Below are 112,155 nucleotides of genomic sequence, written 5' to 3'. Positions count from 1 at the left end.
AGGCCTACTTCGCGCACACGCCCGGCCTGCGGGTCGTGTCGCCCTCCACCGCGAACGACGCGTACTGGATGATCCAGGATGCCATCGCCTCGCCGGACCCGGTGATCTTCCTGGAGCCGAAGGCCAAGTACTGGGCCAAGGGCGAGGTCGACACGTCGGCCCGCGCCGTGCCGCTGCACGCCTCACGGGTCGTCCGCCGTGGCACCGACGTCACCCTGGTCGGCCACGGCGCCATGGTCACGACACTGCTGCAGGCCGCCGCGCTCGCCGAAGGTGAGGGGACGTCCTGCGAAGTGATCGACCTTCGCTCGCTGTCACCCATCGACTACGGACCCATCCTCGACTCGGTGCGCCGTACCGGCCGCATGGTCTACGCGCAGGAAGCCCCCGGCTTCACCTCGGTGGGGTCGGAAGTGGCCGCGACCGTCATGGAGCGGGCGTTCTACGCCCTGGAGGCACCGGTGCTGCGGGTATCGGGGTTCGATGTGCCGTTCCCGCCCGCCAAGCTCGAGGGCGTCTATCTTCCCGATGCCGACCGCATCCTCGAGGCCGTCGATCGCGTGCTCTCTCATTGAGACCGATCGGGCCGCTGCGAAAGGAAACGCATGAGCACGCAGACCTTCGTCCTCCCCGACGTCGGTGAAGGACTCACCGAGGCCGAGATCGTGCAGTGGCGCGTCGCGGCGGGGGAGACCGTCGCCGTCAACGACGTGATCGTCGAGATCGAGACCGCCAAGTCGCTGGTCGAGCTGCCGTCCCCGTTCGCGGGCACCGTGGGCGAGTTGCTGGTGCCCGAGGGCACCACCGTCGCCGTCGGTGCGCCCATCATCACGATCGACCCGGTCGGTGCGGCCGACGCGTCCCCCGCCGTCGTCGGACACTCCGAGCACGGCGAGCCGGCGGCATCCGATGAAGGCGGCGGCGCGGTGCTGGTCGGCTACGGCACGGGCGGCGCGGTCGCGTCGCGCCGGCGTCCGCGGACGCCGGAGGCCTCGCAGCAGCAGGTGCGCGCCTCGGTCGGCGTCGTCGCCAAGCCCCCGATCCGCAAGCTCGCCCGGGACCTCGGCGTGGATCTGTCCGCCGTCACCCCCACCGGTCCCTCAGGCGAGGTCACCCGTGACGACGTGCTCGCCCAGGCGTCGCAGGCGAGCGTGTTCCGCAACCTGCAGACGCCGGAGCTGCCCGAGGTGCGCGAGCAGACCATCCCGGTGGCGGTGCCTCCTGCCGGTGACCGCGAGGAGACCATCCCGGTCAAGGGCGTGCGCAAGGCCACCGCGAGCGGCATGGTGCGCTCGGCGTACACCGCGCCGCACGTGTCGGTGTGGACCGACGTAGACGCGACCCGCACGATGGAGCTGGTCAAGCGCCTGAAGGCCTCGCCGGACTTCGCCGACATCAAGGTGTCCCCGCTGCTGATCGTCGCCCGCGCCGTCATCTGGGCGGTGCGGCGCACGCCCATGGTCAATGCCGCGTGGGTCGACACCGACAACGGCGCCGAGATCCGGGTGCGCAACTACGTGAACCTCGGCATCGCCGCGGCCACGCCTCGCGGCCTGCTGGTGCCGAACATCAAGGACGCGCAGGACCTCAGCATGCGCGACCTCGCCCGCGCGCTGGAGCGGCTGACCGTCACCGCCCGCGAGGGCAAGACGTCGCCGGCCGACCAGCAGGGCGGCACGATCACGATCACCAACATCGGCGTGTTCGGGATGGATGCCGGCACCCCCATCATCAACCCGGGCGAATCCGGGATCATCGCGATGGGCACGATCCGCCAGAAGCCGTGGGTCGTCGACGGCGAGGTGCGGCCCCGCTTCGTCACGACGGTGTCGGGTTCGTTCGATCACCGCGTGATCGACGGCGACGGCATGAGCCGGTTCGTCGCCGATGTGGCATCCGTCCTCGAAGAGCCCGCGCTGCTGCTGGACTGACCGCCGCCGCGGCACTGACCGCCGCCGCGGCATCCGTCGCTCGTCGCCCCCGCCCTGTCGCGAGGGTAGGAGATGTGGCCGGGGTAGGAGATTTCCCACGGGGTCGGTCCTACGCTCGGCCCATCTCCTACGCTCGTGACCGACCCGGCGTGAGAACGATTATCAATAGCGGGTACACTGGATGCATGGCCCGCAAGACCCTCACCGCCGTCGCGCTCGGCGCGGCATCCGTCCTCGCGCTCTCGGGATGTGCCGGCGACGCCACCGCGACCGACGACGGCACGCTGCAGGTCGTCGCCTCGACGAGCGTGTACGGGCAGATCGCGGAGGAGATCGGCGGGGATGCCGTGGAAGTCACCTCCATCGTCTCGTCGCTGTCGCAGGACCCGCACTCCTATGAGGCCAGCGCCCGCGATCAGCTGACGATCCAGCGTGCGGACCTCATCCTCGAGAACGGCGGCGGGTACGACGCGTTCATCGACGGGCTCATCGAGGCGACCGGCTCCGAGGCGCCGGTGCTCACCGCCGTCGAGTTCTCGCAGGAGTGGAGCGGCGACGCCGCCCACGATGACAGCGGTGAGCACGACGACCACGACCACGAGCATGTCGAGGGCTTCAACGAGCACGTCTGGTACGACCCGCGCACGGTCGTCCATGTCGCCGAGGCGATCGCGGCCGAGCTGACCGAACTCAGCCCCGATGACGGCGCCGTGTTCGAGGCGAACCTGGCGGACTTCACCGCGCAGATCGAGCAGCTCGAAGCAGAACTCGCCGAGGTCGCCACGGCCCACGGCGGGGACGGCGTCTTCGTGACCGAGCCCGCCCCGGTCTCCCTCATCACTGCCGCGGGACTGACCGACCTGACCCCCGCCGCGTTCAGTCAGGCCGTCGAAGAGGGCCAGGACGTGCCTCCCGCCACCCTGCTGCAGGCGCTGGATGTCATCGCATCCGGCGACGCGCGCGTGGTCATCGCCAACGCGCAGACCGGCGGCGCAGAGACGACCCAGACGATCGATGCGGCCGAGACCGCCGGCATCGAGGTGGTGGAGTTCACCGAGACGCTCCCCGACGGCACGACGTACATTGAGTGGATGCAGGACAACATCCGAGCCCTCGCCACGGCGCTGGACTCGTGAGCACCCCGCCCGCCGGCACCGCGCCGCTGCGCATCACCGGGGCAGCCCTGCGCCGCGACGACCGGGAGCTGTGGGCGGGCCTTGACCTCGAGGTGCAGCCGGGCGAACTGCTGGCCGTCCTCGGCCCGTCCGGATCCGGCAAGACCACGCTCCTGCGGGCGATCCTCGGGCTCGAGTCGCTCAGCGCGGGCAGCATCGAAGCGCTCGGGCGTCCGGTGCGCGGCCGCGGCAACCGCGCCATCGGCTACATCCCGCAGCAGCGGCCGCTTCCACCGGAGACCGCGCTGCGCGGTCGGGACCTGGTCGCTCTCGGCATCGACGGCCACCGCTTCGGGTTCCCCTTTCCGCGCCGCGGCGACCGGGCGCGCGTCGAGGCGCTCGTCGACGCGGTCGACGCACGCGACTTCGCTGACCGCCCGGTGGGGCTGCTCTCCGGCGGCGAGCAGCAGCGCCTGCGCATCGGGCAGGCCCTCGCCGACGAACCGCTCCTGCTGCTGTGCGACGAACCGCTGACGAGCCTGGACCTTGCCAACCAGCAGGGCGTGGTCGGCCTCATCGACGGGTACCGGCGACGGACGGATGCCGCGGTGCTGCTGGTGACCCACGACATCAACCCGGTGCTGGGCTCGGTCGACCGCATCCTCTACATCGCCGGCGGCCGCTTCACCCTCGGCACCCCTGACGAGGTGCTCACCTCGGAGGTGCTCAGCAACCTGTACGGCGCACCCATCTCGGTGCTGCGGGCAGGTGGCCGGCTGGTCGTCGTCGGCGCCCCCGACGCCGACGTCTCCCACCATCACCACCACGACGAGGCATCCGCATGAACTGGTCCGACATCGGGGATGCCCTCTTCGGCGGCGTCGCCGACTATGCGGCGATCCTCGCCCTCGTGCAGAACTCGGTGTGGGCCGGTGCCGTGCTCGGCCTCGTCGGCGGGCTCATCGGCGTTTTCGTGATGCAGCGCGACATGGCCTTCGCCGTGCACGGCATCAGCGAGCTGTCTTTCGCCGGCGCCGCGGCGGCCCTGCTCATCGGCGTCGACGTCGTCACCGGGTCGATCGTCGGGTCGCTCGCGGCCGCCGCGATCATCGGCGGGCTCGGCGCCCGGGCACGGGACCGCAACTCGATCATCGGCGTGCTCATGCCGTTCGGGCTCGGGCTCGGCATCCTGTTCCTGTCGCTGTACGACGGCCGCAGCGCCAACCGGTTCAGCCTGCTCACCGGGCAGATCGTCTCGGTGCAATCGGCGCAGCTGGGCTGGCTGATCGGCATCGGCGCGCTCGTGCTGATCGGCCTGCTGGTGATCTGGCGGCCGCTGCGCTTCGACTCGCTCGACCCGCAGTCAGCCGCGGCGCGCGGGGTGCCGACCACGGCCGTCTCCCTCGTCTTCATGCTGCTGCTGGGCTTGGTCGTCGCCGTCGCCGTGCACATCATCGGCGCCCTGCTGGTGATGGCACTGCTGGTAACTCCCGCTGCCGCCGCGATGCGGGTGGCCACCGGACCGGTGTCGGTGCCGCTGCTGGCGGCGGTGTTCGGGGTGGTCTCCGCCGTCGGCGGCATCCTGCTCGCCGTCATGGGGACCCTCCCGGTGAGCCCCTACATCACCACGATCTCGTTCCTCATCTATATCGGATGCCGCATCGTCGGCAGCCGCCGCGGCCGCGTCGTGCGCGCGGCGACGGCCCGGTGAGAGGCGCAATCCGCACTCTCAGGCGCCTCTGCGCACAGCCCACCTAGAATCGGACGCATGGCTCAGCGCAATACGTGGCAACGGGAGCGGGTGCGCGAAGCTCTCACCGACGCTCTCGGCTTCGTGAGCGCGCAGACCCTGCATGCGACGCTGCGGGACGAGAACACCGGCATCGGGCTGGCGACGGTCTACCGGGCCCTGGCCGGGCTCGCCGCCACCGGCGACGCCGACCAGCTGCAGAGCCCCGAGGGGGAGGCGCTGTACCGCGCCTGCACCTCCAGCGGGCACCACCATCACCTCATCTGCCGCCGCTGCGGCCGCACGGTGGAGATCGCCGCGACCGACGTCGAGCAGTGGGCGCGCCGCACGGCGGCGCAGCACGGCTTCACGCAGGCCGAGCACATCGTTGACATCTTCGGTGTGTGCGCGCAGTGCACCGCCGCGCAGGCCGAGACGACGGATGCCGTCGCGAAGGAACCGCTCGCGTGACGAGCCCCCGCCTGCGCCAGCCGCGCACCGCCCGCACGCGCCAGCCGCGCACCGCCCGCACCGCCCGCCCGGAGCCGGCCCGCAGCACACGATTGCTCGTGTCGCTGGGGCTGGGCACCGCCGCCATCGCCGTGCTGCTCGCGATCGCCGCGCTCGCCCCGGCCGCCACCCCGCTTCCCACCCGCGCGCAGGACGGCCTGACGCTCGCGATCAGCGTGCTGATCGAGTCGCTGCCGTTCGTCGTGCTGGGTGTGGTGCTGTCCATCGTGATCCAGGTGTGGCTGCCGCCCGGTCTGATCGAGAGATGGATGCCGCGACGCGCGTGGGCGCGACGGGCCGTACTGTCCCTGCTCGGCATGCTCGTCCCCGTATGCGAATGCGGGAATGTGCCCTTCGCGCGCGGGTTGATGATGCGCGGGTTCAGCGTGCCGGAGACCCTGACGTTCCTGATCGCGGCTCCCATCGTGAACCCGATCGTGATCATCACGACCCACCAGGCGTTCGGTTTCGACGACGGCATCCTGATCGCCCGCCTCGTCGGCGGGTACCTCGTGGCCAACCTGATCGGCTGGCTGTACAGCCTGCACCCCGACCCGGACGGCCTGGTCACCGCGCGCTTCCGCGACACCTGCGAACTCGTCACGCTCGACCACAGCGGCCGCGGCCGGCGGAGCCTCGCGCAGTTCGTCGTCGAGCTGCGCGCGGTCATGCCTGCTCTCGTGCTCGGGTCGGCGCTGGCCGGCGCGGTGCACGTGCTCGTCCCGCGCGAGGCACTGGTGGCGATCGGCTCGAACCCGGCGCTGTCGATCGCCGCGATGATCGCGCTGGCGATGATCGTGTCGATCTGCTCCAACGTCGACGCGTTCTTCGCGTTGTCGTTCGCGTCGACGTTCACCCCCGGCGCGATCGTGGCATTCCTCATCGTCGGCCCCATCGTCGACGTGAAGATGCTCGCGCTGCTGCGCACTACCTTCCGCACCCCGGTGCTCGTGGGGATGACGGTCGTGGTGGTGCTGTTCGCCTTCGCCCTCGGAACGGCGGTGAACCTCTTTGTCTAGCTCCACGCTCACCCGCGACCGCTCTTTGCGGCGCGACCTGCACCCCGACCACCTGACCCGCGGACAGGCCCTCGCCACGCGTTGGCTCGGCGTGGGGCTGGCCGCCGGGGTGGCGGCGGTGACCGTGGTGCTGGCGGTCACCGGACGCATCGGGCTGTACATCAACCCCGACACCGCCTGGTTCGCCGTCTCCTTCGCCGTGCTCGCGCTCGTCGGCGCGATCGCGAGCTGCGCGCTGCCGCTCGGCGCCGAAGCCGATCACGGGCACGATCACGGGCACGATCACGCAGTGCGGCGTCCTGACGCAGTGGATGCCGATGATCACGGCCGCGCAGACCCCGACCACGACGCCACCGTCGATCACGACGCGGTCGTGGCGGCCGGGTTCGGCCGGTCGGCGGCGACGGCCGCGACGATCGTGGGCGGCGTGCTGGCCACCGGCGTCGTCGGCGCGATGCTGGTGCTGCCCCCCGCGTCGCTGTCGGCGGAACTGGCCATGTCGCGGGACAGTGGCACGGCTCCGTTGTTCCAGGGCGCCGACGCCCTCGCCCTTGCCACCACCGGGGACACCGGCACGTTCGGGGTGGGGGAGTGGGCGGCGGTGTTCGCCTCGGCCACCAACCCCGACGCGTTCGAGGGTGACGCGGTCACCCTCACCGGCTTCGTCACCCCCGGCGGCGACGGCGGATTCAGCCTCACCCGGCTCGTCATCACGCACTGCGTCATCGACGCGCAATCGGCGAGCGTGCCGGTGCGCGTGGGCGATGCTCCGCAGACCGGCCAGTGGGTCACCGTCAGCGGCACGGTCAGCGCCGCCGACGACGGCACACTGGCGATCGCGGCATCCGAGGTGACCCCCATCGACGAGCCGGCGGACCCCTATGAGTACTGACGCCGCGAGGCGCAGGGGCGGCCGCGACGCGCGCAGCAGCGCCCGGCGCCGGCGTGCCTTCACAACGGCGTTCGCGATCGTCGCCGGCATCCTGCTGGTCGCCGGACTCGGCGGCGCCGCGATCGCGGGTCTGCAGGGGCCGCGGGTCACCGACGTGCAGTCCGACCCCGAAGCTGCGGTCGCGGCATCCGGATCGCGGGTGATCATCACCACGACCCGGTCCCTGGAGGAGGTCGACCCCGACCAGGTCACCGTCACTCCTGCCACGCCCTTCACCGTCGACACCTCGGGACGCAGCGTCGGGGTGCGGTTCAGTCTGCCGCTGCACGACGACACCGAGTACACCGTGCGCATCGACGGGTTGCAGTCGGTCGGCGGGGGACCCAGCTCCGACGTCGTCGAGACGATCCGCACCCCGCCGCTGGAGCTGTTCCTGCTGCGCCGCTCCGGCGACAGCGACACCGTCTTTCGCACCGACCTCACCGGCGAGCAGGCGGTGCCGGTGTTCGAGCACCCGCACATCGAGGATTTCCGCGCCACCGCGAGCCACCTCGTCGTGTCGGTGCTCGAGGACGACGAGACCGCCCTCATCGTGACCGACCTCGACGGCGGCAACGCCGCCGAGCTCACGCTGCCCGGCGACGGCCGGGTGACGAACCTGCAGAGCGCCGATCGGGGCGAGCTCGTCGGCTACCTCTACACCGCCGCCGATGTCGGCGCCGGCGGGGGTGCCGAAAGCGTGCTGTACACCGCGTCGCTGCAGGATCCGGATGCCGATCCGGTCGCGGTCACGGTCGCCGGCGACGAGCAGCGGGTCGCCGACTGGCGTTTCGTGCCCGACACCGACGCGCTGCTCGTGCTGACCTTCGACAGCCGGCTGCTGCTGTCGGCCTCCTCCGGCGCCGACGCGGTCGAACTGGGTTCCGCGCTGGCGATCGACGGCATCGCGCGGGGGACGCCGCTGGCGGCGATCGAGCGCCCCGACGGCATGGTGCTGCTCAATCTCGCCGACGGTGTCGAGGCGCCGCTGCCGCTGGCGGTATCCGACACCCGTCCTAGCCTGGTGCTGCCGCTTCCCGGCGGTGTCGGCACGCTGCAGACGGTCACCCATTTCGACGGGCTCACCCCCGTCGCCAGCAGCGTCGAGGTCGTCGACACCGTCGGCGCGGCGCGGCCGGTGTTCGACGTCGATGGGGACGATGCGGTGCTGCAGACCTGTGTGTCGCCCAGCGGCCGCTACACGGCCGTGCTCGTGGCGCCTGATGTCGTGTCCAATCCGTACGACATGTACGACGTGCCGCTGCCGGAGGCCCTCGAGACCCACATCGTCAGCCTCGACGACGGCGAGCCGGTGGTCGCCCTCACCGGCTTCGACGTGTCGTGGTGCCAGGTGCCGCCGCAATGACGCGCCTGCGCCCCGCCACCCGCGAGGACTTCGCCGGCCTGCCGCTCGAGGTGGCGCCGCGGCTGCTGGGCGGGGTGCTGCAGGTGACGGCGGCGGGCGAGACGGTCGCGGTGCGGCTGACCGAGGTCGAGGCGTACCACGGCCGCGGCACCGGTGAGGTGCCCGACCCCGGATCACACGCGCGCATGGGGCCGACGCCCCGCAACGCGACGATGTGGGGGGCGCCTGGGCACCTGTACGTGTACTTGAGTCACGGCATCCACTCGTGTGTCAACGTCGTCTGCGCTCCCGAGGGGGTGGCCGGCGGTGTGCTGCTGCGCGGCGGCGAAGTGGTGGAGGGGGTGGATGCCGCGAGGCGCCGCCGTCCCGCCGCACGCGTGGACCGCGACCTCGCACGAGGGCCCGGGCGCCTCGGCGACGCCGTGGGGCTGCGCCACCCGCTGCACGACGGGATCGACGCGGTCACCGGTGCCCCGCATCACGGCGCGGTCGCGCGGCTGCTGCTTCCCGTCGAGCCGCTGGCAGATGCGGCGACCGGGCCCCGCGTGGGGGTGGCCGGGGATGCGGGGACCGCGGCGTACCCGTGGCGGTTCTGGATCGCCGGCGACCCGACGGTGTCGGCGTTCCGGTGGGGCCGGGGCGCGGGACCCGCGCGCTGAGCGTAGGAGATGTGGCGGAGGGAGGAGATCTGCCGCGGCATCCGTCCTACGCTCGGCCCATCTCCTACGCTCGCGACCGCGACTGCCCGTGGACGCCGCAAGTCAAGGCGACACGCCCGCCCGTGCTAGACTGACTCTTCGTCTGCGCGCACTCCAGCACGCAGTTCGCGCCCCACTTTCGATCGCCGGCCTTCATCGGCCGGGTCGAGCGCGGGGTGCAGACAAGGGATCTTGGGTGGCACCGTCCGGTGCCACGGTATAAGGAGAAATCACATGGCAGCAGTGTGCCAGGTGACTGGAGCTGTTCCCGGCTTCGGTCACAACATCTCGCACTCGCACCGCCGGACGAAGCGCCGCTTCGACCCGAACGTGCAGAAGAAGACCTACTTCGTGCCCTCGCTCGGCCGCAAGATCACCATCAACGTGTCCGCCAAGGGCATGAAGGTGATTGATGTCCGGGGTATCGAGTCGGTAGTGAAAGACATGATCGCGAAGGGTGTGAAGCTCTGATGGCCAAGAAGGCTCAGGACGTCCGTCCGATCATCAAGCTGCGTTCGACTGCTGGCACGGGTTACACCTACGTCACGCGCAAGAACCGCCGCAACAACCCCGACCGCATCGTGCTGAAGAAGTACGACCCGGTGATCCGCAAGCACGTCGAATTCCGAGAGGAGCGTTGATCCATGGCTAAGAAGAGCAAGATCGCGCGCAACGAGCAGCGCAAGGTGGTCGTGAACCGCTACGCCGCCAAGCGCGCCGAGCTGAAGAAGGCGCTCGTGTCGCCGGAGTCCACCGACGAGCAGCGCGAAGCCGCTCGCGTCGGCCTGCAGAAGCTGCCGCGCAACGCGTCGCCGGTGCGCGTGCGCAGCCGCGACGTCATCGACGGTCGCCCCCGCGGAAACCTCACAAAGTTCGGCATCTCCCGTGTGCGCTTCCGCGACATGGCTCACCGTGGCGAGCTGCCCGGTGTGACCAAGTCGTCCTGGTGACACTCGGTCGCTGACTGCATCGAAGGCCCGGAGCTCCTCGGAGTTCCGGGCCTTTCGCATGCCCGATGGGCACCGGAATGCGCCCGTTTTCGGTGTCGGCAGGGGCCACAACAGCCACATCCGTCACCATTCCCCTGCGACACGCCGGTGAATGTGACCGCGGATGGCCGTAAATCCGCGTAATTCCGCGGATCGTGGGTATATTCGGGCTCGGTCGAACTGACCAGCCCGGGGGCAGATGCCTCCGGTCCGAAGGACAAGAAGGCGGCTGTCGCCGCCTTGGAGGACACCCCAATGGCTGACAAGTCCATCACCAAGACCGAGCTCGTCGCGAGCATCGCCAGCGCCACCGGTCAGAGCCAGGCCGCCGTCTCCGGCGTGCTCGACGCGCTCTTCTCGACCGTCGCCGAGGCCGTGGCCAAGGGCAGCAAGGTCTCGATCCCCGGCTGGATCGCTTTCGAGCAGGTCGCCACGTCGGCTCGCACGGGCCGCAACCCCCAGACCGGTGAAGAGATCAAGATCGCCGCCGGCAAGCGCGTCAAGGTGACCGCTGGTTCCAAGCTGAAGGCAGCCGTCAAGTAACGACAGCGCTACGAAGGGGGATGCCGCTGTTGGCATCCCCCTTCTGCATGCCTGGCGCGCGGCATCCCCCTTCGGTATGCCGCCGTAGGCTTGGATGGTGAACTCCCGAGCCCTGCGTTTCGCCGGTCCGGCGATCCTCGTGGTCGCGGCCGTCGCGGTGCTGTTGTGGGGCCTGGCGTTCGCGGGCGGCGCGGAGCCGCTGCGACTGGGGGATCCCGGCCCGGTGGTGCGGTGGGGGCTCCCGGTGGCCAAGCTCACCGTGAACCTGTCCGCCGCGATCATGGTCGGCTCGCTCGTCGTGGCCCTCTACGCCCTGCGGGCGGGCACCCGCGCGTTCGACGCCGCGCTGGATGCGGCATCCATCGGCGCAGCCGTCTTCACCGTCTCCGCGGGCGTCACGGGCTTCTTCACCGTGCTCAACGCCCTCGGATCCACCCCCAGCGCCGATGCGCAGTTCGGTCAGCAACTGGGCCGCTTCCTGATCGAGCAGGACCTCGGCCGCGCCTGGCTGCTGACCACCGTCGCCGGCGCCGTGCTGACCGTGCTGACCTTCGCGGTGCGCACCTGGACGCCGACGCTGCTGGTGGCGATCCTCGCGATCGCGTCGCTCGTTCCGATGGCCACGCAGGGCCACTCCGGCGACGACGCCAACCACAGCGCCGCCGTCATGGCCCTGGCGTTGCACATCATCGCTGCCGCGGTGTGGCTGGGCGGGCTCGTGCTGATGGTGATCGTGCGGCCCGTGCTCACCCGCGGCGAGATGACCGACGTGCTGCGTCGGTACTCATCGCTCGCGCTCGTGGCGTTCGTGGTGGTGGCCGTCTCCGGCACGGCGCGGGCGGTGGCCGGCGGCATCACGCTCGAGCTGCTCACCTCGCCGTACGGCATCGTGCTGGTGGTGAAGATCGTGGCACTCGTGGCACTCGGCGTGCTCGGCGCCTGGTACCGCACCCGGCTCATCGGCCGTATGGGCGGCAGCGGCGAGGATGCCGCGTCGCGCCGCTTCTGGAGCCTCATCGGTCTGGAACTCGCCTTCATGGGGATCGCCAGCGGCGCAGCCGCGGCGCTCGCGCGCACGCCCCCGCCGGTGGACACGTCGCTGCCGTCGGCGTTGACCCCCGCGCAGATCCTCACCGGGGCGCCGCTGCCGCCGGAGTTCACCATCGAGCGGTGGTTCACCGCGTGGGACATCGACCTGCTGTGGGCGTTCGCCGTGGCGTTCGGGGCGTTCTTCTACGTCGCCGGCGTCATCCGCCTGCACCGTCGCGGCGACACGTGGCCCATCTACCGCACCGTGCTGTGGCTGACCGGGCTCGCGCTGCTGCTGTGGGTCACCGGCGGGCCGATCAACGTTTACCAGGACTACCTGTTCAGCGTGCACATGGTCGGGCACATGCTGCTGTCGATGGCCATCCCGTTGTGTCTGGTGTCGGGGGCTCCCGTGACACTCGCCGCGCGGGCGATCCGCAAGCGCGACGACGGCACGAGAGGCGGACGGGAGTGGATCCTGTGGGCCGTGCACAGCCCGTTCTCGCGCGTGGTGACCCATCCGCTGTTCGCCGCGGCCATGTTCATCGGGTCGCTGTGGGTGTTCTATTACACCGACCTGTTCCGGTGGTCGCTGTACGACCACATCGGCCACGAGTGGATGGTGGCGCACTTCCTCATCGCCGGGTACCTGTTCACGCTGTCGCTCGTCGGCGCCGACCCGGTGCCCTACCGCTACCCGTATCCGTTCCGCCTGGTCACCCTGATCGCGGTCATGGCGATGCACGCGTTCTTCGGCATCGCGATCATGATGCAATCCGGGCTCATGGTGGCCGAGTGGTTCGGAGCGATGGGTCGCACCTGGGGTCAGACGCCGCTGGAGGATCAGTATGCCGGCGGCGGCGTCGCGTGGTCGGTGGGGGAGATCCCAACCCTCATCCTCGCGCTGGTCGTCGCGATCCAGTGGAGCCGCAGCGACGAGCGGATGCAGAAGCGGCGCGACCGCCAGGCCGACCGCACCGGCGAGGCCGAGCTGAACGAGTACAACGAGCGGCTCGCGCAGTTGGCCGAGCGCGACGCGCGCCGCGAGCGGGCAGGGCGCTGACACGGCGGCATCCGCTGGCGGTGCCGGCGCGACGAATACTCACTCGGGAGCGTGAATACTCACTCGGGAGCGTGAATACTCACTCGGGAGCGTGAATACTCACTCGACGGCGGAGACGGCGATCGATGCGGTGCCGTCGGGCAGCACCGTGATCGTGCCGGTCAGCTGGAACGGCACGTCCTCGCTGACGGTGCGCACGCTGCCGTCGAACAGCGACCGGATGTCGACCTCGATGTGGGCGACGGCATCGGTCACCGGGATCTTCCACCCGGCGCCGTCGGGCTCGATCGCGACGACGGGGGTATGCGGGATCGACCACTGCGGCAGTTCGTCGATGCGGTTGCGCACCGTGAACCCGAACGGGCAGCCGGCGGGCTGCAGCACCTGCTGCGTCGCGCAGTCAGCGAGGAACTCGTCGACGCTCTCCTGCACGACCCGGATGAACTCCTCGGTGGGCTGCGCCTGCAGCTGGATCGGGATGCCGGCTTCTGGCGTGTCCGACAGCACCGCGACACCCGGGGTGGTCGCCATGGCGGTGTCGACGGACACCGAGTAGACGCCGGGCGAGAACACCAGCAGCGGCACCGCAGCGGCCGGGTCGGCCTCCGCGCCGTCGGGGGAGACCTGCCGCTTGTCCAGCTCGAACCCGTTGACGGTGAACTGCATGGCCCCGTGGACGGTGACGTCGATCACTGCGAGCGGGGACTGCGCGAACCGCCAGGCCGGCGCGACGCCGATCCAGCCGTCGCGTTCCACCCGGAAGGTCGTCGTGCCGGGATAGGGGCCGGCGTCGAACGCGACGGTGACCTTGGCCACGCCATCGTCGGTCTCCTCGGAGACGACGCGGATGTCGCTCAGTTCGGCCAGGGCCGACTGGCGCAGCAGCGCATCGGATGCCGTCGGCGGCAGGCCCGCCGCTTCGAGCTCGGCGGCATCCACCCCCACACCCGGCACCTCGAGCGCGTCGGCGGCACGACCCTCGCTGAGCATCGAGAGGTAACGGCTGACGAACGCCGTCGGACTGTAGAACTGCGTGTACAGGGCGCCTGCGGTCGCGCCGATCGCGCCCAGCAGCAGCAGGCCGACGACGGCGAGGAGCGCGAGGTCCAGCGCCAAGCGGGAGCGACTGCGGCGCGAGCGGGCCGACCCGGTCGCGGCATCCGTGTCGGAGGAAGGGAGCGCGGTGTCGCGCGCGCGTGCGCGGGCCGGTACGGCCACCCCCTGATCCATGCCTTCAGTCTAGGAACTCCCCCACGATTCGGTGTGGGCATCTTCCCAGGTGACGCGGCACATCGCTGACAGCGGATCTGAAGGCCCCGGGGGTGTGCGAGCATGAATCGGTGAGTACGCCGCCCCTTTCCGACGAACAGGAAGCGGTGTTCCGGCTGATCGAGGACACGAGCGAGCACGTGTTCGTCACCGGGCGGGCCGGAACCGGCAAGTCCACCCTGCTGCGTCACCTGGCCTGGCACACCGACAAGCAGATCGCCGTGTGCGCCCCCACCGGCGTCGCCGCGCTCAACGTCGAGGGTCAGACGATCCACTCGCTGTTCCGCCTCCCCATCGGCCTGATCGCCGGCGGCGACCTCGACCAGCCCGACCAGACGCGGCGCATCCTCAACGCCCTCGACACGCTCGTCATCGACGAGGTGTCGATGGTCAACGCCGACCTGATGGATGCCATCGACCGGTCGCTGCGTCAGGCGCGCGGCCGGCGCAGCGAACCCTTCGGCGGCGCGCAGGTGGTCATGTTCGGCGACCCGTACCAGCTGGCGCCGGTGCCGCCCCGCGGCGACGAGATGCGCTACGTCCGCGACCATTACCGGTCGTTCTGGTTCTTCGACGCACACGTGTGGGCAGGGGAATCGGATGCCGACAGCGGTCTGATCGACCTGGGGCGCCACGGCGCGAAGCTCAACATCCGCGAGCTGCGCGACATCCACCGGCAGTCCGACCCGACGTTCAAGATCCTGCTCAACGCGGTGCGCCACGGCGTGGTCACCGCCGACATGGCAGAGGTCCTCAACACCGCGGGAGCGCGGCGGCCGCCGCAGCCGGGACCGGATGAGCCGCCGATCATCACGCTGGCGACCCGCAACGACATCGTCAACCGCATCAACCAGCGCCACCTCGATGCGCTCCCCGGCACTGTGCAGACCGCCCGCGCCGACGTGAGCGGCGACTTCGGCCGCGGCGACGCGGCGTACCCGGCCGAGATGGAGCTGCAGCTCAAGGTCGGCGCGCAGGTGATGTTCCTGCGCAACGACGTCGGCGGGTTCGGCGAGCCGCCCCGCTGGGTCAACGGCACGATCGGCACCGTCACGCGCATCGCCGGGGCGACCGTGCGCGTCGAGGTCGACGGTGAGGAGCACGACGTCGAACCCACCGTGTGGGAGAGGTTCCGGTATGCCTACGACTCGGCATCCAAATCCCTCTCCCGCGACATCGTCGCGGAGTTCACGCAGTTCCCGCTGCGGCTGGCGTGGGCCGTGACGATCCACAAGTCGCAGGGCAAGACCTACGAGCGGGCGATCGTCGACCTCGGGTCGGGCGCGTTCGCGCCGGGGCAGACCTACGTCGCGCTCTCACGGCTGACGAGCCTGGAGGGGCTGTACCTGACGCGGCCGCTGCGTCCCAGCGACATCCGGGTCGACCCCGACGTGCGCCGGTTCATGCGCCCCGGGGCCTGAGCCCACCCCAGACCGTGAAACCACTACTGGTGGACGAGACGGTGGTCGTTTCCCACTGTCTCGGCGACCAGCTGTCGTTTCAGCGAGGGGGCGGGCGGATCAGGCGACGAGGATGCCGGACTTGGCGCGGCCCAGGTCCTCGAACAGCTCGGTGTTGAACCGGTACGCCAGCAGCACCTCGTCGATGACCCGTTCCTTCTCGGCGTCATCCCACGGCGCGTCGTCCAGCTGCGCGCGGTAGACGTCTTTGAACCCCTTCGGGTCGGCGATGTCGCCGAACAGGTAGAACCCGATGCCGTTCGTGTCGAACCCGAAGCGGCGGGCCATCAGCCTGCCGATGAACAGCCCGCCCGACAGATCGCCGAGGTACCGCGTGTAGTGGTGGGCGACGAACCCGCCGGCCCACGTCGCACCGACGGCGTTGATGCGGTCGACGTAGCGCCGCGTCGTGGGAAGCGGCGTGACCGTCTCGCGCCAGTGGGGGCCGATGAGGAACTCCAGGTCGGCCTCGAGCGCGGGCAGGCGGGTGAGTCGGTCGGTGATGAACACCGATGCCACCGGGTCGGCCTTCATGCGGTCGGCGGCCCGCTCCAGCGCCTCGTAGATGAACCAGTGCTGCACCACGAGGGCGATGTAGTCATCGCGGGTGCCGTCGCCTTTGATGAGGTCGGCCATGAAGCCGGCGCTCTCGCTGCCGGAGTGGGCGCCCGTGGAACGCTCGCGCAGCGCGGTGGAGAACTGGATCGGCTCGGCCATGGCGTCATGCTAGCGCAATGAGGCTCAGCTTACCTGAAGCTTTTTGGATGGCCGGAGGCCGGCGGCCGCACCTCAGTCGTGAGGGCGCGGCTCGATCCCCAGCACCGCGCACGCAGCGTCGTACAGGGCCACGATCTCCCGGCGCACGTCGCGTCGTTCGGTGATCGGGCCACCGGGCCAGCCGACCCGCACCGGCGCGCTCGATCCGTCTGCGCGCACCGCGATCCAGTCACCGCCGTCGCCGTCGAACCCGGTCATCGTGGCATCCGTCGTGTCGGCCGGGCCGAAAGCGCGCGCGATCAGCACGTTGTCGGCGGCGTGGTCGTCGTTCATGTGACCCAGCACGCCGGCGAGAGCGGCGTCGTCGAAGGTGTGCGGCATCCACCCAGGTTAGGTGAGGCGTGCGGGAGGGCCGCTCGCCGTGTGTTTGAATTCAAAGAGGATGTTTTCGGGGGTGGAGATGCCGCACAACAGCCGCGCACGACGCGCTGCGACCGCGATCGCCGGTGCGGTCGCGGTCGCGCTCGTGCTCGTCGCCTGTTCCGGCGACGGCGCCTCAGTCGTGCCCGAGGTTCCCGAGCAGGTGGATGCGGTGCTGCCCGCCGAGACCCAGCAGCAGTTGCAGGGTGCCGTCGAGCAGGCCATGGTCGCGACAGGGTCGACCGGTGCCATCGTCGGTGTCTGGGCGCCGTGGAGCGGCAGCTGGGTGGCGGGGCTGGGTTCCAGTACTCCCGGCGGCGAGGAAGTCACCACCGACATGCGCTTCCGGGTGGGCAATGTGACGCGTGCGATGACGTGCGATGTGCTCGATGCCGTCGCGGCGGCCGGCACCGTCTCGCGCGATGACTCGGTGACCGAGTGGATCACCGGCATGACCGGCTACGAGGACGTCACCCTCGAGCAGCTGTGCGACTCCACGAGCGGGGTGGCGCCGTTCACCGGCACCATCACTCCGCGGCTGATGGCCACGCCGGAACGCACGTGGAGCCCGAAGGAACTCGCCTCGTACGGCATGGGTGCCGCCCGCACCGGAGCGCCGGGGGCGGCCTTCGCCGACTCCGACACCGGCTACGTGCTGCTGGGTCTCGCTCTGGAGCGGGCGACGAGCATGAGTGCGGCGGAGATGTACGAGAAGTACGTCACCGACCCGCTCGGACTGGAAGACACCGTGCTTCCCGCCGGGACGTCCGACCTCGCCGAGGCGAAGACGCCGATGCTGCACGGCCTGTTCTCGCACAACACCCCGGAAGGCGCTGTCAACTGCGCCGAACCTGCGGATTACACCTCACTGTCCTCGAGCGCCGGGTACACGGCATCCGGTGTCATCTCCGACATCGACGACCTGGGTGTGTACCTGCAGGCCCTCGCGACCGGCGCGCTGCCGGGCGCTGAGGATCGCTTCGCGGCGCCGTTGCCCGCCGCCGCGGATGCCCCCGCCTGGTTCACCGCCGACGGCGGCGCCTACCAGGCAGGGTCGCTCGTCGGCCAGTTCGGAGCAGTGCCCGGTTACATCACCGGCGGATTCGCCGATGCGGACACCGGGATGACGGTTGCCGTGGTGCTCAACAACTCCACCGCGAACGCGAACATCGGCGCCTACCTGGCGTGGGAGCTCGCCGCGATCGCCTCGAAGGCGCCCGCCGCGTCGGGACAGACCGCGCCGCCCGCGGGCCTGCCGTGGACGGCCGAGCAGTACGCGGAGACCATCGCCGCCGCCGCCGTCTGCGCGCCTGCCGAGTGAGTATTCGCGCTGCCGAGTGAGTATTCGTCGCGGTGAGTGAGTATTCGTCGCGCCGGCCAACGTACCGCGCGACGCTCGGTCGTCGCAGACGGCCCCGGGATCGTCCGAATGCAGTCGATCGCGACGACTGAATCGACGGATGCCACGGCGCGGTACGCAACGAGTACTCACTCGCCAGCACGAATACTCACTCGACGCCACCAATACTCACTCGCCAGCACGAATACTCACTCGGCGGCGCTGTCGGGCGTAGGGGCGGGATGTCAAGACCCTTTTTGGTATCCGTGTCCTGTCGCAGGCTCGAAAGACGCCACGAAAGGAGACCCATGACCATGCAGGATCCCCGCGACAAGCACCGGGACGAGAAGCTCCCGGAGCAGGTGCAGGAGACGCAGCCCGGTCTGACCAGCGAGACGCTCTCTCAGCCCGATCACGGCGAGAAGACCTACCGCGGCAGCGGTCGGCTCGAAGGCCGTCGTGCGCTCATCACCGGCGGCGACTCCGGCATCGGCCGCGCCGTCGCGATCGCCTATGCGCGTGAAGGCGCCGACGTTGCCATCGTGTACCTGCCCGAAGAGCAGGAAGACGCCGATGCCACCGTCGCACTCATTGAAGAAGCCGGACGCCGCGCCGTCGCTCTTCCCGGAGACCTCCGCGACGAGGCCTTTGCGACGAGCATCGTCGACGACACCATCTCGCAGCTGGGCGGCCTCGACATCCTCGTGCTCAACGCGGCTTACCAAAAGGATCGCAGCGGCGTCGACAACCTGGCCACCGAAGAGTTCGACCGCGTCTTCCGCACGAACCTGTATTCGATGATCTGGACCGCTCGCACCGCCGTGCCGCACCTGGAGCCCGGCGCGTCGATCATCGTCACGGCTTCGGTGCAGGCGTTCAACCCGTCGCCCGGACTCATCGACTACGCGATGACCAAGGCCGCTCAGGTGGCGTTCGTGGAGGCGCTCGCCGAGGACCTCGGCCCCCGCGGCATCCGCGTCAACGCCGTCGCCCCCGGCCCGATCTGGACGCCCCTCATCCCGGCGACCGGCTGGGACCCGGAGAAGACCGCGGAGTTCGGTCAGGATGTCCCGCTCGGACGTCCCGGCCAGCCGGCCGAGCTCGCCGGTGCGTACGTGTACCTCGCCTCCGAGGCCGGGTCGTACACGTCGGGCGCTGTGCTGCCGGTCACCGGCGGCAAGCACCTGTAACAGTCAGGCGGTACCGGCGGCCCATCGGGCAAGCATCCCGATGAGCCGCCGGTGGCCCGCCGAGTCGTAGGACCGCTCGTCGTGCCCGAGCGTGTCCACGGCCACGCGGGCAGGGCCGTAGGTCCGCACCCACGCTGCCGGCATCCGCTCACCGTCCGTCTCGTGCGTCGCCACGACCGTGCGGTCGCCGAACTGCTGCAGCCGGCAGTACCGCTCGTCGAACACGGTGAAGTCGGTGAGAGTCGTGCCGTCGGGCAGCTCGCCGGCCGCGATGTCGATGTCGCCGATCTCCGGATGCCACGATGCGTTCGGCACCCACATCCCGCCGATTGCGGGCGCCCACGCCGGGTAATCCCGTAGCGATGCCACGGCGCAGTGCATCGCGAGTACACCCATGCCCCGGTCGAGGGCGGGGCTGAGCCCCAGGACGGATGCCTCCGGTGCCGTCGTGGTGCGCTCGTCGTCGCTCCAGGGGTCGCCGGCGTTGACGACGAGCAGATCGACGCCATCGAGTCGCGCCATCCCGCCGTCGACATCGTCGCTGATAACAGTGTCGAACCCGGCATCCGCCAGCGCCGCCGCCAGCAGCGGGGTCGTGCGGGGGAACGGATGCCATGGGTCGGCGTAGCGGCCGGAGCCGCTGAGGACGAGGGCAGTGGGGGAGCTCGGCATGATGCTCCCCACGGTAGCGGTGCCGCAGAGCGTGCCGCCCGGCGCGCCACGGTCGTAGGGTGTCGTCGTGACCACCACGACGCCCTCGCGGTTCTCCTCCGACGTCTACGCCGACCGCCTCGGGCGCGCCGCCCGCGCCGCCCGGGCCGCCGGACTGGGCGCCCTCGTGATCACTCCGGGCGCCGATCTGCAGTACCTCGTGGGGGCGACGGCCTCGTCGCACGAGCGGCTGACCGCGCTCGTGGTGCCCGCCGACGGCACCGGCCCGGTCGTCGTGGTGCCACGGCTCGAGCTCGCCTCCCTCGGCCCGTCCGCGGTCGCCGAGCTGGGGCTGCCCGTGCGCGACTGGACCGATGGCGACGACCCGTATCGCCTCGTCGCGGCGGTCGGGGGCGGCTCCGGCAGCATCGCCGTGGCCGACGCCATGCCCGCGCTGCACGTGCTCCCGCTCGCCGACACCCTCGGGCGGATGCCGATCCTCGCCACCGCCGTGCTGCGGGAGCTCCGCATGCTCAAGGACCCCGCCGAGATCGAGGCACTGCGCCGGGCGGGGGACGCCATCGACCGGGTGCATGGACGCATGGCGGAGTTCCTGCAGATCGGCCGCACGGAGCGGGAGATCGCCGACCTCATTGCTGCGGCCATCGTCGCGGAGGGTCACGAGGCGGCCGACTTCGTCATCGTCGGCTCCGGGCCGAACGGCGCCGACCCCCACCATGAGGTGTCCGACAGGGGCGTCGTTGCGGGAGACATCGTGGTGATCGACATCGGCGGCGCGGTGACTCCCGGCTACTACTCCGACTCCACGCGGACCTACGCGATGGGCCAGCCCGCCCCCGACATCGCCGACACGATTGCTGTGCTCGAGCGCGCCCAGCGGGCCGCGCGCGACGCGGTGCGCCCCGGTGTCACCGCCGCCGCCGTCGACGCCGCCGCGCGCGAGGTGCTCGTCGCCGCGGGACTCGGCGAGGCGTTCGTGCACCGCACCGGCCACGGCATCGGGCTGTCGGTGCACGAGGAGCCGTACATCGTCGCCGGGAACGACACCCCGCTCGCCCCCGGCATGGCGTTCAGCATCGAACCGGGGGTGTACTTCCCCGGCCGGTGGGGTGCGCGCATCGAGGACATCGTCGTGGTGACCGGCGACGGGGCCGACGCGCTCAACCGCCGTCCGCGCGGTCTCACCGTGCTTGCCTGATGGCCCGCGACGGCGCGGCATCTGCCTCGCGGGGTTGACAGCGCCCGCCCGGCCTGTCGCGATCCCGAACCCCGACGGCGCCGGGCTGCCTCCGGCGCCGGTTCTTCGGAGATCTACGCAACTTCGGATGCCACGGGCGGTTTCGCTCCGAAGAACTGCAGTACTCCGAGATGGTGGTGCGGCGCTTCCGGCGCAGCGCGACCTCCGGGGGCGTCGCTTCCTACGGCACCCGCACGAAAGCCCTCCCGCACGACCTTTGGTCGCACGTGCGGGCTGTGGAGGGGCTGACGGGAATCGAACCCGCGCTATCTGCTTGGGAAGCAGAAGTTCTGCCATTGAACTACAGCCCCATGCGTCACCGAGGCGACGCGGGCCCCAGCTTAGCAAAGCGATCCGGGTGGCCGCGCCGCTAGGCTGGACGCGTGCTGCTCAGCGACCGCGACATCCGACTCGAGATCGACGGAGGCCGCATCGGCCTCGACCCGTGGCAGCCCGAGATGGTGCAACCATCGAGCGTCGACGTGCGGCTGGATCGCTACTTCCGGCTGTTCGACAACCACAAGTATCCGTTCATCGACCCGGCCGAGGATCAGCCCGACCTCACGCGCCTGATCGAGGTCGATGCCGCCGAGCCGTTCATCCTGCACCCCGGCGAGTTCGCGCTCGGTGCGACCTTCGAGCAGGTGAGCCTGCCCGACGACGTCGCCGCTCGCCTGGAGGGCAAGTCGTCGCTCGGACGCCTGGGCCTGCTCACGCACTCGACGGCCGGGTTCATCGACCCCGGCTTCACCGGGCACGTCACCCTGGAGCTGTCCAACGTCGCGACGCTGCCGATCAAGCTGTGGCCGGGCATGAAGATCGGACAGCTCTGCTTCTTCCGACTGTCGTCGCCGGCGGAGAGTCCCTATGGCTCCGGCCCGTACGGCAACCGGTACCAGGGTCAGCGCGGACCGACGGCATCACGCTCGGCCCAGAACTTCCACCGCACCGACGTCGGCACGACCGACCTGGGCTCCCGCGGCGCCTGACTCAGGCTGGCGCCCGCGGTCGCGCCCAAACCACGCGAGCGAGTGGGTGGTCGGTTCAGGCGGCGTCGGATGCCTCGGGCGCGCTGCCGCGCTGGGCGGCGGCGAACCCGGCCTCGAAGCCCCGCTCGTAGCCGCGCTCCGCTGGGGAGAGGTCGCCGTGGCCGCAAGGCCCGTGGCCGTGGCCGTGGGGGCCGTCGTGACCGTATTCGTGCCGGTGCGTGTGCTCGCCGGCATGCTGCCCGTGCCCGTGCCCGTGCCCGTGCCCGTGCCCGTGTCCGTGACCATGGGCGCTGCCGAAGCCGTGGTGGTGGTCGCCGTGCTCGTCCTCGCCGCCGAAACGGGGGCCGAATCCGGGGCCGAATCCGAAGCCGCGACCGAATCCGGGACCGAATCCGAACCCGCGGCCGCGCCGTCCCCGGCCGAAGCGGCCGGGCGCTGGAAGGCTCTCGATGCCGCCGAACTCGCGGGCGATCGCCTCGAGCGCGTCCATCGTGACGGCGTACTGCTCTGGGGTGACGGCGCCGGCCACGCGGGCGCGCACGGCTTGGACTTTCTGCTCGATCCGCGCGGCCGCCTCGCGGCCCTCATCGGTGAGCGACCATTCGCCCTCGGCTTCGGCGACCCAGCCGAGGTCGGCCAGCACGCGTACGCGTTTGCCGCCCCGGGCGATCCGCTCACGCACCTGCGGCGGAAGGTCGACGGTGCCCGCGAGCGCGCCCAGCACCATCCATTCCCGGCGGGTGATTCCGTCCGACTCCAGGGCGGTGTTGATCTCGCGGGTGATCAGGCGGTCGACGCCCCGCAGCCAGTAGCCCAGCGGGCGGTCTGCAGGGGACGTGTTCTCTGTGTGCTCTGTGTTCTCTGTGGTCTCCATGGGGAGGTCCTCTCTTCACGCGGCATCCAAACGGCCGCGATGTATGTTTAATGACATGTATATGCAGTGTGACATGCAAATGGGAAGTATGTCAAGAAGCATGTAAATTCGAGGCATGTCCACATCGGATGCCACCACTCCCGCCGAAGCCATCGCCACGGCCCTCACCCGACTTCGAGGGCGCCGCGGTCCGCGCGGTCCGTGGGGCGACCCGAGCGAACGCGGCGGGCCTCATGGCGAACACGGTGGGATGCACGGAGGGCACGGCGGCCTGCACGGACCGCATGGTCCGTGGGCGCACGGGGGTGGACCGCGCTTCGGCGGCCCTGCACGCCTGCGGCTGATCGAAGCGCTCGCACAGGCATCCGAACCACTCAGCGTCAGTGAACTGGCCGAGCGGATCGGGGTGGATCAGCCTCGGGCATCCCGGCTGGTCCAGCAGGGCGTCGAGCTCGGGCTGGTGCGCCGGGAGGCCGACCCCGCCGATGCCCGACGCACGCGCATCGTGCTGACCGACGAGGGTCGCACGGCTGCGCGCGGGTTCCGCGGCGAGCGGATCGAGGCGGTGCGTACCGCGCTCGCCGACTTCTCGGATGCCGATGCGGCGGAGCTTGCCCGCCTTTTGACCCGGTTCGCGCAGGCCTGGCCGCAGCGCTGATCCCGGACCGACCCGGCGGTCAGGCGGCCCGGGGCGGAGCCTTCACCGGCAGCAGCAGCAGGAACCCGAGCGCCAGCACCACGACGATGCCCAGGATGCCAAACGACGTCGCCCCGCCGAGGCTGATGAGCACCGCCCACAGCAGCGACGTCATCCAACTCGCGGCGCGGCCGGTCGTGGCGTAGAGCCCGAAGATCTCGCCCTCGCGGCCGGCAGGGGTCAGTCGCGCCAGGAACGACCGCGACGCCGACTGCGCCGGCCCCACGAACGCGCACAGGATCAGCCCGCCGATCCAGAACACCACCGTGCCGGCATCCACCAGGAGGAAGACGGCGGATGCTGCGACCACCATGGCCGCCAGCGAGAACAGGATGATCACCTTCGGGCCGAGCCGGTCGTCCCACCGCCCGACGATCAGGGTGGACAACCCGGCGATGAGGTTTGCCGCGATGCCGAAGATCACCAGCTCGATGAACTCGAACCCGTACACCTGGCCGGCGATGATGGCGCCGAAGGTGAACACGCCGCCGAGGCCGTCGCGGAAGACCGCGCTGGACAGCAGGAACCAGAAGGTCGGCCGCGAAACGGGTGAGCGGTACAGCGCCACCACGTCGCGCACGAGCAGCTTGTATCCGCGCAGCAGTCCGACGCGACGCTCCGGGCGGCCGGCCGAGGGCTCTGGGACCCACAGGAAGATCGGGATGGCGAACGCCACCGTCCACAGCGCGCACCCGATGGCGATGATGCGGAACGGCAGTCCGCCGTCAGCGCTCAGGCCGAACCAGTCCGACATGTAGAAGACGACCACGAGGATCAGCGCGACGATGCCGCCGAGGTAGCCGAAGCCCCACCCGAGGGCCGAGACGCGTCCGATCGTCCGGGGAGTGGCGATGCCGATGAGCATCGCGTTGTAGTTCACTCCGGCGATCTCGCTGAAGACCGTTCCCGCCGAGATGAGGGCCACGCCCAGCCAGAACAGTGCGGGCGCAGGCTCCACGAACCACAGCAGCGCCATGCTGACGACCAGCCCGCCGGTGCCGATGCCCAGCCACAGCTTCTGGCGCCCGGCCGCGTCGGCCTGCTGGCCCAGCACCGGCGCGATCGCCAGGATGAGCAGTCCCGCGATGGTCGTCCCCCAGCCGAGACCGGCCGCCAGCCCCGCCTCCGCGGTCTGCTTCACCGAGTCGCCGTCCGGAAGGGCGGCGATGTCAGCGGGGAGGAACGAATCCGTCGTGAGGTACAGCGCCGTGAAGATGAAGGTGAGGATCACGGTGTTGAACGGCTGCGCCGCCCAGTCCCACAGCGCCCACGACAGCACGGTGCGCGGCGGTGCGGGGCGCCCGGCACGCAATTGCAAGCCCATGACCTGCGGCAAGGCGTCGGTGTCGGCGGTGACGGGCACGTGTGGAGTCGCGCCGGGCGTGGTGCTCATGCGCGCACATTATCGTGATTGCGCGCGCACGGCGCCACGCCGCTCGGCGTGGGGAGGCGATGTGAGCGGATGCCGCATGCTGCGGCATCCACGTCACGCATGCGGTGGCTGTGCGTCGGCACGAGGGGTGCGTTCTTCCCTGATGCCGCCGACGAACCGCCAGGCGGCGTACGCGAAAAGCGAGCCCGCCACGACGGCCAGCACGATCGCGCGGTTGTCGCCGTTGAGCGCGGTGTTGATCCAGCCCAACAACGGCAGGCTGTACCAGAGCGAGCCGCGGATCTGCACGGGTTTGACGGGATTCGGATCGACGACGTCGTTATTGTCGCCCTTCGTGATGAAGGTGACTTCGCCCTCAGTGAAGGTCTTCGACGTCACCCGGTGGGTGACCACGGCGGTGTCGCCCGAGCGGATCTGGTAGGTGATCACATCGCCCACGGCGATCTCATCGACCGGTGTGGGGCGGATGACCACGAGGGAACCCGGCGGTAGACCCGGCTCCATCGACTGGGTGAGGACGGTCAGCGCGGTTCCGCCGACCACAGCGGGCAGGGCCACGATGGCCACGGCGACCGCAGCGGTCAGGATGAGCAGGGATGTGCCGAGGGAGACCTTGAGGTAGTACCACAGGCTGCGTTCCTGCGAGGCGCGGAACGCGCGGCGCGAGCTGAGCGCGGCACCGGCGGTGGTCTGTTTGTTGGGCGCGGCCATGGTGGTCATCAGGCGCAGCTGAGCGCGGGGACGAAGAAGGCCCACCAGACCAGCTCGCGGGTGATGGAGGTCTCCACAACCTTCGAGGTCGTGCCATGGAGCGATTCTGTCGCCTCGACGGCGATCCGGTAGGTGCCGTTGCGACTCCACGTGTCGGGGCTGAGCTGCAGCGACGTCGCGGTGGTCGGCTGCGGCCCAAGTGCCACGCCCGGGTTTGCGACATCGTAGACACGGTACGACACCTGTGCCCCTGTGGGCTTGCTGGCTGGAGCTGTCCAGGAAACGGTGAGGTTCAAGGCGGTGTTGTCATTGCAGGCGATCGCCCGGACCGGCCCGAGCCGGTAGACGGTCTGGGTCACGGAGGTGGCGGTCGCAGAGGCTGTCCAGCTGCTGCCCGCCACTGCGCCGGTCACCGCGAAGGTCGCGGTGACCTTCTGGCCAGGCAGGTCCTCGTTGGCGCTCGAGGGGAGGCTCTTGGGGAGGCTCGTGGCGACGCAGACGGTGACCTTCGCGCCGGCGGCAAGCGTCTGGGCGCCGGCGGGGAGTGCCGGGGCAACCTCGGCGAGGGTCGTCTTGACCGTGCCGGTGGTCGGGATCGGCTGATTGCACGGGTCGGCAACGCCGGCTTTCGCGACCCACAGCGTCAGGTCCGTCGCCTTCGCGAGGGCGGCCGAGCTCTCGGCGGCGAGGGTGTTCGTGAGGGCGTACGTCAGGGGCGCCCCACCGGTGTTGGTGATCTCCAGCGCGCCACGCACGGCAACGCCGGACTTCGGCCCGTTGAAGCTGTAGGTGGTGTTGAGGCCTCCGCTGAGGCCCACGGTCGTGGCGGGCGACGTCGAGGAGGCCGTAGCCGAGACCGAGGCGGATGCGGTCCACACCGCTACGGCGACACCGGAGCCGCCGAGTACCGCGAGAGTGACCAGAGCGGCGATGGGGCCGAGACGGCGGCGGTTCATCGCAGCACCTGCGTCCCGGAGATCGTGAGTGTGAAGCCGGATGCCGCGGCGCCGGCGGCGGTGGTCGGCGCGTCGAGCGGCAGCCTGAGGCCCACGCAGAGATGGATCGTGGCGCCGGGTTCGACGGTGACGAGGTTGACAGCGGCCCCGCCGACGCTGGTCGTTGCGGGCGCGGTCAGGGTGCCGCCGCATTCGCCCGGTGCGGTGGGTGTGCCGGCGGTCAGCTGCAGGGCGGTGGTGAATGCGGTGGGCGCGGCGCTGGAGGTGGCGTGCAGAGTGAGGGAAAGCGGCACAGAGCCAGTGTTGCGCACTTCGGTGCCGCTGAAGACGGTGCGTCCCGGGTAGAGGCCGGATGCGGCGAGCATCGGGTCGGTCACCGTCAGGCCGGCCGACCCTGCCTTCAAAGTGGTGGCGGCCGCGGCCGGGGCGGATACGGACCACAGCGCGTATGTCCCGCCCCCGGCGAGGACGCCGAGCACGATAACGGCCACGGTGCTCAATGTCGCCAGCAGCAAGCGGGTCGGAGTCGACGCCAGACGCTTGGCCCGCCGGGCGGCGTGGCGCGTGCTGCGACGGGACATTCGGGTTCCTCGGTGCGGTGGTGGGTGGAAAAAAGGGCTCGCCTCCGGTGGAGGCGAGCCCTCGGATCGCTAGGCGGCCGGGGCCGGGGCCGGGGCCGGGGTCGCACCGTCCTGCGTCAGGGTGACCTTGAGGTCACTGAGGCTCACCATGCCGGTCTTGGCGGCGTTGTTCTCGCCGTCCGTGCCGGCGGGGAAGGTGATCGTGACCGTGACCGTCACGTTGCGGCTCATGCCGGTGCTGCCGGGGGTGACGATGAAGTCGTTGACGTTATCGACGGTATCGAGCTTCGCCGTGATCGTGGGGACCACGGGCTCGGCGGGGTCCTCGGTCTCGGCGGGGTCCGCGGGCTCGGCGGGGTCCGCGGTCTCAGCCGGGTCAGGGGTGAGGGTGAGGGTGGCGCTCGAGGTCAGGAAGCCGGCCAGCGCCAGGTTGGCGGCTGCCTGCTCCGGGGAGAGTGTCGCGGGGAGGACAGCCGTGACCGGGGCGATCGAACCGGGCGTGAGGCCGAGAACAGCGGTCAGGCTGTCGCCGTAGGCGCTGACCTGCATCGTCTTGGTGTACGTGAGGACGTCACCGGGGGCGATCAGGTACTCGCCGATGTCGATCGCGGTCGTGGACCCGTTGGCGGTCCAGACGCCTTTCTCCTCGTCGTTCTCGACGATGAGGTTGCCTGCCGTGATGGTGGCGCCGGCGCCGGCGTCCGCCGACGAGTTCCAGGTGGCGAACGTGCCGCCGCCGCCGAGCAGCAGGAGGACGCCGGCCGCGGTGGCGATGGAGGCCTTGGTGGTCTTGTTCATGATGTCTTCCTTCGTAGCGGCTCGGTGCCGCAGTTTTCGGGATGAGGGGTTTGTGGGCCCGGCACGCCGACGTGAACCTGTCGGCTTGGGCATTGCCTAGTTTTCGCCGCTGACCGCAAGACCCGTGCCGCTTCTGTGCGAGCAACCCGCAAGATCGGGGCAATGTCGGCTGAGCTGAGAAGCCACGATGCGCGAACCTCAAGAAATCCCCAAGAAAAGGTCGACTCTGGGCCAACCGGGCCGCCGTGACCCCTCTCTACGGCTGCCATCATCGGCATCCGCCCCGCCAAACTTGACACCTCACGACTCAAGTTCGATTGACATCGGAAACCCTGTCGCGTATCCTTGAGTCATCGCGACTCAGGTTGACGTCGCCCCGAGATTTTTCAGATCCACACGAAGGAGAAACACACATGGCACGTGCAGTGGGAATCGACCTCGGAACGACCAACTCGGTCGTCAGCGTCCTTGAGGGCGGCGAACCGAAGGTCATCGCAAACGCCGAGGGCTTCCGCACGACCCCGTCGGTCGTCGCATTCACCAAGGACGGTGAGGTGCTCGTCGGTGAAACGGCCAAGCGTCAGGCCGTCACGAACGTGGACCGCACCATCACCTCCGTCAAGCGCCACATGGGCACCGACTGGAAGACGCAGTCGATCGACGGCAAGGCGTACACGCCGCAGGAGATCTCGGCCCGCATCCTGCAGAAGCTCAAGCGGGACGCCGAGCAGTACCTGGGTGACACCGTCACGGATGCCGTGGTCACCGTTCCCGCGTACTTCAACGACGCCGAGCGTCAGGCCACGAAGGAGGCCGGCGAGATCGCGGGCCTGAACGTGCTGCGCATCATCAACGAGCCCACCGCTGCCGCCCTGGCCTATGGCCTGGACCGCGGCAAGGAAGACGAACTCATCCTCGTGTTCGACCTCGGTGGCGGCACGTTCGACGTGTCCCTGCTCGAGGTGGGCAAGGACGACGACTTCTCCACCATCCAGGTGCGCTCCACCGCCGGTGACAACCGCCTCGGTGGCGACGACTGGGACCAGCGTCTGGTCGACTTCCTCATCAAGCAGTTCAAGGACACCACCGGTGTCGACGTCTCGGGCGACAAGATCGCGCTGCAGCGTCTGAAGGAAGCCGCAGAGCAGGCCAAGAAGGAGCTCTCCAGCTCCACCTCGACCAGCATCAACCTGCCTTACCTGTCGCTGACCGACTCGGGCCCCGTCTCGCTGTCGGAGACGATCACGCGCGCCAAGTTCGAGGACCTCACCAAGGACCTGCTCGACCGCACCAAGAAGCCCTTCGAGGACGTCATCCGCGAAGCCGGCATCAAGGTGGGCGACATCGACCACGTCGTGCTCGTGGGTGGCTCCACCCGCATGCCCGCCGTTTCGGAGCTGGTGAAGCAGGAGACCGGCAAGGAGCCCAACAAGGGCGTCAACCCTGACGAGGTCGTCGCCGTGGGCGCCGCCCTGCAGGCCGGCGTCCTCAAGGGCGAGCGCAAGGATGTGCTGCTGATCGATGTCACCCCCCTGAGCCTCGGCATCGAGACCAAGGGCGGCATCATGACCAAGCTCATCGAGCGCAACACCGCGATCCCGACCAAGCGCAGCGAGACCTTCACCACGGCAGACGACAACCAGCCGTCCGTGGCGATCCAGGTCTTCCAGGGCGAGCGAGAGTTCACCCGCGACAACAAGCCGCTGGGCACCTTCGAGCTCACCGGCATCGCGCCGGCTCCCCGTGGCATCCCGCAGGTCGAGGTCACCTTCGACATCGACGCGAACGGCATCGTGCACGTGTCCGCCAAGGACAAGGGCACTGGCAAGGAGCAGTCGATGACGATCACCGGCGGCTCGTCGCTGCCGAAGGAAGACATCGACCGCATGGTGCGCGAGGCCGAGGAGCACGCGGCCGAGGACAAGAAGCGCCGCGAGTCCGCCGAGACCCGCAACCAGGCCGAGACGCTGGCCTACTCGATCGAGAAGCTCATCAAGGACAACGACGACAAGCTGCCCGCCGACGTCAAGTCGGATGTGCAGGGTGACGTCGACGCTCTGAAGACGGCTCTGGCCGGCGATGACGACGACGCCGTGAAGACCGCGTTCGACAAGCTCAGCCAGTCGCAGGGCAAGCTGGGCGAGGCGATCTACGCCTCGGGCCAGGCTCAGGGCCAGAACCCTGACCCGGCGGCGACCGACCCGGGCAACGGCGAAGTGCCGAACCCCGAGGAGGACGTCATCGACGCCGAGGTTGTCGACGACGAGGACGAGAAGAAGTAGAGATCTCAGACATGACCGACAAGGACTTCGAAGAACCGATCGACGAGGTCCCCGGTGACAAGGGGTCGGAGGCTCAGGCCTCCGACCCCGAGTCGCAGGGGGCTGAGCCCGCGGCATCCGCTGCGGACGGCGACGGCGAACCCGAACTGACCATCGAAGACATCCTGGCCGCGGCGCAGTCCGCGGATGCCGCCGCTGCCGATGCACCGGCGCAGTCGGGTGCCGAGCCCGACCTGCTGGTGGATCTCAAGCGGGTGCAGGCCGAGTACGCCAACTACCGGCGTCGTACCGAGGAGCAGCGCGAGGTCGAATTGGAGCGGGCACGCGGTTCCGTGGCCCGGAGCCTGCTGCCGGTGCTCGACGATCTCGACCGCGCCGAGAAGCACGGCGACCTCACGGAGGGCAGTGTGCTGTCGGCGGTCGCCGACAAGCTGCGCGGGATCGTGAGCAAGCTGGGCGTGGAACGCTACGGCGAGGCGGGCGACGTGTTCGACCCGCAGCAGCACGAGGCGATCTTCCAGGCGCCGACCCCCGGCACGACCGATCCGACGATCCTCGAGGTCGTCGAGATCGGCTACCGGCTGGGCACGACCGAGCTGCGTCCGGCGAAGGTCGTCGTCGCGGTTCCGGCCGAGTAGGACGGGGGCATCGATGGCGAGTCAAGACTGGTTCGATAAGGACTTCTACTCCGTCCTCGGCGTGAGCAAGGACGTCAGCGATGCCGATCTGAAGAAGACGTACCGCAAGCTGGCACGCAAGTATCACCCTGATTCCAATCAGGGTGATGCTGCGGCGGAGGCGAAGTTCAAAGAGGTCAGCGAGGCGTATGCCGTGCTGAGCGACGCCGAGCAGCGTGCCGAGTACGACCAGATCCGCGCGATGGGGTCTGGTGCTCGCTTCACGGCGAGCGGGCAGGGCGCCGGCGGCTTCGAAGACGTCTTCAGCATGTTCGGTCATGGCCGGGGCGGTCCGCGCACCCAGTCCACCGAGGACTTCGACGACATCTTCTCGATGTTCAACCAGCAGCAGGGCGGCAGGTTCGGCTCCGGCCGGTTCGGCCAGACCTCCGGCGGGTTCCGTGGATTCGGTGGTCCCACCAAGGGCAGCGACGTCACGGCACGCACGACGATCGACTTCGTCACCGCAACCAAGGGCGAGACGATCACCCTGGCAGGTGAGGACGGCAAGCCGTTCAAGGTCAAGATCCCCGCGGGCGTGAAGGACGGGCAGAAGATCCGGCTGCGCGGTCGGGGGCGCCCGTCGCTCGACGGCGGTGAGAACGGCGACATCGTGGTGACCGTTGCGGTGCGTCCGCACCCGGTGTTCACCCGGGAGGGTCTGAACCTGCGCGTCACCGTGCCGGTGACCTTCACCGAAGCCGTGCTCGGGGCGACCATCGAGGTGCCGACGCTCGGGGGCGACCCCGTGAAGTTGCGCGTCGCACCCGGCACGCCCTCCGGGCGCGTGCTGCGCGTCAAGGGGCGGGGCGTTGCCACCGCGAAAGGCACCGGTGACCTGCTCGCCGAGGTGCAGATCGCAGTGCCGGCGCACCTGGAGGGCGAGGCGAGGGAAGCCCTCGAACGCTTCCACGAACTCGAGCCCAAGGAGAACCCGCGCGCGGATCTCATGCAGAAGGCGCGCGGATAGGTGCTCGGCGGGGGAGGTGAGCGCGTGAACGACCAGGTCGACGAGGACAGCCCGATCTTCGCGATCGCGGTCGCCGCGGAACTGGCGGGCATGCATCCGCAGACCCTCCGCCAGTACGACCGCATCGGCCTCGTGGTGCCCGATCGCACGCGGGGCGGGTCACGCCGGTATTCCACGCGCCACGTGGCACAGTTGCGCGAAGTGGCACGCCTGTCTGCGGAGGGCATGAGCCTGCCGGCCATCTCGCGCATCATCGAGCTGGAGAACCAGGTGCGGGATCTGCGCCGACAGGTGCGCGACCTCGAGCACCGCGTGCGCGCGGAGATCGAGAACCGCCCCGGCGCCCGCGTGTTCGCCGCCGGCCCCAGCGGCGGGGTGGTCACGCTGCGCCACGGCAAGCGGGTGCGCCGCGCCACCGACATCGTGCTGTGGCGCCCGCGGCATCCGGACGACGACCAGCACGACTGAGCCGACTCACCCGGTACGACGGCCCCTCGCGTAGCGGGGGGCCTTCTGCGTGCGTAGCTGCCGAGTGAGTATTCGTGCTGCCGAGTGAGTATTCGTGCTGGCGAGTGAGTTTTCGTGCTGGCGACATACCGCGCAGTCGGTATGCTGGCATCGCCCGATGGAACCGCCGCAGGCGAACGAGGAGGTTCGGATGCAGATCACGGGAGCCGTGCTGGAGGTGTCTGGTGCCGCAGCGCCATTCGCGGCATCCCGGCCGTTCACCGTCGGGACACTCACGCTCGACGAGCCCGGCCCGGGCGAACTGCTCGTGCGCATCGAGGCCGCGGGTGTCTGTCACTCCGACCTGAGCGTCGTCGACGGCAATCGGCAACGTCCGACGCCGATGCTGCTCGGCCACGAGGCTGCCGGCATCGTCGAGGCGGTCGGCGCGGGCGTGGGAGACCTGCGACCGGGCGTGCGCGTCGTCATGACCTTCCTGCCGCGCTGCGGAGCGTGCGCCGGCTGCGCGACCGACGGCCGCCTGCCGTGCGAGGTGGGTTCGGCGGCCAACACTGCGGGCACCCTGGTCGGCGGCGGCATCCGGTTGCGGCGGGGGACGGATGCCACGGAGCCGGTGTTCCACCACCTGGGCGTGAGCGGTTTCGCCACGCATGCCGTGGTCAGCCGCACCTCGGTGGTGCCGGTGCCGCCGGACGTGCCGGGGGAGATCGCGGCGCTGCTGGGCTGCGCCGTGCTCACCGGCGGTGGCGCGGTGATCAACGCCGCACGCCCCGCATCCGGATCCTCGATCGCGATCGTCGGACTCGGCGGGGTCGGGATGGCGGCGCTGCTGGTCGCGGTCGCGCTGGGGCTCGACGTCACCGGGGTCGACGCGGTGCCGGGCAAACTCGACCTCGCGCGGGAACTGGGTGCCGTCGCTGCGCTTTCGCCGGCGGATGCCGTGGCGCGAGGCATCCGCATGCCGGCCGTCATCGAGGCTGCCGGATCCGCGCGCGCGTTCGAGACCGCGGTGGCGCTGACCGCACCCGGCGGGACGACGGTGACCGTGGGGCTCCCGGCGCCCGACGCGCGGGCCACGGTGTCGCCGCTGCAGGTGACCGCCGAGGCGCGCACGATCATCGGCAGCTACCTGGGATCGGCGGTCCCCGCCCGCGACATCCCGCGGTACATCGAGCTGTGGCGCGCGGGCCGGCTACCGCTGGAGCGGCTGGTGACCTCCCGCATCCGGCTGGACGACATCGACGCCGCGATGGACCGCCTCGCCGCCGGCGGGGAACTGCGGCAACTCATCGTCTTCTGACTCTGCCATGCCCGACGAAAGGACCCCCCGCATGACTCGTATCGCCCGTACCGCGATCGTCACCGGAGCCGCGCGCGGCATCGGAGCCGCGACCGCCCGACGTCTCGCCGCGGCCGGTCACGCCGTCGCGGTGCTCGACCTCGACGCCGCAGCGTGCGCCGACACCGTCGCCGCGATCGAAGCCGAGGGCGGCCGTGCGCTCGCCGTCGGTGCGAACGTCGCGGATGCGAGCGCCGTGGCATCCGCCGTCGATCGCATTGCGGCGCAGCTCGGTGCACCGACGATCCTCGTGAACAACGCGGGGATCATCCGCGACAATCTGCTGTTCAAGATGAGTGAGGATGACTGGGATGCCGTGCTGACGGTGCACCTGCGCGGGGCGTTCCTCATGACCAAGGCCGTGCAGGCGCACATGGTCGAGGCCGGGTGGGGGCGCATCGTCAACCTGTCGTCGACCTCGGCGCTGGGCAACCGCGGGCAGGCGAATTACGCGGCGGCGAAGGCGGGGATGCAGGGGTTCACCAAGACCCTCGCGATCGAGCTGGGGCGGTACGGCGTGACCGCGAATGCCGTGGCGCCTGGGTTCATCCAGACCGACATGACCCGGGCGACCGCTGAGCGGATGGGGGTGCCGTTCGAGGATTTCGTGACCGCGATGGCGGCGGAGATCCCGGTCGGGCGCGGCGGCACGCCCGACGACGTGGCCGCGGCCGTGGCGTTCTTCACGGCCGAGGATGCCGGGTTCATCTCGGGTCAGGTGCTGTACGTCGCGGGCGGGCCGCGGGCATGAGCGTTCAGGTGTCGTCGCCCGGGTCGATTGCCGCGGTCGTGGGGGCCGTGGCGACGGGGGAGTGGTTCGAGATCACGCAGGAGCGGATCGCGGCGTTCGCCGACGCGACCGAGGATCGGCAGTGGATTCACCTGGATGCCGAGCGGGCGGCATCCGGTCCCTTCGGGGGGACGATCGCGCACGGATACCTGACGCTGTCGCTGCTGCCGCGGCTGACCGACGGATTGCTGCAGGTGGGCGGGGTCGCGATGGCGGTGAATTACGGCCTCGACAGGGTGCGGTTCCTGCAGCCGGTGCGCGCGGGGGCGCGGGTGCGGGCGGTGACGGAGCTCACCTCTGCGGACGAGACTGCCCAGGGGGTGCGGGTGGGGATGCGCACGACCGTCGAAATCGAGGGGGCTCGCAAGCCCGCGCTGATCGCCGAGACGCTGGCGCTCCTCGTCGCTGCCGAGTGAGTATTCGCGCCCTCGAGTGAGTATTCGTACTGCCGAGTGAGTATTCGTACTGCCGAGTGAGTATTCGTGCGCCCTCAGAGCGGGTGCCGACGAGTACTCAATCGGCAGCAGCAATACTCACTCGACGCGACGAGTACTCACTCGGCAGCAGCAATACTCACTCGGCAGCTCACTCGCGGGCGAGGATCAGCGACATGCCCTGGCCCCCGCCGACGCACATCGTCTCGAGGCCGTAGCGACCCCCCGTCGCGGCGAGCCCGTTGATCAGCGTCGACGTGATCCGTGCCCCGGTCATCCCGAACGGATGCCCCACCGCGATCGCGCCGCCGTGCACGTTCATCCGCGAATCGTCGACGCCGAGCTCCCGCGCCGACGGGATCACCTGCGCCGCGAACGCCTCGTTGATCTCGACCAGATCCATGTCGTCGATTCCGAGTCCAGCCCGCGCCAGCGCCTGCCGCGACGCCTCCACCGGCCCGAGCCCCATGATCTCCGGCGACAGTCCGCTCACTCCCGTCGACACGATCCGCGCCAGCGTCTGCAGCCCGAGCTCGTTCACCACCCGCTCCGAGACGATCACCACCGCCGCGGCCCCGTCGTTGAGCGGACAGCAGTTGCCCGCCGTCACCGTGCCGTCGGGGCGGAACACCGGGTCGAGCCCCGCAAGCGCCTCGACCGTCACGCCCGCCCGCGGGCCGTCATCCGCGGCGACGACCCGCCCGTCGGCGAGCGTCACGGGCGTGATGTCGCGCGCCCAGAACCCGGACGCGATCCCCGCCTCGGCCCGCTGCTGCGACCGCGCCGCGAAGGCATCCTGCTCCTCGCGCGTCACCCCGTGCACCTGGGCCACGTTCTCGGCGGTCTGCCCCATCGCGATGTACGGGTCCGGCGACGCCCCCAACACGCGCGGGTCGACCCACACCGGCGCCCCCGCCCCACTACGCGCGGCCGTCCGCGCCGCGGCATCCGCGAACACCGGATTCACCGCATCCGGCAGGTCGGCGAACCCGTACGCGTACTGCGACACCGACTCCACCCCGGCCGATACGAACACGTCACCCTCGCCCGCCTTGATCGCATGGAACGCCATCCGTGTCGTTTGCAGCGACGACGAGCAGTACCGGTTCACGGTCGTGCCCGGCACGGCATCCCACCCCAGCAGCACGGCGACGATTCGCGCCAGGTTCATGCCCTGCCGCCCGGCGGGCTGCCCGGTCCCCAGCATCAGGTCGTCGATGCGTGCGGGATCCAGCGAAGGCACCTGCGCGAGCGCGGCCTGCACCATCTGCGCCGCGAGATCGTCGGGGCGCACGTCCGCGAGCGACCCCTTGCGCGCGCGACCGATGGGCGAGCGGGCCGTGGCGACGATGTATGCCTCGCTCATGAGGTGAACGCCTGGATGCCGGTGATCTCGCGCCCCACGATCAGGGTGTTCATGTCGTGGGTCCCCTCGAACGTGTAGATCGCCTCTGCATCGCAGAACGCCCGCGCCGCGCCGTAGTCCAGCGTGATGCCGTTGCCGCCCATCACCTCGCGGCACAGCGCGACGCTCTCCCGCATCCGCGCCGAGACGAACGCCTTCGCCATCGCCGACTGTGCGTCGGTCTGTGCGCCCTCGTCCTGCAGCTGCGACACCCGCGTGCACAGCGCCAGACACGCGGTGATATTCGACAGCGCGGTGGCGAGCTTGTGCTGCACGAGCTGGAACGACGCGATCGGCTTGCCGAACTGCTCCCGGGAGCCGGCGTACCGCACCGCCGCCTCATACGCGCCGATGCCGTTACCCAGCGCCTGCCAGGCCACCTCGGCGCGGGTGAGTCGCAGCACGATGGCAACTTCGGTGAACGATGCGATCCGCTGCAGCCGCAGCGATTCCGGCACCACCACCCCCGACAGCGTGATGTCGGCGTTCTCGACCGCCCGCAGCGACTGCTTGCGCTCGATCTTGATCGCCGAGTAGCCCGGCGTGGAGGTCGGGACGATGAATCCCTTCATCTCATCGTCGGCGGTGTCGCGCGCCCACACCACGGTGATGTCGGAGAACCCAGCGCTGCCGATCCAGCGCTTCGCGCCGTCGATCACCCACTCGTCGGTGCCGTCCGTGCCGACCCGGCGGGTCGCAGTGGTCTGCAGTCCCCGCGCGGTGTCCGACCCGGACAGCGGCTCGGTCAGCGCGAACGCGCCGACCAGCTCGCCGCGCGCCATCGGCGGCAGCCACTGTGCCCGCTGTTCGTCGGAGCCGCCGACCCAGATCGCGTTCATCGCCAGGCCGCTGTGCACTCCCATGAACGTCGCCGTCGAGGCATCCACGCGCGAGATCTCCAGCGCGACCCAGCCGCGATACAGCGCACTGTTGTCGTACTGCGCGACCTCGGGGATGCCGGCACCGAGCATGCCCAGCTCGGCGAACCGCGGGAACAGATGCCGCGGGCTCTCCGCGCGTTCCCAGAACTCATCGGCGCGTGGGGCCACCTCGTTCTCGAGAAAGGCACGGATGCGGCCCAGCTGCGCCCGCTCGGCATCCGTCAGCGCGGACTGCAGGTCGTAGAAGTCGGCGTCGAGGCGCGTCGCGGGCGGCGCATCGGCGCGCTCGGTGGGGCCTGACAGGGTGAGCGCCATCGCGTCTCCGATCGTCGGTGATCCGGTGTGCCGCCCATCATGCAACATTTCTGTGAATGTTGCATCCATCGCCGCCGACGATAGAGTTCCGGCATGTCCCTGCCCGCGCCCGAGGCCGTCGTCACCATCGCGACGGTGGGGGTGGATGCCGCCCCCTCCTGGCTCTCGGAGCGGATGGCATCCCACGCCGACTCTCGCCGCGCGTTCTACCTCGCGCGGCAGCAGTTCATCGCCGGGAACCGCATCGACATGGGTGGTCTGGCCGCCGCGCTCGGCGTGGACCGCACGTCGCTGTTCCGCTGGGTCGGCAACCGCGACGCGCTGCTGAGCGAGGTGCTGTGGTCCCTCGCGATGCCGACGCTCGTGCAGGCCGACCGGGCCACACTCGGGCGCACCGGTGCTGACCGGCTGGCGGAACTGCTCACCCACTTCGTCGCCGATCTGAACCAGGCGCCGTACTTCCGGGAGTTCCTGCGCCGCGAGCCCGCTCGTGCGCTGCGGCTGCTCACCACCACGGAGAGCGAGATCCAGCGGCGCTACGTCGCGACGGCGGAGTGGCTCGTGCGTGCCGAGCTCGGCGACCAGCCGCTGGGCGGCGCGATCGACGTGCACAGCCTTGCCTATCTGCTCGTGCGAGTGTCGGAGTCGTTCACGTACGCCGACCTCATCGCCGGCGACCGGCCCAGCGCCGACCGCGCGCGTGCGGCGTTCCGCTTGTTGCTGCGCGCGGACTGACACCCAGGAGGACCCATGACGCACTACGGCGTGCGCCGCCCGTTCGCCACCCGCTGGCGCGACAACGACCAGTACGGGCACCTCAACAACGTCGTCTACTACGAGGCGATGGACACCGCGGTCAACGCCTGGATGATCGCCGAGGGTGGCCTCGACCCGGCGTCGTCGCCCGCCATCGCGCTCGTGGTCGCCTCGTCGTGCGACTACCGCGCGCCGGCATCGTTCCCCGAGCCTCTGGAAGTCGGCATCGCGGTGGAGCGGCTCGGCACCACCAGCATCACGTGGGCGCTGGGGATCCTCCGCGCCGGCGAGGACGAGCCCATCGCGGTCGGCCGGTTTGTGCACGTGTTCGTGGATGCCGCGACTCGCCGGCCCGTACCCGTTCCGACCGACGTGCGCGACGCGGTACAGGCGCACCTGCTCGGCTGAGCCCTGCGGGGGTCGGGTCGGTTCCGTGGGGTTCGGTGCCGGATACGCGCCCCGAACCGGGGGATTCGGGGGTTCGGTGCCGGATACGCGCCCCAAACCGCCGAGGGTTGGACGCAAACCGACCAGGCGGTATGCTCGGGGGGCGTCGCGGTGCGGCGCGGGGAAGGGGTCGACGATGACCGACGTGCCGGGGCTCGACGCGCAGGCCTTGACGGCGTGGCTCGCTGCCGCGCACCCGGATCTCGCGGACCCCGACAGCGACCTCATCGCAACCGTGATCGCGGGCGGCCGCAGCAACCTCACCTACGCGATCGAGGGCGCCCGACGCCCCCTGGTGCTGCGCCGCCCGCCGCTCGGGCACGTGCTGGCCAGCGCGCACGACATGCGCCGCGAGCACCGCGTGATCTCGGCGCTCGCCGACACGCCCGTGCCCGTCCCGGTCGCCATCGACATCGTCGACGACACCGGCGGGGACATCACCGGCACCGCCTTCTTCCTGATGGAGCGCGCCCCCGGGCGGGTGCTGTCGACTCCCGCGCACAACGCGCCGTATTCGCCGGCGGGACTGCGGGAGCTGAGCGTCGACCTCGTGCGGACGCTCGCCGATCTGCACGCCGTGGATGCGGCATCCGTGGGTCTGGCCGACTTCGGCCGGGCAGACGGCTACCTGAGCCGGCAGCTGGCCACGTGGCGACGGCAGCTGGACGCGTCCCGGTCGCGCCCGACGCCCGCGCTCGACGAATTGCAGGAACGACTGGGGGAGGGGATGCCGCAGACTCGCCGCTCCGGGATCGTGCACGGCGATTACCGACTCGACAACGCCCTCGTCGACGGGCCAGCACCGCGGCTGTCAGCGATCCTGGACTGGGAGATGGCCACGCTCGGGGATCCGCTCGTGGACCTTGGGATCTTCGCGCTGTACTGGGACATCGCGACGTTCCCGGACGCGTTCGGCGGCGCGATCCCCAGCGCCGTCGACCCGGCGGCGGGCTACCCGGGATTCGACGAGCTCGCCGAGGAGTACGCCCGCCGGGCCGGCGTGGACCTGCCCGCCCTCGGCTGGTATCGCGCGTTCGCGGCGTACAAGCTCGCGGTGATCCTCGAAGGCATCCACTACCGGTTCCGCTCCGGCGACACCGTCGGTGACGGCTTCGACGCCATGGGCGCGCTGGTGGAACCACTCGCCCGGCAAGGACTGGAGGCACTCTGATGGATTTCGCGCTCGATGAGACCACTCGCGACCTCGCTGCACGGGCGCGCGCGTTCGTCGATGAACACGTGCTGCCGGCGGAGGCGGTGCTGCAGGCGCAGCTGGCTGCCACGCCCGACCAGTGGGGGTTCCGCCCGATTGTGGCGGAGCTGCAGGCGCGTGCCCGGGAGGCGGGGCTGTGGAACCTGTTCCTGCCGGGAGAGCACGGGGCGGGGCTGACGAACCTGCAGTACGCCCCGCTCGCCGAGATCACCGGGTGGAGCCCGCGGCTGGCACCGGTGGCGTTCAACTGCGCAGCTCCCGACACCGGCAACATGGAGGTGCTGCACGATTTCGGCACGCCCGCGCAGCACGAGCGGTGGCTGCAGCCGCTGCTGGACGCGCGCATTCGCTCGGCGTTCTGCATGACGGAGCCTGATGTGGCCTCCAGCGACGCCACCAACATCGAAACGCGCATCCGGCGGGACGGTGACGAGTACGTCGTGACGGGGCGCAAGTGGTGGTCGACGGGGGCGATGAATCCGGATGCGGCGATCTTCATCGTCATAGGCAAGACCGATCCGGATGCCGAGCGGCACCGGCAGCAGTCGATGATCCTGGTTCCGCGGGACGCGGTGGGCGCGCAGGTCGTGCGAGCGCTTACGGTGTTCGGCTACGAGGATCGCGACCACGGCGGGCACGCCGAGGTGGTGTTCGACGATGTGCGCGTGCCGGCGTCGAATCTGCTTGCCGGGGAAGGGGACGGTTTCGCGATCGCGCAGGCGCGGCTGGGGCCGGGGCGCATCCACCACTGCATGCGGGCACTGGGCACCGGCGAGCGGGCCCTGGCGCTGATGACCGCACGCGCGAACGAGCGGGTCGCGTTCGGGCGCACCCTGGGGGAGCAGGGGGTGATCCGCGAGTGGATCGCCGAGGCGCGCATCGAACTGGAGGCGCTGCGGCTGCTGGTGCTGAAGACCGCGTGGCTCATGGACACCGTCGGCAACCGCAACGCGATGACCGAGATCCAGGCGATCAAGATCGCGGTGCCGCGCGCGGTGCAGCGGATTCTCGACCGGGCGATCCAGGTGTTCGGCGGCGCGGGCGTGTCCCAGGACACCCCGCTGGCCGAACTGTTCGCCGGCATCCGGACCCTTCGGATCGCCGACGGCCCCGACGAAGTACACCTCAATAGCCTGGGCCGCGCCCAGCTCCGCTCCCGAGTGAGTATTCCTGCCCGCGAGTGAGTATTCGCGCTCTCGAGTGAGTATTCGCACCGCCGAGTGAGTATTCGCGGTCGCGAGTGAGTACTCGAGCCTGTTCCGTACAGCTGTTCCGTTCAACGATGAAAGGACCACCGTGACTCACCGACCCGACCCCGCGATCGACGATCCCGGCTTTGCGACCCTCTCGGTCGCCAGCATCCTCGCCGAGTCCGCTTGGCGCCACGCCGACCGCCCCGCCCTGCATTTCGCCGGGACGACCACGACGTACGCCGACCTCTGGGACCAGGCCCGTGCCTATGCCGGTGCCCTGCGCGATCGCGGCATCCGCCCCGGGAGCCGTGTCGCGATGATCGTGCCGAACGTGCCCGACTTCGCCCGCGTGTATTACGCCGCGCTCGCGCTGGGCGCGGTCGTCGTGCCGGTGCATCTGCTGTTCAAGGCGCAAGAGATCGCATACGTGCTGCGGGATGCCGAAGCCGACCTGTTCGTCGTCGCCGCACCGCTGCTCGGCGAGGCGCTCCCCGCCGCGATGGCCGCCGGCATCCCCGTCGTGACGGTACTGCTGCCGCCGGACACTCCGCCGCCGGCCGGTGATCTGCCGCGCCTGGAGGCCGAGGCGGCCGTCGCCGAGCCGATCGCCCGGCTGACCCCGACGCGTCCGACCGACCCGGCGACGATCCTGTACACCAGCGGCACCACCGGCACCCCGAAGGGGGCCGTCGGCTCGCATCTCGCCCTCGTCGAACAGGTGCACTGCACCCTCATCGACTCCTTCGATGTGCGCGCCGCGGACGTCGTGTTCGGCGGGCTACCGCTATTTCATACCTTCGGGCAGACGGCCGTGATGAACGTGGCGTTCCGCGCCGGGGCATCGATCATCCTGCTGCCGCGGTTCGACGCCGACGACGCGCTGCAGCTGATGATGGCGCACGGGGCGACGGTGTTCACCGCCGTGCCGACGATGTATGTCGGCATGCTCGAGGCGGCCAGGCGAGTGGATGCCAGACCGCCGCTGCGCTACGCCGTCTCGGGGGGTGCGGCCCTGCCGGTCGCGGTGCTGGAGGCGTTCCGCGACGCGTTCGGCGCGGATGTGCACGAGGGGTACGGGCTGACCGAGACCGCGCCGATCGTGTCGTCGAACACGCTCGCCGAGCCGATCCGTCCTGGCACTGTGGGGCGCGCACTGTGGGGGGTCGACATCGCCATCGCCGATCCGGAACACGAAGAAGCGGTGCTGCTGCTCGACGATCCCGACACGCTCGGGGAGGTCGTCGTGCGCGGGCACAACCTGTTCAAGGGGTATCTCGGTCGACCGGATGCCACGGCGGCGACCGTCGTCGACGGCTGGTTCCGCACGGGCGATCTGGGGAAGTACGCCGAGGGCGTGCTCACGATCGTGGACCGCAAGAAGGACATGATCGTGCGGAGCGGCTACAACGTGTATCCGACCGAGGTCGAGGCGGTGATCGCGCGGCATCCGGGTGTCGCCGTCGCCGCCGTGTTCGGCGTGCACGACGAGTTGCGCGGGCAGGAAGTGCACGTGGCGGTGGTGCCGCACGACGGGCAGAGCATCGATGCGGCCGAGCTGATCGCGTTCACGCGCGACCGGATCGCGGCGTACAAGTATCCGCGGGTGGTGCATGTGGTCGCCGCGCTCCCGCTCGGCGGGAGTGGCAAGGTGCTCAAGCGCGAGCTCGTCGCCCAGTTCACGCCCGCCCCCGCGGCGGCCGCCGAGTGAGTATTCGCGCCCGCGAGTGAGTATTCGCGCCCGCGAGTGAGTATTCGCCGTCGCCGAGTAAGTATTCGCGCCGCCGAGCGAGTATTCCTCCCCAGCAACCGATCCGGCGCCACCGTCCACGGAACGGGCTTGAGCGCGCCCGGTGACGACCGGCATCCCGTCATGATCGGCGCATGACACTCGACACCATCGCCACCAGCCCGATTTCGCCCGAACTTCTCCTGCGCGAGCAGACGCGGCACGAGGTGCGCCAACGCCTCGCGCGCGGGACGCTCGCCCGCCTCCACGGCGAGTGGGAACTGACCGCCGAGGAGTACGCCTCCCTCTACGCCGAGGAGCAGCACCGCATCGCCGTCGCGACCACTGCGCGTGCGATGCGCACCGACGGCGCCGTCTTCTCCCATGCCAGCGCCGTCGTGGTCCACGGCCTCCCGCTGTTCCGCACGCGGCCCCGGCGCGTGCACGTCACGATGCGCGCCGGGGCGGCGACGCGGTCGCATCCGTTGGTGTTCCGCCATCGCGACTCGCTGGCCGAGGAGGACATCGTGCTCGTGGACGGCCTGCTGGTCACCTCCCTCGAGCGCACCATCATCGACGCCATCCGCTCGCTGCGGCTGGAAGCGGCGCTCGTCGTCGCGGATGCCGGCCTGCGCCGGGTGGCCTGGAATGAGGAGACGCAGACATACGACGAGGATGCCGCGGAGCGCTTCCGCGCTCGGCTGTGGCAGCGCGTATTCCGGATGCCGGGCGCACGCGGCATCCGTCAGGCGCGATGGGTGCTCGAACTCGCCGACGGGCGCGCGGAGAGTCCCGGCGAAACGGTCGGACGGCTGTATCTGCTCATGCTGGGGTTCGCGCAACCGCGCCTGCAGGTGTCGGTGCCGGGCCCGAGCCGGGGCAGCTTTCGATTGGATGCCGGACTGGAGGACGTCGCCTACTGGTGGGAGTTCGACGGTCTGGTGAAGTACACCGACCCGGCGATGACCGGTGGGCGGACTCCGGCTGAGGTGCTCAAGCGGCAGCAGTGGCGGCAGGACTGGATCACGGCCACGACGGGCTGGCCGTTCACCCGCTGCGGGTGGGAGCACCTCGACTCGCTCACCGCGTTCGCTGCGAAGCTCAAGGCGGATGGGGTGCCGCTGCCGCGAGCGCACGTCCTGCCGCTCTGAGCCGCGAATACTCACTCGACGCGACGAATACTCACACGGCAGCGCGGATACTCACTCAGCACTGCGGGGAGGCCGCGTACGACCTCCCCGCAATACTCACTCGCGACCGCGAATACTCACTCGACCACGCGAATACTCACTCGACAGCGCGAATACTCACTCGCCGGGGACGGCGGCGTTCGACAGCGGCACGGGGGACGGCTCCACCGCAGACACGGCGCCGTCGCGCACTTCGTACGTCGCGTCGAGGTAGTCCTGCACGCCCTGGTCGACCGTGGTGATCCCGACCCCGAGGTAGGCGGCGTGGCTGTCCGGGCCGAACGCGAGCGGCAGGATGCCGTTGCCGACCAGGTCACCGGAGGAGACCGCCTCGACCAGGGCCTCGCGCGTCGGGTCCTCACCGGCGGCCGCGAGGGCCTCGGCGAACAGGTACGCCACGCTCATGCCGTAGATCGTGTTGCCGTCGAAGGGAGCGGCGTCGTTGAACTCGTCGTTGATCTCGCGGAACAGCGTGACCCACTCGTCGTCGGCCATCGGCAGGTAGTTGGTGCCGGTGAAGCCCTGCAGCACCTTCGGAGCGACGTCCTCGCCGAGGTAGCCGACCAGCGTCGGGTAGTCGGCGCCCGACGACGAGGAGAACCACTGCGGGAACCAGCCCAGCTGGGCGGCCGTCCCCACCGCGAGGGCGGTGAAGCCGTTGATCGTCGCCAGCGCGACGATCTCGCAGCCCGCGGCCTGCAACGCGCCGATCTGGGCGGTGACGTCCTGGTTCGACACCGAGTACCGCTGCGTCTCGGTGATGCCGTCCGCCCCGACGGCCAGCTCGACGCCTTCGATGAACTCGTCACCGAAATCGTCGTCCTGCCCGAGCACGCACACCGCCTTGTCGGGGAACTCGTCGGCGGCGTACTGCCCCAGCGCGGCGCCCTCCACGACGTAGTCGGCGTTGAAGCCGAATGTGTTCGGGTACGTGTCGGGCTGGTTCCACGACGTCGACCCCGACGCGACGAACAGGTCGGGCACCGAGTTCTGGTCGAGGAACTCCAGCACCGACTGGTGCGTGGCGGTTCCCAGGCCGTTGAGGATCGCGAACACCTCGTCCTGCTGCACGAGTTCGCGCACGACCGTCTGCGTGTTGGCCGGGTTGTACCCGTCGTCCTTGACGATGAACTCGATCGTGCGCCCGTTCACACCGCCCTGGTCGTTCAGGTAGTCGAAGTAGGCGCTCGCCGCCGCCGAGATCGAGGAGTAGCCCGCCGCGGCGGGTCCGGTCAGCGGTGTGTGCGTGCCGATGGTCACCGTGGTGTCGGTGACGCCGGTGCTGTTGCCTTCGGCGGCGGGGTCGTCGGACGGGGCCGTCGGCGTGCTGCACGCGGCGAGGCCGACGATGAGGGCGGATGCCGCGATCAGCCCGCCCGCTCGACGGACGGCAGAGCGCGGCGCTGGGCTCTGGTGGGACATGGGATCACCTTTCGATCGGGATGGTGCGGGAATGGCCGGAAGTGTCGGCGACGCCGGCGGGGTCGAGGGAATCAGCGGCAGCGGGCGGAGTCGTCGCCGCACGGGGAAGTGCCGAGCCGCCCCGCCGCGCTCGCCGCCGTCGCCATGCGCCGGCGAGCCCGGCCAGGCCGTCGGGGCGCAGCAGCATCACGGCGATCAGCAGTGCGCCGAACACCAGCACGGCGAGGTTGCCCGACAGCCGCTGCTCCAGCTCGGCGGGCACGTCCAGTGCCGCGGTGCCGGCACCCAGCAGCCAGGGCAGCACGACGATGACCATCGAGCCGATGACGGCCCCGCCGATGCTGCCGAGCCCGCCGACGATTGCGGCCACCACCAGCAGCAGCGAGAAGGCCAGCGTGTATCCGCCCGGGCTCACCGACTGGGTGATGAAGCACAGCACCGCGCCGCCGGCGCCGGCGGCGGCAGCGCTCACGGTGAACGCGGCCACCTTGACGCTGCGGGCGGGCACGCCGTTCAGCCGCGCCGCGGTCTCGTCGTCGCGCACCGCCCGCATCCGCAGCCCGAGCGTGCCGCGGCGCACGATCGTGAGGGCGGTGACGACGACGGATGCCACCAGGATCGCCACCCACGCCTGCCACTGCTCCACGGCGATCAGTCGCTCCAGTGCCGTCGGCACCGGGTTGAACGCCGTCTGCAGTCCCTGGTCACCGCGGAACACCGGCGACCACACGCTCGTGATCGCGGGGAGCGCGATGACCAGGGCCAGGGTCAGGCCGGCCAGATACGGGCCGCGCAGCCGGGCGGCGGCAAGTCCCAGCAGCAGCCCGAGCAGACACGCGATCACGACGGCGGCCACGAGGGACGCCAGGAACCGCGGGAGCCCGTCGAGGCCGGCATCCGTCAACGCGTTCGAGGTGAGCGCGTAGCCGTATCCGCCGGCCGCCATGAGCGCGGCGTGCCCGAGGGAGAGCTGCCCGCTCAGCCCGATCAGCAGGGTGAGCCCGGCCACGGCGCAGAGGTACGCGGCGGCCGTGGCGAGCTGGAAGTTGCGGAACGGATCAAGCAGGAAGGTGCCCCCGAGCGCGAGCACGGTGAGCACGACGGCGGTCACCAGCACGCGACGCGTGCCGGTGAGCCCGGGAAGGAGACGAGGAACCCGGCGGCCGGTCATGCGGTGCGCGCCTGTCGCATCGAGAAGATGCCGCCGGGTTTGACCAGCAGCACCGCCACCAGCAGCACCAGCACCCCGATCGGGGCGACGGTCGAACCCAGGTATCCGGTGACGAGGCTCATCACGACCCCCACCACGAGGCCCCCCAGCAGTGCGCCGACGGGCGAGTCGAGCCCGCCGACGACGGCGACGGTGAACGCGTAGACGAACAGGATGTCGGTGGAGTGGGGGTTGAGCCCCAGTTCGGTGGGGATCAGCAGCATCGCCGCGAGGGCTGCGACGGCGGCGGAGAGCATCCAGCCGATCGTCACCATGCGGTCCACCCGCACGCCCAGCAGGCGCGACACCTCGGGCGCGAACGCCGATGCCCGCAGTTGCAGCCCCAGGGACGTCCGCGTGAACAGCAGCGCCAACCCGCCCATGACGGCCAGCGCCGCGACCAGCACGAACAGGTCGTAGGGGGACAGCAGCGGCACGTCGCCGACGAAGATCGGCGTCTCGTCGAACGGCGCGGCCATCGGCCGGTATTGCGGACCGAAGAAGATGCCCAGCAGTGACTGCAACACCATCACCAGCCCGATCGCCACGATGATGCCCGACAGCGGCGAACTGTGCGGGGCGTGGCGCATGAGGCCGCGTTCGACGACGAAGCCGACCGCCGCGCCGCCGAGGATCCCGGCGGCCAGGCCCGCCGCGTACGAGCCGGTCAGCCCGGTGACCGCGAACGCGAGGTAGGTCGCCACCAGCGCCATCGCACCCTGCGCGAAGTTGATGATGCGGGCGGCGCGCCAGATCAGGACGAGCGACAGGGCGAACAGGGCGAAGATCGCGCCCCGGGCAAGTCCGGTGGCGAGGAGGAAGGCGAGTCGGTCCATCAGAATCCCAGGTAGGCGTGGCGCAGGGCGGTGTCGTCTGCGAGGGCGGATGCCGCGGCATCCGCCACGACATGTCCGAGGTCCAGCACCACACCGCGGTGTGCGATCGACAGGGCGCTGGTGATGTTCTGTTCGGCAAGCAGCACGGTCATGCCGTCGCGGGCGGCGGCGTCGCGGAGGGTCGCCATCAGCTGCGCGACCACGAGGGGCGCGAGCCCCAGCGACGGCTCGTCGAGGGTGAGTACCTGCGGGCGGGACACCAGCGCCCGCCCGAGGGCGAGCATCTGCCGCTCGCCGCCGGAGAGCTGGTGCCCGTCAGCGCCGCGGCGGCGGGCGAGCGGCTCGAACAGGTCGTACACCTCGGCGATCGCCGTCTCGCGGGCGCGGCCGCGGTGGCGCCACAGGGCGCCCAGGCGCAGGTTCTCGTCGACGGTGAGCTCGGCCACGATGCTGCGCCCTTCGGGCACCTGCGCGATGCCGCGACGGGCGCGGTCCTCGGGGCGGAGGTGGCCCAGGTCCACGCCGTCGAGCCGGATGCTGCCCCCGACCGGCCGCACGAATCCGGCGAGGGCCCGCAGAAGTGTGGTCTTGCCTGCTCCGTTGGCGCCGAGGAGCGCGACGATCTCCCCCGGCTCCAGCGCGAAGGTCACCCCGTGCAGCACGGGTTCACCGCCGTAGCCGACGGTGAGGTCGTGGAACGACAGCGCCCCGCTCATGCCGTGGCCTGCATTCCGAGGTAGGCCTCTTCGACCGCCGGGTCGGTGCGCACCTGGTCGGGGGTGCCGCGGGCGATCACGCGGCCGAAGTCCAGCACGACGATGTGGTCGGCCACCGACATGACGAAGTCAACGTGGTGCTCCACGAGCAGCACGGCGCACCCGGCGTCGGCGGTGGCGCGCACCGTGCCGGCCAGCGCGGCGATGTCGTCGTGACCGAGCCCGCCGGCCGGTTCGTCCAGCAGCAGCAGCCGCGGGTCGGTGACGAGGGCGCGGGCGAGGGCGACGCGCTTGCGCACCGGGTAGGGCAGCGCGGCGACGGGACGGTCGGCGACGGCGACCAGGTCATGGGCGGCGAGCTCGGCGGCGACGCGGGCGGCGGCATCCTTCGCCTTCACCGTGCCGGTCAGCGGCACCGTCACGTTCTCGCGCACGGTGGCGCTGTCGAACAGGCCGAGCCCCTGCAGCGTGCGGGCGACGCCGAGGCCCGTCAGCGCCGAGGTGCGGGTGGGGATCCGGTGACCGTCCAGGACGATGGTGCCGCGGCTGCGCACCAGGGCGCACACCGCGTTGAACACAGTGGTCTTACCCGCGCCGTTGGGTCCGATGAGGGCCACGACCTGCCCCGGCTGCACGTCGAACGCCACGTCCTGCAGGGCGGTGAGGCCACCGAAGGTCACGGTGAGACCGGCCACGGTGAGCCGGGCAACGGGGGCAGCAGCGGAAGACATCGGCACCTCTTCGTGTCGGGTGCCGCCACTGTACCTCATAAACCGACCAGCCGGTATGTAAAGTTCGCAGCGACGAAATCGCCGCCGAGGCCCGCCGCGTTACTTGTGCGGGATGCCGGTGATCATGCCGCCGTCGACGACGAATTCCGCCCCGCTGGTGAACCGGGACGCGTCGGAGGCGAGGAACACGATCGTCCCGGTGACGTCGTCGGGGGTGCCGGGCCGGCCCAGCGGGATGTCGATGCGCGCCGGGTCGACGCGGGTCGTCATGTCGGTCAGGATGAGGCCGGGGTGCACCGAGTTGACGCGGATGCCGCGGGGACCGAGTTCGACCGCGAGCGACTTCGTCAGGCCGCGGACCCCGAATTTCGCCGCGGTGTACCCGTGCAGGCCCGGGCTGCCGCGCAGCCCCTCGACCGACGAGATGTTGATGATGGAACCGCCCCCGCCGGCGGTCATCGCCGGCACCACGGCGCGGCAGCCGAGGAAGGTGCCGGTGAGGTTCACCGCGATCACGGCGTGCCATTTCGCGGTCGAGTAGTGCTCGATGGGGGCGGAATTGGCGATGCCGGCGTTGTTGACCAGCACGTCGAGGGCGCCGAAACGCTCGAGGGTGGCCGTGACGGCGGCATCCCACCCCTGCTCGTCGGCGACGTCCAGGTGCACGAAGTGCGCGCGGGGACCGAGCTCGTCGGCCAGGGCGCTGCCCTCCTCGTCGCGCAGATCCGCCACGACGACCGTGGCCCCGGCGGCATGCAGCGCCCGCACGTAGGCCGCCCCCAGGCCCCGGGAGCCACCGGTGACCAGCGCCGTGCGTCCGGTCAGGTCGAACGCCGAGGTCACGGAGCGACCTCGATCACGACCCGCCCGGTGGTCTGGCCGCCCGCGAGCTTCTGGATCGCCTCCGGCGCCCGCTCGAACGGGACCACCTCGTCCACGACGGGACGGATCGCGCCCTCTGCGGCCAGCCGGGTCAGCGCGGCGTGCGCCTCGGCGACGAGGTCGGGTCGGCGCTGCGAGTACAGTGCCCAGTACAGCCCCAGCACCGCGAAGTTCTTCACCAACGCCACGTTGGTGCGCAGGGTGGGGATCTCGCCGCTCGCGAAGCCGATCACGACGATGCGGCCCTCGAACGCGACGCAGCGGGTCGAGGCGTCGAACGCCGACCCGCCCACCGGGTCGAACACCACATCGGCACCGTGGCCGCCGGTGATGTCCTTCACCCGTGCCGGGATGTCGTCGACGTCGCGCACGAGCACCGCTTCGGCGCCGAGCTCACGAGCGACCGCCGCCTTGGCCTCGCTGCCGACGACCGCGATGATGCGGGCACCCGCCGCGACCCCCAGCTGCACCGTGGCAGCTCCCACGCCGCCGGCGGCGGCGTGCACGAGCAGCCATTCCCCCGTCTGCAACCCGGCCCGCCGGTGCAGCGCGAACCATGCGGTCTGGTAGGCGATCATCAGGCCCGACGCGGCGACGTCATCGAGGGCGTCGGGGGTGGGCTGCAGGTCGCGGGCGGGCACGGCGGCCAGGTCGCTGAGCACCCCGATCTTGCTGCCGACGACGCGCTGGCCCACGGTGAAGCCTTCGACGCCGGGCCCGAGCGCGGCGACCCGGCCGGCGAATTCGACTCCAGGGATGAAGGGGAGATCGGGCTTGACCTGGTACTGGCCGCGGGCGAGCAGCACGTCGGGGAAGTTGGCCGCGACCGCGGCGATGCGCACCAGCACCTCACCGGCATCCGGAATCGGATCGGCGACCTCCACCTGCTCGAGGACGTCTGCGGGTTCGCCGTGACCGGTGACGTGCCAAGCGCGCATGGGCTACTCCTTCGGGGTCCTGATGCTCGTGAGGAAGAGATCGGTCAGCTGCTCGGCGACCTGCGTGGCCGACTCCGGGCCGCCGGGGGAGTACCAGTGGGAGAGGTAGTGCACGTCGCTGAAGAAGTGCGCGATCAGCACCGGCACCGGGATGTCGGTGCGGAAAAGCCCTTCGGCGCGGCCGCGCTCGATGAGCTTCGCGACCTCGTCGTGGTACGCGCGGCGCCGACGGGTGACCTCCTGCTGGCGCGGAGCGGTGAGCATGTGCATGCTGCGGAAGAAGACGGTGCCCTCGGGGAGGAACTGGATCGATGTCTCGATCACGTCGATGCCGACGGCGCGCAGGACGTCGTCGACCGCCCCGCCGCGTGCGACGATCTCGTCGAGGTGGGCCTTCTGCAGTGTCAGCAGCCGGTCGTAGATGCCGAACAGCAAATCGTCCTTGGATTCGAAGTAGTGATACATCGCACCCTTGGTGACCCCGGCGGATTCGACGATCTGCTGCACGCTGGTGTTGGCGTAGCCCTGCTCGGCGAACAGCTCGACGGCGGCGCGGGTGACGGCGTCGGAGACGCTGGTGGTCTTCATGCGTTCATCTTCTCTCAACCGATCGGCCGCGCCGACGCGCCGCCGTCGATCAGCAGGGTCTGGCCGGTGATCCAGGCGGCGTCATGGGAGAGCAGGAACGCCACCGGCCCGGCGATGTCGTCGGGTTCTCCCAGCCGGCGAAGCGGATAGGCGGCGGATGCGGCATCCTCGCGACCCTCGTACAGCGCGCGGGCGAACCGGGTCTTCACCACGGCGGGGGCGACGGCGTTGATCCGCAGGGCGGGAGCCAGTTCGTCGGCCAGCTGCATCGTGAGGTTGATCAGCGCCGCCTTGGAGATGCCGTAGAACGCGATGCCCGGGCTGGCGGCCACTCCCGCGATGGAGGCGATGTTGACGACGGAGGTCGATAGACCGGATGCCACCGCGGCGCGGGTCCACTCCAGCGCGCCGATCACGTTGACCTCGAGGATCTTGCGCGCGGCGTCGGCGTCGATGTCGAGCACCGGCCCGTAGGCGGGGTTGATGCCGGCGTTGTTGACGAGGTGGTCGAGCCGGCCGTGTGTCGCTGCGATGTGCGCGAAGACGGCGGCGCGGTGGGGGGGATCGTCGGCGTGGCCGGCGACGGCGGTCGCGGCATCCCCGAGAGTGGCGACCGCGTCGTCGAGCGCGTCCCGGTGGCGGCCGGTGATGACGACCGAGCCGCCCTCGGCGACCAGGCGCTGGGCGATGGCGAACCCGATGCCGCGGCTTGCGCCGGTGATGAGCGTGACGGTGCCCGCGAACCTCTGCACAGCGCCTCCTCGCGCGATACCCACCGAACCCATACCGCCCGGTCGGTATGACCCTAGCACGCAGCTGCCGAGTGAGTATTCGTGCTGCCGAGTGAGTATTCGTGCTGCCGAGTGAGTATTCGTCGCGCCGAGCGGAACGTGTCGCCGGGGATGCGCACCCTGTCGGCTGTCACGGTTTGGCCCGCCGCTGCTCGGGCACGGGCGCAGACACCTCGTGCTCGTGCGCGAGACGCTCCCCGGCACGGTGGATCCGGTCTGTCAGGGCGGAGATGATCGTGCCGCTGGTCACGCCCAGCACGACCAGGCCGCCCATCATGAGGCCGACGGCGAGGACGCGGCCGAGTACGGTCACCGGCACGAAGTCGCCGTAACCGACGGTCGCGATCGTTGCGAAACCCCACCAGATGGCATCCCCGAGGTCCACGATGTTGGCGCCCGGCGCATCGCGCTCGACGAGCCAGACCAACGCGGAGGCGGTGAACACGAACAGAAAGGTGAAGATCGACACCATCACGATGTACTGGGCGCGCCGCCGCTGCGCGCTCACCCGGAACCAGGGCACCCGCCAGATGTACGCGAGGATCACGAACGGGCGCAGATACGGCACCACGAGGGATGCCACCTCGAACCAGCGCTCGCGAAGGAACTGCCGCCGATGGCCGGCGAGGGACAGGCGCACCACGAAATCGGCGATGAAAGCGCCCCAGGTCACGATGACGGTGGCCGCGAGTAGCGCAGTCCAGCCGGCCGACAGCGAGGGGTCCGCCAGAAGCCACACCCAGGAGGCGAAGAAGACGATCGACAGCAGGAACATCGGCCACGCCGTGCGGTCCTCCCACACCAGCGTGCGCCGCGAGATCGCGGATGACGACTTCGTCATGCCGCCACGATAGCGACGGCCGAGCCCCGCGTCCCCCGTCCCCACGCGCCGCCCCGCACCTGGCACCCGGGACCCCGCCAACCCGCGCGGGTAGCCTGGAACCCGTGAAAAGCCCGCCGCCGACCCTCCCGTCCGCCGCACTTCCGCCGTCATTGCGGATGCTGCTGGGGCTGGCGGCAGGGGTGGTCGTCCTCGCGGGCGCCCACGCGGCCCGGGAGATCGTCGGACCCCTCGCGCTTGCCGCCGTCATCGTCATCATCTGCCATCCCGCGCGTGGTCCCCTCGAACGCCGCGGCTGGCCGCGATGGGCGGCGACCACGGCGGTGATCTTCGTCGCGTACGCGGTGCTCTCGCTCATGGCGCTGCTGCTCTACATCGCCGGGGCGCAATTCGTCGGGCTCGTCCGCGATTCCCAAGACCAGCTGGTGAGCACCGCCGAGAGCGTCACGCAGTGGCTCGCCGGGCTCGGGGTGCAGCAGGAGGCGTCGGATGCCGCGGCGTCGGTCCTGGATCCCGCGAACCTGACCGACTGGGCGGCCTCCCTCGGGGGCACCACCCTCAGCATCCTCACCGCCTTGTTCTTCGTCTTCGCCTACGTGGTCTTCATGGCCGCCGACGCAGGGCGATACGCCCACGCGCAGCGGGAGCTCGGGGAGCGGATCGCCCCCACGGTGCGCCGGTTCCAGCAGTTCAACTCCGGGGTGCGGCGGTACTACGTCGTCAATGCCAGCTTCGGCCTGATCGTGGCGGTCATCGACGGGCTCGCCCTGTGGGCGCTGGGAGTGCCGGCACCCCTCGTCTGGGCGATTCTCGCGTTCGTGACCAACTTCATCCCCAACGTAGGGTTCATCATCGGGCTGGTGCCGCCCGCGTTGCTGGCGCTGGTGGTGGGCGGCTGGCCGCTGATGCTCGTGGTGATCGCGATCTACTGCGTCGTCAACGTCACCCTGCAGGTGATGATCCAGCCGAAGTTCGTCAGTGACGCGGTGGACCTGAGCCTGACCCTGAGCTTCTTCTCCGTCGTGTTCTGGACCTTCGTGATCGGGCCGCTGGGGGCGATCCTGTCGATCCCGCTGACGTTGATGGTGCGGGCCCTGCTGCTGGACGGCGACCCGCACACGTGGTGGGTGCGGTGGTTGTCGGGGGAGTCGGTGCGGCCGACCGCCGACTGATCACCGGTCCGCCGCGGCGTGCCCTCAGCGGGGCTCGATGCGCAGCACGTCGGGGGAGGAGCCCACCGGCAGGTCGTCGACGATGCGCAGCGTGCGGGCGACGTCGTCGATGGCGGCGACCACGGTGCCCACCCGCTCCCGATCGCTGCACACCGCGGTCAGCGTCACGAAGTGCGTGCCGGTATCCCATGTGTAGGTGACGAACGGGAGCGTCTTGGCATCGCTGGGCAGCGTCATCGCCAGCTTCTCGCCCACGCCGAGGTAGGGATTGCGGAACGACTCGGTGTCGTCGTACTCCATCGGCATCATCGCGCGCGATGCGCGCAGCTGAGGGGTGGCCTGCTGGATCTGTGCCATCGCCACGAGCAGCTCCGGGTCGTCCTTCCACACCCACACCAGCACGCGGCCATCCGCCTTGCGCATGAGCAGCGGTGCCGCCTGGCTCACCGCCCACGCGGCGAAGCCGCTGCCCGGTCGGGGCTGCGAGCGCAGCGCGGTGTTCGCCTGCTCCATCAGCATCCGGATCGCCGCCTTGCGGTGGCGGCGGCCCTTGAATCCGAGTGAGCCTGTGACCGGCACCCATCGGGCGGGATCGGCGTCGGCCTGCAGTCGGGACATGGATCCAGGGTAGGGGGATGCCGCGGTGCGCGGCTATGCGTCGGCCCCGAGTGGCGCCTTCGCGGGTTGCCGGTGGTGCTCCGGTAGAGTGGGGCCGCGTCGTCATACCCCGCGGCGCGACGCAGAGATAGGCAGCCACCCTCCGTGACTTCCCCCGCGACACCCGAACCCGCGCACCCCGCTGGTCCTCGCCGCCCCCTGAAGATCGTCATGGCTTGCGACACGTTCGCCCCCGACGTCAACGGTGCGGCACGCTTCGCCGAACGCCTCGCGGCAGGTTTGGCGACCCGTGGCCACGAAGTGCATGTCGTCGCCCCCGCCCGGCAGTACCGGCGGACGCCGCCCGCCACCGAAGTGATCGAGGGCGTCCCCCTCACCGTGCACCGCCTGCCTTCCGTGCGCTGGCCCCCGCACGACTGGTTGCGCTTCGTCTGGCCGTGGCGCGCCAAGTACTACTCACGCCGCATCCTCAGCGCTGTGCGCCCCGACGTGGTGCACATCCAGTCGCACATCATCATCGGGCGAGGTATGTCCCGCATCGCCAAGCAGCGCGACATCCCGGTGGTCGCCACCAACCACATCATGGCCGAGAACATCCTCGACTACACGACGCTGCCGCCCCTGCTGGACAAGGTGTTCCTCAAAGCAGCGTGGGACGACGCCGAGCGGACGTTCACCATCGCGCGGGCCGTCACCACTCCCACCCGGCGCGCCGCGGACTTCCTCGAGTCGACCATCGACATCTCCGGCGTGATTCCGATCAGCTGCGGCATCGACGCGGCCAACTACACGCCCCATCTGGCTCCGCGTGAGGTCAACCGCATCCTGTTCGTCGGGCGTCTGACCACCGAGAAGCACATCGACACGCTGCTGCACGCGGTGGCCAAGCTCGACCCCGCCCTCGACGTGACCGTCGACATCGTCGGCGGCGGCGACCAGCGCAAGTCGCTGGACACCCTCGCGGCGCAGCTGGGTCTGAGTGAGCAGGTGCGGTTCCACGGTCGTGTGGACGAGGACGAACTGCGTTCCCTCTATTCGCGTGCGAGCGTGTTCGCGATGCCGTCGATCGCCGAGCTGCAGTCGATCGCGACGATGGAGGCCATGGCCTCGGGCCTGCCCGTCGTCGCCGCCGATGCGCTCGCGCTGCCGCACCTCGTGCAGGACGGCGTGAACGGCTGGCTGTTCCGCCCGCGGGATGCCGATGACCTGGCCCTCAAGCTCACCCGCGTGCTGACCTTGTCGCCCGAGCAGTTCCTGGCGATGCAGCAGGCCTCGCTCAAGGGTGTCGAGATCCACGACATCGCCCGCACCCTCGACACGTTCGAGGCGCTGTATCGGGGCGAGCCGGTCAAGCCGTGAGCGCGGGGGCACCCGAGAGCGGCGGCATCCGCCTCTTCTTCGACGCCCGCTACATCCGCACCGATTTCCACGACGGCATCAGCCGTTACTCCGCCGAGCTCGCCGCCGCTGTGCATGCGATGGCCGCCGACCGCGGCGTGGAGGTGACCTACCTGGTGCACGACGAGGCGCAGCTGCCGCTGCTGCCAGACGGCGCGCAGACGCTGGCGCTGCATGCACCCACGTCGTGGCGGGAGCCTTTCACCGCCCGGCTGCTGAACCGCTTCGAGCCCGATGTCGTCTTTTCTCCCATGCAGACGATCGGGTCGCTGGGGCGTCGGTTCAAGCTGATCCTGACGCTGCACGACACCATCTACTACCGCCACCGCACCCCTCCGCGCGATCTGCCCGCGCTCGTGCGAGTGGGCTGGCGGCTGTTCCACCTGAGCTATCTGCCGCAGCGGGTCACCCTCAACGCGGCGGATCTGGTCGCCACCGTCAGTGAGACCAGTCGCCGGCAGTTCGCCGCCGCGCGGCTGACCAAGCGCCGCGTCGTGGTGATCCCCAACGCGCCACAGCGCCTGGCCGACCTGCTGCCGGGCGGTGCCGATGCCGTGCGCACCGACGGGCCGGTCCGCAACATCGTCTACATGGGCTCGTTCATGCCCTACAAGAACGTCGACACCCTGGTGCGGGCGATGCGCCTGCTGCCGGGACGCACGCTGCACCTGCTGTCGCGCATCACCCCCGCCCGTCGTGCCGAACTGCAGGCGCTCGCGGCCGGCGGCGCGGTGGTCTTCCACGACGGCGTGACGGATGCCGAGTACGCCGCTGCCCTCGCCGACCACGCCGTGTTGGCCTCGACGAGTCTCGACGAGGGGTATGGCCTGCCGCTGGCCGAGGCCCTCGCGCTCGGGGTGCCCGCCGTGGTCAGCGACATGGAGATCTTCCACGAGGTCGCCGGTTCCGGCGCGCTCTATGTCGACCCGCGGGATCCCGCGGCCGTCGCCGCGGCCGTGTCGACGCTCGATGACGAGGGGGTGCGTGCCCGCGTCATCGCGGACGGCACCGCCCACATCGCGCAGTTCACGTGGCAGCGCTCTGCCGGCATCCTGCTGGATGCCGTGGCGTCGCTCACCGCCCGCTGACGCGCCGGTCGCGGGCAGCGGGCGTCGCGTCGATCAGCGGTGGGTGGGGTCGGTCGGCACGCGGCGGTAGCCGTCGCGACGAAGCTCGACGACCGAGGCGGCCAGCGCGACGGCCCCGAGGGCGGTGAAAACCAGGATGGCGATCATGGCAGAAACACTACGGAAAGGCGCAAACTGCCACTAGTGGCAGTGCGGCCATCCCCCGTAGGATTACTGCCATGAGAACAGTTGCCTGCGTCGTGCAGCCCGGGTTCGCCCCGTTCGAGTTCGGCGTGGCCTGCGAGGCGTTCGGGCTGGACCGCACCGACGACGGCATTCCGAACTTCGACTTCCGCATCGTGACTCCCGATCCGGGCGCGGTCCCCTCGAAGATCGGCTTCTCGATCAACGTCGACGAGGACCTGGCGTTCGCCGACGAAGCCGACCTCCTGGTGATCTCCCCGGTGCCGTACGAGCGGTGGCACGACAATGACCCGCGCGTGCTCGACGTCGTGCGGCGGGCGGTTGCCCGCGGCGCGTGGGTGCTCAGCGTCTGCAGCGGATCGTTCGTGCTGGCCGCGGCCGGGGTGCTGGACGGTCGTCGCGCGACGACGCACTGGATGTACGCCGATCAGATGGCGCGGATGTACCCGAAGATCGACGTCGACCCCGACGTGCTGTACGTGCAGGACGGCCGGATCATCACGAGCGCCGGGACGGCGGCGGGGTTGGATGCCTGCCTGCATCTGCTGCGCCAGGAGCTCGGTGCCGAGATGACCAACACCATCGCGCGACGTATGGTGATCGCCCCGCAGCGCGACGGTGGCCAGGCGCAGTTCATCGCCAAGCCACTGCCCCTGGCCGCGAACCAGTCCCTCGCGCCGGTGACCGACTGGATGATCGCGAACCTGCGCGAGGATCTGTCCGTCGAGCAGCTCGCGGCACGCGCGCACATGTCACCTCGTACGTTCGCGCGTCGGTTCAAGGCCGACCATGGCGCGACCCCGGCCGCATGGCTGTCGCGGCAGCGGCTGATCCACGCGCAGCGGCTGCTGGAGAAGACCGATTTCGGGCTGGACCGCATCGCCGACGAGTCGGGCTTCGGGTCGGCCGCGGTGCTGCGCCAGAACTTCGCCCGCACTCTGGGGCTCACCCCCACCGCGTACCGCGCGCGGTTCTGCTGCACTCAGGCGGAGGCCGAGCCCGCCGCCTGAGCCCTCGGTTGTCGGAGTCGGGGTCGCGCTTGGCAGGCAGGCAGGGTCGCAGGCGCGCGAGCACCCGCATTGCCGCACGGGTGGCCCGATGATAAACTTGAGTCACAAAGGCTCAAGTTTGGGCCCCGTAGATTTCAGGAGAACGAATGAACGCTACGCAGCAACCAGGGCAGGAGGAGTCCAAGAGCGCCCTCGAGCAGTTCGGGATCAACCTCACCGACCGCGCCCGCCACGGCAAGCTCGATCCCGTGATCGGCCGCGACAGCGAGATCCGTCGGATCAGCCAGGTGCTCACGCGCCGCACCAAGAACAACCCCGTGCTCATCGGCGAGCCAGGCGTCGGCAAGACCGCCGTCGTCGAGGGCCTCGCCCAGCGCATCGTCGCCGGCGACGTCGCCGACTCGCTCAAGGGCAAGGAACTCGTCGCCCTCGACATCTCCGCGCTGGTGGCCGGGGCGATGTACCGCGGCCAGTTCGAAGAGCGCCTCAAGAGCGTGCTCAAGGAGATCACCGAGTCCGACGGGCAGATCATCACCTTCATCGACGAGCTGCATGTGCTCATGGGAGCCGGCGGCGGCGAAGGCTCGGTCGCGGCATCCAACATGCTCAAGCCCATGCTCGCCCGCGGTGAGCTGCGCCTGATCGGCGCCACGACGCTGGACGAATACCGCCAGTTCATCGAGAAGGATGCCGCGCTGGAGCGTCGCTTCCAGCAGGTGTACGTGGGGGAGCCGAGCGTCGAGGACACGATCGCGATCCTGCGCGGGTTGAAGGAGCGGTACGAGGCGCACCACAAGGTCGCCATCGCCGACGCGGCGCTGGTGGCTGCGGCATCCCTGTCCAACCGGTACATCGCCGCCCGGCAGCTGCCGGACAAGGCCATCGACCTGATCGACGAGGCGGCGTCACGGCTGCGCATGGAGATCGACTCCGCGCCTCTGGAGATCGACGAGCTGCGCCGCCACGTCGACCGGCTGGGACTGGAAGAGCTGGCACTGAAGAAGGAGAAGGATGCCGCGTCGAAGGAGCGGCTCGCCGCGCTGCGCGAGACCCTCGCCGCCGAGCGCGAGAAGCTGGGCGAACTGCAAGCGCGCTGGGAGCGCGAGCGTGCGTCGCTGAACCGCGTCGGCGACCTGAAGACCAAGCTCGACGCCGCCCGCGTCGACGCCGAGCGGGCGCAGCGCGAGGGCAACCTCGAGCGCGCCTCGCGGCTGCTGTACGCCGAGATCCCGGCGCTGGAGCGCCAGCTGATGGAAGCCGAGCGCGCCGAAGGTGCCGAGGGCGAGCGCATGGTGGGCGACCAGGTGACCGACGAGGACATCGCCGCCGTCATCGCCGCGTGGACCGGCATCCCCCTGGGACGCCTGCTGCAGGGCGAGACCGAGAAGCTGCTGCATCTGGAGGGCGAGCTCGGCAAGCGCATCATCGGGCAGCGGGAGGCCGTCAAGGCCGTGTCCGACGCCGTACGCCGCTCGCGCGCCGGCATCAGCGACCCCAACCGGCCGACCGGGTCGTTCCTGTTCCTCGGCCCCACCGGAGTCGGAAAGACGGAGCTTGCCAAGGCGCTGGCGGAGTTCCTCTTCGACGACGAGCACGCCATGGTGCGCATCGACATGTCGGAGTATGGCGAGAAGCACTCGGTGTCCCGGCTGGTCGGTGCCCCTCCCGGGTACATCGGCTACGAGCAGGGCGGGCAGCTGACCGAGGCGGTGCGTCGTCGGCCCTACTCGGTGGTGCTGCTGGACGAGGTGGAGAAGGCGCATCCCGAGGTCTTCGATGTGCTGCTGCAGGTGATGGACGACGGGCGACTGACCGACGGTCAGGGCCGCACGGTCGACTTCAAGAACGTGATCCTGATCCTCACGTCGAACCTGGGTTCGCCGATCCTGATCGACCCGACCCTGTCGTTCCCGGAGAAGCGGGAGCAGGTGCTGACGCTGGTGCGTCAGGCTTTCCGCCCCGAGTTCGTCAACCGGCTCGACGACGTCGTGGTGTTCCAGGCGCTGACCCAGGACGATCTGGCCCAGATCGTGGAGCTGTCCGTCGATGCGCTGCAGCGCCGGCTGAAGGACCGCCGGCTCACGCTGGCGGTCACCCCGGATGCCAGGGCGTGGCTGGCCGAACGCGGCTACGACCCGCTCTTCGGGGCGCGCCCGCTGCGCCGGCTCATCCAGTCCGAGATCCAGGACCGCCTCGCGATGGCGATCCTCGGCGGCGGGGTGCACGACGGCGACCTGGTGCGGGTGGATGTCGCGGCAGACGGTTCGGCGCTCGTGCTCACCAGTGACGGCCCTGCCGAGACGGTCGTGGACGACGACGTGATCGAGGCGGAGCTGCTCGACGACTGAACCCGCACCCGGCTCCGCGCCAGACCGTGCGCGTGCTCGCGCACGTGAGAGCATCGTGGCGTGAGCACGCTTCGGGCGCTGTGGGGCGCATCGCACCCCGGCCCGTCCGTCGTGGTCACGGTGCTGGCGCTGGCGTTGGGTGTCGCGGCGGGCCTGGACCCGGGGCGCATCGCGCTGCTGGGCGCCGCCGTGCTGTGCGGCCAGCTGTCGGTCGGCATCTCCAACGATGCGATCGACAGCGGGCGCGACACCGCGGTCGGCCGCACCGACAAACCGCTCGTACGAGGCGAGGTCACCGCGCGCACCGCCTGGATCGCCGCGGTCGCAGCCCTCGCGGTGGCGCTCGTACTGTCGGCGTTCCTCGGGCTCGGCATGCTGGTCGCCCACGCCGTCGCCCTCGCCTCGGCGTGGGCGTACAACGCCGGGCTCAAATCAACGCCGCTGTCGATCCTGCCCTTCGTCGTGAGCTTCGGCATCTTCCCGTCGCTGGCGACTCTGTCGGCGCAGCCGCCGGTGATCGCGGAATGGTGGGCTTGGGTGGCCGGCGGGGCGCTCGGGGCCGCGGTGCACCTGACCAACGTGCTGCCCGACCTGGAGGACGACCGCCGCACCGGCGTGCGGGGCCTTGCCCACCGCATCGGGGCGCGGCCGGCGGCGGCTCTGGCCGGGATCGCGGTGCTCGCCGGTGCCTGCGCGGTGCTGTGGGGGGCAGCGGATGCCGGTGCCCCCGGCATCCTGGCGTGGGTGCTGTTCGCGGGAGTTGCGGTCTTGGCCGTGGCGACGGTGGTGCGCGTGCTGGTGCGCCCGCCCGACCGCGTGGTGTTCCGCCTCGTGATGGCCGCCGCACTGCTGCTCGCGGTGCAGCTGGTCGCGTCCCCCGGCTCCCTGGCGGGCTGATCGCCGCCGAGTGAGTATTCGCGTTGCCGAGTGAGTATTCGCGTTGCCGAGTGAGTATTCGTCGGGTCGAGTGAGTATTCGTCGCGTCAGCCGGCGGTGTCGAACCCCATCGCGTAGGCGCGGGCGAACAGCGGCCCGCCCGCGGCCAGGGCGGCGCGCATCGCCGCGGCACGCGAGGCGGCCACGGTGGGGCCGGCCGGCCGGCCGAGCGTCGTGTTCATGGTCGCCAGGCGCGCCGCCCGCCGCGCGGACCGCACCCGGTCGCGCTCCCAGGCCGCCAGCTGCGGCTCGGGCGCCGTGCCATCGCGCACCCATTGCGCCAGCAGCGGCGCCAGCCCCGCGGCATCCAGCAGCCCGAGGTTCATGCCCTGCCCGCCGATCGGGCTGACTTCGTGCGCGGTGTCGCCGATGACGAAGAGGCGATCGCGGCGCAGACGCGGGGCGACGACGCGGCGCACGCGGAAGGCCGTCGCCTGCGTGATCGCCGCCGCGCCCTCGGTTTCCCCGCGTGCGACCAGCGCGGTCCGCAGTCGCGTGAGGCGGGCGGCGTCGTCCGGGGCGCCACCGTCGTCCCATGCGACGAACCGGCGGCCGCCCGGGAGCGGGAACGACTCCAGCACGCCGTCACCGCCGAGGTGCACGACGGCGACGTCGGCATCGTCGCGCCGCGGCGCCGCGGCATCCGCCATCAGGTAGCGGTCGGGATATTCGGCGCCCCGTGGCATCCCGGGGCGGAAGACGAGCCCCCGCGCGCCCGCACCGCCGGCGACGACGACCAGCGGCGCGGTCGCCTCCCGCGGTCCGGACGCGGTCTCGGCGCGCACTCGCATCTCGGCGCCATCGCGGACGATCCCGGTGACGGTCGCGCCGCGCACCGGGGTAGGCGCGCCGACGGCCAGCGCCGCCTCGGTCTGGGCCTGCGGGAGCGTGGCGACGAATGGATGCCGCGTGTGCAGCCGGTCGAAACGCACGACGCCCAGCAACCGACCGTCGCTGCGCGCTTCCCCGCGGCGCACTCGCACCGCGCGCTGCAGGATGCGCTCGGTCGCCCCGCCGGGCTCGAGTGCGGTGAGGGTCGGTGAGTGCAGGCCGATCGCGCGGGTGCCGTCGCCGACGGCGGTACGGCGGTCCCACAGTGCGACCTCCACGCCGCGGCGGGCGAGCTCGGCGGCCAGGAACGTGCCGACCGGGCCCGCGCCGACGATCATGACCTCAGGCATGGCCGGTGGCGTGGGCGAGGAGGCGGAACGGGGGATGGCTCTCGACGCGCCAGCCGTTGCCGCCGAGGGTGTGCTCGAGTTCGTTGGCGCGATAGCTGCGGCGGATCGACCGCAGCCCGTCGGTGCGCAGGAACGTCCCCGGTGCCAGCGGCGTGATGCCGACGGCATACAGTCCGAACGCCGCCCGGTTGCGGGCGATGTCGCCGTGCAGCACCGGGCCGGTCGACAGGGCGAGCGACTCAGCGGTGAAGCGGTGCAGTTCGTCCACGGTCAGGTGATGCAGCACATGGTTGGACACGACCGCGTCGAACCGCGCTCCCTCGGCGAGCAGCGTCGCGGAATCCGCGCAGCGGAAACGCACGTTCGGCGTTGCGCGTCGCTGCGCCGCCGCCAGGGCGCGGGCGTCGGGGTCCACGCCGAGCCAGTCCACGGTCAGTCCGTCCTGGTGGGCCAGGCGCGCGAGGCGCGCGACGACGTCACCGCCGCCGGAGCCCAGATCCAGCACCCGGGCGGGCCGGCCGAGCGAGATCAGGTGAGGCCGCAGGCGGCGACGGTAGACCTGCCCCCAGCCCGAGACGACACGGTTGACGGCGCCGAACCGGCGCAACGTGGCATCCAACCGCTCGGGATCGCAGAGAGGGTCGTCCATGAGTTCGCGCAGCGCCGTGTCGCGGGCGGCGAGGCTCACGCGCGCTCCGCGGTGCGTCGGGTGAGAAGGGCGGACTCCACCGTCAGTCCCGGCCCGAACGCGAGCGCGGCGATGCGCTGGCCGCTTCGGTTGGTTGCGGTGCCGTTGGTGGTGCCGGTCGTGCCGGTCGTGCCGGTCGTGCCGTCGGCCGTGCCGTCGAGGAAGGTGCGCAGGATGAACAGGATCGTTGCGCTGGACATGTTGCCGTAGTCGCGCAGCACGCTCCGCGATGCCTCGAGCGCGGATGCCGGCAGCTCCAGCCCGGTCTCGACGCGGTCCAGCACGCTGCGTCCGCCGGGGTGGACCGCCCAGGCATCCGGTTCGTCGTCGCCGAGGAAGCGGTCGACGGCGCCGCGGATCTCGCGGCCGATGATGCGGGGGACTTCGGCGGAGAGGACCATGTCGAATCCCTCGTCGCCGATGGTCCAGACCATGTCCTGGTCGCCTTCGTCGGTCAGCGCCGTGCCGAATCGCTCCAGGTCGAGCCACCGGTCGCCGCGCAGGGCCGGGTCGGCGGTGACGATCGCCGCCGCGGCGCCGTCGGCGAACACCGACGACGACACGATCTGCTGCGGATCGCTGGACGAGCGGAAGTGCAGCGTGCACAGCTCCGCGCACACGACCAGCACGACCGCGGCGGAGTCCCCCGCGCAGATGCGGGCCGCCGTACGCAGCCCGGGCAGCGCCGCAGCACACCCGACGAACCCCAAGTGGTAGCGCTCGACGGTCGAGGGTAGGCCGAGGTCGCGCACCAGCCGGTAGTCGGGGCCGGGGGCGAACAGTCCGGTGCAGGAGACCGTCACGACGTGCGTCACCTGGTCCGGTGTGATGTCGGCGCCGCGGATCGCGGCATCCGCTGCCGCCGCGAACAGCGGTGGTGCCCTCCGGATGTACTCGGCGTTGCGGGCGCCGGTGCTCGGGGACAGGATGCGTCCGTCCGTGTCGATCACCGCCATCTCGGACGGGTCGTCGGGGACCTCGCCGGAGAATTCTGCCAGCACGGTGTGCCGGTAATCGATGGCCGAGGCGTCGAACGCGGCGCCGATGAGCCGCTGCGCGCGGCGGTCGATGCCGGGTTGCGCGATGAACAGGTCTCGTACGTGCTGCTGCGCCAGCCGCGTCGGCGGGACCGCAGTGCCGATCGACAGGACGCTGGTGACCATGGTTCACGATAACCGGGAGGTGCCACCGTCGTCCCGCACCTGGTGCGCCCCCGGCCCGCCGTCTACAGTGTGCGACCCGCGCGTTCCGGCGCGCTCACGAGTGAGTATTCGTGCCCTCGAGTGAGTATTCGCGTTGCCGAGTGAGTACTCGAGGTGCCGAGTGAGCATTCGTGGCATCCGCCGGCCGCATTGAGCGTAGGAGATGTGGCGAACGTAGGACGGATGCCACGGGGAATCGCCTACCTGCGGCACATCTCCTACGCTCGCAGCAGCAGCAGCAGCAGCAGCAGCAGGAGCGGAAGCGGGAAGCAGGCATTGCCGCGAGCAGCCACCGCGGAGCCATCCCCTCTGTCGTCGCGGATGGCCCGACCCGCGCCGGTGTCGGGCCCGCTGTCCGTGGCATCCATCGGTCGGCCCGAATCGCCGTACGGCTGGCCCGTCCACGGACGTTTGCAACGATGGACCCGACGGATGCCACGGCGCCGGGGCCCGCGAATACTCACTCGCGCCCGCGAATACTCACTCGACGGCGCGAATACTCACTCGACGGCACGAATACTCACTCGACCGCACGAATACTCACTCGACCGCACGAATACTCACTCGACCGCACGAATACTCACTCGACGGCACGTATACTAACTCGGCAGCGACGCGGCGGGCGCTAGCGTGGCGACATGACGATCGCGACAGCGGACCTGTACGACCAGCGCGGCGACGAGCTCGACTCGGTCGCCCTCCAGTTCCATGACTTCGGCGGGCACACCGCCTTCGACGGCCCGGTGCGCACGATCCGCTGCCATCGCGACAACGCGCTGGTGAAGCAGACCCTCGCCACCCCGGGCGAGGGTGCGGTGCTCGTGATCGACGGCGCCGGGTCGCTCGAGTCGGCGCTCGTGGGCGACCGCATCGCGGCATCCGCCGTCGACAACGGCTGGGCCGGCATCATCGTGCACGGCGCGATCCGCGACCGTGAAGCGCTCGCCGCCCTGCCGATCGGCATCAAGGCCCTCGGCAGCAACCCCCGCACGAGCGCGAAGACGGGCGTCGGCGAGATCGACGTGCACGTCACGATCGCCGGCATCGTCTTCGCCACCGGCAAGCACGTCTGGGCCGACGCCGACGGCGTGCTCGTCGAGCGCTGAGCCGCGAGACCCCTCGACATCCGGATGCCGCAGCGGCATGCTGGCGGCATCCGATGACGGGAGGACTCCTTGCTCGCCGACGCCCCCACCTTCAGCGGCTTCTCGGTCGATGACATCGACGCCGCGCTGACGTTCTACCGCGACACCCTGGGCCTTGACGCATCGCTCGGCGACATGGGGATCATCCAGTTGCGCCTGGCCGGCGGCGCGCGGGCGATCGCGTACCCCAAGAAGGACCACGAGCCGGCGACGTTCACGATCCTGAACTTCGTCGTCGACGACGTGGATGCCGCGGTCGATGACCTGCAGAGCCGCGGCGTGGAGACCAAGATCTACACCAACCCGCACTACGGCACCGATGAGCGGGGCATCGCGCGTGGCAACGGCGGACCGGCCATCGCCTGGTTCCGCGACCCTGCCGGCAACGTGCTGTCCGTGCTCGAAGACCCCGAGCCCGCCTGAGAGTGCGACTCCGGAACGACGGATGCCGCGACCCGGCCGGTCGGCCGAGATCGCGGCATCCACTCGATCAAGGAGCGTGAGGACCGAGGGCGTCAGCCCTTCAGCGCCTCCTTGAGGTGCACGCGGGCGCCCATCCGCAGGATCGAGTTCTCGTAGATCTTCGCGCCCACCCAGATCGCGCCGACGCACGTGACGAGCAGAATCACCAGTGACACGAGGGGCTCCCACCACTGCGCGTCGCCGAAGAAGATGCGCACCGGCATCCCGACCGGGGCCGAGAACGGCACGTACGACATGATCGTCATGACGGTGGGGTTGTCGTTGAAGAAGACCGCCACGAAGTACGGCACCATGACGAGCAGGGTCAGCGGCGTGGTGGTCGAGCCGATGTCCTCCTGGCGGGAGACCATCGCTGCAGCCGCGGCGAACAGTGACGCCAGCAGCACGAAGCCGAAGAGGAAGAACACCGCGAACCACACCAGCGGTGCGCCCAGGCCAGACAGCAGCTCGCCCTGTCCCGTGACCGTGAGTCCGATCACGGCGACGGCAGCCAGACCGATGATCTGCCCCATCGCGAGCACCGTGTTGCCGATCACCTTGCCCGCCAGCAGCGCCCGGGTGGGGACGGCCGAGATCAGCAGCTCCACGACGCGTGTCGCCTTCTCCTCCACCACACTCTGCGAGATGGTCGAGCCGAAGGTGGTCGCGGCCATGAGGAACACCACTCCGAACAGGAGCGAGATGATGTAGCGCATCAGGCCGTCGTCGTCGGCGGGCTCCGTCTGCAGCAGTTCCACCGACGGCGACACGCTCAGGGCCGACATCAGCGTGGACGGCACGGCGTCGTCGCCGACGACCGTGAAGTCGAATCCGCCTTCGCCGCCCGGGATGAGGGCCGCATCGACCTCGCCGTCGCGGACGAGCTCGCGGGCCTCTTCGGCCGAACCTACCTCGGTGATGTCGAGCATGCTGTCCAGGGGCGCGACGATCTGCGCGGTCTCGCCGGTCACTGCCACGGGAGTGCGGCTGTCCTGCTGAGCGGTGAACCCGCCCCACAGCACGCCGGCGAGGGCGATGACGAACAGGATGGCGGTGGAGATGACGAATGCCTTGCTGCGCAGCTTCGAGCCGATCTCACGCTCGGCGACGAGCCAGGTGCTCTGGGCGAAGGAGGGTGCGGTGTTCACTGGATGACCTCCTTGAAGATCTGGGCGAGGGATGGATGCCGCGGGGCGAAGCTGGCCACGTCGCCGGCGGCGACCGCGCGGCGCAGGACCGTTTGCACGGTGTCGTCGGAGTCGGCGTCGAACAGGGCGTAGCCGCCGTCGAATTCCAGCACCGTGATGCCGGGCTCGTCGCGCAGCCACCCGGCGTCGCCGGCGGAGACGAGCTCGAACCGGCGGGTGGAGTGCGCGGCGCGGAGGCCGTCGCGGGACCCGGCGGCGCGGATGGTGCCGCCGGCGATGATCACGAGGTCATCGCACAACCGCTCGACGACATCGAGCTGGTGCGAGGAGAACAGCACGGCTGCGCCCTGGGCGGCTCGCGTCTGCAGCACGCCGGCGACGACGTCGACGGCGAGGGGATCCAGGCCCGAGAACGGCTCGTCGAGGATCAGCACCTGCGGGTCGTGCACGAGGGCGGCGGCGATCTGCGCACGCTGCTGGTTGCCCAGCGACAGCGTCTCGACGTTGTCGCCCAGGCGCTCCCCGAGCCCGAGTTCCTCGAGCAGGGCGGTGCCGCGGGTGGTGGCATCCGCTTTCGAGAAGCCGTGCAACCGGGCGAGGTAGACGATGTGCTCCAGCACCTTCATCTTCGGGTACAGACCGCGCTCTTCGGGCATGTACCCGAAGCGGCGGCGGTCGGCCGCCGTGACGGGTACGCCGTCGAGGGTGACGGTGCCGGCATCCTTGGCGAGCACGCCCAGGATGATGCGCATCGTCGTGGTCTTGCCCGCGCCGTTGCCGCCGACGAAGCCGGTCAGCCGCCCGGGGGCGACGGTGAACCCGACGTCGTCGAGCACACGGCGCGTGCCGTAGCTCTTGGTGATTCCGGTCAGTTCGAGCATGAAGCTCCTCCTCGGTCGATGCTTCAACGCTACGGAAGTCGCGACCGGGCAACCTCCCCCGTGGGAGGGGTTTGTTGACCTCCCCCCTGTGGGGGAGAGCTCTCAGGGACCGCCTAACTGCATGCGCTGGAATATATGCCGCGGGCGGACGTTGACGCCGTAGGTATCGCGCCCCCGCGACTACCCGACCCCCTTGGAGAAACACACATGACCGAACTGACCATCGGCTACATCGTCGGCAGCCTCTCGTCGACCTCGATCAACCGCCGCCTCGCAAAGGCGCTGGAGCGACTGGCCCCCGAGGGCGTCACGCTCGTGGAGATCCCGATCGCCGATCTGCCGTTCTACTCGGTCGACCTCGAGGCGGAGTTCCCGCAGGCCGCGCGCGACTTCAAGGACGCGATCGACCGCGTCGACGGCGTCATCATCGTCACGCCGGAGTACAGCCGCTCCATCCCCGGCGTGCTGAAGAACGCGCTGGACTGGTCGTCGCGTCCCTACGGTCAGGCGTCGTTCAACGGCAAGCCGACCGCCGTCATCGGCACCTCGGGCGGCGGCATCGCCACCGCTGCGGCGCAGCAGCACCTCAAGGCCATCCTCAGCCACTTCAACGCGCCCACGCTCGGCCAGCCTGAGGGCTACGTGCAGTCGCTGCCGGGTCTGTTCACCGACAACGGCGAGGTCACCAACGACGAGACGGCCACGTTCCTCGTCGCGTACCTGAGCGCGTTCGTCGCGCTCATCCAGCGGTACGCACCGGCCGACTCTGCCGCTTCCGCCGTTTCCGCCGCGGCCTGACCCGCCGCCTCGAAGCCCCGGCCCGCACCGCGGCGCCGGGGTTTCGCGCATCCACCCCGCGTTTGGGGTGCGTATCGGTTCCCGAACCCGGGTTTCCGGGGGTTTGGGGCGCGTATCGGTCCCCGAACGCGGTTCCGACCCCCAACCCGGAACCTCGCCCCCGCACCCGGTTTCGGTGCAGGTGGGGCGCGTATCTGTCCCCGAACCCCGTTTCACCCGGGCTTGGGGCGCGTATCGGTCCCCGAACCCGGGTTTGCGGGGGTTTGGGGCGCGTATCGGACCCCGAACCCCGTCCCGACCCCGTCCCGACCCCGACCCCGACCCCGGAACCCCGAACCCGAACCCCGTCCCGACCCGACCCGCGACCCGGAACCCGGGTCAGACCAGGCCGTGGGTATGGGCGTAGACGACCGCCGCGACCCGGTCGCGGGCGCCGAGCTTCTGCAGCACGTTGGACACGTGCGTCTTGACGGTGGCTTCGCCGATGAACAACTCCCGCGCGATCTCGGCGTTGCTGCGCGCCCGCGCGAGCAGCTGCAGCACCTCCGCCTCCCGCTCGGTGAGGTCGATGGGCTGCTCGAGTGTCACTCGCGCATGGTTCGCGGCGCCGGGACTGTGCGGTAGCGACACCGGAGCGGCTCCGGCGCCGGCACCGGCGGCAGCGGCACCGGCGGCGCCGGCGGGGGTGGATGCCGCGGACGTGAACCGCTCGATCACGCGGCGGGTGACCTCCGGGGCCAGCAGTGCGTCGCCGGCGGCGGCGACCCGCACCGCCGAGGTCAGATCCTCCGGTCCGGCGTTCTTCAGCAGGAATCCGCTCGCCCCCGCCGACAGCGCCTGGAACAGGTAGTCGTCCCGGTCGAAGGTCGTCACGATCACCACCGCCGCCGTGATGTGGGGGTCGGCGACGATGCGCCGCGTCGCCTCGAGCCCGTCCATATCGGGCATCTGCACGTCCATGCAGACGACATCCGGCTGCAACGCGGATGCCGCGGCCAGCGCCTCCACGCCGGTGGCGGCCTCACCGACGACCAGGATGTCGTCGGCGGCATCCAGGATCATCCGGAACCCGGCGCGCATGACGGCGTGGTCATCGACCAGCAAAACGCGTGTCGGCGCGCTCATGCGGGCACCGGCACGGCCACGGGGATGCGCACCCGCACCAGAAAGCCGCCGCGCGGCCGGGGCCCGACGTGCAGGGTGCCGCCCGAGGCGGAGGCGCGCTCGCGCATGCCCACCAGGCCCAGCCCCGCCGGGTGCTGCAGGCGGACGCGGCCGGTGTTGGCGACCTCGAGCTCGATCGCGTCGTGGTCGTACCGCAGCCGCACGTCGGCGGTCGCGCCCGGTCCACCGTGGCGGCGGGCGTTCGTGAGGGATTCCTGCGCGATGCGGTAGAGGTTCACCTGCACGAACTCGGTCGGTTCGAACGGTTCCCCGACCACGGTGTACGTAGTGGGCAGCCCGTTGGCGTTGGCGTGCGCGATGAGCTCCGGCAGCGCGGACAGGTGCAGCGTCGAGGACCCTGGTGCGTCGGCATCCGGTGTGCGCAGAGTCTCCAGCAGGTGACGCATCTCGTCGAGGGCGTAGCGTGCGGATGCCTCCACTCCCGTCAGCGCGGCGCGCGCGGCATCCGGATTTCGCTCCAGCACCGTCCGTGCGGCGCCGGCCTGCACGCCCATCGCCGAGACGTGATGGGCCACGACGTCGTGGAGTTCGCGGGCGATGCGCACCCGGTCAAGTGCCACCGCCTGTGCGGTGGTGAGCTCGCGTTCCCGTTCGAGTTCGGCGGTGCGCTCCTCCAGCGCGGTGCGCGCGAGCGCCGCCGCGTAGGCGTGGTCGCCGAGATAGTAGGCGCCGCCGAAGTAGGCGATGTTGACCATGAACTGGATGACCATGAAGGCCGCGAACGGCGAGAACGCGCCGGCGCGGGACAGTCCCTCATCCGACGGGTCCACCGCTGCCTGGAAGGTGGTCACCAGCAGCCACACGAACATCGCGATGACCACGAGCACGCGGACGATCGTCGCGCGGCGGCGGTCGTCCAGCCAGGCGCCGACCGTGTACAGCGCGATGAACAGTGCCACCTGGCCGATGTACATGTCGGTGATGTGGAAGGTCACGCCGGCGAAGTAGGCGATGGCGACGATCACCAGCACGGTGGCGGGGTAGCGGCGGCGCAGCGCGAGCGGCACGGTCACGGCGGCGGCATACGCCAGCGCCCAGCCCAGTCCCGGGGTGTCCTCGCCGAAGTATCCGGCGATCTGGCCGAGCCACGAGCTCACCACGGCGGCGACGAACAGGCCGCCGCTGAGCCAGAGGTCGGTGCGCTGGTCGCCGGGCGTCGGCGGGCGGCGGCGCGGCGCGGTGAAGGGGAGCGGGATCGTGCTCATCACTCCAACGTAGGGGGGAGCGTCGACGGTGGCATCCCCCGCGAGACGGAGTGCGTCGCGGGACCCCTTGCCCGCGTACTTGTTTTTTGCAAGCATGAGCCATCCGCCCGAGGCGGCGGCATTGCAAAGGAGCACGTCGTGACCGAGATCTTCGTCAATCTGCCCACTGCAGACCTGCAGCGCAGCACTGCGTTCTACACCGCCCTGGGCGCCACGGTGAATCCGCTGTTCTCCGATGAGAACGCGGCGTGCATCGTCTGGGCAGACAACGTCTACTTCATGATGCTCACCCGCGAGTACTTCGCGACGTTCACCGAGAAGCAGGTGGCAGACCCCGCCACCACCGCCCAGGTGCTGGTGGCCCTCACGCGGCCCTCGCGGGAGGACGTCGACGCCACCCTGGCGGTCGGGATCGCCAACGGGGGAGTGGAGCCGGCGGCTCCGAAGGACCTGGGCTTCATGTACACCCGCGACCTGGAGGACCCCGACGGCAACGTGCTGGAGTTCTTCTACATGGACCCGGCGGCTGTGCAGTCGGGCCCGGCGGCGTACGCCGAGCAGAGCCAGGCGTAGGTGGCGGCGCGCAGTTACGGCCAATACTGCGGTCTCACCACCGCCGTCGAGCTGATCGGGGAGCGGTGGGCGCTGCTGATCATCCGGGACCTGCTGGTGGGCCCGCGTCGGTACACCGATCTCAAACAGGGGCTGCCGCGGATCCCGACCAACATCCTCTCCACCCGTCTGAAGGAACTGCAGGATGCCGGCGTGATCCGCCGCGTGCCGCTGGCCCACCGCGGGCTGGTGTACGAGGTGACCGCGTACGGCCGCGAACTCGAGCCCATCGTGCTCGCGCTCGGGCGGTGGGGATTCCGGGCGATGGGCGAGCCCGCCGACGGCGACGTCGTCACGGCGGATTCGTTCACGATCGCACTGCGGTCGGCGTTCGTGGCGGATGCCGCAGCGGCGCTGCCACCGACGACGTACGACGTGCATCTGGGGGAGGTGGGGGTGCGCGCCGGAGTGTCCGCGGAGGGCCTGCGGGTCGCGCCACTCGCGGCGGGGGGACGGGCCCCCGCGGGGGAGGCCGATGTCGTGCTGTCCGCGGGGTTCGGCATCCGCCGGCTGATCTCCGGTGAGCTCGGGCCGCAGCAGGCGCAGGATGCCGGCGTCGTCGAGGTGCGCCGCGGCGACCCGGCGCTGCTGGAGCGGTTCGCCGCGACATTCTCGATACCGCCAGGATCGATGCCGCGCAGCGGCGTTGAGGCGGGCGCGGATCAAGGTTGAGCAGCCGCCGACGGCATGAGCGGGCGCAGGTTCGCCGAGATCCCGAAGTACGTCGCGTCCCGCGGCAGGCCGACTCTGGACTGGCAGGGCGCGACGCAGTTGGGTGCGGATGCCGCGGCGGAGGTCGCCGCGCTGCGCGAGAAGCATGAGGATGTCCACGTCATCGGCAGCCTCGACTTCGTGCAGACGCTGCTGGCGGGCCGAGGCATACGACGAGCTCGTGCTGTGGGTCTACCCGATCGTGCTCGGCGTGGGCAAGCGCGTGTTCGCCAACGGCAGGCCGCCCGCCCGGTTGCGGCTGGTGGCACCGCCCGTGGTGGGCGGCACCGGCCCTGCTGCTGCGGTACGCGCCGGACGGGGTGCCCGTCACCGGCGTCGCGATGGGGTGAGGCAGGGTCGGGGGTTCTTCGGGCTTCTTCGGGTCGGTCAGCCGAAGATCATCGGGCGGTCGTCATCGTCCTCGGGGGAGGTGACGTCGAGGTCGACCACCACCGGGACGTGGTCGCTGGGGATGTCGCCCTTGCGCTCGTCACGGTGGATGGCAGCGCCGGTGACGCGATCGGCGAACGCGTGCGAGCCGAGGATGAAGTCGATGCGCATGCCCTGGTTGCGGGGGAAGCGCAGCTGCTTGTAGTCCCAGTAGGTGAACCCGGTGGGGACGAGTGGGCGGACGACATCGATCATGCCGGCCTCCTCGATCGCGCGGAACGCCTCGCGCTCGGCCGGTGAGACGTGCGTCGAGACGCCCTCCACGACGGCGGGGTCGCCGTTGTCGGCATCCGTCGGGGCGATGTTGAAGTCGCCGACGAAGGTCAGCGCAAGATCCGGGTTGGTCGTCAGCGAGTCGCGGGCGTGCTGGGCGAGGGCGCCGAGCCAGTCGAGCTTGTAGAGGTAGTGCGGGTCGTCGAGGGAGCGGCCGTTGGGGACGTAGAGGCTCCACACCCGCACGCCGCCGATCGTCGCGCCGATGGCGCGCGCCTCGAGCGGGGCGTCGGGTCCCTCGTGGCCCTTGGCGAAGCCGGGCATGCCGGGGAAGGACGTCTCGACGTCTTCGATCGGCTCGCGGCTGGCGATGGCGACGCCGTTCCACTGGTTGAGGCCGTGGGCGACGACGTGATAGCCGGCATCCTCGAAGGCCTCATAGGGGAATTGCTCCGGCTTGCACTTGATCTCCTGCATCGCCAGCACGTCGATGCCCTCGCGCACGGCGAAGTCGACGGTGCGCACGACGCGCGCGCGGATGGAGTTCACGTTCCAGGTGGCAAGCCGCATGACACCAGCCTACGGTCGACCCCCGACGTGCCCGCCCCGTGCTGCCGAGTGAGTATTCGCGCTGCCGAGTGAGTATTCGTGCTGCCGAGTGAGTATTCGCCGTGGCATTCTGGGGAGATGCGCATCGCCGTCACTGGATCCTCTGGAAAGCTCGGCCGCACCGTCGTCCGCGTCCTGCGGGATGCCGGCCACACCGTCATCGGTCTCGACGTCGTCGGGACGCGGGGTCCTGGATTCGTGCAGGTCGACCTCACCGACTTCGGCCAGGTGATCGACGCGATCGCCGGCGTGAACGATCAGCACGACGGGATCGATGCGCTGGTGCACCTCGCGGCCATTCCGGCCCCCGGCATCCGCAGCGATGTCGCCACGTTCCACAACAACATGGCCGCCACGTTCAACGTGTTCTGGGCAGCCGTGCGACTCGGTGTCGAGCGCATCGTCTACGCCTCCAGTGAGACCGTGCAGGGGCTGCCGTTCGATGTGCCGCCGCCGTACATCCCCGTCGACGAGGGCTATCCGGCGCGTCCGGAGTCGGTCTACTCGCTCGTGAAGCACCTGGAAGAGCAGATGGCGATAGAGCTGGTGCGCTGGCATCCGTCGCTGTCGATCACCGCGTTGCGCTTTTCCAACGTGATGGATCCGGAGGATTACGCGGCGTTCCCTGATTTCGACGCGGATGCCACCCGGCGCAAGTGGAACCTGTGGTCCTATATCGACGCGCGGGATGGAGCGCAGGCGATCCTGCGCGCACTCGAGGTCGCACCGGCCGGCTTCGACCACTTCCTCATCGCGGCGGCCGACACCGTCATGTCGCGCCCGGCGGCCGAGCTGGTGGCGGAAGTATTCCCGGGCGTGCCCGTGCGCGGCGAGCTGGCCCCGCACGCGACCCTGTTCTCGATCGACAAGGCCCGCCGGTTGCTCGGCTTCGAGCCGCAGCACTCCTGGCGCGACGGGTCGTAACGGGCGCGAGTACTCGCTCGACGCGCCGAATACTCGCTCGACGCGACGAATACTCACTCGCGAGCCCGAATACTCACTCGGCAACGCGAATACTCACTCGACGCGACGAATACTCACTCGGCAGCAAGCCGGCGGCTACAGGGAACGGAGGATGTCCTCGACCCGCTCCTTCGCGTCGCCGAACAGCATCTGCGTGTTGTCGCGATAGAACAGCGGGTTCTGCACCCCGGCATAGCCGGCGGCCATCGACCGCTTGAACACCACGACGTTCTCCGCCTCCCACACCCGCAGCACCGGCATCCCCGCGATCGGCGACGTCGGATCCTCCGCGGCGGCGGGATTGACGGTGTCGTTCGCGCCGATCACCAGCACCACCGACGTCGCCGCGAAGTCGTCGTTCACCTCGTCCATCTCCAGCACGATGTCGTACGGCACCTTCGCCTCGGCCAGCAGCACGTTCATGTGCCCCGGCAGACGCCCGGCAACGGGATGGATGCCGAACCGCACGTCCACCCCCCGCTCCCGCAGCCGGTGGGCGAGCTCGGCCACCGGATACTGGGCCTGCGCGACGGCCATGCCGTACCCGGGCGTGATCACCACCGACGACGCGTCACGCAGCAGGTCCGCAACCGTCTCGGCATCCACCTCGCGATGCTCGCCGTGGTCCAGGTCGCCAGCCGTCGGCGCCGCGATCCCGAAGCCGCCGGCGATCACCGACAGGAACGACCGGTTCATCGCCTTGCACATGATGAACGACAGGTACGCACCCGACGACCCCACCAGCGCACCGGTGACGATCAGCAGGTCGTTGTTCAGCAGGAAACCTGCCGCCGCCGCCGCCCAGCCGGAGTAGCTGTTGAGCATCGAGACGACCACGGGCATGTCGCCGCCGCCGATGGATGCCACCAGGTGCCATCCCAGCGCCAGGGCCAGCACCGTGACCGCCACGAGCAGCCAGATCGACGGCGTGATGACGTACCAGACGGTCAGCGCCAGGAAGGCGACGAGCGCCCCCACGTTGAGGATGTTCTTCCCCGGCAGCATCAGCGGCTTGGACGACATGCGCGCCGACAGCTTCAGGTACGCCACGATCGATCCGGTGAACGTCACGCCACCGATGAAGACGCCGATGAACACCTCGGCGTGGTGGATGTCGCTCAGCGCCCCCGACAGCCCGGGGTCGTGCAGGGCGCCGTTCCAGCCCACGAGCACGGCGGCCAGACCCACGAACGAGTGCAGCAGCGCGATGAGCTCGGGCATCCCGGTCATCTCCACCGCCCGTGCCCGCCACAGTCCCACCGCCGCGCCGAGGAGCACCGCGATGCCCAGCAGCACCAGCCCGAAGGTGGCCTGCGGGTCGCCCCACGCGTTCTGCACCGACACCCATGCGGTCGCGCCGAGCGCGATGGTCATGCCGGCGATGCCGTAGCCGACACCGGCGCGCGCGCTTTCGTGGCTGCTGAGCCCGCGCAGGCTCAGCACGAACAGCAGCGCCGCGACGATGTAGGCGGCGGTGGCCACGGAGGCGGCGGTCATCGGTCACCCTTCGAGAACATGGCGAGCATGCGCCGCGTGACGGCGAACCCGCCGAAGATGTTGATGGATGCCAGCAGCACCGCGATCGCGGCGAGGATCTGCACCGGCGGGTCGGGGATCGTCACCTGCAGCATGGCGCCGACGACGATGATCCCCGAGATCGCGTTGGTGACGCTCATCAGCGGGGTGTGCAGAGCGTGGTGCACCTTGCCGATCACGTAGAAACCGACGATCACCGACAGCACCAGCACGGTGAGGTGCTGCGGCAGCGGGGCCGGGGCGACCGCCGACACCGCGAACAGTGCGGCGATTCCCAGCGCGATCAGGCCGGTGCGGCCGGCGGGCGACAGCGTGCGCTTCGGCTCGACCGGGGCGGACGCGGCGGAAGGGGTGGATGCCGCGACCGGCGCCGCGGACACCTGCACCGGCGGTGGTGGCCACGTCGACCGGCCGCCCTGGACCACCGTGATGGAACGCTGCACGATGTCGTCGAAGTCGATGATGAGCCGGCCGTCCTTGCCGGGGGTGAGCAGCTTCACCAGGTTCACCAGGTTCGTGCCGTACAGCTGGGATGCCTGCGCCGGCAGGCGCGACGCGAGGTCGGAGTAGCCCAGGATGGTCACGCCGTTGTCGGTGACGACGCGCTGCCCGTCGATCGAACCCTCGACGTTGCCGCCGTGGGCGGCGGCCATGTCGACGATGACGCTGCCCGGCTTCATGCTCGCGACGTCAGCCGCAGTGAGCAGTCGTGGTGCGGGGCGCCCGGGGATCAGGGCGGTCGTGATGACGACGTCGACCTCGCGGGCCTGCGCCGAGTACAGCGCGGCGGCGGCGCGGTCATACGCCTCGCTCGTGGCCTTCGCGTAGCCGTCGCTGGATTCCATGACCTCGTCGACGACCACCGGCAGGTACTCGCCGCCGATGGAGCGCACCTGGTCGGCGACCTCGGGGCGTGGGTCGGTGGCTCGGACGATCGCGCCGAGCGAGGATGCCGCGCCGATGGCGGCGAGCCCGGCGACGCCGGCCCCCGCGACCAGCACGGTGGCGGGTGGGACCTTGCCCGCGGCGGTCACCTGGCCGGTGAAGAACCGGCCGAACTCGTGCGCGGCCTCGATGACGGCGCGGTAGCCGGAGATGTTGGCCATCGAGCTGAGCACATCCATCGACTGGGCACGCGAGATGCGCGGCACGGCGTCGAGGGCGAGCGCGGTGATGCCGCGTGTCTGCAGCGATTCCCGTACGTCGGGCCGCAGCGCCGGCGACAGCAGCGCGATGATCGTCGCCCCGTCTGCCAGCAGCGCGATCTCGTCGGGCGTCGGCGGGTTCACCTTCAGCACGACGTCGGCGGCCCACGCTTCGGCCCGCGTGACGGTGCGCGCACCGGCGTCGCGATACGCGGCATCCGGATACGACGACGCCGCGCCGGCGCCGGCCTCCACGATCAGCTCGTAGCCGAGCGCGATCAGCTTCGCGATGGTGGCGGGCGTGGCAGCGACGCGGGTTTCCCCCGCACGCTCCGCAACGATCCCCATGGTCGTCATGCGGACTCCTGTGCTCGTGGCGGACGACGTGCGTTCGGGCGCACCGCCGAGTTCGTACTGTCGATCTTGACTATAGGGCGCGGTGGTCGCGGCCCCTCCGAGGGCGTGGCGTGAGAAAGATCCGCCGTTCTTGCCGCCCCGGCAGGGCCACGCGGCATCCGTAGACTCGGGTCATGACCGTCGCCTCCACGCCCGCTCTCGAAGCCGACCGCCAGCACCTCATCGCGCTGATCAGGGACGAGGCGGTGTTCCACGGCGACTTCACTCTGTCCAGCGGCGCCAAGGCGACCTACTACGTCGACATGCGCAAGCTCACGCTCGACCACCGCGCCGCGCCCGCGATCGGGCGCATCATGCTGGATCTCGTGCGCAACGTCGACGGTGTCGTCGCCGTCGGCGGCCTCACTCTCGGTGCCGACCCGATCGCCAACGCGATCATGCACGAGTCGGTGCACGCCGGCACGCCGCTGGATGCGTTCGTCGTGCGCAAGGAGCCGAAGGACCACGGCCGCGGCCGGCAGGTCGAGGGCGCCGACGTCGTCGGCAAGCGGGTCGTCGTGGTGGAGGACACCTCCACCACCGGGCAGTCCGCGCTCAAGGCCGTCGAAGCGCTGCGCCGCGAAGGCGCCGAGCCCGTTGCCGTCGCCGTGATCGTCGACCGCAAGACCGGGGCTCAGGACGCCGTGGAGGCCGCTGGCCTGCAGTGGCTCGCCGCGATCGACCTCGACGACCTGGGTCTGCAGCCGCAGTAGCGGCCGCGCTCGCCCGGGCTACGCCTGGAAGATCGGGAGCTGCGACGCGAGCGCCAGCACCAGGCCCAGCAGGGTCAGCACGAGCACCGCCCTGCGGTTGGTGGTCGCCCCTGACTCGGATGCCTGTCGCGACGTCCGCACGAACAGGACCAGTGCCACCAGCAGGACCGCGAGCCCCGACACTCCCAGCAGGATCGCCATGTCAGTGGTCCTGGCCGCGCCCGCGGATGTACTGCACCACCACGATCACCAGCGTCGTCGCCGTCATCAGCGCCACCGACACCAGCAGCAGGGTCTGTTCGAATTCGTTCACGGGCGTTTTCCTTCCACGGCATCCGCGACCAGTTTCGCGATGCGTGCCGACTTGGTCTCCGGCCGCTTGGCCATCGCGATCTGGGTGAGGCCCATCTTGCGGGCCGAGCGGGGGAATGCGTCCCAGTTCGCCCGCGCCGCCGGCACGGCGTCCAGTGCCGCCGTCAGCTCGGCCGGCTCGATGCCGGCCTCGGGGCCGTCCAGCAGCTCCCAGGCGCCGGATGCCTTCGCGGCCTCGATCGCGCGCCTGCCTGCGTCGGTCATCTCGCCGGATGCCTCCAGCTCGATCACCCGCGCCTTGTTGGTCGCCGCCCAGCCGCTGCCCGGCCGGCGGGGCGCATACCACTGGCCGAGCATCTCGGCGTCGTACGGACGCACCGTGCCGTCCACCCAGCCGAAGCACAGCGCCTGGCGCACCGCGGCGTCGTAGCCGACCAGTTCCGCGGCCACTCCGGCGCGCGGGCGCAGCAGCCACACGCCGGTCGAGGTGGCATGGTGCTCCTCGAGCCAGGCGCGCCAGGCCGCGGCATCCGTCGCCCGCAGCGCCTCCGCCTCGTCCAGCACGCCCATCACAGCACCTCGGGCAGCTCGGTCTCGGCAGGCTCGGGGTTCAGCAGATCGGCGACGGAATTGAGGATCTCGTCGGGGCGGAACGGGTAGCGCTCGATCTCGGTGCGGTCGCTGATGCCGGTGAGGACCAGCACCGAGTGCAGGCCCGCCTCGATCGCGGCGACGACGTCGGTGTCCATGCGGTCGCCGATCATGCCGGTTTCCTCGGAGTGCGCGCCGATGCGGTTCAGGGCCGAGCGGAACATCATCGGGTTGGGCTTGCCGACGACGTACGGCTCCTTACCGGTGGCCTTGGTGATCAGTGCCGCGAACGCACCTGTCGCCGGCACGACGCCGTAGGGGGTGGGACCGGTGGCATCGGGGTTGGTGACGATGAACCGCGCCCCGTTGTTGATGAAGCGGATGGCCTTCGTGATCGCCTCGAACGAGTACTGCCGCGTCTCGCCGACCACGACGTAGTCCGGCTGCGTCTCGGTAATGATGTAGCCGGCCTCGTGCAGTGCGGTCGTCAGCCCCGCTTCGCCGATGACGTACGCGGTGCCGCCGGGCAGCTGCGAGCGCAGGAACTCCGCCGTCGCCAGCGCCGAGGTCCAGATGCGGTCCTCCGGCACGTCCAGCCCCGACGCGCGCAGCCGGGCGCTCAGGTCGCGGGGCGTGAAGATCGGATTGTTCGTCAGCACGAGGAACGGCGTGCCGCTGTCGCGCCACTGCGCGAGCAGTTCGGCCGCGCCCGGGACCGGGCGGTTCTCGTGGACGAGCACGCCGTCCATATCGGTCAGCCAGCATTCGATGTCGGCGCGGGTCCGCATGTGGCCAGCCTATCGGCGCCGCGTGCCCCTAATGTCGGAGGGGTGGCGAGACGCGGAGACGACTGGGACCCTGAGTGCCTACCCGACCTCGGCGGACGTCGCTACCTGATCACCGGCTCCAACAAGGGCCTGGGGTTCTTCTCCGCACTGCAGCTGACCCTCGCCGGCGCGCACGTGGTGATGACCGGCCGCAACCCCAACCGACTCGCCGCCGCGCGCGCCGCGCTGACGCGACAGCTGCCGGATGCCGCGCCCGGCACCGTGGAGACGCTGCTGCTGGACACCAGCAACCTCGGCTCGGTGCGCGCCGCCGCGGCCACCGCCCGCGGCCGCCGGGGCCTGGACGGCCTGCTGCTGAACGCGGGCATCGTGCACCCGCCCAAGGCACGCGAGCTCACCGCCGACCGGCACGAGATGGTGCTGGCCAGCAACGTGCTCGGGCACTTCGTCCTCGCCGGCGAGCTGCTGCCCTCGCTCGCCGCCGCCGGCGGACGCATGGTGTGGGTGGGGAGCATGGCCACCTCGATGTGGCAGTACGACCCGGAGGACCCGGAGCTGAAGACCGGCTACTCGGCGTGGCGCGCCTACGTGCAGTCGAAGGTCATGACCGCGGCGATCGGCTACGAAGCCGACCGGCGGCTGCGGGAGGCGGGCGTGCCGGTGGGGAGCCTCGTCGCCCACCCCGGTTACTCCACCAGTGGTCGTACCCGCGGCATCCTGGGGGTCAATGAACCCAGCCGCGGCACCCGCTTCGCCGACAACCTGCAGGCCGCGTTCGCGCAGTCCAAGGAGCACGGCGCCTGGCCGCTGGTGCGCGCGATGGTGGATCCGGATGCCGAGAGCGGCTCGTTCTGGGGCCCGGGTCAGCTCTCCCGCGGCGTCCCGCGTCAGGCGACGCCGTCGAAGATCACGACGGACTCCGACCGCGCGGCGCGCCTGTGGGAGTTCTGCGAGACGGCGACGCGCGTGTCGTGGCCGTTCGAGACGGCGGCGCGCACCCGCCGCCGCATCCGCGGCTGACCCGACCGCGCACCCGAGCGGCACCCGTCAGGCGGTGATCCAGATCGCCTCGGCGGCGCCGTCGGGCAGCGCCACGGCCGGTGCGCCGTCGATGGAGACGAGGCCCCCGCCGGTGACGGTGAGGGTGTGTCCCACGTCGATCCCGGCATCCTCACACGCCCGCAGCAGTGCGGCTTCGCGGTCGCTCACCCGCAGCACCCGCCCGCTGTGGCCGGCCGCCGCACGCGCCAGCAGCACGAAGGGTTCCCGGTGCACGATGCCGTCGGCATCCGGGATCGCGTCGCCGTGCGGGTCGAAACGCGGGTGTCCCAGCCGGGCGTCGATGCCGGCCAGCAGCCGGTCGCTGATGGTGTGCTCGAGCACCTCGGCCTCGTCGTGCACCTCGTCCCATGCGTAGCCGAACTCGCGCACGAGCCACGTCTCCACCAGCCGGTGCCGCCGGATCACCTCCGCCGCGCGGCGCTCGCCGGCTGCGGTGAGCGTGATCGGCCCATACGGCCGGTGTGCCACCAGGCCCTGCGCCGCGAGCTTCTGCACCATCTCGGTGACGCTCGACGGCGCCAGTCGCAGTTCCGCCGCCAGGCGCGACGGGCTCATCGGATCGGTCTGCCACTCGGTGTGGTGGTAGATCGTCTTCAGATAGTCGTCGACGGCGGTGGGCGAAGCGGGCACCGATCCAGGCTACTCGCGGGTGGTCACGCGCCGGTGAGTACCAGCCACAGCAGCAGCGCGTTGAGGGCGATCAGGAATACGGATGCCGCGACTCCCGCGATCGTCGTCCACACCCGGTTGCGGTGATCGCCCAGCACATCGTGCCGGGCGGTGAGAGCGACCAGTGGCACGAGGGCGAAGGGGATGCCGAACGACAGCACGACCTGGCTGAGGATCAGCGCGACGGTGGGGTCGAACCCGATCGCCAGGATCACCAGCGCCGGGATCAGCGTCACCAGGCGGCGCAGGATCAGCGGCACGCGCACGCGCAGCAGCCCGTGCATGATCTCCGCGCCGGCATACGCGCCGACGGCGGTGCTGGCCAGGCCACTGGCGAGCAGGCCGACGGCGAACAGCGTCGCCACGACCGGGCCGATGCCGTCGTGCAGCGCCGCATGGGCGCCCTCGAGGCTGTCGGTGCCGGGCACCCCGGACAGCGCCGCGGCGGCCAGCAGCAGGATGCACAGGTTCACCGTGCCGGCGACGGCCATCGCGATCGTGACGTCCCACTTTGTGGCCCGCAGCAGTCGGGCGGAGGTGATGCCGCGGCGCACATCGAGGGTGCCGGCATCCATCCCGATGGCCGGCGCGAACCGGTCGCGGGTCAGCGCGGAGTGAGCGTAGATCGCGTGGGGCATGATCGTCGCGCCGAGGATGGAGGCGGCCAGCAGCACCGAGTCGGCACCTTCGAAGCGGGGGACCAGGCCGCCGGCGATCCCGGCGGGGTCGGGAGGTGCGACGAAAACGCCGAAGACGAACCCGATCGCGATGATGAGGACGAGCCCCGCGATGACGAACTCGAACGCGCGCGGACCGCGCCGTGACTGCAGCAGCAGCAGCCCGATCGACACGACGCCGGTGATGACGCCGCCCCACAGCAGCGGGACGCCGAACAGCAGGTTGAGCGCGACCGCGCCGCCGATGACCTCGGCGATGTCGGTGGCCATGGCGACCAGCTCCGCCTGCAGCCAGTAGGCGCGGCGCCCCCACGGGTTGCGGAGCCGGTCGCCGAGAACTTCGGGCAGGCTCTGCCCGGTGACGATGCCGAGCTTGGCGGAGAGGTACTGGATGAGCCACGCCATGACGTTGCCGATCACGACGACCCACACCAGCAGGTAGCCGTAGCGGGCGCCGGCGGTCATGTTGCTGGCGACGTTGCCCGGGTCCAGGTACGCCACCCCGGCCACGATCGCCGGTCCCAGCAGCCACGCGAGCTTTGAGGAACCCAGCGCACGCCGCGTCGGAGGGTCGGGGCGCTCCAGCGACGCAGCTTTCGGCATGCCGAAAAGTTAGCAGATACTTCGGCCAGCCGAAATGCGGGGTGGGGCGTCGGAATTCAGGCTGTGGGGCCGCGAGGGGCCGATATCCAGGGTGCCACAGCTCCACAGACTGAATTCCGACGCGGTTTCGCTCGTTAGCCTGGTTCGGTGACCGACTCCGCCGCACCCGCCCCCGAGGCCGACGCGGCCGATTCCGCCGAGCCGACCCTGCCGCACGGCGTCGGGCCGTGGCCGGGTGGCCCGGATGCCTGGCCCGACGATCCCCGTTACGACCCGGAGCTGCTCGCGCACGGCGACCGCCGCAACGTGATCGACGCCTACCGCTACTGGACGATGGCGGCGATCGTGGCCGATCTCGACGCCAAGCGGCATCCGTTCCACGTCGCGATCGAGAACTGGCAGCACGACATGAACATCGGCTCGATCGTGCGCAGCGCCAACGCGTTCGGTGCCGCCGAAGTGCACATCATCGGCAAGCGCCGCTGGAACCGTCGCGGCGCGATGGTCACCGACCGCTACCAGCACGTGCGCCACCACGAGGATGTGGCCGCCTTCGCGGCGTGGGCCGCCGAGGCGGGCCTGCCGATCGTCGCGGTCGACAACGTCCCGGGTTCGATCCCGGTGGACCGGGCCGAGCTCCCCGAACGCTGCGTCCTGCTGTTCGGCCAGGAGGGCCCCGGCCTGTCGCCCGAGGCGCTGGCCGCAGCCGACAGCGCGGTGGAGATCGCCCAGTACGGCTCGACCCGCTCGATCAACGCCAGCGCCGCGGCCGCCGTCGTGATGTACGAGTGGTGCCGCCGCTGGGCGTGATCAGCCGCCTGCGGTGATCCACTCCGGCCGCCGCACCCGCCAGCCGAGGGTCGCCAGCCGCGCCAGCATGTAGACGCCGAAGAACGTCGCCGCCAGCCACGCCAGCCCGGCCGCACCCGGCGGTTGCAGCGCCGCCACGATGAGCAGCGCCGGCACGAAGGGCACCAGGTTGAGTCCGCCGGCGATCGCGAGATAGCGCGCGTCGCCCGCTCCCATCAGCACCCCATCGAGCACGAAGACCACCCCGCAGATCGGCTGCGCCACGGCGAGCACGAGCAGCGCGGGCTGGACGAGGGCGGCCACCGCGGGGTCGCCGGTGAAGACCAGACCCAAGACCGGGGATGCCGCGGCGACCACCGCGCCCACGATCACACCGAACCAGACGCCCCACGCGACGGTGCGCCCCAGCACTCGCCGCACGCCCCGCTCGTCCCCGGCGCCCAGTCCCTTGCCGATCAGCGCCTGCGCGGCGATCGCGAGGGCGTCCAGCGCGAACGCGGCGGTGGAGAAGATCGTGAACGCGATCTGCCAGCCGGCCAGTTCGTCGGTGCCGAGCCCCGTCGCCACCGCGACGGTGGCCAGCAGTGCCGCCCGCAGCGACACCGTACGAAGGAACAGCCACCCGCCGGAGCGGGCCGAGCCGCGCATCCCGTCGCGCTGGGGGAGGACGGATGCCGCGTGGCGCCGGGCCAGGCGCCTGACCACCACGGCGTACGCCGCGACCATCCCCCACTGCGCCATCACGGTGCCGAAGGCGGAGCCGGCGATGCCCCAGCCGAACCCGTAGATGAACAGCCAGTTCAGCAGGGCGTTTGCACCGAAGCCGAGACCGGCGATCCACAGCGGCGTGACGGTGTCCTGCATGCCGCGCAGCAGCCCGGTCGCGGCGAAGACGATGAGCATCGCAGGCAGGCCCCACATCGAGATGCCGAGGTAGATCTGCGCCTGCTCGGCCACCTCCGCCGATGCGCCGAACAGGGCGACGATGCCCGGTGTCGCCAGCGATCCGGCCACCGCCAGTGCCGCGCCCAGCCCCAGAGCCAGCCACAGGCCATCGACGCCGGCCCGCACCGCCGAGGCGAACTGCCCTGCGCCGAACCGGCGGGCCACGGCCGGGGTGGTGGCATACGCGAGGAACACCATGAGCCCGACGATCGTCTGCAGCACCGCACTGGCGATGCCCAGGCCCGCCAGTGGCACGATCCCGAGATGCCCGACGAGGGCGGCATCCACGATGAGGAACATCGGCTCGGCCACCAGCGCGCCCAGCGCAGGCACCGCCAGCCGCAGGATGTCGCGGTTGAGAGTGTCTCGCGTGGTCACCCGTCGAGCCTATTGGCGTTAATTCCGTGTTACAGATCGCGCCGGTGGCTGATGCACCCGAACCGCCACCCCTATAGTCGGAGAGGTTAGAGGTCCTACCACTGGAGTGACATGCAAGAGCCCAGCCCGCGCTACACCGGCTACACGTCGTTCGACTACCTGGAGCCGCACGCCGACTACCGCGTCTTCGCACTGGCGACCGAGTTCGACCGGGTGCCCTCGTACGACCTCGGTCTCGACGAAGAGCAGACCGCGCGCGTGACCCGGATCCTCCACGACGAGCACGCGATCTCGCTGCACGAGCACCCGAAGATCCTGACGGCCGATCCGTACGAGTTGCGCGAGTACAACCACACCGGTCGCAACGCCATGGGGTTCGCCGGGCTCGCACGGTCGGGGATGTCGGCATACTTCGACAACTTCATGAACGGCACCAACTGCGTCACCAGCGAGAGCGGCTGGAAGTGGAACGACGTCATCTTCGACATCGGACTGCGCTTCGCCGACGTCGCCCAGCAGGACCACGTCGTGCTGGCCCGCACGGTCGCCGACCTCGAGAAGGCCAAGGCCACCGGCCGCATCGCCCTCGTGGCCGGACTCGAGGCGGCGACGGCCATCGAGAACGAACTCGACCGCCTCGACATCCTCTACGGTCTCGGGATCCGCCAGATCGGCATCGCGTACTCCATGGCGAACCAGCTGGGGTCGGGTCTTGCCGAGCCCACCGACGGCGGGCTGACCAACTTCGGTCGCCGCGCGGTCGAGCGCATGAACAAGCTGGGCCTGGCCATCGACATCTCGCACTCCTCGGACCGCACCAGCCGGGAAGTCGTCGAAGCATCGTCGGTGCCGATCTTCATCACCCACGCCGGAGCCCGCGCCGTGTGGCCCACCAACCGCATGAAGCCCGACGACGTCATCGTCGCCTGCGCCGAACGCGGCGGCGTGATCGGCATCGAAGCCGCTCCCCACACCACACTGTCGGCGGAACACCCCGAGCACTCGCTCGAATCCGTCATGGACCACTTCCGGTACTGCGTCGACCTGGTCGGCATCGACCACGTCGCATTCGGGCCTGACACCAACTTCGGAGACCACGTCGGTCTCCACGATTCCTTCTCCGGCCATCTGACGATCCAGCAGGCGCACGGGCACGTCGAGCACCCCCGGGTGCCCTACGTGGCCGGCATGGAGAACCCCGCGGAGAACTTCACCAACATCGTCGGCTGGCTCGTCAAGAACGGGTACAGCGACGAGGACATCCGCAAAGTCATCGGAACCAACGTTCTTCGTGTGTTGAGAGAGGTCTGGTAACAAATGAAGACAAGAAGAGGATTCGCCGCGGTCGCGGCGATCGCCGCAGCCGCCCTGATATTCAGCGGCTGCGCCCTGAACGCCGACGAGCCGGAACCGGCCGGAGCCGAAGGCGGAGCGACGCTGCGCATCGGCACCACCACCGACGTCGCCAACTTCAACCCGCTGGGGTCGCTGTCCAAGACCGACAGCTGGATCCTCAACGCGATGTACCCGCAGCTGATGCGCATCGACTCGAGCGGCCAGAAGGTTCCCGAACTCGCCGAGGGCTACGAGCTCGAGGATGACGGCGCCACGGTGATCTTCACGCTGCGCGACGACTACGAGTGGACCGACGGCGAGCCGGTCACCTCCGAGGACGTGCGCTTCACCGCGCAGGCGATCATCGACAACCAGCTCGGAAACGTCGCAGCCAAGCTCACCTGGGTGCAGTCCATCGAGACGCCCGACGACCACACCGTGATCTTCCGGCTCACCGAGCCCTACGCGCCGTTCGCGGAAGGCGTGGGCTTTTGGATGCGGGTCGTCCCGGCGCACCTGTTCGGTGAGGTCGACGACCTCGCCGGCTTCGCGAACGACTCCAACTGGGTCGGTGCCGGCGCGTACGTGCTGGACTCCATGACGCGCGGCCAGCGGTACACGATGAAGGCCAATGAGAACTACCCCTACGCCCCCGAGGGCGGCGCGCAGGTGGAGACCGTCGAATACGTCGTGTACCCCGACGTCAACACGATGCTCCTCGCGCTGCGCAACGGTGACATCGACCTGATGGGCAACTCCGTCCCCGCCTCGGCGGTGGCCTCGCTGGAGTCCGACCCCAACATCGAGATGGCCGAGGTCGGCGCGCTCGGCTTCGCGCACCTGACCTACAACATGCAGCACCCGGTGCTCGCGGAGCAGCCGGTGCGGCAGGCGCTGTCGATGGTGGTCGACACCGAATCGATCATCGCCACGATCCTGCAGGGCGACGGCGAGCAGATGGCCGGCCCCATCGGCCCGATCTTCCCCGGCTTCGACAACCCCGACGTGGAGCCGTACGCGTTCGACCCGGATGCCGCGCGCGAACTGCTCGAGGAGGCCGGCTACGCCGACGCCGACGGTGACGGCATGTTCGACGAGCTGTCGTTCGAGATCCTCTGCGACCAGTCCAACGCCAACCTCTCCCGGGTGGCGGAGGTCGTGCGGGAGGATGCCGCTGCGGCAGGCATCAACCTGTCGCTCGCGTGCATCGAGCGCAACACGTTCCTCTCGCGCACCAAGAACGGCGAGTACGACATCGACCTGTCGCAGTGGGGCGTCTTCGACAACCCCATGGACCAGCTGCGCAGCACCTACCTGTCGTCCAACCCGGGCGGCATCAACTACAACCTGGTGCAGGATGCCGAGCTGGACGCGCTCATCAACGACGCGGCCGTGACGATCGACCAGGACGAGTTCGCGGAGAAGATCCAGGCGATCGACGAGTACGTCCACGACCAGGCGCTGCTGACGCCCCTGTACGTCGAGACGTTCCGCTTCGCCTACCGCGGCGACCGGTTCGAGGGCTTCGACCCCTCGCCCAGCGACCTGCTGGGCATGGTGACGGGCTACTCGCTCGCCCAGGTCCGCGCGCTGTAAAAGAACGACCACGACACGACGAGGAGGGAGGGCAAACCATGCTGCGCTACGCATCGAAGAAGTTCCTACGGGCGGTGCTGACGATCTGGATCGCCGTCACCATCACGTTCTTCCTGCTGCGGCTGCTGCCGGCAGACCCCACCCTCCTCGTCGTGGAGGGCGACATGACGCCCGAGATGCAGGCGGCGCTGCGCGAGCGGTACGGACTGGATGAGCCGCTGCTCGTGCAGTACGTCCTGTACCTCGGGCAGCTGCTCACCGGCAACCTCGGGGTGTCGTTCCGCCAGCTGACCCCGGTGCTGGACATCCTGCTGGAGCGGCTGCCGTGGACGCTGCTGCTGGCAGGCTCCGCGTTCGCGCTGACCATCCTCATCGGCATCCCGCTGGGCGTGTACGCGGCGGTGGGACGCGGCAAGCTCGTCGACAAGCTCGTGCAGTTCCTCGGCATCACCAGCAACGCCCTGTTCGTCCCGAGCGTCGCGATCCTGCTGCTGCTGGTGTTCGCCGCGAACCTGCAGTGGTTCCCGATCGGCGGCGCGATCGACCCGGATACCCGGGGGCTGGCGGCATACGGAAGTCTGCTGCAGCATCTCGCGCTGCCCCTGCTGTCCCTCGTCGTGGTGCAGGTGGGGCCTTATGCCCTGACCCTGCGCACCAACATGCTCGAGGTGCTCGGTGAGGACTACATCAAAAGCGCCAGGTCACGCGGGTTCAGCGAACGCCGCACGGTGTGGCACCACGGGCTGCGCAACGCCTTCATCCCGGCGCTGACCCTGATGGGTCTGCAGCTGGGCAGCCTCGTCGGCGGCGCGGTGCTGACCGAGACGATCTTCGCCTATCCGGGCATCGGCCGGCTCATCTACGAATCCGTCCAGCAGCTGGATTACCCGATGCTCCAGGGCGCGTTCGTGCTGCTGGCCGTCACGGTGGTCGTCGCCAACCTCATCACCGATCTCATCGCCATGTTCCTCAACCCCAGGATCCGCACATGAGCACAAGCGCACCTGCCCCGACCACGCTCGGCGCATTGACCACGCGGCGCCGACGGCGCGGCGGAGGGTTCTTCTCCGCCCCGTCGGGCTGGATCTCCATCGGCGTGCTGGTGGTGTTCGTGCTGACCGCCGTCTTCGGGCCGATGATCATCGAGCGTCCCGCGGGGCTGGGCACCGACATCCTCCAGCCGCCCTCGTTCTCGCACTGGTTCGGCACCGACGACCTCGGCCAGGACGTGTTCGCCCAGGTCGTGTGGGGCACGCGCGTGAGCCTGCTCGTCGGCGGCGCGGCATCCCTCATCGCCATCGTCATCGGCACCGGGCTGGGCCTGCTGGGCGCGTACGTCCGCCGGCTCGACCCGATCGTGACGACCCTGACCGACGTCATGCTGTCGCTGCCCATGCTGCCCCTGATGATCCTCGTCACCGCGCTGGCGGGGCCGAGCGTATTGACACTCACCGTCGTCATCGGGGTGCTGTCGTGGGCGGAGGTGGCGCGCCTCATCCGCTCGAACGCGCTCGTGGTGTCGTCCATGCCCTATATCGACGGCGCTCGCGTGCTCGGCGCCAAGCCGCTGCGGATCCTCGGCACCGAACTGCTGCCGGCGGTCATGCCGCTGGTGATCGTGAGCGTGCTGCTGCAGGCGGCGCGCGCGGTGATCTCCGAGGCCGGCCTCAGCTTCCTGGGGATGGGGGATCCCAACACCTGGTCGTGGGGTCGCATCCTGCTCAACGCGCAGCGCTCCGGCGTCATCGCGACCGCCTGGTGGCAGACGCTTTTCCCGTCGCTGGCGATCCTCGTGCTCGTGCTGGCAGCCACCGTCGCCGGCATCCGCTACAACGACTCGCGCGACCCGCGACTGCGGGAGGCATGAGATGAGACTTCCCGATGAGTTCTACGAGCGTGTGCAGAACCGCGTGCGGCGGCGGCTGGCCGAACGGGGCCTCGACGGCATCATCGTCACCGCGCCGGCGGACGTGGCCTACCTGATCGGCTTCTTCTACGCCGTGACCGAGCGGCCCGTGTACCTGTGGTTCGGCGCCGACGGGTCGCGCTTCGTGCTCATGCCGGAGCTGGATGCCGAGTACGCGCTGGCCCAGGACATCCAGGCCGAGATCCGCACCTACTTCGAGTACCCCGGGACCACCCGCCCCGAGGCGCACCTCGCCGCCGCGCTGCGCGACCTCGGCGTGCGCAGTGAGCGCGTCGGCATCACCGCCTCGCTCAGCGTCGGCGCCCGTGACGCGCTCGGCGACGCGCTGCCTGGCACGACCTTCACCCGCACCGCGGTCGTGTCGGAACTGCGCGTCGTGAAGGAGCCCGAGGAGATCACGCTGCACCGGCAGGCGGCCGAGATCTGCGACGACATGCTGGATGCCGGGCGGCGGCTGATCGAAGAGGCGCTGGCCGGCGGCACACCGCTTCCCACCGAGAGCGACCTGGCCCGCCATGTGATCGCGTACGGCACCGACCGCATGTACGCGCAGTACTCGCACGTCATCTACACCACCAAGCTCGCCGGCGGTCTGGTGTACGCCGGCCCCAACGCGGCTCGCCCCCACGGCCTGCCGTCCCGGCGACGCCTCGAGGTGGGCGACACCCTCATCCTGTCCCTCGGCGCTGCGGTGGCCAGCCGCTTCGTCGAGAGCGAGCGCACCTTCATCATCGGTCCGCCCAGCCGCCAGCAGCGGGAGTTCTATGCCGTCGCGCAGCGCGCGCAGGAGGTCGGCACGCAGGCGATGGTCGTCGGTCGCACCTGCGCCGACGTCAACGCCGAGGCCCTCGACGTCATCCGCGACGCCGGGATGGGCGAGTACATCCGCCACCGCCTGGGCCACGGCATCGGGATCGCCCAGCACGAGCCGCCGTGGGTCGAGGACGGTGACCCGACCGTGCTGGTGCCGGGGATGATCCTCTCCAGCGAACCGGGGATCTACGTGCCCGGGCACGCCGGCTACCGCATCTCCGACTCGGTGCTGGTCACCGCCGTCGGCCCTGAACGCCTCACCCGCTATCCGCGCCAACTCGAGGAGAACGTGATCACGTGAGCGAGTACTTCCACACCATCAACGGTGCACGGCTGAAGCTGCAGGTCTCCGGGCCCGACGACGCCCCGGCCATCATCGTGCACCACGGCGCGCCGGGGCTCGGCTCCCGCTCCGAGCCGGTGCGCTCCTTCGGTCCCTTCGCCGACGCGTACCGCATCGTCACGTTCGACGCCCGCGGCTCCGGGGAGTCCGAGGACCTCCCGCCGTACACGCACGCGCAGTGGGTCGCCGACATCGACGCCATCCGGGAGCACCTGGGCCTGGACACGATCGTGATGGCGGGCGGCTCCTACGGCGGGTTCCTCGCGATGGAGTACACCCTCGCCCACCCGGAGCGGGTGCAGGCGCTCATCCTCCGTGACACCGCGGCGAACACCGACTACGACCACCTCGCCGTCGAGCGGGCGCGTGCCACCGACCGGGTCACGATCGACGAGTGGACGATCTCGCGGATCGGCACCGGCCACTTCGCCGACAACACCGAGTTCGAGCGCTACTGGCGTGGCATCCTGCCGCTGTACGACCACTCCTACGACCCGGCCGCCACCGAGCGCAAGGCGCAGGCCACGAGCTACCACTACGCGACGCACAACGCCGCGTTCGGGGTGAACATGCCCGCCTACGACCTCACCGGCCGGCTCGGCGAGATCCAGTGCCCCACCCTCGTCGTCGTCGGTCGCCACGACTGGCGCACGCCGGTGCAGGCATCCGCCGCGATCGCCGATGGCATCCCGGCGGCGGAGCTGGTCGTGTTCGAGCAGTCAGGGCACTCGCCGCAGCTGGAGGAGCCGGAGAAGTTCCAGGCGGTCGTGCGCGACTTCCTCGACCGCGCGGGGGTGCGCCGGTGACCGAACCCATCCTCAGCGTCCGCGAGCTGTCGGTCGAGTTCCGCACCCGCGACGGCGTCGTCAAGGCCGTGCAGGACGTCAGCTTCGATCTGCCTGCCGGCAGTACGCTCGCCATCCTCGGCGAATCAGGATCGGGCAAGTCCGTCACGGCGCAGACCATCATGGGACTGCTGGACACCCCACCGGGGCGGGTGACCGGTGGTGAGATCATCCTCGACGGTCGCGACCTGCTGACGATGGATGCCGCCAGCCGCCGGGCCGTGAGCGCCGAGGGCATCGCGATGGTGTTCCAGGACGCCCTGTCGGCGCTGAACCCGGTCTACACCGTCGGCGGCCAGATCGCGGAGCTGCTGCGCGTGCGCCGCGGCATGAAGCGCCGGGAGGCGTGGGATCGCGCCGTCGAGCTGATGAACCGGGTGCGCATCCCCGCCGCCGCTCAGCGGGCGAAGGACTACCCGCACCAGTTCTCCGGCGGCATGCGCCAGCGCATCATGATCGCGATGGCGATCGCGCTGGACCCGCAGGTGCTGATCGCCGACGAGCCGACCACCGCGCTGGATGTGACGGTGCAGGCGCAGATCATGGAGCTGCTGGTGCAGCTGCAGGCCGAAACCGGAATGGGTCTGGTGCTGATCACCCACGACCTGGGTGTCGTGGCTGAAGTCGCCGACCAGGTGGCCGTCATGTACGCCGGCCGGCTGGTCGAGCGGGGCACGATCTTCGAGCTGTTCGAGCGTCCCGCGCACCCGTACACCCGCGGTCTGCTGCGCTCGATGCCGCGCCCCGACCGCGACGACGACAGCCTGTGGGCCATTCCGGGCGCACCGCCCAACCTGCTCGACCTCGGGCCGGGGTGCTCCTTCCGCCCGCGGTGCGAGTCGGCCATCGCGATCTGCGCGACCGAGCGCCCGGCGCTGGTGTCGCCGGGGGAGGCGGGGGCGCGGGTATCCGCATGCCACCGCCGGGAGGAGGTGCTCGTTGGACGAGCGTGAAGTGGTGCTGAGCGTGGATGCGCTCACGAAGCACTTCGGGATGGGCGGTGCCCGCTTCGGCGGGCGCGGCAAGGTCGTCCGTGCCCTCGACGGGGTGAGCTTCGACCTGCGCAAGGGCGAGACGCTCGGCATCGTGGGCGAGTCGGGATGCGGCAAGTCGACCCTGGCGCGCACCATCGTGGGGCTGGAGACGCCGACCTCCGGCAGCGTCCGCTTCCGCGGCGCCGACCTGCACCGGCTGCGCGGAAAGGCCCGCGACGACATGCGCCGCCGCGTGCAGATCGTGCTGCAGGACCCCTATTCGTCGCTGAACCCGCGCCGCACGGTGCGCGAGACGCTGCTGCAGCCGTTCCACATCCACCCCGAGCAGGTGCCTCGCGCCCGCCGTGAAGCGCGCATCCGGGAGCTGGTGGAACTTGTCGGGCTCAACCCCGATCACCTCGACCGGTACCCGTTCCAGTTCTCCGGCGGTCAGCGGCAGCGCATCGGCATCGCGCGCGCCCTCACGCTGGAGCCGGAGGTCATCGTCTGCGATGAGCCCGTCTCGGCACTGGACGTGTCGGTGCAGGCGCAGGTGGTCAACCTCTTCCAGAGCCTGCAGCGCGAACTCGGGCTGGCCTACGTCTTCATCGCGCACGACCTGTCGGTGGTCCGTCACATCTCCGACCGCATCGGTGTGATGTACCTCGGCCGGGTCGCCGAGATCGGCGATCACGCCGCCGTGTACGACACCCCGTCCCACCCCTACACCTCCGCACTGCTGTCGGCGGTTCCCATTCCCGACCCGGCCCTGCGGGGCACGACCCGCGTGCTGTTGGCGGGAGACCCGCCCAGCCCGGTCGATCCGCCCAGCGGCTGTCGGTTCCGAACCCGCTGCTGGAAGGCCCAGGACCGCTGCGCCACCGAGGAGCCGGTCCTCCGGCCACGCCACGGCACGACCGATGAGGTCGCCTGCCACTTCCCGCTCATGACGAACACCACCGCACGCTAGGAACACCCATGGCCTCCACCCCCGTCCAGCCCACCACCCCCGCCGCCGCCTACGACGGCTACACGGCGTACGGCTACCTTGCCCCCGGTGCCGATTACCAGCACTTCGAGCTGGCCGAAGAGGTGGGCCGCATGCCCGCGTATCGGATCGATCTGTCTGAGGCGGATGCCGCGCGCGCGGCACGCCTGATGGCCGACAACATCGTGCTGTCGCTGCACGAGCACGCGATCGTGCTGCCGGAGGACGGCGACCAGATCCGTCGCTACAACCGCACCGGCCGTCAGCGCACGGGGTATCGCGGGCTCGCCCACTCCGGGCTCACCGCCGTGATCGACAACTTCATGGCCGGCGCCTCGTGCGTCACCAGCCAGCACGGCTGGAAGTGGGACGACATGATCTACGCGCTCGGCTTCCGCCTGGCCGACCTCGCCAAGCAGGACTACGTGCGCCTGGCCACCTCCACGCAGGACATCCGCGACGCCAAGCGCGACGGCACGGTGGCGCTGATCGCCGGCTTCGAGTGCTCCACCATGATCGAGAACGAGCTGGACCGCATCGATATGCTCTACGGGTTCGGGGTGCGACAGCTGGGCATCGCCTACTCGCAGTCCAACATGCTCGGCTCGGGGCTGAGTGAGCGCGACGACGCTGGTCTGACGAACTTCGGCCGACGTGCCGTGGAGCGCATGAACAAGCTCGGCATGCTCATCGACATCTCCCACTCCGGTGACCGCACGTGCCTGGAGACCATCGAGCACTCTGCCGTGCCGGTGATGATCACCCACGCCGGTGCCCGTTCGGTGTGGCCGATCGACCGGATGAAGTCCGACGAGACGATCATCGCGTGCGCCGAGCGCGGCGGGCTGATCGGACTGGAGGCGGCGCCGCACACCACGCTCTCCGACGCGCACCCCACCCACTCGATCGACTCGGTCATGGACCACTTCCGCTACTGCGTCGACCTCGTGGGCATCGACCACGTGTCGTTCGGCCCTGACACGATGTTCGGCGACCACGTCGCCGTGCACCGTGCGTACGCCGGAAACTACGCGCAGAAGTCCCCCGACGGCATCGCGCACCCCCGCGTCGAATACGTCGAGGGACTGGAGAACCCGGGGGAGAACTTCTGGAACATCACCTCTTGGCTGGTCGCAAACGGGTACAGCGACGAGGACATCGTCAAGGTCCTCGGCGGAAATGCCCTGCGCGTGCTGGACGAGGTCTGGTAGAACCGGAGCAGGGCGGTGTTCAGTGACCTTCAGTGATGGGATCCGATGGCCAAGCGTGACAGCGTTGTGGACAGCACGGTCGCACAGTTGCGACAGCTCATCGCCACGCAATATCAGATCGGCGATCGACTGCCGAACGAGAAGCAGCTCGCCGAGGGCCTCGACGTCAGTCGTGGTTCGGTGCGCGAGGCCCTCGGCACGCTCGCGGCCGAGGGGGCGGTCACCCGCACGTGGGGGGTAGGCACGTTCGTCAGCGTGCCGCGGTCCACGTCGTCGCTGAGCATGGCGGCGATCGAGTCGTATCGCGAGCGGGTGCGGGCAGCCGGGCACGAGGTGGCACTGCTGCGCGCGCACTGCGAACTGGCGAACCCGGAGCCGATGGCAGCGCGGGCCCTGCGCACCGGGCCGGACGAGCAGGTCTGGCGCGTGGAGCGGCTGTTCGCCGTGGACGGCGTGCCCTCGGCGCTCATGATCGAGCACATTCCCACGACGATCGGCGGCGTCACGATCGACCCGAGCGCGATGACGAGTCTGGAGTCGGGCCTGTTCGACATGCTCGACGCGCACATCCCCGGCATCGTGACGCACACCTCCACCGAGGTGGAGGCGGTCGCCGCGCGTGAACTCGAGGCGGCCGACCTGCGCATCGCGGTGGGCGCGCCGGTGCTGCGCACCGAGCAGTTCACCCTGTCCGATGACGACACCTGTCTCGCCCACGGCGTCACGGTGCAGCACACCGACGTGCTGCGCATGCGCATCGTCCGCTGAACCGGTCGCGACCGGCCGGCATCCGCGTGCCCCCTATCCTGGACGCATGACCGACGCCCTCCCCTCCGGCCTCGCGCTCGACGATCTGAGCCCCGAGATCCGCCCCCAGGACGACCTGTTCCGCCACGTCAACGGCGCGTGGCTGGCTCGCACCGAGATCCCCGACGACAAGGCGCGTTGGGGATCGTTCCATCTCATCGCCGAGCAGGCCGAGAAGGACGTCCGCGCGATCATCGAAGAGGCGCAGGATGCGCAGCCGGGCACCGAGTCGCGCAAGATCGGCGACCTGTACACGAGCTTCATGGACACCGAGCGCATCGCCGAACTCGGCGCCGAGCCGCTGCGGCCGCACCTGGACGGCGTGGACGCGATCTCGTCGATCCCGGAGCTGCTGGCCACCGTCGGCGGGCTCGAACGCGATGGCGTGGGCGGTTTCATCGGCCTGTACATCGAGCCCGACCCCGGCAACCCGCAGCGCTACGTGCCCTTCGCGCTGCAGAGCGGGCTGTCCCTCCCGGACGAGAGCTACTACCGGCTGGAGTCCTTCGCCGAGACCCGCACCGCGCACCGCGCGCACGTGCAGCGCATCCTGGAGCTGGCGGGGGTGGCCGATGCCGCCGCGCAGGCCGACCGGGTCGTGGCGCTGGAGACCGAGCTGGCCGCCCACCACTGGGACAAGGTGCGCAGCCGCGACGCCGTGGCCACCTACAACCTCAAGACCTGGGACGACATCCGCTCGCTGGTAGCGGTCGACCTCGACCCCTGGCTCGACGCCCTCGCGCCGGGGCGCCGCGAGGCGTTCGCTGAGGTCAACGTCAACCAGCCGTCCTACCTCGAGGGGCTCGGTACTCTGCTCGTGCCCGAGCGGCTCGAGGACTGGAAGGCGTGGCTGCGGCTGCACATCGTCCACGGCTCGGCGGCGTTCCTGTCCGACGAGTTCGTCGAGGAGAACTTCTCCTTCTACGGCACGCAGTTGACCGGCGTTCCGGTCAACCGTGACCGGTGGAAGCGTGGCGTCGGTCTCGTCGAGGCGGCGCTGGGTGAGGCCGTCGGCAAGGTGTACGTCGAGCGTCACTTCCCGCCCGCCGCGAAGATCGCGATGGACGAACTGGTCGCCAATCTCGTCGAGGCCTACCGGCAGTCGATCCGGGGCCTGGAGTGGATGAGCCCCGAGACCCGGGAGCGCGCCCTGGCCAAGCTCGACGCCTTCACCCCCAAGATCGGCTTCCCGGTCAAGTGGAAGGACTACGCGACCCTCGACATCGACGCCGGCGACCTGCTCGGCAACGTGCGGCGCGCGCATGTCTGGGAGCACGACCGCCAGGTGGCGCGGGTGGGCCAGAGCGTCGACCGCGACGAATGGTTCATGACGCCGCAGACGGTGAACGCCTACTACAACCCGCTCATGAACGAGATCGTGTTCCCCGCCGCGATCCTGCAGTACCCGTTCTTCGACGCCGACCGCGACGCGGCGGCAAACTACGGCGGCATCGGCGCGGTGATCGGTCACGAGATCGGTCACGGCTTCGATGACCAGGGCAGCCGTTTCGACGGCGACGGGTCGCTGCGCGACTGGTGGACGGATGCCGACCGCGCCGCCTTCGAGGAGCGCACCGCCACCCTCATCGCCCAGTTCGACAAGCTCGTGCCCGAAGGGCTCACACCCGACCATCGCGTCAACGGCGCCCTCACGATCGGCGAGAACATCGGCGACCTGGGGGGCCTGGGCATCGCGCTCAAGGCATACGCGTTGTCGCGCGGTGCGGGCATCGACGGCGACCCGGTCGACGCACCCGTGATCGACGGGTACACCGGCATCCAGCGTCTGCTGCTGAGCTGGGCGCAGATCTGGCAGCAGAAGGGACGGGATGCCGAGACGATCCGGCTGCTGACAATCGACCCGCACGCGCCCAACGAGTTCCGCTGCAACCAGATCGTGCGCAACATCGACGCGTACTACGTCGCCTTCGACGTCACCGAAGGCGACGCGCTCTGGCTGCCCCCGGAGGAACGCGTAACCATCTGGTAACCCTCGCCGCTTCACCCAGACGTACGATCGATGTGAGCGCATCGCCTCGTCAGTGGAAGGACGCACGCGTGGGCATCCCCGACCCGCAACGCAGCAGCGAGACGCAGCAATCGCGTCGCGGCGGCCACCGCCGGCCGCGTCGCGCGGCTGCCACACGCCGCTCGTTCACGGCGACCTGGAAGGCCCTGGACGACCTCGCCGCCTCCGGCGCGCGCGTGTCGGTGCGGGTGGATGACCTGGACAGCGGGGCGACCCTGCTCGCGGGGGACGACCACGAGACCCTGCCGGTGGCAGGGCTTGGAATCGTGCCGCTGCTCATCGAGACGGCGGCGGCGTTCGAGGAGGGCCGGCTGGACCGGCTCGAGATCATCGACCGGGAACGGTTGCCGCGGGTGGCGGTGGCGGGAGTGTGGCAGCACCTGCTGGCACCGGCACTGCCGTTGGCCGACCTCGCCGTGCTCGCCTCGGCCACCGGCGACGCGCTGGCTGCCAACGCGCTGCTCGGCCGGGTCGGACTGGGCGCGGTGCGCGCCCGCCTCGAGGAGCTGGGTCTGGACCAGACGGCGCTGCTCGATGGATTCCGCAACGAGCGCGGGCCCGACGACGCCCCGCACGTGGCCGTCGGCACCGCGCGGGAGTTCGCGTCACTGTTCGCCTCCCTCGTCAACACGCAGACCGTCTCGCCCGGGGTCAGCGCGCAGGTGTCGGAGTGGCTGAGCCTCAACGTGGATCTCACCCTGGTGGCATCCGCTACCGGCCTTGACCCGTTCGCGCACGAGGACGACGCCCACGGGCTGCTGTTCGTCAACAAGACCGGGCGGGGTGACGGCATCCGCTCCGAGGCCGGCGTGCTCGCCGGTCCCCGCGCCGGCGTGGCCTATGCCCTGCTGGTGGCGTTCGACGATCTGTCGATCGCGCACCGGTTGCGCGCCCACGATGCCTTCCGCACCCTCGGTGTCGAGCTCATGGAGTACGTCTACTGAGCCGTGGCGCTCGCCGCCGCCGTCGAGAAACCACATTCTGGATGAGAAACCACGCGATGCGTGATTTCTCATCCGAGAAGTGGTTTCTCGTGTGGCGCTCGGGGTGGTCCGGCCGCCGTGAGCGCGACAGGATGTCGGCATGGAGCATCCGCTGATGTTCGATCCGGACGATCCGCTGCTGGAGCGGGTGCGGGTCGTGTGCATGGCATACCCCGGCGCGCAGGAGCGGATCAGTCACGGCCGGCCGAACTTCTTCACCGTTCGCACGTTCTGCTACTTCGGCGGGGGCCAGCGGCGCGGCAAGGGCGATTGGCTCAGCCATGATCACGCGATCCTGGTACGGCCCGATCCCGATGACGAACCGGCGCTGCGCGCGGACGACCGCTTTTTCGTTCCCGGGTCTCTCGGAGCGTCGGGCTGGCTCGGCATCGACCTCGCCGATGCCGGCTGGGACGAGATCGCCGAGCTGATCGACGCGTCGTTTCGGGTGACCGCTCCGGCGCGCCTGGTCACGGAGTGGGACGCATCCGGGGGAGGGCGGGCGTCGTGGCGATGACGTCCGAAGAACCGGCCGGCGACCTGCGCGCGCTCGCGGCGGAGTTCGCGGCGGCGATCGTATCGAACGACGCGGACCGGATCGCGTCGTTCATCGGCCCCGAGTGGCGATTAGTGGATGCCGACGGGGTGACGACAAGAGAACAGTTCCTCGACGTGGTCCGCTCCGGCCGGCTCACGCATTCCCGTATGCACGCCGTCGGTGACGTCGACGTGCGGCGGTACGGGCCGGTCGGAATCGTGCTGGCGCGGGTGGTCAACACCGCGCACCTCGACGGCCGGACCTACGAGGCGGACGAGTGGACCACGGATGTCTTCGTCCGCTCCGGCGACGCGTGGCACTGCGTGCACAGTCATGTGACGCCGGCGGCCTGAGTCGGCTGCGACTCGCCTCAACCGCCGTGTCGGGGGTGACGAGTACGTTCGCGTCATGGCCAGCCTGGATGACGTGCGTCGCATCGCCCGCGGGCTGCCCGGCAGCCAGGAGCGGGGCATGACCGGCGGTGCGGCCTGGTTCGTGCGCAACAAGCTCTACGCGTGGGAGTGCCACCCCTGGCCGAGCATTCCCGAGGACATGCGCGCGATCATCGCCGCCGAGCCCGTGGTCGGGGTGAAGGTCGCCGACCGTGCCGACGCGCTGGCACTCGTGGAGATGGCGCCCGATGTGTTCCTGCGAACGACGACGCGGTGGAGCGAACCGAAGGTCGCGTTCCGCATGGCCGCAATCGACGCCGACCACCTCGTGGAATTGGTGACCGAGGCCTGGCGCGTGCAGGCGCCGAAGTACCTCCGCGCGCAGTTCGATGCGGCCCATCCCGTTTTCGGCGCCTGACGGCGGCGTCGCCGCAGCGCACCGTCACACGACGTGCGGGCCGCATACATTACCGTTCGCGTCATCGGGCCCGAGGTGACCGGATGCCGCGGCGTAGCATCGCAGCATGACCAGCCGCCCGCCGTTCCGAGCCGACATCGTCGGCAGCTTCCTTCGTCCCGCGGCGGTCGCCGACGCGCGCCGCCGACACAACGAAGGCACGCTCGGCGACGCCGAGCTGCGCGCCGTGGAGGACGAGGCCATCGCGACCCTCGTGCGGCAGCAGGCCGACAACGGACTGCAGGTCGCGACCGACGGGGAGTTCCGCCGCTCGTGGTGGCATTTCGACTTCTTCGGTCTGCTCGACGGTGTCGACATCGTCGAACTCGACCACGGCATCCAGTTCCAGGGGGTGCAGACCAAGCCCCGCGGCATCGAGATCTCCGGGCCCATCGGCTTCCCCGCCGACCACCCGTTCCTCGCGCATTTCCGCGCGCTGCAGAACGACGTGGCGGCGACCGGTGCGACGCCGAAGTTCACCATCCCGTCGCCGACCGTCCTGGACTTCCGGGTGGAGCCCGGGCACATCGATCCCGCGGTGTACGACGGCCACGCCGCGATCACCGACGACCTGGTGCAGACGTACCGCGACGCCCTGGCTGCGTTCTACGACGCCGGGGCGCGCTACCTGCAGTTCGACGACACCGCGTGGGCCTACCTGTGTTCGGACGTCGAGCTGCAGAAGGCGCGCGAGCGCGGCATCGACACCGACGGCATCGCCGAGCGCTATGCGCGGCTGCTCAACCGCATCCTCGACGGCAAGCCCGACGACCTGACGGTGACGACGCACGTGTGTCGCGGCAACTTCCGCTCCACCTGGATCTCCTCCGGCGGCTACGAGCCGGTTGCCGAGCAGCTGCTCGGCAACACCGGGTACGACGGCTACTTCCTCGAGTACGACAGTGAGCGTGCCGGCGGCTTCGAGCCCCTGCGGTTCCTGCCCGAGGGTGACAAGACCGTCGTGCTGGGGCTCATCACGACCAAGACCGGTGAACTCGAGGATGCCGACGAGGTGCGCCGCCGCATCGACGAGGCATCCCATCACGCTCCGTTGGCGCAACTGGCGCTGAGCCCGCAGTGCGGATTCGCCTCCACCGAGGAGGGCAACACGCTCACCGAGGACCAGCAGTGGGCGAAGGTGCGGTCGGTCGTCGACATCGCCGGCAGCGTCTGGGGCTGAGCCCGCGCCGGATCCGGGTCAGAGTTCGCCGGCGAGAGCCTTGCGGTCGAGCTCTTCCTGTCCCTCCACGTACGGCGTGCCGTGGGTGTGGAAGGTCGGGATGGTCTTCATGCCCCACGCCTGGCCCTTGGCGCGTTCGGCCTGCGTCCATTCGACGGTCGGCCAATCCGGGTCCAGCAGCAGGCGCGCACCGGCGTTCGCCAGTTCGATGCGGTTGCCGCCCGGTTCCCAGACGTACAGGAAGAACGTCTGGTTGATGGCGTGCTTGTAGGGTCCGTACTCGATGTGCACGCCGTTCTCCAGGAAGATGTCGGCGGCCTTGAGGATGTCCTCGCGGGTGTCGGGCGCGAGTGCGAAGTGGTGGAAGCGGCCGCGCTGGCGGGTCCAGTCGTCGGAGTAGACCACGTCGTACGACTTCTGGTTGAACCGGAACCACCGCGCGCCGAACCGGCCGGAGTCCAGGCGCACCCGCTCCGACTCCCGGGCGCACATGACCTCGCTCCAGAAGTCGCCTGCCGCATCGACATCGGCGGCGAGGTAGTTGATGTGATCCATCCGCCGCACGTTCACGCCGCGACCGGGGAAGGCGGATGCCTGGTTCTTCAGCGCCGGGCGGTCCTCATCGTCCGGGACGTACAGCTCGGTGTCGTAGTGGATGCCCATGAGGTGCCCGTCCGGGTCCTCGAACTCGTACGACCGCCCGACTCCTACTTCGGGTTCGCGCCAGCCGTGCCCGAGACCGCTGCGTTCGATCGCCGCGACCCGGCGCTCGAGGGCCTCGGGGCCGGACGCGCGGTACAGCGTGCGCCCCACCCCGTTCGTGTCGGATGCCGTGAGCTTGAGCGTGTAGAGCTGGTACTCGTCCCAGCAGCGCAGATACGCCGAGTCGCCGATCCGGGCGATCTCCCGCATCGCCAGCAGGTCGCGGAAGAAGTGCAGGCTCTCCTCGAATTTCGGGGTGAACAGCTCGATCCCGCCCAGATGGGCGATGTCGTAATTCTCGCTGGTGGCCATGGCCTGTCCTCTCTGACAGTGCTAGCGACGGGGACGCGGGAAGACCGCGCCGTCGAAGATCTTGCGGGCGGTGCGCACCGACATCGATGACGCCTGCCAGCGACCGTCGGCATCCTCCGTCACGGTGACCGCGGCGGGAAACGTGCCGGTGGGGTGCTCGATGTCGGTGGCATCCGAATCGAGCCGGGCGATGTCTGCACCGACGGCGCCGGGGAGGCGGATGCCGGCGGCGACCGATGCCGCCATCAGCACGCCGATCGAGGTGTGCACACGGGTCGGGATGAACGCCCGCGTCGCGATCGCCCCGCCGCGGCGAGGGGGCGAGAGCAGGATCAGCTTCGGCACCGTCTGCGCGGCGACATCCCCGAGGCCCATGCGGGATCCCGCCTCGAGGCGGATGCGCTCGAGCGCAGCGTGCAGGTCGGTGCGGGCTTCGAGGTCGGCAGGGGACTCCTCGCCGGTCACGGCGAACTCGTCGGCGCGGAGCAGCACGACCGGCATCCCGTCGTCGATGAGCGTGACCCGATGACCGTCGATCTCCTCTGCCACCTGTCCGGTCGGCAGCAGCGGCTTGTCGCCGCCGGTGAGGTCGATCGCGATTCGCCCCGCCGTGCCCGGGACGCCGTCGATCGCGGTGTCACCGTCGTAATCAGGGACCCCGTGCGGTGTCGGGAAGGTCGCCGTGGCGATGTCGCCGGTGTTCAGCAGGCGGATGCGCACGGTCGTCTCGGCGTCGGTGGCGGTGATCAGCCCCCGCTCGAGGGCGAACGGTCCGACACCGGCGAGCAGGTTGCCGCAGGTCTGGGCGTCTGCGACGACGGGTTCGGCCACCGCGACCTGCAGGAACAGGTAGTCGACGTCGACGTCCGGATGCGGGGACGCCGAAACGACGGCGACCTTCGACGTCAGCGGGTGCGCCCCGCCCAGCCCGTCGATCTGGGTCGGGTCGGGGCTGCCCATGATGCGCAGCAGCAGGTCATCGCGGTCGCCGGGATCGGCGGGCAGATCGGAAGCCACGAAGAACGCGCCCTTGGACGTTCCGCCGCGCATCAGCATGCAGCGGATGCCGTCGCGCGCGGGTTCAGCGGCCGCCACGGTCATACTCCGCCTGCGTCACGAACTGCACACCGAGGTCGGCCAGCACGGGGCGCAGCCGATTGATGTCCATGGAGATCTCACCGGCCCGGTAGCGTGCGCGCTTCGCCGCCTCGCTCTGGGCGCGGGCGCGGGCCGCCGTGAGCGTGGCATCCGCGCGTTCCCGCGGCACGATCGTCACGCCGTCGTCGTCGGCGACCACGACGTCGCCGGGGCGCACCTCGGCGGATCCGAGGAACACCGGCACGTTGACCGAGCCGGCGGTGTCCTTGACGGTGCCCTCCGAACTGATGTGCGCCGTCCACACCGGAAAGCCCATGCGCCGCAGTTCCTGCGTGTCGCGGACGCCCCCAGAGGTGATGTACGCCCGAACGCCGCGGGTCTGCATCTGCGTGGCCATCAGCTCCCCGATGAACCCGTATGCCGAGTCGGTGACCGGGACGACGACGATGACATCTCCCTCGCGGGCCTGCTCGATCGCGGCGTGCACCATCAGGTTGTCGCCGGCGGCGACGCGCACCGTGATCGCGGTGCCGGAGATCGATGTGCCCTGCTGGATCGGCCGGATGCGGGACCCCGCGTAACCGAGCCGGCCCAGCGCCTCATGCACGGTCGCGGAGCCGAACTCGGCGAGGGCAGCGGTGGTCGCGGCATCCGCCCGTGCGATGTCGGTCACGACGACGTGCGTCATTCCAGCACCCCGGTGACCTGCGGGAAGTAGCGCATGTACGCCTCGCCCATCGTGTCGTGGGCCAGCCCGAGGTTCGGCCCGGCGTTGCGCTTGAGCTGCACGCCGCGGCGCACGGCGAGGTCGGTGTAGTACGACCACATGTGCTGTTGCGCAGGCAGGCTCTCCATCGCGGCGCGCTTGGCAGCGAACGCCTCGGTGATGTCCAGCAGCACGTCGGGCGTGAAGCCGCACTGTTCGGGCTGATGCGGCTCGAAGAAGAACACCGGCGGGGCGCCGATGACGTCGTCTTTCGAGGGGAACGTGCCGTCGGAGCCCGCGACGCCGATCGCCTGCGCGAGGACGCGCGCCTGCAGCGCCATGCGCGCCGCGGCGGGGTGGTCGCCGTTGTACGGATCGGCCAGGGTGTGGGTGAGCACCACCGTCGGCTGCACGCGCCGATACACGTCCACCAGCGAGGCGACTGCCTCGGGGGACTCGAGCAGCGGGTAGTCACCGAGATCCAGGAACTCGATCTCGGCGCCCAGCGCCGCGGCGGCCGCCTGGGCCTCCGCCCTGCGGATGTCCTTGATCTCATCCAGCGACTTGCCCTGCAGCCACTGGCTCGCCGATTCGCCACGTTCGCCGTAGCTGAGGCACACCACGCTCGCCCGCTCGCCGCGTGCCGTCGCTGCCGCGATCGCGCCGCCGGCCCGCCAGACGAAGTCGCCGGCATGGGCGCTGACGACGAGCATCGACGGGGTGCTGTGCGGCATGTCCACTCCTGTCCACCATCGGTCGGGCCCAGCGAATCACAACCCTGGCGGACTGGTCAAGATTTTGTTTACAATTATGGCGACGAAAACCACTATGGACAGAGGTAAATTGCCTCCGTACGATCGCGGCTAGGCCAATCAGACAACGAAGTCGAGAGGGACACCCAATGGCACGCAACCTGCAGGAGCTGCTGGACGAGAAGGGGAACGTCGTCCAGATGCTCCGCGACTCCCAGCTCGGCACCTACATCTACCCCGTCGTCCCGGCGGAGTTCTCGAACTGGCGGCGGGAGCAGAAGGCGTGGCGGGAGACCGCGGTGCTCTACGACCAGACGCACCACATGGTCAACTTCTTCCTCTCCGGTCCGGGCGCGCTGCAACTGCTCAGCGACACCGGCATCAATTCGTTCGCGAACTTCCCGGTGGGCACCGCCAAGCAGTTCGTGCCGACGGCATCCAACGGCGGCGTCATCGGCGACGGCATCCTGTTCCACGAAGCGCAAGACGAGTACGTGTACGTCGGTCGCGCTCCAGTGGCGAACTGGCTGCAGTTCCATGCCGAGACCGGCGGATACGACGTGCAGTTCCGTTACGACGACCGGTCGCCGTCGCGGCCGTACGGCGCGGCGGTGCACCGCGACTACTACCGGTACCAGATCCAGGGGCCCAACGCCTGGGACATCATCGAGCGGCTCAACGGCGGCGCGCTGGAGAAGGTGAAGTTCTTCCACATGGGCGAGATGTCCATCGCTGGCGAGCGGGTGCGGACGCTGCGCCACGGCATGGCGGGAGCGCCGGGGCTCGAGATCTGGGGGCCGTACGAGCAGAACGAGCGGATCCGCGATGCCGTGCTCGAAGCCGGCCGCGAATTCGGGATCGAACCCTGCGGGTCGCGCGCTTATTCGTCGAACACGCTCGAGTCGGGCTGGGTGCCGTCGCCGCTGCCGGCGATCTACTCCAGCGACGCCGAGCGCGCCTATCGCGAATGGCTTCCGGCGAACAGCTATGAGGCCATCAACGCGCTGGCGGGCTCCTTCGTCTCGGACGACATCGAGGACTACTACCTCACCCCGTGGGAGCTCGGCTATGGCTCGTTCGTGAAATTCGACCACGACTTCATCGGACGGGATGCCCTCGAAAAGGTCGACCCCGGGGCGCAGCGCAAAAAAGTGACGCTGGCCTGGAATGACGAGGACCTCGCGAAGATCCTGACGAGCGTCATCGACCGTGAAGGAGTGGGGTACCAGTTCTTCGACCTGCCCAACGCGAACTACGGCTCATCCAACTACGATGCGGTGATCGACGCCGACGGCAACACCGTGGGGCTGTCGCTGTTCACCGGGGTGACGGCGAATGAGAAGCGCGGGCTGTCGCTGGCCACTGTCGACCGCGATGTCCCGATCGGCGCCGAGGTGCGCGTGGTGTGGGGCGAGCCGAACGGCGGCTCGCGAAAGGCCACCGTGGAACCGCACGAGCAGATCGCGGTGCGTGCCGTGGTCAGCCCGGTGCCGTACGCGCAGACCGCTCGTCAGGAGTACCACGGCGGCTGGCGGACCACCGGCACGCTGTAGTCGCAGGACCGGCATCGAACGAGGGGGTTCGGATGAAGGGGCACTACAGCGACGTCTGGCAGGCCGTCGCGCGCGCAGTCCCGCAGCGCCCCGCGGTCGTGACGCCGGCCGAGACGATGACGTATGGACGGTTGCTCGCCGAGGCGGGGGCGTTCGCGCGCTACCTGCGTGAGCGGGGCGTGCAACCGGGCGAGGCCGTCGCGATGCTCCTGTATAACCGCCCCGAATACGTCGTAGGGCTGTTCGCGTGTCTGGCGACCGGGATCGCTCCGGTGCCGATGAACTACCGGTACCGGGCACCGGAGGTGCGTGCGCTGCTGGAGGATTCGCGGGCTCGGGTGCTGGTGTACCCGACGTCACTTTCGGACGTGGTTCGTGATGCCGTTGCGCACTGGCCGGACGCGCCGATGTTCGTGGTGATCGATGACGGGCCCGCGGGGGAGATCGCGGCTCCGGATGCCGCCCACTCGGGAACGCGAATACTCACTCGGGACGGCGAATACTCACTCGGCAGCGCGAATACTCACTCGGCGTGGGCGGACGTCGTGGCAGGCGGCGGCGAGCTGCCGGCCACGCCGCCACCGGGAGGCGAGTTGCGGCTGTACACCGGCGGCACGACCGGCCGGCCGAAGGCGGTCGTGTGGGGCGCGGAGGACATCCTCGCCGTGCAGAGCTACTCGATCTATACGACAGCCGGTCTTCCCGTGCCGGAGTCGATGGCGGAGGCCATCGCGGTGGCGAGCGACCCCGCGATACCGCGGGTGGTCACGCTGCCGCTGTCTCCGTTCATGCACGGCACGGCGCTGTTCACGTCGATGAACACGCTCGTCCTGGGTGGCACGGTGCTCGTCATCGCGTCGCCCCGGTTCGACCCGGATGCCGCCGCGCGGTTCGCCGTGGACGCGGGCGCCACGCGCCTCATCGTGGCGGGTGACGCCGTGGCGTTGCCGCTGGTGGAGGCGGTGGAGCGAGCCGGACTCGACGGGTTCGGGCGCGTGAACTCGATGATCAGCTCGGGGATGCGGTTCAGTCCCGCGGTGAAGCGCCGGTGGCATGCGCACGCTGCGATCACGATCACCGATCTGCTCGCCTCGACCGAGGGGGGACCGTATGCCGTGAACGAGACCACTTCGGTCGCCGACCTGCCGGGCGAGCTGCGGCTGCTGCCGGGAGCCGTCGTGCTGGACGACGAGTTGCGCGACGTGCAGCACATCGCGGGCGGGCGCGGCGTCCTCGCTTTCCGCGGCACGCTGCCGAAGGGATATTTCGGCGACGAGGAGAAGACCCGGGCGACGTTCCCGGTGATCGACGGGGTGCGCCACGTGATGCCGGGGGACTGGGCGGTGGCCCGCGGCGACGGCACGGTGGAACTGCTCGGCCGGGGCAGCGCCGTGGTCAACACCGGTGGGGAGAAGGTCTACCCGGCCGAAGTGGAGGACGCCCTCGTCGCCTTCCCCGGCATCGTGGACGCGGTCGTGTTCGGGGTGCCGGACCTGCGTTACGGCGAGCTGGTGACGGCCGTGATCGTGACAGGGCCCGACGCCGAGCTCGATGCCGAGGCGCTGCGGGCGCACCTGGACGCCCGCCTGGCCGGATACAAGAAGCCCCGGCACCTGTTCGTCCGGGATTCCCTCGAGCGCAGCCCGCACGGCAAGGTGGATCTGCCCCGGCTTCAGGCGGAGCTGGCACCGCTGGTCGGGTCGGACGCGCCCACCGGCACGATGCGCATCCGGCGCTGACCGACAGGCGAGCGTCGGCGGCGGGGTCGGTAGGGCGCCGTCACGCGTGGTGCGCCGCGAGGGCGGCGATGTACTCCCAGGAACGCGCGGAAATGCCGGCATCCGGTCGCGGCCCGTGGCCGTCGTCATCGACTCCGGACGCGTAGGCCGCGCGCAGGGCGCGGGTGATACCAGCGGCGGCGACCCGGAGCGTCTCGACGACCGCGGCCTCGGCGCTGCCGTCGTTCGCGATGACCGCGCCCATCGCGGCGTAAACGGTGCCATCGGGGCCTCGCACCGGCACCGCGACCCCGCGCGACTCCTCGTGGATGTGCCCGGCCGCCACGGCGAAACCGTCGGCCCGGACGCGGCGCAGCACCGTCCGCAGCACGCTCGAGGTGGTGATCGTGGATGCCGTGTACGCCCGCAACCCCGCTGCGATCGCCTCGTCGACGACCTCATCGGGCGCGTGGGCGAGCAGAACGAGACCGAGGGAAGAAGCATGCAGCGGGATGCGGCCGCCGATCACCGTGGCGTTGAGCACCGCCTGCGGTGCCGACATCCGCTCGAGGAAGAGCACGTCGCTGCCCGCGCGCACGCCGAGTTGCACGTGCTGCCGGATGCGGGCGTGCGCCGCCTCGAGCCAGGGGCGGGCGACTTCGCGCAGGCCCAGGGCGCCGGGGGTGCGCGACGCGTACTCCCACAGCCGCATGCCCAACCGGTAGGTGCGGTCCGGCATCCGTTCCAGCAGCCCCTCGGCGGTGAGCTCGCCCACGATCCGGTGCGCGGTGGACATCGGCATGTCGGCCGTCGCCGCGATCTGGCCGAGGGTGAGGAACGGGCGGAGGGCGTCGAACGCGTCCAGCACCCGCAGATGCCGGTGCAGGGCGGACTCGCCTGCAGATCCCCGCGCCATCGCGTCCTCCTCACCAGGACCCTACACACCCGCCGGTGCCGAGTCGCCCCGGCGGGTGGGCGGTCAGGCGCGATAGACCGTCCGGGCCCACTCCTGGTAGGGCGCGGGAGCGACCGTGGCGCGGATGCGGACCTGGCGGTGGTTCTGATCCACCGAGTCCTTCTTCGACACCGGGTGCTCACCCCACACGATCTCGACCTCGGCACCGTCGTCGATCCCGGTGTCGAGGGTCGCCAGCGACATGTACAGCTGCTCGTACGCGACGTACCCGGCATCCGTCGAGATGCCCACGCGCTGGTCGCCCTGCAGCACCTCGTCCATCTGGAACAGGCCGTACCGCGCCTTGGGGAAGTCGAGGAACTTCGCGGGGATGCCGGGTTCGACCTGCGAACGCACCACCTCCGCGACGTCGTCGGGGTTCCACAGCAGCGTGACCTTGCGCCGCCGGGGTGCCGTGGAGTGCTGTTCGAGGGCGGCGCGCCCGTGGAAGTCGTGGTCGAACCGCACCGACCGGCCGAGCCCGAGGTCGTACGGCGTCATGTAGAAGTCGTGGATGTCCTCGGACGACAGCGAGCCGGCCACCGAGCCGATGCGGGCGGCCGGCAGCCACTCGCGATAGTCGGCCATGTCGTCGCCGAACACTGCGGGGAAGGGCGTGGGCACCCAGCCGGACTCGAGCGGCGTCGCGGAGTAGGCCTTCGCGCCGACGCGACGGATGCCGAACTCGGCACCGCCGGCGAGGATCGCTTCGAGAACCACCTCGTTGTCTGCCCACGGTCCGAAGAACTCGAACCCCGGCTGCCCCGCCATCCCGTGGCGCAGCCCCTTCACTGCTCGGCCGGCGATCGTGAAGTCGCCGATGTGGAAGAACTTCACCTCGGGGACGGGGCCGCCGAACAGCTTCGCCATGACCTCGTTCGCGAACGGGCCCTGCAGTTCGTACCGGTAAAACGTCGGCGGGCCCTGCCGCATGTGTGAGTTCGGCTCCAATCGCTCGTGGACGTCCGCCCCGGTGCGCTGCGCCTTCTCGACGTTGAAGCGCACCCAGTCGATCAGCAGGTGATGCCCGATGAGCACGAGCCCCTCATGGCCCGTGGAGTTGTAGAACAGGATGCCGTCGCCGATGAGATATCCCTCGGCGTTGACCGAGATGAGCTGCTTGGCCACGCCCGGGCGGAACGTGGCGAACGTGTTCGGCGAGATGGTCTGCAGCAGTGCGATGACGTCCGAGCCGCTGAGGAAGAGCTGGGTCATGTGGTGCGACTGGTCCATCAGGGCGACCGTGGTGTTCCAGGAGCGCTGCTCGTCGCGCCAGTTCGTGAACTCCGGCGCGACGGGGAACGTGAACGCGGGCCAATTCTGGTTGCGCAGCAGTTCGATCGGGCTGCCGGTCCTGGCGATCGCCGCGGCGAGGGATTCGGATGTCATCATCGACCTTTCCGTCGTTTCTTCGATGCTGCGCCCGCGGGGCCCCAGAACGCTCGTCGATTTCCATTGATGGGAACTGAAGCGGCGCCGAGCACGGTTTGACAACGACCCCGCGATTGCGCGCCAAAATCGTTGACAATTTCAACGTGAATCCGTACCGTCCCAAAAGCGGGGCGGATTCGCCTCGCGTCGCGTGCAACGCAGCAACGACGGCGAAAGGTGAGCATGGCAGCTCGGCTGACTCTGCGAGACGTCAACCTCCGCTTCGGCGGCATCTCGGTTCTGCGCGATGTGGGGTTCACGGTCGAGCCGGGGGAGATCTTCGGGCTCGTGGGTCCCAACGGAGCAGGCAAGACCTCCCTGTTCAACTGCATCAGCGGTCACTACCGGCCGGGGTCCGGTTCGATCACCATCGACGGCGAGGAGATGCTGGGTGCCACGCCCGCGAACCTCG

114 protein-coding genes and 1 tRNA gene (2 of these 115 only partly in view) are annotated in these 112,155 nt (G+C 70.1%); 68 read left to right on the top strand and 47 right to left on the bottom strand.

Annotated elements, in window-relative coordinates; all coding sequences use genetic code 11:
* From NQ151_RS10920 to NQ151_RS10850, 15 genes are all read left to right on the top strand, one after another.
* A protein-coding gene (locus tag NQ151_RS10920) for an alpha-ketoacid dehydrogenase subunit beta (RefSeq protein WP_257528097.1) crosses the window boundary here: on the top strand, positions 1-575 show its 3' portion. It extends 409 nt beyond the left edge of the window; the window shows 575 of its 984 coding nt (coding positions 410-984); its start codon lies off the left edge, out of view; its stop codon occupies positions 573-575.
* 30 nt (positions 576-605) lie between these two features.
* On the top strand, positions 606-1,931 hold the full coding sequence (locus NQ151_RS10915; RefSeq protein ID WP_257528096.1) for a dihydrolipoamide acetyltransferase family protein: 1,326 nt from the start codon (positions 606-608) through the stop codon (positions 1,929-1,931).
* Positions 1,932-2,116: 185 nt separating this feature from the next.
* Positions 2,117-3,067: a metal ABC transporter solute-binding protein, Zn/Mn family gene (locus NQ151_RS10910; protein ID WP_257528095.1), complete on the top strand. Its 951-nt coding sequence runs from the start codon at positions 2,117-2,119 to the stop codon at positions 3,065-3,067.
* Positions 3,064-3,891, top strand: coding sequence for a metal ABC transporter ATP-binding protein (locus tag NQ151_RS10905; protein ID WP_257507298.1), 828 nt, complete (start codon positions 3,064-3,066; stop codon positions 3,889-3,891). The genes NQ151_RS10910 and NQ151_RS10905 overlap by 4 nt, the downstream gene beginning before the upstream one ends.
* Positions 3,888-4,757 (top strand): metal ABC transporter permease, encoded by an 870-nt coding sequence (locus tag NQ151_RS10900; RefSeq protein WP_257528094.1) that lies wholly within the window; start codon positions 3,888-3,890, stop codon positions 4,755-4,757. Before NQ151_RS10905 ends, NQ151_RS10900 begins: the two co-directional genes overlap by 4 nt.
* A 57-nt stretch (positions 4,758-4,814) precedes the next feature.
* Positions 4,815-5,246: a Fur family transcriptional regulator gene (locus NQ151_RS10895; protein WP_257507300.1), complete on the top strand. Its 432-nt coding sequence runs from the start codon at positions 4,815-4,817 to the stop codon at positions 5,244-5,246.
* A gap of 11 nt (positions 5,247-5,257) precedes the next feature.
* Positions 5,258-6,304, top strand: coding sequence for a permease (locus tag NQ151_RS10890; protein ID WP_257507718.1), 1,047 nt, complete (start codon positions 5,258-5,260; stop codon positions 6,302-6,304).
* Between the two features lie 52 nt (positions 6,305-6,356).
* Positions 6,357-7,196, top strand: coding sequence for a TIGR03943 family putative permease subunit (locus tag NQ151_RS10885; RefSeq protein WP_257528199.1), 840 nt, complete (start codon positions 6,357-6,359; stop codon positions 7,194-7,196).
* Positions 7,186-8,601, top strand: coding sequence for a hypothetical protein (locus tag NQ151_RS10880; RefSeq protein WP_257528093.1), 1,416 nt, complete (start codon positions 7,186-7,188; stop codon positions 8,599-8,601). The genes NQ151_RS10885 and NQ151_RS10880 overlap by 11 nt, the downstream gene beginning before the upstream one ends.
* The gene (locus NQ151_RS10875) at positions 8,598-9,260 is read left to right on the top strand and encodes a DNA-3-methyladenine glycosylase (RefSeq protein ID WP_257528092.1); all 663 of its coding nucleotides are present in this window, start codon (positions 8,598-8,600) and stop codon (positions 9,258-9,260) included. The genes NQ151_RS10880 and NQ151_RS10875 overlap by 4 nt, the downstream gene beginning before the upstream one ends.
* 273 nt (positions 9,261-9,533) lie before the next feature.
* The gene (rpmB, locus tag NQ151_RS10870; protein ID WP_257494552.1) at positions 9,534-9,770 is read left to right on the top strand and encodes a 50S ribosomal protein L28; all 237 of its coding nucleotides are present in this window, start codon (positions 9,534-9,536) and stop codon (positions 9,768-9,770) included.
* Positions 9,770-9,940: a 50S ribosomal protein L33 gene (gene rpmG, locus NQ151_RS10865; protein ID WP_005051772.1), complete on the top strand. Its 171-nt coding sequence runs from the start codon at positions 9,770-9,772 to the stop codon at positions 9,938-9,940. Before rpmB ends, rpmG begins: the two co-directional genes overlap by 1 nt.
* 3 nt (positions 9,941-9,943) lie before the next feature.
* A complete protein-coding gene (gene rpsN / locus NQ151_RS10860; RefSeq protein WP_257507303.1) occupies positions 9,944-10,249 on the top strand; it encodes a 30S ribosomal protein S14 in 306 nt (101 codons plus the stop codon).
* 294 nt (positions 10,250-10,543) lie between these two features.
* Entirely contained in the window at positions 10,544-10,831 is a 288-nt protein-coding gene (locus tag NQ151_RS10855; RefSeq protein ID WP_257507304.1) for an HU family DNA-binding protein, read from the top strand.
* Positions 10,832-10,928: 97 nt separating this feature from the next.
* Positions 10,929-12,923 carry a bifunctional copper resistance protein CopD/cytochrome c oxidase assembly protein gene (locus NQ151_RS10850; protein WP_374113772.1) on the top strand — a complete coding sequence of 665 codons (1,995 nt, stop codon included), beginning with the start codon at positions 10,929-10,931 and terminating at the stop codon, positions 12,921-12,923.
* Between the two features lie 99 nt (positions 12,924-13,022).
* Here the strand turns inward: NQ151_RS10850 and NQ151_RS10845 are convergent, their stop codons facing one another.
* Positions 13,023-14,153 carry a hypothetical protein gene (locus NQ151_RS10845; protein ID WP_257528091.1) on the bottom strand — a complete coding sequence of 377 codons (1,131 nt, stop codon included), beginning with the start codon at positions 14,151-14,153 and terminating at the stop codon, positions 13,023-13,025.
* 110 nt (positions 14,154-14,263) lie between these two features.
* Here NQ151_RS10845 and NQ151_RS10840 point away from each other — a divergent pair, with 110 nt between their 5' ends.
* Positions 14,264-15,613, top strand: a complete 1,350-nt coding sequence (locus NQ151_RS10840; protein ID WP_257507307.1) for an ATP-dependent DNA helicase — start codon at positions 14,264-14,266, stop codon at positions 15,611-15,613.
* A 99-nt stretch (positions 15,614-15,712) separates the two neighbouring features.
* Here the strand turns inward: NQ151_RS10840 and NQ151_RS10835 are convergent, their stop codons facing one another.
* Together NQ151_RS10835 and NQ151_RS10830 are read right to left on the bottom strand one after the other, a co-directional pair.
* Positions 15,713-16,369: a biliverdin-producing heme oxygenase gene (locus NQ151_RS10835; protein ID WP_257507308.1), complete on the bottom strand. Its 657-nt coding sequence runs from the start codon at positions 16,367-16,369 to the stop codon at positions 15,713-15,715.
* 72 nt (positions 16,370-16,441) lie between these two features.
* The gene (locus NQ151_RS10830) at positions 16,442-16,750 is read right to left on the bottom strand and encodes a DUF2470 domain-containing protein (RefSeq protein ID WP_257528090.1); all 309 of its coding nucleotides are present in this window, start codon (positions 16,748-16,750) and stop codon (positions 16,442-16,444) included.
* Between the two features lie 79 nt (positions 16,751-16,829).
* Here NQ151_RS10830 and NQ151_RS10825 point away from each other — a divergent pair, with 79 nt between their 5' ends.
* Positions 16,830-18,110: a serine hydrolase domain-containing protein gene (locus NQ151_RS10825; protein ID WP_257507720.1), complete on the top strand. Its 1,281-nt coding sequence runs from the start codon at positions 16,830-16,832 to the stop codon at positions 18,108-18,110.
* 326 nt (positions 18,111-18,436) lie between these two features.
* Positions 18,437-19,318, top strand: coding sequence for an SDR family oxidoreductase (locus NQ151_RS10820; protein ID WP_257507310.1), 882 nt, complete (start codon positions 18,437-18,439; stop codon positions 19,316-19,318).
* A gap of 3 nt (positions 19,319-19,321) precedes the next feature.
* Here the strand turns inward: NQ151_RS10820 and NQ151_RS10815 are convergent, their stop codons facing one another.
* Positions 19,322-20,065, bottom strand: a complete 744-nt coding sequence (locus tag NQ151_RS10815) for a ThuA domain-containing protein (protein WP_257528089.1) — start codon at positions 20,063-20,065, stop codon at positions 19,322-19,324.
* Here NQ151_RS10815 and NQ151_RS10810 point away from each other — a divergent pair.
* Positions 20,058-21,188, top strand: a complete 1,131-nt coding sequence (locus tag NQ151_RS10810; RefSeq protein WP_257528088.1) for a M24 family metallopeptidase — start codon at positions 20,058-20,060, stop codon at positions 21,186-21,188. The two genes, NQ151_RS10815 and NQ151_RS10810, sit on opposite strands and share 8 nt — an antisense overlap.
* A 276-nt stretch (positions 21,189-21,464) precedes the next feature.
* On the opposite strand, the gene NQ151_RS10805 is transcribed toward NQ151_RS10810, so the two are convergent.
* Positions 21,465-21,538: transfer RNA gene (locus NQ151_RS10805), tRNA-Gly, on the bottom strand.
* A gap of 72 nt (positions 21,539-21,610) precedes the next feature.
* On the opposite strand from NQ151_RS10805, the gene dcd reads away from it, so the two are divergent.
* Positions 21,611-22,216, top strand: a complete 606-nt coding sequence (gene dcd, locus NQ151_RS10800; RefSeq protein WP_257507313.1) for a dCTP deaminase — start codon at positions 21,611-21,613, stop codon at positions 22,214-22,216.
* A 55-nt stretch (positions 22,217-22,271) separates the two neighbouring features.
* Here the strand turns inward: dcd and NQ151_RS10795 are convergent, their stop codons facing one another.
* The gene (locus tag NQ151_RS10795) at positions 22,272-23,090 is read right to left on the bottom strand and encodes a MarR family winged helix-turn-helix transcriptional regulator (protein WP_257528087.1); all 819 of its coding nucleotides are present in this window, start codon (positions 23,088-23,090) and stop codon (positions 22,272-22,274) included.
* 115 nt (positions 23,091-23,205) lie between these two features.
* Between NQ151_RS10795 and NQ151_RS10790 the strand changes: the two genes are divergently transcribed.
* Positions 23,206-23,748 (top strand): MarR family winged helix-turn-helix transcriptional regulator, encoded by a 543-nt coding sequence (locus NQ151_RS10790; protein ID WP_257528086.1) that lies wholly within the window; start codon positions 23,206-23,208, stop codon positions 23,746-23,748.
* 19 nt (positions 23,749-23,767) lie between these two features.
* On the opposite strand, the gene NQ151_RS10785 is transcribed toward NQ151_RS10790, so the two are convergent.
* The 5 genes from NQ151_RS10785 to NQ151_RS10765 form a co-directional block, all read right to left on the bottom strand.
* A complete protein-coding gene (locus NQ151_RS10785) occupies positions 23,768-25,180 on the bottom strand; it encodes an MFS transporter (RefSeq protein WP_257528085.1) in 1,413 nt (470 codons plus the stop codon).
* 93 nt (positions 25,181-25,273) lie between these two features.
* The gene (locus NQ151_RS10780; protein WP_257528084.1) at positions 25,274-25,900 is read right to left on the bottom strand and encodes a signal peptidase I; all 627 of its coding nucleotides are present in this window, start codon (positions 25,898-25,900) and stop codon (positions 25,274-25,276) included.
* Positions 25,900-26,847 (bottom strand): hypothetical protein, encoded by a 948-nt coding sequence (locus NQ151_RS10775; protein WP_257528083.1) that lies wholly within the window; start codon positions 26,845-26,847, stop codon positions 25,900-25,902. The genes NQ151_RS10780 and NQ151_RS10775 overlap by 1 nt, the downstream gene beginning before the upstream one ends.
* Positions 26,844-27,428 carry a hypothetical protein gene (locus tag NQ151_RS10770; RefSeq protein WP_257528082.1) on the bottom strand — a complete coding sequence of 195 codons (585 nt, stop codon included), beginning with the start codon at positions 27,426-27,428 and terminating at the stop codon, positions 26,844-26,846. Before NQ151_RS10770 ends, NQ151_RS10775 begins: the two co-directional genes overlap by 4 nt.
* A gap of 69 nt (positions 27,429-27,497) precedes the next feature.
* The gene (locus tag NQ151_RS10765) at positions 27,498-28,226 is read right to left on the bottom strand and encodes an alternate-type signal peptide domain-containing protein (RefSeq protein ID WP_257528081.1); all 729 of its coding nucleotides are present in this window, start codon (positions 28,224-28,226) and stop codon (positions 27,498-27,500) included.
* A 413-nt stretch (positions 28,227-28,639) separates the two neighbouring features.
* On the opposite strand from NQ151_RS10765, the gene dnaK reads away from it, so the two are divergent.
* The 7 genes from dnaK (at position 28,640) to NQ151_RS10730 (ending at position 35,168) form a co-directional block, all read left to right on the top strand.
* Positions 28,640-30,508, top strand: a complete 1,869-nt coding sequence (dnaK, locus tag NQ151_RS10760) for a molecular chaperone DnaK (protein WP_257507321.1) — start codon at positions 28,640-28,642, stop codon at positions 30,506-30,508.
* Positions 30,509-30,519: 11 nt separating this feature from the next.
* On the top strand, positions 30,520-31,146 hold the full coding sequence (locus tag NQ151_RS10755; protein WP_257507322.1) for a nucleotide exchange factor GrpE: 627 nt from the start codon (positions 30,520-30,522) through the stop codon (positions 31,144-31,146).
* Between the two features lie 13 nt (positions 31,147-31,159).
* Positions 31,160-32,155, top strand: a complete 996-nt coding sequence (locus NQ151_RS10750; protein ID WP_257528080.1) for a DnaJ C-terminal domain-containing protein — start codon at positions 31,160-31,162, stop codon at positions 32,153-32,155.
* A 24-nt stretch (positions 32,156-32,179) separates the two neighbouring features.
* On the top strand, positions 32,180-32,623 hold the full coding sequence (locus NQ151_RS10745; protein ID WP_257507324.1) for a heat shock protein transcriptional repressor HspR: 444 nt from the start codon (positions 32,180-32,182) through the stop codon (positions 32,621-32,623).
* Between the two features lie 190 nt (positions 32,624-32,813).
* On the top strand, positions 32,814-33,923 hold the full coding sequence (locus NQ151_RS10740) for an alcohol dehydrogenase catalytic domain-containing protein (protein WP_257528079.1): 1,110 nt from the start codon (positions 32,814-32,816) through the stop codon (positions 33,921-33,923).
* 31 nt (positions 33,924-33,954) lie between these two features.
* Positions 33,955-34,713, top strand: a complete 759-nt coding sequence (gene fabG / locus NQ151_RS10735) for a 3-oxoacyl-ACP reductase FabG (RefSeq protein WP_257528078.1) — start codon at positions 33,955-33,957, stop codon at positions 34,711-34,713.
* Positions 34,710-35,168, top strand: a complete 459-nt coding sequence (locus NQ151_RS10730; RefSeq protein WP_257528077.1) for a MaoC family dehydratase — start codon at positions 34,710-34,712, stop codon at positions 35,166-35,168. Before fabG ends, NQ151_RS10730 begins: the two co-directional genes overlap by 4 nt.
* A gap of 169 nt (positions 35,169-35,337) precedes the next feature.
* On the opposite strand, the gene NQ151_RS10725 is transcribed toward NQ151_RS10730, so the two are convergent.
* Both NQ151_RS10725 and NQ151_RS10720 read right to left on the bottom strand, forming a co-directional pair.
* Positions 35,338-36,552: an acetyl-CoA C-acetyltransferase gene (locus NQ151_RS10725; protein ID WP_257528076.1), complete on the bottom strand. Its 1,215-nt coding sequence runs from the start codon at positions 36,550-36,552 to the stop codon at positions 35,338-35,340.
* Positions 36,549-37,787, bottom strand: a complete 1,239-nt coding sequence (locus tag NQ151_RS10720) for an acyl-CoA dehydrogenase family protein (RefSeq protein ID WP_257528075.1) — start codon at positions 37,785-37,787, stop codon at positions 36,549-36,551. Before NQ151_RS10720 ends, NQ151_RS10725 begins: the two co-directional genes overlap by 4 nt.
* 93 nt (positions 37,788-37,880) lie before the next feature.
* Here NQ151_RS10720 and NQ151_RS10715 point away from each other — a divergent pair, with 93 nt between their 5' ends.
* From NQ151_RS10715 to NQ151_RS10690, 6 genes are all read left to right on the top strand, one after another.
* Complete coding sequence (locus NQ151_RS10715) at positions 37,881-38,522, top strand: QsdR family transcriptional regulator (protein ID WP_257507330.1); 642 nt, start codon at positions 37,881-37,883, stop codon at positions 38,520-38,522.
* A gap of 15 nt (positions 38,523-38,537) precedes the next feature.
* Entirely contained in the window at positions 38,538-38,951 is a 414-nt protein-coding gene (locus NQ151_RS10710; protein ID WP_257528074.1) for an acyl-CoA thioesterase, read from the top strand.
* A gap of 175 nt (positions 38,952-39,126) precedes the next feature.
* A complete protein-coding gene (locus tag NQ151_RS10705) occupies positions 39,127-40,161 on the top strand; it encodes a phosphotransferase family protein (RefSeq protein ID WP_257528073.1) in 1,035 nt (344 codons plus the stop codon).
* Entirely contained in the window at positions 40,161-41,387 is a 1,227-nt protein-coding gene (locus NQ151_RS10700) for an acyl-CoA dehydrogenase family protein (RefSeq protein ID WP_257528072.1), read from the top strand. Before NQ151_RS10705 ends, NQ151_RS10700 begins: the two co-directional genes overlap by 1 nt.
* A 112-nt stretch (positions 41,388-41,499) precedes the next feature.
* Entirely contained in the window at positions 41,500-43,104 is a 1,605-nt protein-coding gene (locus NQ151_RS10695; protein ID WP_257528071.1) for an AMP-binding protein, read from the top strand.
* Positions 43,105-43,277: 173 nt separating this feature from the next.
* Positions 43,278-44,273 (top strand): hypothetical protein, encoded by a 996-nt coding sequence (locus NQ151_RS10690; RefSeq protein WP_257528070.1) that lies wholly within the window; start codon positions 43,278-43,280, stop codon positions 44,271-44,273.
* A gap of 156 nt (positions 44,274-44,429) precedes the next feature.
* Here NQ151_RS10690 and NQ151_RS10685 read toward each other — a convergent pair whose 3' ends face one another.
* From NQ151_RS10685 to NQ151_RS10640, 10 genes are all read right to left on the bottom strand, one after another.
* Positions 44,430-45,734, bottom strand: a complete 1,305-nt coding sequence (locus NQ151_RS10685) for an ABC transporter substrate-binding protein (RefSeq protein ID WP_257528069.1) — start codon at positions 45,732-45,734, stop codon at positions 44,430-44,432.
* Positions 45,735-45,738: 4 nt separating this feature from the next.
* The gene (locus tag NQ151_RS10680; RefSeq protein ID WP_257528068.1) at positions 45,739-46,905 is read right to left on the bottom strand and encodes a branched-chain amino acid ABC transporter permease; all 1,167 of its coding nucleotides are present in this window, start codon (positions 46,903-46,905) and stop codon (positions 45,739-45,741) included.
* Complete coding sequence (locus tag NQ151_RS10675) at positions 46,902-47,780, bottom strand: branched-chain amino acid ABC transporter permease (protein ID WP_257528067.1); 879 nt, start codon at positions 47,778-47,780, stop codon at positions 46,902-46,904. Before NQ151_RS10675 ends, NQ151_RS10680 begins: the two co-directional genes overlap by 4 nt.
* On the bottom strand, positions 47,780-48,496 hold the full coding sequence (locus tag NQ151_RS10670) for an ABC transporter ATP-binding protein (protein ID WP_257507339.1): 717 nt from the start codon (positions 48,494-48,496) through the stop codon (positions 47,780-47,782). The genes NQ151_RS10675 and NQ151_RS10670 overlap by 1 nt, the downstream gene beginning before the upstream one ends.
* The gene (locus NQ151_RS10665; RefSeq protein ID WP_257507340.1) at positions 48,493-49,227 is read right to left on the bottom strand and encodes an ABC transporter ATP-binding protein; all 735 of its coding nucleotides are present in this window, start codon (positions 49,225-49,227) and stop codon (positions 48,493-48,495) included. The genes NQ151_RS10670 and NQ151_RS10665 overlap by 4 nt, the downstream gene beginning before the upstream one ends.
* A gap of 99 nt (positions 49,228-49,326) precedes the next feature.
* The gene (locus NQ151_RS10660; protein ID WP_257528066.1) at positions 49,327-50,070 is read right to left on the bottom strand and encodes an SDR family NAD(P)-dependent oxidoreductase; all 744 of its coding nucleotides are present in this window, start codon (positions 50,068-50,070) and stop codon (positions 49,327-49,329) included.
* Positions 50,067-51,047 carry an NADPH:quinone oxidoreductase family protein gene (locus tag NQ151_RS10655; protein ID WP_257528065.1) on the bottom strand — a complete coding sequence of 327 codons (981 nt, stop codon included), beginning with the start codon at positions 51,045-51,047 and terminating at the stop codon, positions 50,067-50,069. The genes NQ151_RS10660 and NQ151_RS10655 overlap by 4 nt, the downstream gene beginning before the upstream one ends.
* Positions 51,048-51,050: 3 nt before the next feature.
* A complete protein-coding gene (locus NQ151_RS10650; RefSeq protein WP_257507343.1) occupies positions 51,051-51,635 on the bottom strand; it encodes a TetR/AcrR family transcriptional regulator in 585 nt (194 codons plus the stop codon).
* A gap of 14 nt (positions 51,636-51,649) precedes the next feature.
* Positions 51,650-52,387 carry an SDR family oxidoreductase gene (locus NQ151_RS10645; RefSeq protein WP_257528064.1) on the bottom strand — a complete coding sequence of 246 codons (738 nt, stop codon included), beginning with the start codon at positions 52,385-52,387 and terminating at the stop codon, positions 51,650-51,652.
* A 169-nt stretch (positions 52,388-52,556) separates the two neighbouring features.
* The gene (locus NQ151_RS10640) at positions 52,557-53,267 is read right to left on the bottom strand and encodes a potassium channel family protein (protein ID WP_257528063.1); all 711 of its coding nucleotides are present in this window, start codon (positions 53,265-53,267) and stop codon (positions 52,557-52,559) included.
* Positions 53,268-53,371: 104 nt separating this feature from the next.
* Between NQ151_RS10640 and NQ151_RS10635 the strand changes: the two genes are divergently transcribed.
* Positions 53,372-54,439, top strand: a complete 1,068-nt coding sequence (locus NQ151_RS10635; RefSeq protein ID WP_257528062.1) for an AI-2E family transporter — start codon at positions 53,372-53,374, stop codon at positions 54,437-54,439.
* Between the two features lie 24 nt (positions 54,440-54,463).
* Here NQ151_RS10635 and NQ151_RS10630 read toward each other — a convergent pair whose 3' ends face one another.
* Entirely contained in the window at positions 54,464-55,057 is a 594-nt protein-coding gene (locus NQ151_RS10630; protein WP_257528061.1) for a hypothetical protein, read from the bottom strand.
* Between the two features lie 144 nt (positions 55,058-55,201).
* Between NQ151_RS10630 and NQ151_RS10625 the strand changes: the two genes are divergently transcribed.
* From NQ151_RS10625 to NQ151_RS10605, 5 genes are all read left to right on the top strand, one after another.
* A complete protein-coding gene (locus NQ151_RS10625; protein WP_257528060.1) occupies positions 55,202-56,416 on the top strand; it encodes a glycosyltransferase in 1,215 nt (404 codons plus the stop codon).
* A 26-nt stretch (positions 56,417-56,442) separates the two neighbouring features.
* Positions 56,443-57,543 (top strand): glycosyltransferase family 4 protein, encoded by a 1,101-nt coding sequence (locus NQ151_RS10620; RefSeq protein WP_257528198.1) that lies wholly within the window; start codon positions 56,443-56,445, stop codon positions 57,541-57,543.
* A gap of 218 nt (positions 57,544-57,761) precedes the next feature.
* On the top strand, positions 57,762-58,736 hold the full coding sequence (locus tag NQ151_RS10615; RefSeq protein WP_257528059.1) for a GlxA family transcriptional regulator: 975 nt from the start codon (positions 57,762-57,764) through the stop codon (positions 58,734-58,736).
* A 146-nt stretch (positions 58,737-58,882) separates the two neighbouring features.
* Positions 58,883-61,084, top strand: a complete 2,202-nt coding sequence (locus NQ151_RS10610) for an ATP-dependent Clp protease ATP-binding subunit (protein WP_257507350.1) — start codon at positions 58,883-58,885, stop codon at positions 61,082-61,084.
* A gap of 60 nt (positions 61,085-61,144) precedes the next feature.
* Entirely contained in the window at positions 61,145-61,981 is an 837-nt protein-coding gene (locus tag NQ151_RS10605; protein WP_257528058.1) for a UbiA family prenyltransferase, read from the top strand.
* Between the two features lie 86 nt (positions 61,982-62,067).
* Here the strand turns inward: NQ151_RS10605 and NQ151_RS10600 are convergent, their stop codons facing one another.
* From NQ151_RS10600 to NQ151_RS10585, 4 genes are all read right to left on the bottom strand, one after another.
* Positions 62,068-63,201: an FAD-dependent oxidoreductase gene (locus NQ151_RS10600; RefSeq protein ID WP_257528057.1), complete on the bottom strand. Its 1,134-nt coding sequence runs from the start codon at positions 63,199-63,201 to the stop codon at positions 62,068-62,070.
* Positions 63,194-63,889 carry a methyltransferase domain-containing protein gene (locus NQ151_RS10595; protein WP_257528056.1) on the bottom strand — a complete coding sequence of 232 codons (696 nt, stop codon included), beginning with the start codon at positions 63,887-63,889 and terminating at the stop codon, positions 63,194-63,196. The genes NQ151_RS10600 and NQ151_RS10595 overlap by 8 nt, the downstream gene beginning before the upstream one ends.
* Entirely contained in the window at positions 63,886-65,052 is a 1,167-nt protein-coding gene (locus tag NQ151_RS10590; RefSeq protein ID WP_257528055.1) for a type III polyketide synthase, read from the bottom strand. The genes NQ151_RS10595 and NQ151_RS10590 overlap by 4 nt, the downstream gene beginning before the upstream one ends.
* A 257-nt stretch (positions 65,053-65,309) precedes the next feature.
* Positions 65,310-65,459 carry a hypothetical protein gene (locus NQ151_RS10585; protein WP_257528054.1) on the bottom strand — a complete coding sequence of 50 codons (150 nt, stop codon included), beginning with the start codon at positions 65,457-65,459 and terminating at the stop codon, positions 65,310-65,312.
* Positions 65,460-65,729: 270 nt separating this feature from the next.
* Here NQ151_RS10585 and rraA point away from each other — a divergent pair, with 270 nt between their 5' ends.
* Positions 65,730-66,197, top strand: coding sequence for a ribonuclease E activity regulator RraA (gene rraA / locus NQ151_RS10580; protein WP_257507356.1), 468 nt, complete (start codon positions 65,730-65,732; stop codon positions 66,195-66,197).
* Between the two features lie 69 nt (positions 66,198-66,266).
* Positions 66,267-66,659: a VOC family protein gene (locus tag NQ151_RS10575; protein ID WP_257507357.1), complete on the top strand. Its 393-nt coding sequence runs from the start codon at positions 66,267-66,269 to the stop codon at positions 66,657-66,659.
* Positions 66,660-66,751: 92 nt separating this feature from the next.
* Here the strand turns inward: NQ151_RS10575 and NQ151_RS10570 are convergent, their stop codons facing one another.
* Positions 66,752-67,846, bottom strand: a complete 1,095-nt coding sequence (locus tag NQ151_RS10570) for an ABC transporter permease (protein WP_257528053.1) — start codon at positions 67,844-67,846, stop codon at positions 66,752-66,754.
* Positions 67,843-68,727, bottom strand: coding sequence for an ABC transporter ATP-binding protein (locus tag NQ151_RS10565; RefSeq protein ID WP_257528052.1), 885 nt, complete (start codon positions 68,725-68,727; stop codon positions 67,843-67,845). The genes NQ151_RS10570 and NQ151_RS10565 overlap by 4 nt, the downstream gene beginning before the upstream one ends.
* A gap of 207 nt (positions 68,728-68,934) precedes the next feature.
* Between NQ151_RS10565 and NQ151_RS10560 the strand changes: the two genes are divergently transcribed.
* Positions 68,935-69,525 (top strand): NADPH-dependent FMN reductase, encoded by a 591-nt coding sequence (locus NQ151_RS10560; RefSeq protein WP_257528051.1) that lies wholly within the window; start codon positions 68,935-68,937, stop codon positions 69,523-69,525.
* A 378-nt stretch (positions 69,526-69,903) separates the two neighbouring features.
* Here NQ151_RS10560 and NQ151_RS10555 read toward each other — a convergent pair whose 3' ends face one another.
* Both NQ151_RS10555 and NQ151_RS10550 read right to left on the bottom strand, forming a co-directional pair.
* Positions 69,904-70,650 carry a response regulator gene (locus NQ151_RS10555; protein WP_257528050.1) on the bottom strand — a complete coding sequence of 249 codons (747 nt, stop codon included), beginning with the start codon at positions 70,648-70,650 and terminating at the stop codon, positions 69,904-69,906.
* Positions 70,647-71,915: a sensor histidine kinase gene (locus NQ151_RS10550; RefSeq protein WP_257528049.1), complete on the bottom strand. Its 1,269-nt coding sequence runs from the start codon at positions 71,913-71,915 to the stop codon at positions 70,647-70,649. Before NQ151_RS10550 ends, NQ151_RS10555 begins: the two co-directional genes overlap by 4 nt.
* Before the next feature lie 138 nt (positions 71,916-72,053).
* On the opposite strand from NQ151_RS10550, the gene NQ151_RS10545 reads away from it, so the two are divergent.
* Complete coding sequence (locus tag NQ151_RS10545) at positions 72,054-72,488, top strand: VOC family protein (protein ID WP_257528048.1); 435 nt, start codon at positions 72,054-72,056, stop codon at positions 72,486-72,488.
* Complete coding sequence (locus NQ151_RS10540; protein WP_257528047.1) at positions 72,489-73,199, top strand: winged helix-turn-helix transcriptional regulator; 711 nt, start codon at positions 72,489-72,491, stop codon at positions 73,197-73,199.
* A 426-nt stretch (positions 73,200-73,625) separates the two neighbouring features.
* Here NQ151_RS10540 and NQ151_RS10535 read toward each other — a convergent pair whose 3' ends face one another.
* Positions 73,626-74,471 carry an exodeoxyribonuclease III gene (locus NQ151_RS10535; protein ID WP_257528046.1) on the bottom strand — a complete coding sequence of 282 codons (846 nt, stop codon included), beginning with the start codon at positions 74,469-74,471 and terminating at the stop codon, positions 73,626-73,628.
* A gap of 117 nt (positions 74,472-74,588) precedes the next feature.
* Between NQ151_RS10535 and NQ151_RS10530 the strand changes: the two genes are divergently transcribed.
* On the top strand, positions 74,589-75,434 hold the full coding sequence (locus tag NQ151_RS10530) for an NAD-dependent epimerase/dehydratase family protein (protein WP_257507367.1): 846 nt from the start codon (positions 74,589-74,591) through the stop codon (positions 75,432-75,434).
* Positions 75,435-75,569: 135 nt separating this feature from the next.
* On the opposite strand, the gene pntB is transcribed toward NQ151_RS10530, so the two are convergent.
* The gene (gene pntB / locus NQ151_RS10525; RefSeq protein ID WP_257528045.1) at positions 75,570-76,970 is read right to left on the bottom strand and encodes a Re/Si-specific NAD(P)(+) transhydrogenase subunit beta; all 1,401 of its coding nucleotides are present in this window, start codon (positions 76,968-76,970) and stop codon (positions 75,570-75,572) included.
* On the bottom strand, positions 76,967-78,511 hold the full coding sequence (locus NQ151_RS10520; protein WP_257528044.1) for a Re/Si-specific NAD(P)(+) transhydrogenase subunit alpha: 1,545 nt from the start codon (positions 78,509-78,511) through the stop codon (positions 76,967-76,969). The genes pntB and NQ151_RS10520 overlap by 4 nt, the downstream gene beginning before the upstream one ends.
* Positions 78,512-78,684: 173 nt before the next feature.
* On the opposite strand from NQ151_RS10520, the gene pyrE reads away from it, so the two are divergent.
* A complete protein-coding gene (pyrE, locus tag NQ151_RS10515) occupies positions 78,685-79,263 on the top strand; it encodes an orotate phosphoribosyltransferase (protein ID WP_257528043.1) in 579 nt (192 codons plus the stop codon).
* Between the two features lie 18 nt (positions 79,264-79,281).
* Here pyrE and NQ151_RS10510 read toward each other — a convergent pair whose 3' ends face one another.
* From NQ151_RS10510 to NQ151_RS10500, 3 genes are all read right to left on the bottom strand, one after another.
* The gene (locus NQ151_RS10510) at positions 79,282-79,464 is read right to left on the bottom strand and encodes a hypothetical protein (RefSeq protein WP_257507371.1); all 183 of its coding nucleotides are present in this window, start codon (positions 79,462-79,464) and stop codon (positions 79,282-79,284) included.
* 108 nt (positions 79,465-79,572) lie between these two features.
* Complete coding sequence (locus tag NQ151_RS10505; protein WP_257507372.1) at positions 79,573-80,145, bottom strand: YdeI/OmpD-associated family protein; 573 nt, start codon at positions 80,143-80,145, stop codon at positions 79,573-79,575.
* A complete protein-coding gene (locus NQ151_RS10500; RefSeq protein ID WP_257528042.1) occupies positions 80,145-80,954 on the bottom strand; it encodes an HAD-IIA family hydrolase in 810 nt (269 codons plus the stop codon). Before NQ151_RS10500 ends, NQ151_RS10505 begins: the two co-directional genes overlap by 1 nt.
* A gap of 42 nt (positions 80,955-80,996) precedes the next feature.
* Between NQ151_RS10500 and NQ151_RS10495 the strand changes: the two genes are divergently transcribed.
* Complete coding sequence (locus NQ151_RS10495) at positions 80,997-81,974, top strand: SDR family NAD(P)-dependent oxidoreductase (protein WP_257507374.1); 978 nt, start codon at positions 80,997-80,999, stop codon at positions 81,972-81,974.
* Between the two features lie 27 nt (positions 81,975-82,001).
* Here NQ151_RS10495 and NQ151_RS10490 read toward each other — a convergent pair whose 3' ends face one another.
* Both NQ151_RS10490 and NQ151_RS10485 read right to left on the bottom strand, forming a co-directional pair.
* The gene (locus NQ151_RS10490) at positions 82,002-82,646 is read right to left on the bottom strand and encodes a metal-dependent transcriptional regulator (RefSeq protein ID WP_257528041.1); all 645 of its coding nucleotides are present in this window, start codon (positions 82,644-82,646) and stop codon (positions 82,002-82,004) included.
* A gap of 23 nt (positions 82,647-82,669) precedes the next feature.
* Positions 82,670-83,965 (bottom strand): Nramp family divalent metal transporter, encoded by a 1,296-nt coding sequence (locus NQ151_RS10485; protein ID WP_257528040.1) that lies wholly within the window; start codon positions 83,963-83,965, stop codon positions 82,670-82,672.
* A gap of 147 nt (positions 83,966-84,112) precedes the next feature.
* Here NQ151_RS10485 and NQ151_RS10480 point away from each other — a divergent pair, with 147 nt between their 5' ends.
* Entirely contained in the window at positions 84,113-84,775 is a 663-nt protein-coding gene (locus NQ151_RS10480; RefSeq protein WP_257507377.1) for a TrmH family RNA methyltransferase, read from the top strand.
* Here NQ151_RS10480 and NQ151_RS10475 read toward each other — a convergent pair whose 3' ends face one another.
* Positions 84,776-86,098: an MATE family efflux transporter gene (locus NQ151_RS10475; protein ID WP_257528039.1), complete on the bottom strand. Its 1,323-nt coding sequence runs from the start codon at positions 86,096-86,098 to the stop codon at positions 84,776-84,778.
* A 111-nt stretch (positions 86,099-86,209) separates the two neighbouring features.
* Here NQ151_RS10475 and NQ151_RS10470 point away from each other — a divergent pair, with 111 nt between their 5' ends.
* The 16 genes from NQ151_RS10470 (at position 86,210) to NQ151_RS10395 (ending at position 102,516) form a co-directional block, all read left to right on the top strand.
* Positions 86,210-87,412, top strand: coding sequence for a dipeptidase (locus tag NQ151_RS10470; protein WP_257528038.1), 1,203 nt, complete (start codon positions 86,210-86,212; stop codon positions 87,410-87,412).
* Between the two features lie 3 nt (positions 87,413-87,415).
* A complete protein-coding gene (locus NQ151_RS10465; RefSeq protein WP_257507380.1) occupies positions 87,416-89,029 on the top strand; it encodes an ABC transporter substrate-binding protein in 1,614 nt (537 codons plus the stop codon).
* 38 nt (positions 89,030-89,067) lie between these two features.
* On the top strand, positions 89,068-90,021 hold the full coding sequence (locus NQ151_RS10460; protein ID WP_257528037.1) for an ABC transporter permease: 954 nt from the start codon (positions 89,068-89,070) through the stop codon (positions 90,019-90,021).
* Positions 90,018-90,896 (top strand): ABC transporter permease, encoded by an 879-nt coding sequence (locus NQ151_RS10455; RefSeq protein WP_257507382.1) that lies wholly within the window; start codon positions 90,018-90,020, stop codon positions 90,894-90,896. The genes NQ151_RS10460 and NQ151_RS10455 overlap by 4 nt, the downstream gene beginning before the upstream one ends.
* 1 nt (position 90,897) lies before the next feature.
* Positions 90,898-92,070, top strand: a complete 1,173-nt coding sequence (locus NQ151_RS10450; RefSeq protein WP_257528036.1) for a M24 family metallopeptidase — start codon at positions 90,898-90,900, stop codon at positions 92,068-92,070.
* The gene (locus NQ151_RS10445; protein WP_257507384.1) at positions 92,067-92,918 is read left to right on the top strand and encodes an alpha/beta fold hydrolase; all 852 of its coding nucleotides are present in this window, start codon (positions 92,067-92,069) and stop codon (positions 92,916-92,918) included. Before NQ151_RS10450 ends, NQ151_RS10445 begins: the two co-directional genes overlap by 4 nt.
* The gene (locus NQ151_RS10440; protein WP_257528035.1) at positions 92,915-93,910 is read left to right on the top strand and encodes an ABC transporter ATP-binding protein; all 996 of its coding nucleotides are present in this window, start codon (positions 92,915-92,917) and stop codon (positions 93,908-93,910) included. The genes NQ151_RS10445 and NQ151_RS10440 overlap by 4 nt, the downstream gene beginning before the upstream one ends.
* A complete protein-coding gene (locus NQ151_RS10435; RefSeq protein WP_502883574.1) occupies positions 93,897-94,901 on the top strand; it encodes an ABC transporter ATP-binding protein in 1,005 nt (334 codons plus the stop codon). The genes NQ151_RS10440 and NQ151_RS10435 overlap by 14 nt, the downstream gene beginning before the upstream one ends.
* An 8-nt stretch (positions 94,902-94,909) precedes the next feature.
* On the top strand, positions 94,910-96,130 hold the full coding sequence (locus tag NQ151_RS10430) for a dipeptidase (RefSeq protein ID WP_257528034.1): 1,221 nt from the start codon (positions 94,910-94,912) through the stop codon (positions 96,128-96,130).
* Between the two features lie 45 nt (positions 96,131-96,175).
* Positions 96,176-96,898, top strand: a complete 723-nt coding sequence (locus tag NQ151_RS10425) for a GntR family transcriptional regulator (RefSeq protein WP_257528033.1) — start codon at positions 96,176-96,178, stop codon at positions 96,896-96,898.
* Between the two features lie 46 nt (positions 96,899-96,944).
* Positions 96,945-98,927: a M13 family metallopeptidase gene (locus NQ151_RS10420; protein WP_257528032.1), complete on the top strand. Its 1,983-nt coding sequence runs from the start codon at positions 96,945-96,947 to the stop codon at positions 98,925-98,927.
* A gap of 74 nt (positions 98,928-99,001) precedes the next feature.
* Positions 99,002-99,910, top strand: a complete 909-nt coding sequence (locus NQ151_RS10415; RefSeq protein ID WP_502883576.1) for a serine hydrolase — start codon at positions 99,002-99,004, stop codon at positions 99,908-99,910.
* Positions 99,911-100,049: 139 nt separating this feature from the next.
* Positions 100,050-100,466 carry an MmcQ/YjbR family DNA-binding protein gene (locus tag NQ151_RS10410; protein ID WP_257507389.1) on the top strand — a complete coding sequence of 139 codons (417 nt, stop codon included), beginning with the start codon at positions 100,050-100,052 and terminating at the stop codon, positions 100,464-100,466.
* A complete protein-coding gene (locus NQ151_RS10405) occupies positions 100,463-100,840 on the top strand; it encodes a nuclear transport factor 2 family protein (RefSeq protein ID WP_257507724.1) in 378 nt (125 codons plus the stop codon). Before NQ151_RS10410 ends, NQ151_RS10405 begins: the two co-directional genes overlap by 4 nt.
* 55 nt (positions 100,841-100,895) lie before the next feature.
* Positions 100,896-101,297: an MmcQ/YjbR family DNA-binding protein gene (locus tag NQ151_RS10400; protein WP_257507390.1), complete on the top strand. Its 402-nt coding sequence runs from the start codon at positions 100,896-100,898 to the stop codon at positions 101,295-101,297.
* A 106-nt stretch (positions 101,298-101,403) separates the two neighbouring features.
* The gene (locus NQ151_RS10395; protein WP_257507391.1) at positions 101,404-102,516 is read left to right on the top strand and encodes a 5-methyltetrahydropteroyltriglutamate--homocysteine S-methyltransferase; all 1,113 of its coding nucleotides are present in this window, start codon (positions 101,404-101,406) and stop codon (positions 102,514-102,516) included.
* An 18-nt stretch (positions 102,517-102,534) separates the two neighbouring features.
* Here the strand turns inward: NQ151_RS10395 and NQ151_RS10390 are convergent, their stop codons facing one another.
* Genes NQ151_RS10390 through NQ151_RS10375 form a run of 4 tightly spaced genes read right to left on the bottom strand, consistent with a single transcriptional unit; the run spans position 102,535 to position 106,068 of the window.
* Entirely contained in the window at positions 102,535-103,530 is a 996-nt protein-coding gene (locus NQ151_RS10390) for a VOC family protein (RefSeq protein WP_257507392.1), read from the bottom strand.
* A 21-nt stretch (positions 103,531-103,551) separates the two neighbouring features.
* On the bottom strand, positions 103,552-104,625 hold the full coding sequence (locus NQ151_RS10385) for a 4-oxalomesaconate tautomerase (protein WP_257528031.1): 1,074 nt from the start codon (positions 104,623-104,625) through the stop codon (positions 103,552-103,554).
* The gene (locus NQ151_RS10380; protein ID WP_257528030.1) at positions 104,612-105,316 is read right to left on the bottom strand and encodes a 4-carboxy-4-hydroxy-2-oxoadipate aldolase/oxaloacetate decarboxylase; all 705 of its coding nucleotides are present in this window, start codon (positions 105,314-105,316) and stop codon (positions 104,612-104,614) included. Before NQ151_RS10380 ends, NQ151_RS10385 begins: the two co-directional genes overlap by 14 nt.
* Positions 105,313-106,068, bottom strand: a complete 756-nt coding sequence (locus NQ151_RS10375; RefSeq protein ID WP_257507395.1) for a PIG-L deacetylase family protein — start codon at positions 106,066-106,068, stop codon at positions 105,313-105,315. Before NQ151_RS10375 ends, NQ151_RS10380 begins: the two co-directional genes overlap by 4 nt.
* A gap of 167 nt (positions 106,069-106,235) precedes the next feature.
* Here NQ151_RS10375 and ligM point away from each other — a divergent pair, with 167 nt between their 5' ends.
* On the top strand, positions 106,236-107,639 hold the full coding sequence (ligM, locus tag NQ151_RS10370) for a vanillate/3-O-methylgallate O-demethylase (protein WP_257528029.1): 1,404 nt from the start codon (positions 106,236-106,238) through the stop codon (positions 107,637-107,639).
* 32 nt (positions 107,640-107,671) lie between these two features.
* Complete coding sequence (locus NQ151_RS10365) at positions 107,672-109,378, top strand: AMP-binding protein (protein WP_257528028.1); 1,707 nt, start codon at positions 107,672-107,674, stop codon at positions 109,376-109,378.
* A gap of 40 nt (positions 109,379-109,418) precedes the next feature.
* Here the strand turns inward: NQ151_RS10365 and NQ151_RS10360 are convergent, their stop codons facing one another.
* Positions 109,419-110,273, bottom strand: coding sequence for an IclR family transcriptional regulator (locus tag NQ151_RS10360; RefSeq protein WP_257528027.1), 855 nt, complete (start codon positions 110,271-110,273; stop codon positions 109,419-109,421).
* Between the two features lie 63 nt (positions 110,274-110,336).
* Positions 110,337-111,701: an aminomethyl transferase family protein gene (locus NQ151_RS10355; protein ID WP_257528026.1), complete on the bottom strand. Its 1,365-nt coding sequence runs from the start codon at positions 111,699-111,701 to the stop codon at positions 110,337-110,339.
* A gap of 225 nt (positions 111,702-111,926) precedes the next feature.
* On the opposite strand from NQ151_RS10355, the gene NQ151_RS10350 reads away from it, so the two are divergent.
* Positions 111,927-112,155, top strand: partial view of an ABC transporter ATP-binding protein gene (locus NQ151_RS10350; protein WP_257507400.1) — the 5' portion only. Its footprint extends 551 nt past the window's final position; 229 of the gene's 780 nt are visible here — the first part of the coding sequence; its start codon is at positions 111,927-111,929; its stop codon lies beyond the right edge, outside the window.

The sequence above is a fragment of the Microbacterium sp. zg-YB36 genome (genome assembly GCF_024623575.2).
GTDB lineage: Bacteria > Actinomycetota > Actinomycetes > Actinomycetales > Microbacteriaceae > Microbacterium.
The sequence above is the reverse complement of the archived record's forward strand: the minus strand, read 5'-3'. Positions and strand labels throughout refer to the sequence as shown.

Excerpts from the sequence above, each read along its gene's own strand:
- NQ151_RS10915 (WP_257528096.1), top strand. The coding sequence starts at position 606 with ATGAGCACGCAGACCTTCGTCCTCCCCGACGTCGGTGAAGGACTCACC.
- NQ151_RS10910 (WP_257528095.1), top strand. The coding sequence starts at position 2,117 with ATGGCCCGCAAGACCCTCACCGCCGTCGCGCTCGGCGCGGCATCCGTC.
- NQ151_RS10900 (WP_257528094.1), top strand. The coding sequence starts at position 3,888 with ATGAACTGGTCCGACATCGGGGATGCCCTCTTCGGCGGCGTCGCCGAC.
- NQ151_RS10895 (WP_257507300.1), top strand. The coding sequence starts at position 4,815 with ATGGCTCAGCGCAATACGTGGCAACGGGAGCGGGTGCGCGAAGCTCTC.
- NQ151_RS10880 (WP_257528093.1), top strand. The coding sequence starts at position 7,186 with ATGAGTACTGACGCCGCGAGGCGCAGGGGCGGCCGCGACGCGCGCAGC.
- NQ151_RS10875 (WP_257528092.1), top strand. The coding sequence starts at position 8,598 with ATGACGCGCCTGCGCCCCGCCACCCGCGAGGACTTCGCCGGCCTGCCG.
- rpmB (WP_257494552.1), top strand. The coding sequence starts at position 9,534 with ATGGCAGCAGTGTGCCAGGTGACTGGAGCTGTTCCCGGCTTCGGTCAC.
- rpmG (WP_005051772.1), top strand. The coding sequence starts at position 9,770 with ATGGCCAAGAAGGCTCAGGACGTCCGTCCGATCATCAAGCTGCGTTCG.
- rpsN (WP_257507303.1), top strand. The coding sequence starts at position 9,944 with ATGGCTAAGAAGAGCAAGATCGCGCGCAACGAGCAGCGCAAGGTGGTC.
- NQ151_RS10855 (WP_257507304.1), top strand. The coding sequence starts at position 10,544 with ATGGCTGACAAGTCCATCACCAAGACCGAGCTCGTCGCGAGCATCGCC.
- NQ151_RS10845 (WP_257528091.1), bottom strand. The coding sequence starts at position 14,153 with ATGGATCAGGGGGTGGCCGTACCGGCCCGCGCACGCGCGCGCGACACC.
- NQ151_RS10835 (WP_257507308.1), bottom strand. The coding sequence starts at position 16,369 with ATGGCCGAGCCGATCCAGTTCTCCACCGCGCTGCGCGAGCGTTCCACG.
- NQ151_RS10830 (WP_257528090.1), bottom strand. The coding sequence starts at position 16,750 with ATGCCGCACACCTTCGACGACGCCGCTCTCGCCGGCGTGCTGGGTCAC.
- NQ151_RS10825 (WP_257507720.1), top strand. The coding sequence starts at position 16,830 with ATGCCGCACAACAGCCGCGCACGACGCGCTGCGACCGCGATCGCCGGT.
- NQ151_RS10820 (WP_257507310.1), top strand. The coding sequence starts at position 18,437 with ATGACCATGCAGGATCCCCGCGACAAGCACCGGGACGAGAAGCTCCCG.
- NQ151_RS10795 (WP_257528087.1), bottom strand. The coding sequence starts at position 23,090 with ATGGAGACCACAGAGAACACAGAGCACACAGAGAACACGTCCCCTGCA.
- NQ151_RS10790 (WP_257528086.1), top strand. The coding sequence starts at position 23,206 with ATGTCCACATCGGATGCCACCACTCCCGCCGAAGCCATCGCCACGGCC.
- NQ151_RS10785 (WP_257528085.1), bottom strand. The coding sequence starts at position 25,180 with ATGAGCACCACGCCCGGCGCGACTCCACACGTGCCCGTCACCGCCGAC.
- NQ151_RS10780 (WP_257528084.1), bottom strand. The coding sequence starts at position 25,900 with ATGACCACCATGGCCGCGCCCAACAAACAGACCACCGCCGGTGCCGCG.
- NQ151_RS10775 (WP_257528083.1), bottom strand. The coding sequence starts at position 26,847 with ATGAACCGCCGCCGTCTCGGCCCCATCGCCGCTCTGGTCACTCTCGCG.
- NQ151_RS10770 (WP_257528082.1), bottom strand. The coding sequence starts at position 27,428 with ATGTCCCGTCGCAGCACGCGCCACGCCGCCCGGCGGGCCAAGCGTCTG.
- NQ151_RS10765 (WP_257528081.1), bottom strand. The coding sequence starts at position 28,226 with ATGAACAAGACCACCAAGGCCTCCATCGCCACCGCGGCCGGCGTCCTC.
- dnaK (WP_257507321.1), top strand. The coding sequence starts at position 28,640 with ATGGCACGTGCAGTGGGAATCGACCTCGGAACGACCAACTCGGTCGTC.
- NQ151_RS10755 (WP_257507322.1), top strand. The coding sequence starts at position 30,520 with ATGACCGACAAGGACTTCGAAGAACCGATCGACGAGGTCCCCGGTGAC.
- NQ151_RS10750 (WP_257528080.1), top strand. The coding sequence starts at position 31,160 with ATGGCGAGTCAAGACTGGTTCGATAAGGACTTCTACTCCGTCCTCGGC.
- NQ151_RS10740 (WP_257528079.1), top strand. The coding sequence starts at position 32,814 with ATGCAGATCACGGGAGCCGTGCTGGAGGTGTCTGGTGCCGCAGCGCCA.
- fabG (WP_257528078.1), top strand. The coding sequence starts at position 33,955 with ATGACTCGTATCGCCCGTACCGCGATCGTCACCGGAGCCGCGCGCGGC.
- NQ151_RS10730 (WP_257528077.1), top strand. The coding sequence starts at position 34,710 with ATGAGCGTTCAGGTGTCGTCGCCCGGGTCGATTGCCGCGGTCGTGGGG.
- NQ151_RS10725 (WP_257528076.1), bottom strand. The coding sequence starts at position 36,552 with ATGAGCGAGGCATACATCGTCGCCACGGCCCGCTCGCCCATCGGTCGC.
- NQ151_RS10720 (WP_257528075.1), bottom strand. The coding sequence starts at position 37,787 with ATGGCGCTCACCCTGTCAGGCCCCACCGAGCGCGCCGATGCGCCGCCC.
- NQ151_RS10715 (WP_257507330.1), top strand. The coding sequence starts at position 37,881 with ATGTCCCTGCCCGCGCCCGAGGCCGTCGTCACCATCGCGACGGTGGGG.
- NQ151_RS10710 (WP_257528074.1), top strand. The coding sequence starts at position 38,538 with ATGACGCACTACGGCGTGCGCCGCCCGTTCGCCACCCGCTGGCGCGAC.
- NQ151_RS10705 (WP_257528073.1), top strand. The coding sequence starts at position 39,127 with ATGACCGACGTGCCGGGGCTCGACGCGCAGGCCTTGACGGCGTGGCTC.
- NQ151_RS10700 (WP_257528072.1), top strand. The coding sequence starts at position 40,161 with ATGGATTTCGCGCTCGATGAGACCACTCGCGACCTCGCTGCACGGGCG.
- NQ151_RS10690 (WP_257528070.1), top strand. The coding sequence starts at position 43,278 with ATGACACTCGACACCATCGCCACCAGCCCGATTTCGCCCGAACTTCTC.
- NQ151_RS10685 (WP_257528069.1), bottom strand. The coding sequence starts at position 45,734 with ATGTCCCACCAGAGCCCAGCGCCGCGCTCTGCCGTCCGTCGAGCGGGC.
- NQ151_RS10680 (WP_257528068.1), bottom strand. The coding sequence starts at position 46,905 with ATGACCGGCCGCCGGGTTCCTCGTCTCCTTCCCGGGCTCACCGGCACG.
- NQ151_RS10675 (WP_257528067.1), bottom strand. The coding sequence starts at position 47,780 with ATGGACCGACTCGCCTTCCTCCTCGCCACCGGACTTGCCCGGGGCGCG.
- NQ151_RS10670 (WP_257507339.1), bottom strand. The coding sequence starts at position 48,496 with ATGAGCGGGGCGCTGTCGTTCCACGACCTCACCGTCGGCTACGGCGGT.
- NQ151_RS10665 (WP_257507340.1), bottom strand. The coding sequence starts at position 49,227 with ATGTCTTCCGCTGCTGCCCCCGTTGCCCGGCTCACCGTGGCCGGTCTC.
- NQ151_RS10655 (WP_257528065.1), bottom strand. The coding sequence starts at position 51,047 with ATGCGCGCTTGGCACGTCACCGGTCACGGCGAACCCGCAGACGTCCTC.
- NQ151_RS10650 (WP_257507343.1), bottom strand. The coding sequence starts at position 51,635 with ATGAAGACCACCAGCGTCTCCGACGCCGTCACCCGCGCCGCCGTCGAG.
- NQ151_RS10640 (WP_257528063.1), bottom strand. The coding sequence starts at position 53,267 with ATGACGAAGTCGTCATCCGCGATCTCGCGGCGCACGCTGGTGTGGGAG.
- NQ151_RS10630 (WP_257528061.1), bottom strand. The coding sequence starts at position 55,057 with ATGTCCCGACTGCAGGCCGACGCCGATCCCGCCCGATGGGTGCCGGTC.
- NQ151_RS10615 (WP_257528059.1), top strand. The coding sequence starts at position 57,762 with ATGAGAACAGTTGCCTGCGTCGTGCAGCCCGGGTTCGCCCCGTTCGAG.
- NQ151_RS10610 (WP_257507350.1), top strand. The coding sequence starts at position 58,883 with ATGAACGCTACGCAGCAACCAGGGCAGGAGGAGTCCAAGAGCGCCCTC.
- NQ151_RS10600 (WP_257528057.1), bottom strand. The coding sequence starts at position 63,201 with ATGCCTGAGGTCATGATCGTCGGCGCGGGCCCGGTCGGCACGTTCCTG.
- NQ151_RS10590 (WP_257528055.1), bottom strand. The coding sequence starts at position 65,052 with ATGGTCACCAGCGTCCTGTCGATCGGCACTGCGGTCCCGCCGACGCGG.
- NQ151_RS10585 (WP_257528054.1), bottom strand. The coding sequence starts at position 65,459 with ATGGATGCCACGGACAGCGGGCCCGACACCGGCGCGGGTCGGGCCATC.
- rraA (WP_257507356.1), top strand. The coding sequence starts at position 65,730 with ATGACGATCGCGACAGCGGACCTGTACGACCAGCGCGGCGACGAGCTC.
- NQ151_RS10565 (WP_257528052.1), bottom strand. The coding sequence starts at position 68,727 with ATGCTCGAACTGACCGGAATCACCAAGAGCTACGGCACGCGCCGTGTG.
- NQ151_RS10560 (WP_257528051.1), top strand. The coding sequence starts at position 68,935 with ATGACCGAACTGACCATCGGCTACATCGTCGGCAGCCTCTCGTCGACC.
- NQ151_RS10555 (WP_257528050.1), bottom strand. The coding sequence starts at position 70,650 with ATGAGCGCGCCGACACGCGTTTTGCTGGTCGATGACCACGCCGTCATG.
- NQ151_RS10550 (WP_257528049.1), bottom strand. The coding sequence starts at position 71,915 with ATGAGCACGATCCCGCTCCCCTTCACCGCGCCGCGCCGCCGCCCGCCG.
- NQ151_RS10535 (WP_257528046.1), bottom strand. The coding sequence starts at position 74,471 with ATGCGGCTTGCCACCTGGAACGTGAACTCCATCCGCGCGCGCGTCGTG.
- NQ151_RS10530 (WP_257507367.1), top strand. The coding sequence starts at position 74,589 with ATGCGCATCGCCGTCACTGGATCCTCTGGAAAGCTCGGCCGCACCGTC.
- pntB (WP_257528045.1), bottom strand. The coding sequence starts at position 76,970 with ATGACCGCCGCCTCCGTGGCCACCGCCGCCTACATCGTCGCGGCGCTG.
- NQ151_RS10520 (WP_257528044.1), bottom strand. The coding sequence starts at position 78,511 with ATGACGACCATGGGGATCGTTGCGGAGCGTGCGGGGGAAACCCGCGTC.
- pyrE (WP_257528043.1), top strand. The coding sequence starts at position 78,685 with ATGACCGTCGCCTCCACGCCCGCTCTCGAAGCCGACCGCCAGCACCTC.
- NQ151_RS10510 (WP_257507371.1), bottom strand. The coding sequence starts at position 79,464 with ATGGCGATCCTGCTGGGAGTGTCGGGGCTCGCGGTCCTGCTGGTGGCA.
- NQ151_RS10505 (WP_257507372.1), bottom strand. The coding sequence starts at position 80,145 with ATGGGCGTGCTGGACGAGGCGGAGGCGCTGCGGGCGACGGATGCCGCG.
- NQ151_RS10500 (WP_257528042.1), bottom strand. The coding sequence starts at position 80,954 with ATGCGGACCCGCGCCGACATCGAATGCTGGCTGACCGATATGGACGGC.
- NQ151_RS10485 (WP_257528040.1), bottom strand. The coding sequence starts at position 83,965 with ATGCCGAAAGCTGCGTCGCTGGAGCGCCCCGACCCTCCGACGCGGCGT.
- NQ151_RS10470 (WP_257528038.1), top strand. The coding sequence starts at position 86,210 with ATGCAAGAGCCCAGCCCGCGCTACACCGGCTACACGTCGTTCGACTAC.
- NQ151_RS10465 (WP_257507380.1), top strand. The coding sequence starts at position 87,416 with ATGAAGACAAGAAGAGGATTCGCCGCGGTCGCGGCGATCGCCGCAGCC.
- NQ151_RS10460 (WP_257528037.1), top strand. The coding sequence starts at position 89,068 with ATGCTGCGCTACGCATCGAAGAAGTTCCTACGGGCGGTGCTGACGATC.
- NQ151_RS10455 (WP_257507382.1), top strand. The coding sequence starts at position 90,018 with ATGAGCACAAGCGCACCTGCCCCGACCACGCTCGGCGCATTGACCACG.
- NQ151_RS10450 (WP_257528036.1), top strand. The coding sequence starts at position 90,898 with ATGAGACTTCCCGATGAGTTCTACGAGCGTGTGCAGAACCGCGTGCGG.
- NQ151_RS10430 (WP_257528034.1), top strand. The coding sequence starts at position 94,910 with ATGGCCTCCACCCCCGTCCAGCCCACCACCCCCGCCGCCGCCTACGAC.
- NQ151_RS10425 (WP_257528033.1), top strand. The coding sequence starts at position 96,176 with ATGGCCAAGCGTGACAGCGTTGTGGACAGCACGGTCGCACAGTTGCGA.
- NQ151_RS10420 (WP_257528032.1), top strand. The coding sequence starts at position 96,945 with ATGACCGACGCCCTCCCCTCCGGCCTCGCGCTCGACGATCTGAGCCCC.
- NQ151_RS10410 (WP_257507389.1), top strand. The coding sequence starts at position 100,050 with ATGGAGCATCCGCTGATGTTCGATCCGGACGATCCGCTGCTGGAGCGG.
- NQ151_RS10405 (WP_257507724.1), top strand. The coding sequence starts at position 100,463 with ATGACGTCCGAAGAACCGGCCGGCGACCTGCGCGCGCTCGCGGCGGAG.
- NQ151_RS10400 (WP_257507390.1), top strand. The coding sequence starts at position 100,896 with ATGGCCAGCCTGGATGACGTGCGTCGCATCGCCCGCGGGCTGCCCGGC.
- NQ151_RS10395 (WP_257507391.1), top strand. The coding sequence starts at position 101,404 with ATGACCAGCCGCCCGCCGTTCCGAGCCGACATCGTCGGCAGCTTCCTT.
- NQ151_RS10390 (WP_257507392.1), bottom strand. The coding sequence starts at position 103,530 with ATGGCCACCAGCGAGAATTACGACATCGCCCATCTGGGCGGGATCGAG.
- NQ151_RS10380 (WP_257528030.1), bottom strand. The coding sequence starts at position 105,316 with ATGACGCACGTCGTCGTGACCGACATCGCACGGGCGGATGCCGCGACC.
- NQ151_RS10375 (WP_257507395.1), bottom strand. The coding sequence starts at position 106,068 with ATGCCGCACAGCACCCCGTCGATGCTCGTCGTCAGCGCCCATGCCGGC.
- ligM (WP_257528029.1), top strand. The coding sequence starts at position 106,236 with ATGGCACGCAACCTGCAGGAGCTGCTGGACGAGAAGGGGAACGTCGTC.
- NQ151_RS10365 (WP_257528028.1), top strand. The coding sequence starts at position 107,672 with ATGAAGGGGCACTACAGCGACGTCTGGCAGGCCGTCGCGCGCGCAGTC.
- NQ151_RS10360 (WP_257528027.1), bottom strand. The coding sequence starts at position 110,273 with ATGGCGCGGGGATCTGCAGGCGAGTCCGCCCTGCACCGGCATCTGCGG.
- NQ151_RS10355 (WP_257528026.1), bottom strand. The coding sequence starts at position 111,701 with ATGACATCCGAATCCCTCGCCGCGGCGATCGCCAGGACCGGCAGCCCG.